This window comes from Bacteroidales bacterium, assembly GCA_035299085.1.
Lineage (GTDB): Bacteria > Bacteroidota > Bacteroidia > Bacteroidales > UBA10428 > UBA5072.
The window spans coordinates 1-115,343 of record DATGXG010000045.1 but is presented as its reverse complement, the minus strand read 5'-3'; the positions used below and the strand labels follow the sequence as shown (position 1 = coordinate 115,343).

Annotated in this window: 91 protein-coding genes and 1 tRNA gene (1 of these 92 running past the window's edge); 46 read left to right on the top strand and 46 right to left on the bottom strand. The window is 42.2% G+C overall.

What is annotated here, in order from left to right; translation table 11 throughout:
• The 3 genes from VK179_14715 to VK179_14705 form a co-directional block, all read left to right on the top strand.
• Positions 1 to 795, top strand: the final stretch of a protein-coding gene (locus VK179_14715) for a response regulator (GenBank protein HLO59997.1). Its footprint begins 1,152 nt before the window's first position; 795 of the gene's 1,947 nt are visible here — the last part of the coding sequence; the start codon falls outside the window, past its left edge; its stop codon occupies positions 793 to 795.
• 25 nt (positions 796 to 820) lie between these two features.
• On the top strand, positions 821 to 2,167 hold the full coding sequence (locus VK179_14710) for a family 43 glycosylhydrolase (protein HLO59996.1): 1,347 nt from the start codon (positions 821 to 823) through the stop codon (positions 2,165 to 2,167).
• Positions 2,168 to 2,344: 177 nt separating this feature from the next.
• The gene (locus tag VK179_14705; GenBank protein HLO59995.1) at positions 2,345 to 4,498 is read left to right on the top strand and encodes a response regulator; all 2,154 of its coding nucleotides are present in this window, start codon (positions 2,345 to 2,347) and stop codon (positions 4,496 to 4,498) included.
• A gap of 92 nt (positions 4,499 to 4,590) precedes the next feature.
• Here the strand turns inward: VK179_14705 and VK179_14700 are convergent, their stop codons facing one another.
• From VK179_14700 to VK179_14685, 4 genes are all read right to left on the bottom strand, one after another.
• Positions 4,591 to 4,929: a hypothetical protein gene (locus VK179_14700; protein ID HLO59994.1), complete on the bottom strand. Its 339-nt coding sequence runs from the start codon at positions 4,927 to 4,929 to the stop codon at positions 4,591 to 4,593.
• Between the two features lie 89 nt (positions 4,930 to 5,018).
• Entirely contained in the window at positions 5,019 to 5,360 is a 342-nt protein-coding gene (locus VK179_14695) for a hypothetical protein (GenBank protein ID HLO59993.1), read from the bottom strand.
• A gap of 478 nt (positions 5,361 to 5,838) precedes the next feature.
• Positions 5,839 to 5,912 (bottom strand) — tRNA-Pro (locus VK179_14690).
• Positions 5,913 to 6,011: 99 nt separating this feature from the next.
• Positions 6,012 to 7,205: a DEAD/DEAH box helicase gene (locus tag VK179_14685; protein ID HLO59992.1), complete on the bottom strand. Its 1,194-nt coding sequence runs from the start codon at positions 7,203 to 7,205 to the stop codon at positions 6,012 to 6,014.
• A gap of 187 nt (positions 7,206 to 7,392) precedes the next feature.
• On the opposite strand from VK179_14685, the gene VK179_14680 reads away from it, so the two are divergent.
• The 3 genes from VK179_14680 to VK179_14670 all read left to right on the top strand — a co-directional run bounded on the left by VK179_14680 (position 7,393) and on the right by VK179_14670 (position 10,930).
• Complete coding sequence (locus VK179_14680) at positions 7,393 to 8,232, top strand: LytTR family DNA-binding domain-containing protein (protein HLO59991.1); 840 nt, start codon at positions 7,393 to 7,395, stop codon at positions 8,230 to 8,232.
• Between the two features lie 147 nt (positions 8,233 to 8,379).
• Positions 8,380 to 9,867, top strand: coding sequence for a DUF4070 domain-containing protein (locus tag VK179_14675; GenBank protein ID HLO59990.1), 1,488 nt, complete (start codon positions 8,380 to 8,382; stop codon positions 9,865 to 9,867).
• A 40-nt stretch (positions 9,868 to 9,907) separates the two neighbouring features.
• On the top strand, positions 9,908 to 10,930 hold the full coding sequence (locus tag VK179_14670; GenBank protein ID HLO59989.1) for a fatty acid desaturase: 1,023 nt from the start codon (positions 9,908 to 9,910) through the stop codon (positions 10,928 to 10,930).
• A gap of 69 nt (positions 10,931 to 10,999) precedes the next feature.
• Here the strand turns inward: VK179_14670 and VK179_14665 are convergent, their stop codons facing one another.
• Together VK179_14665 and VK179_14660 are read right to left on the bottom strand one after the other, a co-directional pair.
• Complete coding sequence (locus VK179_14665) at positions 11,000 to 15,526, bottom strand: right-handed parallel beta-helix repeat-containing protein (protein ID HLO59988.1); 4,527 nt, start codon at positions 15,524 to 15,526, stop codon at positions 11,000 to 11,002.
• Between the two features lie 25 nt (positions 15,527 to 15,551).
• Positions 15,552 to 17,063 carry a T9SS type A sorting domain-containing protein gene (locus VK179_14660; protein HLO59987.1) on the bottom strand — a complete coding sequence of 504 codons (1,512 nt, stop codon included), beginning with the start codon at positions 17,061 to 17,063 and terminating at the stop codon, positions 15,552 to 15,554.
• 384 nt (positions 17,064 to 17,447) lie between these two features.
• Between VK179_14660 and VK179_14655 the strand changes: the two genes are divergently transcribed.
• From VK179_14655 to dat, 5 genes are read left to right on the top strand one after another with little or no spacing between them, the layout of a single operon-like run.
• Positions 17,448 to 18,833, top strand: coding sequence for a dihydrolipoamide acetyltransferase family protein (locus VK179_14655; GenBank protein HLO59986.1), 1,386 nt, complete (start codon positions 17,448 to 17,450; stop codon positions 18,831 to 18,833).
• Between the two features lie 14 nt (positions 18,834 to 18,847).
• A complete protein-coding gene (locus VK179_14650; GenBank protein HLO59985.1) occupies positions 18,848 to 20,926 on the top strand; it encodes a thiamine pyrophosphate-dependent enzyme in 2,079 nt (692 codons plus the stop codon).
• 22 nt (positions 20,927 to 20,948) lie between these two features.
• Positions 20,949 to 21,461, top strand: coding sequence for a flavodoxin (locus tag VK179_14645; protein HLO59984.1), 513 nt, complete (start codon positions 20,949 to 20,951; stop codon positions 21,459 to 21,461).
• 44 nt (positions 21,462 to 21,505) lie between these two features.
• On the top strand, positions 21,506 to 22,003 hold the full coding sequence (locus VK179_14640) for a thioredoxin family protein (protein ID HLO59983.1): 498 nt from the start codon (positions 21,506 to 21,508) through the stop codon (positions 22,001 to 22,003).
• Positions 22,004 to 22,058: 55 nt separating this feature from the next.
• Positions 22,059 to 22,937 carry a D-amino-acid transaminase gene (gene dat, locus VK179_14635; protein ID HLO59982.1) on the top strand — a complete coding sequence of 293 codons (879 nt, stop codon included), beginning with the start codon at positions 22,059 to 22,061 and terminating at the stop codon, positions 22,935 to 22,937.
• 4 nt (positions 22,938 to 22,941) lie between these two features.
• On the opposite strand, the gene VK179_14630 is transcribed toward dat, so the two are convergent.
• From VK179_14630 to VK179_14620, 3 genes are all read right to left on the bottom strand, one after another.
• Positions 22,942 to 23,604 (bottom strand): DedA family protein, encoded by a 663-nt coding sequence (locus VK179_14630; protein HLO59981.1) that lies wholly within the window; start codon positions 23,602 to 23,604, stop codon positions 22,942 to 22,944.
• A gap of 31 nt (positions 23,605 to 23,635) precedes the next feature.
• Positions 23,636 to 24,514: a DMT family transporter gene (locus VK179_14625; GenBank protein ID HLO59980.1), complete on the bottom strand. Its 879-nt coding sequence runs from the start codon at positions 24,512 to 24,514 to the stop codon at positions 23,636 to 23,638.
• Positions 24,515 to 24,588: 74 nt separating this feature from the next.
• Positions 24,589 to 25,488 carry an EamA family transporter gene (locus VK179_14620; protein HLO59979.1) on the bottom strand — a complete coding sequence of 300 codons (900 nt, stop codon included), beginning with the start codon at positions 25,486 to 25,488 and terminating at the stop codon, positions 24,589 to 24,591.
• A 302-nt stretch (positions 25,489 to 25,790) separates the two neighbouring features.
• Between VK179_14620 and VK179_14615 the strand changes: the two genes are divergently transcribed.
• Genes VK179_14615 through VK179_14595 form a run of 5 tightly spaced genes read left to right on the top strand, consistent with a single transcriptional unit; the run spans position 25,791 to position 30,943 of the window.
• Positions 25,791 to 26,522, top strand: a complete 732-nt coding sequence (locus VK179_14615; GenBank protein HLO59978.1) for a 4Fe-4S dicluster domain-containing protein — start codon at positions 25,791 to 25,793, stop codon at positions 26,520 to 26,522.
• Positions 26,519 to 27,631 carry a heterodisulfide reductase-related iron-sulfur binding cluster gene (locus VK179_14610; protein HLO59977.1) on the top strand — a complete coding sequence of 371 codons (1,113 nt, stop codon included), beginning with the start codon at positions 26,519 to 26,521 and terminating at the stop codon, positions 27,629 to 27,631. The genes VK179_14615 and VK179_14610 overlap by 4 nt, the downstream gene beginning before the upstream one ends.
• A 60-nt stretch (positions 27,632 to 27,691) precedes the next feature.
• Positions 27,692 to 28,780, top strand: coding sequence for an FAD-dependent oxidoreductase (locus tag VK179_14605; GenBank protein ID HLO59976.1), 1,089 nt, complete (start codon positions 27,692 to 27,694; stop codon positions 28,778 to 28,780).
• Positions 28,777 to 29,121, top strand: coding sequence for a 4Fe-4S dicluster domain-containing protein (locus VK179_14600; GenBank protein HLO59975.1), 345 nt, complete (start codon positions 28,777 to 28,779; stop codon positions 29,119 to 29,121). Before VK179_14605 ends, VK179_14600 begins: the two co-directional genes overlap by 4 nt.
• The gene (locus VK179_14595) at positions 29,111 to 30,943 is read left to right on the top strand and encodes a (Fe-S)-binding protein (protein ID HLO59974.1); all 1,833 of its coding nucleotides are present in this window, start codon (positions 29,111 to 29,113) and stop codon (positions 30,941 to 30,943) included. The genes VK179_14600 and VK179_14595 overlap by 11 nt, the downstream gene beginning before the upstream one ends.
• Here VK179_14595 and VK179_14590 read toward each other — a convergent pair.
• Positions 30,837 to 33,299 (bottom strand): hypothetical protein, encoded by a 2,463-nt coding sequence (locus VK179_14590; GenBank protein ID HLO59973.1) that lies wholly within the window; start codon positions 33,297 to 33,299, stop codon positions 30,837 to 30,839. The genes VK179_14595 and VK179_14590 overlap by 107 nt on opposite strands.
• A 208-nt stretch (positions 33,300 to 33,507) precedes the next feature.
• Here VK179_14590 and VK179_14585 point away from each other — a divergent pair, with 208 nt between their 5' ends.
• From VK179_14585 to cysN, 9 genes are all read left to right on the top strand, one after another.
• Complete coding sequence (locus VK179_14585; GenBank protein ID HLO59972.1) at positions 33,508 to 36,789, top strand: SusC/RagA family TonB-linked outer membrane protein; 3,282 nt, start codon at positions 33,508 to 33,510, stop codon at positions 36,787 to 36,789.
• An 11-nt stretch (positions 36,790 to 36,800) separates the two neighbouring features.
• Positions 36,801 to 38,252 (top strand): SusD/RagB family nutrient-binding outer membrane lipoprotein, encoded by a 1,452-nt coding sequence (locus VK179_14580; GenBank protein HLO59971.1) that lies wholly within the window; start codon positions 36,801 to 36,803, stop codon positions 38,250 to 38,252.
• Positions 38,253 to 38,625: 373 nt separating this feature from the next.
• On the top strand, positions 38,626 to 41,712 hold the full coding sequence (locus VK179_14575) for a SusC/RagA family TonB-linked outer membrane protein (protein ID HLO59970.1): 3,087 nt from the start codon (positions 38,626 to 38,628) through the stop codon (positions 41,710 to 41,712).
• Between the two features lie 13 nt (positions 41,713 to 41,725).
• Positions 41,726 to 43,216, top strand: coding sequence for a SusD/RagB family nutrient-binding outer membrane lipoprotein (locus VK179_14570; GenBank protein HLO59969.1), 1,491 nt, complete (start codon positions 41,726 to 41,728; stop codon positions 43,214 to 43,216).
• Positions 43,217 to 43,233: 17 nt separating this feature from the next.
• Positions 43,234 to 44,091, top strand: coding sequence for a hypothetical protein (locus VK179_14565; GenBank protein HLO59968.1), 858 nt, complete (start codon positions 43,234 to 43,236; stop codon positions 44,089 to 44,091).
• Positions 44,092 to 44,115: 24 nt separating this feature from the next.
• On the top strand, positions 44,116 to 45,162 hold the full coding sequence (locus tag VK179_14560) for a hypothetical protein (protein HLO59967.1): 1,047 nt from the start codon (positions 44,116 to 44,118) through the stop codon (positions 45,160 to 45,162).
• 138 nt (positions 45,163 to 45,300) lie between these two features.
• Positions 45,301 to 45,909, top strand: coding sequence for an adenylyl-sulfate kinase (cysC, locus tag VK179_14555; protein HLO59966.1), 609 nt, complete (start codon positions 45,301 to 45,303; stop codon positions 45,907 to 45,909).
• A 2-nt stretch (positions 45,910 to 45,911) separates the two neighbouring features.
• Positions 45,912 to 46,817, top strand: coding sequence for a sulfate adenylyltransferase subunit CysD (gene cysD, locus VK179_14550; GenBank protein HLO59965.1), 906 nt, complete (start codon positions 45,912 to 45,914; stop codon positions 46,815 to 46,817).
• A 156-nt stretch (positions 46,818 to 46,973) separates the two neighbouring features.
• Positions 46,974 to 48,236: a sulfate adenylyltransferase subunit CysN gene (gene cysN, locus VK179_14545; protein ID HLO59964.1), complete on the top strand. Its 1,263-nt coding sequence runs from the start codon at positions 46,974 to 46,976 to the stop codon at positions 48,234 to 48,236.
• A gap of 233 nt (positions 48,237 to 48,469) precedes the next feature.
• On the opposite strand, the gene VK179_14540 is transcribed toward cysN, so the two are convergent.
• Positions 48,470 to 49,264, bottom strand: a complete 795-nt coding sequence (locus VK179_14540) for a C40 family peptidase (GenBank protein ID HLO59963.1) — start codon at positions 49,262 to 49,264, stop codon at positions 48,470 to 48,472.
• 147 nt (positions 49,265 to 49,411) lie between these two features.
• On the opposite strand from VK179_14540, the gene VK179_14535 reads away from it, so the two are divergent.
• Entirely contained in the window at positions 49,412 to 51,556 is a 2,145-nt protein-coding gene (locus tag VK179_14535; GenBank protein HLO59962.1) for an HDIG domain-containing protein, read from the top strand.
• 81 nt (positions 51,557 to 51,637) lie between these two features.
• Here VK179_14535 and VK179_14530 read toward each other — a convergent pair whose 3' ends face one another.
• Positions 51,638 to 51,808: a hypothetical protein gene (locus VK179_14530; protein HLO59961.1), complete on the bottom strand. Its 171-nt coding sequence runs from the start codon at positions 51,806 to 51,808 to the stop codon at positions 51,638 to 51,640.
• Between the two features lie 340 nt (positions 51,809 to 52,148).
• Between VK179_14530 and VK179_14525 the strand changes: the two genes are divergently transcribed.
• Positions 52,149 to 54,167: a TonB-dependent receptor gene (locus VK179_14525; protein ID HLO59960.1), complete on the top strand. Its 2,019-nt coding sequence runs from the start codon at positions 52,149 to 52,151 to the stop codon at positions 54,165 to 54,167.
• 25 nt (positions 54,168 to 54,192) lie between these two features.
• Here VK179_14525 and VK179_14520 read toward each other — a convergent pair whose 3' ends face one another.
• The 5 genes from VK179_14520 to rocD all read right to left on the bottom strand — a co-directional run bounded on the left by VK179_14520 (position 54,193) and on the right by rocD (position 59,016).
• A complete protein-coding gene (locus tag VK179_14520; GenBank protein ID HLO59959.1) occupies positions 54,193 to 54,459 on the bottom strand; it encodes a hypothetical protein in 267 nt (88 codons plus the stop codon).
• A gap of 76 nt (positions 54,460 to 54,535) precedes the next feature.
• Complete coding sequence (locus VK179_14515) at positions 54,536 to 55,117, bottom strand: hypothetical protein (GenBank protein HLO59958.1); 582 nt, start codon at positions 55,115 to 55,117, stop codon at positions 54,536 to 54,538.
• Positions 55,118 to 55,206: 89 nt separating this feature from the next.
• Positions 55,207 to 56,151 carry a hypothetical protein gene (locus VK179_14510; protein HLO59957.1) on the bottom strand — a complete coding sequence of 315 codons (945 nt, stop codon included), beginning with the start codon at positions 56,149 to 56,151 and terminating at the stop codon, positions 55,207 to 55,209.
• A 133-nt stretch (positions 56,152 to 56,284) separates the two neighbouring features.
• Positions 56,285 to 57,697 (bottom strand): adenylate/guanylate cyclase domain-containing protein, encoded by a 1,413-nt coding sequence (locus VK179_14505; GenBank protein ID HLO59956.1) that lies wholly within the window; start codon positions 57,695 to 57,697, stop codon positions 56,285 to 56,287.
• A gap of 92 nt (positions 57,698 to 57,789) precedes the next feature.
• The gene (rocD, locus tag VK179_14500; GenBank protein HLO59955.1) at positions 57,790 to 59,016 is read right to left on the bottom strand and encodes an ornithine--oxo-acid transaminase; all 1,227 of its coding nucleotides are present in this window, start codon (positions 59,014 to 59,016) and stop codon (positions 57,790 to 57,792) included.
• Between the two features lie 225 nt (positions 59,017 to 59,241).
• On the opposite strand from rocD, the gene VK179_14495 reads away from it, so the two are divergent.
• Positions 59,242 to 60,705, top strand: coding sequence for a tryptophanase (locus VK179_14495; GenBank protein ID HLO59954.1), 1,464 nt, complete (start codon positions 59,242 to 59,244; stop codon positions 60,703 to 60,705).
• 229 nt (positions 60,706 to 60,934) lie between these two features.
• Here the strand turns inward: VK179_14495 and VK179_14490 are convergent, their stop codons facing one another.
• Positions 60,935 to 61,288, bottom strand: coding sequence for a response regulator transcription factor (locus VK179_14490; protein ID HLO59953.1), 354 nt, complete (start codon positions 61,286 to 61,288; stop codon positions 60,935 to 60,937).
• 171 nt (positions 61,289 to 61,459) lie between these two features.
• A complete protein-coding gene (locus tag VK179_14485; protein ID HLO59952.1) occupies positions 61,460 to 61,837 on the bottom strand; it encodes a response regulator in 378 nt (125 codons plus the stop codon).
• A gap of 140 nt (positions 61,838 to 61,977) precedes the next feature.
• Between VK179_14485 and VK179_14480 the strand changes: the two genes are divergently transcribed.
• Together VK179_14480 and VK179_14475 are read left to right on the top strand one after the other, a co-directional pair.
• Positions 61,978 to 63,426: a family 16 glycoside hydrolase gene (locus VK179_14480; GenBank protein ID HLO59951.1), complete on the top strand. Its 1,449-nt coding sequence runs from the start codon at positions 61,978 to 61,980 to the stop codon at positions 63,424 to 63,426.
• 10 nt (positions 63,427 to 63,436) lie between these two features.
• Complete coding sequence (locus VK179_14475; protein HLO59950.1) at positions 63,437 to 64,378, top strand: UDP-glucuronic acid decarboxylase family protein; 942 nt, start codon at positions 63,437 to 63,439, stop codon at positions 64,376 to 64,378.
• Here the strand turns inward: VK179_14475 and VK179_14470 are convergent.
• Positions 64,375 to 65,472, bottom strand: a complete 1,098-nt coding sequence (locus VK179_14470) for a glycosyltransferase family 2 protein (protein ID HLO59949.1) — start codon at positions 65,470 to 65,472, stop codon at positions 64,375 to 64,377. The two genes, VK179_14475 and VK179_14470, sit on opposite strands and share 4 nt — an antisense overlap.
• Positions 65,473 to 65,601: 129 nt before the next feature.
• On the opposite strand from VK179_14470, the gene speA reads away from it, so the two are divergent.
• Positions 65,602 to 67,497 carry a biosynthetic arginine decarboxylase gene (gene speA / locus VK179_14465; protein ID HLO59948.1) on the top strand — a complete coding sequence of 632 codons (1,896 nt, stop codon included), beginning with the start codon at positions 65,602 to 65,604 and terminating at the stop codon, positions 67,495 to 67,497.
• Positions 67,498 to 67,595: 98 nt separating this feature from the next.
• Here the strand turns inward: speA and VK179_14460 are convergent, their stop codons facing one another.
• The 6 genes from VK179_14460 to VK179_14435 are packed head-to-tail and all read right to left on the bottom strand — an operon-like array spanning position 67,596 to position 73,436.
• A complete protein-coding gene (locus tag VK179_14460) occupies positions 67,596 to 68,012 on the bottom strand; it encodes a secondary thiamine-phosphate synthase enzyme YjbQ (protein ID HLO59947.1) in 417 nt (138 codons plus the stop codon).
• 5 nt (positions 68,013 to 68,017) lie between these two features.
• Positions 68,018 to 69,763, bottom strand: a complete 1,746-nt coding sequence (locus VK179_14455; GenBank protein ID HLO59946.1) for a phospho-sugar mutase — start codon at positions 69,761 to 69,763, stop codon at positions 68,018 to 68,020.
• 20 nt (positions 69,764 to 69,783) lie between these two features.
• Positions 69,784 to 70,653, bottom strand: a complete 870-nt coding sequence (rfbD, locus tag VK179_14450; GenBank protein ID HLO59945.1) for a dTDP-4-dehydrorhamnose reductase — start codon at positions 70,651 to 70,653, stop codon at positions 69,784 to 69,786.
• Position 70,654: 1 nt separating this feature from the next.
• Positions 70,655 to 71,209, bottom strand: coding sequence for a dTDP-4-dehydrorhamnose 3,5-epimerase (rfbC, locus tag VK179_14445; GenBank protein HLO59944.1), 555 nt, complete (start codon positions 71,207 to 71,209; stop codon positions 70,655 to 70,657).
• Positions 71,200 to 72,105 (bottom strand): glucose-1-phosphate thymidylyltransferase RfbA, encoded by a 906-nt coding sequence (rfbA, locus tag VK179_14440; GenBank protein ID HLO59943.1) that lies wholly within the window; start codon positions 72,103 to 72,105, stop codon positions 71,200 to 71,202. Before rfbA ends, rfbC begins: the two co-directional genes overlap by 10 nt.
• A complete protein-coding gene (locus VK179_14435) occupies positions 72,102 to 73,436 on the bottom strand; it encodes a UDP-glucose/GDP-mannose dehydrogenase family protein (GenBank protein HLO59942.1) in 1,335 nt (444 codons plus the stop codon). The genes rfbA and VK179_14435 overlap by 4 nt, the downstream gene beginning before the upstream one ends.
• Before the next feature lie 251 nt (positions 73,437 to 73,687).
• On the opposite strand from VK179_14435, the gene rpsA reads away from it, so the two are divergent.
• The 10 genes from rpsA (at position 73,688) to VK179_14385 (ending at position 83,687) form a co-directional block, all read left to right on the top strand.
• A complete protein-coding gene (gene rpsA, locus VK179_14430; GenBank protein HLO59941.1) occupies positions 73,688 to 75,661 on the top strand; it encodes a 30S ribosomal protein S1 in 1,974 nt (657 codons plus the stop codon).
• 24 nt (positions 75,662 to 75,685) lie between these two features.
• The gene (locus tag VK179_14425) at positions 75,686 to 76,036 is read left to right on the top strand and encodes an STAS domain-containing protein (GenBank protein HLO59940.1); all 351 of its coding nucleotides are present in this window, start codon (positions 75,686 to 75,688) and stop codon (positions 76,034 to 76,036) included.
• A gap of 11 nt (positions 76,037 to 76,047) precedes the next feature.
• Complete coding sequence (locus VK179_14420; protein ID HLO59939.1) at positions 76,048 to 76,986, top strand: ribonuclease Z; 939 nt, start codon at positions 76,048 to 76,050, stop codon at positions 76,984 to 76,986.
• 43 nt (positions 76,987 to 77,029) lie between these two features.
• On the top strand, positions 77,030 to 78,559 hold the full coding sequence (gene guaA, locus VK179_14415; GenBank protein HLO59938.1) for a glutamine-hydrolyzing GMP synthase: 1,530 nt from the start codon (positions 77,030 to 77,032) through the stop codon (positions 78,557 to 78,559).
• Positions 78,560 to 78,607: 48 nt separating this feature from the next.
• On the top strand, positions 78,608 to 80,209 hold the full coding sequence (locus tag VK179_14410; protein ID HLO59937.1) for a S41 family peptidase: 1,602 nt from the start codon (positions 78,608 to 78,610) through the stop codon (positions 80,207 to 80,209).
• Between the two features lie 4 nt (positions 80,210 to 80,213).
• The gene (pnuC, locus tag VK179_14405; protein HLO59936.1) at positions 80,214 to 80,822 is read left to right on the top strand and encodes a nicotinamide riboside transporter PnuC; all 609 of its coding nucleotides are present in this window, start codon (positions 80,214 to 80,216) and stop codon (positions 80,820 to 80,822) included.
• Positions 80,819 to 81,346, top strand: a complete 528-nt coding sequence (locus tag VK179_14400; GenBank protein ID HLO59935.1) for an ATP-binding protein — start codon at positions 80,819 to 80,821, stop codon at positions 81,344 to 81,346. Before pnuC ends, VK179_14400 begins: the two co-directional genes overlap by 4 nt.
• Before the next feature lie 15 nt (positions 81,347 to 81,361).
• Positions 81,362 to 82,516: a THUMP domain-containing protein gene (locus VK179_14395; protein HLO59934.1), complete on the top strand. Its 1,155-nt coding sequence runs from the start codon at positions 81,362 to 81,364 to the stop codon at positions 82,514 to 82,516.
• A 217-nt stretch (positions 82,517 to 82,733) separates the two neighbouring features.
• Positions 82,734 to 83,279, top strand: a complete 546-nt coding sequence (locus tag VK179_14390; GenBank protein ID HLO59933.1) for a SiaB family protein kinase — start codon at positions 82,734 to 82,736, stop codon at positions 83,277 to 83,279.
• A gap of 27 nt (positions 83,280 to 83,306) precedes the next feature.
• Complete coding sequence (locus tag VK179_14385) at positions 83,307 to 83,687, top strand: DUF1987 domain-containing protein (GenBank protein ID HLO59932.1); 381 nt, start codon at positions 83,307 to 83,309, stop codon at positions 83,685 to 83,687.
• A 54-nt stretch (positions 83,688 to 83,741) separates the two neighbouring features.
• On the opposite strand, the gene VK179_14380 is transcribed toward VK179_14385, so the two are convergent.
• Entirely contained in the window at positions 83,742 to 86,834 is a 3,093-nt protein-coding gene (locus VK179_14380) for an ATP-binding cassette domain-containing protein (protein HLO59931.1), read from the bottom strand.
• A gap of 198 nt (positions 86,835 to 87,032) precedes the next feature.
• Here VK179_14380 and clpB point away from each other — a divergent pair, with 198 nt between their 5' ends.
• The gene (gene clpB / locus VK179_14375) at positions 87,033 to 89,636 is read left to right on the top strand and encodes an ATP-dependent chaperone ClpB (protein ID HLO59930.1); all 2,604 of its coding nucleotides are present in this window, start codon (positions 87,033 to 87,035) and stop codon (positions 89,634 to 89,636) included.
• Here the strand turns inward: clpB and VK179_14370 are convergent.
• Together VK179_14370 and VK179_14365 are read right to left on the bottom strand one after the other, a co-directional pair.
• The gene (locus VK179_14370; GenBank protein ID HLO59929.1) at positions 89,633 to 89,968 is read right to left on the bottom strand and encodes an STAS domain-containing protein; all 336 of its coding nucleotides are present in this window, start codon (positions 89,966 to 89,968) and stop codon (positions 89,633 to 89,635) included. The genes clpB and VK179_14370 overlap by 4 nt on opposite strands.
• Before the next feature lie 11 nt (positions 89,969 to 89,979).
• Positions 89,980 to 90,333, bottom strand: coding sequence for an Hpt domain-containing protein (locus VK179_14365; GenBank protein HLO59928.1), 354 nt, complete (start codon positions 90,331 to 90,333; stop codon positions 89,980 to 89,982).
• A 150-nt stretch (positions 90,334 to 90,483) separates the two neighbouring features.
• Here VK179_14365 and gcvT point away from each other — a divergent pair, with 150 nt between their 5' ends.
• Positions 90,484 to 91,572 carry a glycine cleavage system aminomethyltransferase GcvT gene (gcvT, locus tag VK179_14360; protein HLO59927.1) on the top strand — a complete coding sequence of 363 codons (1,089 nt, stop codon included), beginning with the start codon at positions 90,484 to 90,486 and terminating at the stop codon, positions 91,570 to 91,572.
• A 15-nt stretch (positions 91,573 to 91,587) separates the two neighbouring features.
• Here gcvT and VK179_14355 read toward each other — a convergent pair whose 3' ends face one another.
• The gene (locus VK179_14355) at positions 91,588 to 92,271 is read right to left on the bottom strand and encodes a class I SAM-dependent methyltransferase (GenBank protein ID HLO59926.1); all 684 of its coding nucleotides are present in this window, start codon (positions 92,269 to 92,271) and stop codon (positions 91,588 to 91,590) included.
• A gap of 21 nt (positions 92,272 to 92,292) precedes the next feature.
• Between VK179_14355 and recG the strand changes: the two genes are divergently transcribed.
• A complete protein-coding gene (gene recG, locus VK179_14350) occupies positions 92,293 to 94,395 on the top strand; it encodes an ATP-dependent DNA helicase RecG (protein ID HLO59925.1) in 2,103 nt (700 codons plus the stop codon).
• Here recG and VK179_14345 read toward each other — a convergent pair.
• From VK179_14345 to VK179_14285, 13 genes are all read right to left on the bottom strand, one after another.
• Complete coding sequence (locus VK179_14345; GenBank protein ID HLO59924.1) at positions 94,384 to 95,850, bottom strand: hypothetical protein; 1,467 nt, start codon at positions 95,848 to 95,850, stop codon at positions 94,384 to 94,386. The genes recG and VK179_14345 overlap by 12 nt on opposite strands.
• Positions 95,847 to 97,556, bottom strand: coding sequence for a DUF6057 family protein (locus tag VK179_14340; GenBank protein ID HLO59923.1), 1,710 nt, complete (start codon positions 97,554 to 97,556; stop codon positions 95,847 to 95,849). The genes VK179_14345 and VK179_14340 overlap by 4 nt, the downstream gene beginning before the upstream one ends.
• Positions 97,557 to 97,561: 5 nt before the next feature.
• Positions 97,562 to 99,199 carry a hypothetical protein gene (locus VK179_14335; protein ID HLO59922.1) on the bottom strand — a complete coding sequence of 546 codons (1,638 nt, stop codon included), beginning with the start codon at positions 99,197 to 99,199 and terminating at the stop codon, positions 97,562 to 97,564.
• A 72-nt stretch (positions 99,200 to 99,271) separates the two neighbouring features.
• Positions 99,272 to 100,015 (bottom strand): glycosyltransferase family 2 protein, encoded by a 744-nt coding sequence (locus VK179_14330; protein HLO59921.1) that lies wholly within the window; start codon positions 100,013 to 100,015, stop codon positions 99,272 to 99,274.
• 10 nt (positions 100,016 to 100,025) lie between these two features.
• Positions 100,026 to 101,672 carry a glycosyltransferase family 39 protein gene (locus tag VK179_14325; GenBank protein HLO59920.1) on the bottom strand — a complete coding sequence of 549 codons (1,647 nt, stop codon included), beginning with the start codon at positions 101,670 to 101,672 and terminating at the stop codon, positions 100,026 to 100,028.
• A complete protein-coding gene (locus VK179_14320; GenBank protein HLO59919.1) occupies positions 101,665 to 102,321 on the bottom strand; it encodes a phosphatase PAP2 family protein in 657 nt (218 codons plus the stop codon). Before VK179_14320 ends, VK179_14325 begins: the two co-directional genes overlap by 8 nt.
• Before the next feature lie 68 nt (positions 102,322 to 102,389).
• Entirely contained in the window at positions 102,390 to 102,965 is a 576-nt protein-coding gene (gene rsxA, locus VK179_14315; protein HLO59918.1) for an electron transport complex subunit RsxA, read from the bottom strand.
• 10 nt (positions 102,966 to 102,975) lie between these two features.
• The gene (locus tag VK179_14310; protein ID HLO59917.1) at positions 102,976 to 103,572 is read right to left on the bottom strand and encodes an electron transport complex subunit E; all 597 of its coding nucleotides are present in this window, start codon (positions 103,570 to 103,572) and stop codon (positions 102,976 to 102,978) included.
• 11 nt (positions 103,573 to 103,583) lie between these two features.
• Positions 103,584 to 104,162 carry an RnfABCDGE type electron transport complex subunit G gene (locus tag VK179_14305; protein HLO59916.1) on the bottom strand — a complete coding sequence of 193 codons (579 nt, stop codon included), beginning with the start codon at positions 104,160 to 104,162 and terminating at the stop codon, positions 103,584 to 103,586.
• Positions 104,155 to 105,156 carry an RnfABCDGE type electron transport complex subunit D gene (locus VK179_14300; GenBank protein ID HLO59915.1) on the bottom strand — a complete coding sequence of 334 codons (1,002 nt, stop codon included), beginning with the start codon at positions 105,154 to 105,156 and terminating at the stop codon, positions 104,155 to 104,157. Before VK179_14300 ends, VK179_14305 begins: the two co-directional genes overlap by 8 nt.
• On the bottom strand, positions 105,153 to 106,487 hold the full coding sequence (gene rsxC / locus VK179_14295; GenBank protein HLO59914.1) for an electron transport complex subunit RsxC: 1,335 nt from the start codon (positions 106,485 to 106,487) through the stop codon (positions 105,153 to 105,155). Before rsxC ends, VK179_14300 begins: the two co-directional genes overlap by 4 nt.
• A 2-nt stretch (positions 106,488 to 106,489) precedes the next feature.
• Positions 106,490 to 107,368 carry a Fe-S cluster domain-containing protein gene (locus VK179_14290; protein ID HLO59913.1) on the bottom strand — a complete coding sequence of 293 codons (879 nt, stop codon included), beginning with the start codon at positions 107,366 to 107,368 and terminating at the stop codon, positions 106,490 to 106,492.
• Complete coding sequence (locus VK179_14285; protein HLO59912.1) at positions 107,368 to 107,793, bottom strand: SoxR reducing system RseC family protein; 426 nt, start codon at positions 107,791 to 107,793, stop codon at positions 107,368 to 107,370. Before VK179_14285 ends, VK179_14290 begins: the two co-directional genes overlap by 1 nt.
• Positions 107,794 to 108,073: 280 nt before the next feature.
• On the opposite strand from VK179_14285, the gene VK179_14280 reads away from it, so the two are divergent.
• On the top strand, positions 108,074 to 110,449 hold the full coding sequence (locus VK179_14280) for a DNA translocase FtsK (GenBank protein ID HLO59911.1): 2,376 nt from the start codon (positions 108,074 to 108,076) through the stop codon (positions 110,447 to 110,449).
• A 4-nt stretch (positions 110,450 to 110,453) separates the two neighbouring features.
• Positions 110,454 to 111,113 (top strand): outer membrane lipoprotein carrier protein LolA, encoded by a 660-nt coding sequence (locus VK179_14275; protein ID HLO59910.1) that lies wholly within the window; start codon positions 110,454 to 110,456, stop codon positions 111,111 to 111,113.
• A 2-nt stretch (positions 111,114 to 111,115) separates the two neighbouring features.
• On the opposite strand, the gene VK179_14270 is transcribed toward VK179_14275, so the two are convergent.
• From VK179_14270 to VK179_14260, 3 genes are all read right to left on the bottom strand, one after another.
• A complete protein-coding gene (locus tag VK179_14270; protein ID HLO59909.1) occupies positions 111,116 to 112,576 on the bottom strand; it encodes an aminoacyl-histidine dipeptidase in 1,461 nt (486 codons plus the stop codon).
• A gap of 108 nt (positions 112,577 to 112,684) precedes the next feature.
• On the bottom strand, positions 112,685 to 114,673 hold the full coding sequence (locus VK179_14265) for a chemotaxis protein CheA (GenBank protein ID HLO59908.1): 1,989 nt from the start codon (positions 114,671 to 114,673) through the stop codon (positions 112,685 to 112,687).
• Positions 114,670 to 115,035 (bottom strand): response regulator, encoded by a 366-nt coding sequence (locus VK179_14260; GenBank protein HLO59907.1) that lies wholly within the window; start codon positions 115,033 to 115,035, stop codon positions 114,670 to 114,672. The genes VK179_14265 and VK179_14260 overlap by 4 nt, the downstream gene beginning before the upstream one ends.
• Positions 115,036 to 115,343: the final 308 nt, after the last annotated feature.

The following is a 115,343-nucleotide window of genomic DNA, read 5'->3' as shown; positions in this document are numbered from 1 at the left end:
TGCGGGGCCATTATCACCGATCCGGTAAAATTATCCGAAATATTGAACAATCTTATCGGAAATGCAGTCAAATTCACATTGAAGGGGAGTGTTCTTTTTGGAGTTAAAAACAATCAGAAAGAACTTACTTTCTATGTTAAGGATACCGGTATCGGGATTGCTCCGGAGTTGCATGAGATCATTTTTAAAAGATTCAGGCAGGTTGATTATAAAGCTACGCGCTTTTTCGGCGGTTCGGGCCTGGGATTATCCATCTCAAAAGCTTATGTTGAATTACTCGGTGGCAGAATCTGGCTCGAATCTGATCTGGGTAAAGGCTCTGTATTTTACTTCACAATTCCGTGCAATGAAGGGGTGCCTTCTGAAGTAGACCTTAGCACAGGTAATAATGAAACCCCGTTTATTATTGAACCCTGTACGATCCTTCTGGCAGATGATGAAGTATATAACCATTTACTTGTGCAGGAATTATTGTTGAAAATGAATATCAAAGTAATCAGGGCAATGGATGGTTCTGAAGCGGTTGAAATATGCAAAGCGAGAACCGATCTTTCACTTGTACTGATGGATATTAAAATGCCCGTAATGGACGGTTACGAAGCCACGGGGATTATTAAGCAAATCAGGCCTGATCTGACAATTATAGCACTTACAGCATATTCAACAGATGCCGATATTGAAAAGGCAAAATCAAGCGGCTGCGATGATTTCATCAGTAAACCTTTTAACCATGAACAACTTCTGTCAACAATAAAATTATATTTAAGGAAAAAGAATTCCCCAAAACAACAATGATGTCTCAACTTTATAAAAATCTAAAATGAATTTTTCAAGGTTATTTTTATTTGTTTCTCTTTTCCAGGTCGTGCTTTCACTGCATGCTCAGAATCCGGTAGTAAGAAACCAGTTCAGCGCTGATCCTTCGGCAAGAGTTTTCAACGGAACCGTATACGTGTATCCTTCGCATGATATTTTAGCGAGGGAAGGGAAGGGAAAGCCGGGATGGTTTTGTATGGAGGACTATCATGTATTTTCATCAGTCGATCTGATGAATTGGACCGATCATGGAGTGATCGTCAGCCAGAAAGGCGTGAGCTGGGCAGATACCTCCACTTACAGCATGTGGGCACCTGATTGCATATACAGGAACGGGAAATATTACTTTTATTTCCCTGCCAATAATAATAATCTTGTTATAAACGGAAGAAAAAGTTTTTCTATTGGGGTTGCGGTTGCCGATAAGCCTGAAGGTCCTTTTACTCCGCTTCCTGAGCCCATTAAAGGAGCCAATGGCATTGATCCTAATGTTTTTATCGATAAGGACGGGCAGGCATACTTATACTGGGCATTGGGCAGGATGTACGTAGCGAAGCTTAATGATAATATGACCGAACTGGCTTCAGAACCACAGGTAATTAAAGATATGCCGGTTAAAGGTCTGATTGAAGGGCCCTGGATGTTTGAACGAAACGGTATCTATTATTTTACTTACCCTCATGTGGAAAACAACATTGAGCGACTTGAATACGCTACGGGCGACAATCCTATGGGACCATTCCGGTTTGCAGGAGTGATTATGGATGAATCACCGATGAACTGCTGGACCAATCACCAGTCGGTTTTTGAATTTAAGGGTCAGTGGTATTTATTTTATCACCAGAATGCCTATTCTCCGAAATTTGATAAAAACAGGTCGATTTGTATCGACAGCCTTTTCTTTAATTCCGACGGATCTATTCACAAAGTTGTGCCTTCCAACCGCGGTGTAGGAGTAAACAGCGCTTTTGACAGGATTGATGTGGATCGTTATAGTGAAATCAGCAAACAGGGATCAAAAGCAGAATTCATTGATTCACTTAACACCTTTAATGGTTGGAAGCTAATTCTTGATAAAGGGGGTTGGGCTAAATATAATGCTGTTGATTTTGGAAAAACCAAACCCAAATCAATTGAAGTATACTGCAAATCACAATCCGGTGGAACCATACAAATCCGGTTGGATAAGCCCGATGGAATTCCTGTGGCTCAAATTGAAGCAGGTGGTAAAACTGACTGGAAAAAAAGCAATGTCCGCGTGAAAAAAGCAAGTCCCGGCATTCATGACATTTATATTCATTCAACTGGAAATTCCCCGGTTGAAATTGACTGGATCCGCTTCTTAAAATAATCAGACCTGACAGCGTCGGAGAGATGTCAGCGTCTTTATAATTTTATTCACTAAATGAATTAGTTACCTCTTTTTTTCTTAACTTGATGATTAGTTAGGTTCACTCCCGAAGATTTGTTTTTCATTGGCTGAGATCAGATTTATAATTTGGAAATTTTTCTTTCAATCTACCGGTCTATGAAAAAAAGAATCGATTTCAAGCTTTTGGGGCATCGTACAAACACCCAAAAAGAGCTTAAGAAGTCACATGACCATTTCAAGAGGATAGTTAAATTTAATGAAGCGTTGCGCAAAAAAGCCGAAGATGCATTATGGGAATCTTCCCAGATGCTGAAACTGGTTTTGAACAATATGCCTTCCTTTGTTTTCTGGAAAGATCTGAACAGCGTTTATCTTGGTTGCAATTATCTTTTTGCCGCAAATGCCGGATTAAAATCATCCGAAGACATCATTGGTAAAACCGACTATGATCTGCCATGGAAAGATACCGAAGCTGAAGGCTATCGAGCAGATGACAGGGAAGTGATGGATACCGGTAAAGCTAAAGTGAATTACGAGGAGACACAATTCACTGCCGATGGACGCAGCACCTGGTTGAGAACCAGTAAAATTCCGCTGAGAAACGCGGAAGGTGCCATTATAGGTATACTCGGAACCTTTGAGGATATTACAGAATATAAGCTGGGTCAGGCTGTGCAGGCTGCCATATATGAAATTTCCGAAGCCACACAGAGTGCTTTAAGCCTGAACGAACTTTTCAGTTCGATTCATCTTGTCATTGCCGAATTGATGCCTGCAAATAATTTCTTCATCGCTCTTTACAATCCGGTGAACGAAATTATAAGCTTTCCCTATTATGCCGATGAATATGATCCGAAGCCGCCTTCGAGTAAAATCAGCAGAGGACTTACCGATTATGTTATACAGTCGGGGAGACCTTTGTTAACCACACCTGAAGTTTTCAGGCAACTTATTGAATCAGGTAAGGTGGAATCTGTTGGTTCACCGTCAGTCGACTGGCTTGGTGTGCCCCTTAAAACACGGCAGGGAGAAACAATTGGTGTGATGGCTGTTCAAACATACACTGAAGCGGTAAGGCTCGAGCCAAAACATCTTGACATTATGGAGTTTGTTTCAACACAGGTTGCAATGGCCATTGAACACAAACAATCGGAGGAAGCTTTGCAGAAAGCAAAAGAAATGGCTGAAGAAAGCAATCGTCTGAAATCTGCCTTCCTGGCAACAATGAATCATGAATTGCGCACTCCGCTTAATCATATTATCGGGTTCAGTGATCTGATGCGATCCGGGGCCATACTTGAAAACATTTCGGATTATGCCGATATTATTCATAAAAGCAGTCACAACCTTCTTGAAATTATTGAGGGCATCTTTGAACTGGCTGTGGTTGAGCAATCTGAGATCAAACTCAGATTAAAGACGTTCAAATGCCTCGATCTCTTTTTAAATAATAAATCAGAATTAACTGAAATACTTGAAATTTCGGGAAAGAAAGATCTGATTGAATTGAGTTTCAATGCCGACAGGGCATTACTCCTCAAGAATATTACATCGGATAAGAACAGGATAAACCAGGTTTTGATTAATCTTTTCAAAAATGCAGTAAAATTCACAAAATCGGGTAAGATTGAATTCGGCATGCAAATGGACCAACCAGGAATGCTGTCGTTTTATGTTGATGATACAGGGATCGGAATTCCCGAGAGCAAGCATGAAATTGTTTTTGAATTCTTCAGGCAGGCGGATGACAGCTATACGAGAGAATTCGGCGGTGTAGGTATCGGCCTGGCCATTTCCAAAAAAATTGCCGAAGTGATGAAGGGAAGTCTTACCCTTGAATCACAACCGGGTGTAGGCAGCAGGTTTATCTTTACTATTCCTGTATTGGTTTCCGATTATGTTGCAGCGCCCGTAACGGAAGAAAAAAAGCGTCTTTCGGCACCGGCGCTTGAAGGGAAAAGAGTTTTGATCGCTGAGGATGATCCGGTGTGCATTAACCTGATGAGGATTTTTTTATCCGGAACCGGAATCACAATCATTGAGGCTTCAAACGGTAAGGAGGCGATAGAAAGAATTGACACTAACCCCGATATTATTCTGATGGATTTAAACATGCCACTGATGGATGGATATGAAGCCACACGAATTGTAAAATCAAAAAAACCAAACCTTCCGATAATCGCCGTTACTGCATATGCTCTCTCAAGCGATAAACACAAAGCCATGGAAGCAGGTTGCGATGGAATTATTTCCAAACCCGTCGATCAGCGTTTATTATTCGGTGAGTTGAAGAAACACTTGTTGTCTTGAAAAGGTATGTTGTATGTACTTTTATGAAAACCAGTCTTCTATGATCCTTGGTGTTAATGCTTAATACCTTAAGAGACTCTTGATTTGAAAGTTTAATTGCAATTTGATTCATCCCAAACAGTAAAAACAAAATTAACATGAGCAACAGCCCGCATTAGGCTGTTGAAAGACTCTGAATTATTGACTATTTGATGCAATTGCCGTAACCAGTCATTTTGAAATTCCGTGTGTTTCTCATTGAGCATCATTTTAAGTCCATCGTCAATCTTAATTTTTATTCTGGCAACCAGACAATTTTGAATATAGGGTGAGGCTTCTCTCAGAAATTTGCAAATAAGTTGCATATTAATCAAGGGATCACCAGGATCATTAAGGTGATACGCCCTAAGCATAAAAACTCGGTATTCTTTAAGAATATTTAATTCATCCATAACATAAAGCACTTATTATAAATACAATCAATAACTCAATAAGTTGCCTTTATAAGTAAGAAGAATTCGGAAAATTAGAAGAATTCTGCTCAAAGAGTAGAAGCATCGTTCCAAATGGAAAAAATGAAGTTTACCTGGGCAACGATGGTCATTAAAATAGTAAAGGAAGTAGTCGAAATAACCACCTTTTCAAGTTCTCTCAAACGATTTCGGTGTAACTCAGTAATTGATTGTTGTTGAATCCTTTTAAGGCCATCTGTTACCTTGCTGTGAATTTGACAGAACCAGTTCCTTTTTTCATGTTCTGATTCAGCCATCAAATAATTCTTTATTAAATCCGGGTTTGCCAGTGGGTCAGAAACATTGTTAAGCTGATAAGCTCTGGCTAAGAAAATGCTATACTCTTTAATAGCGGCATCTTGGTTAGTCATTTGTCTATCAAGTTAATCGTTATGTAAATTCTGTTCTGTTTGCGTTTCCAAATATGATTAATACTATAAAAAGCTAAAAGGTAACCCTTCAATGATTCTATTTAGAATCAATAAAAATTAGGCGAATATAAAATTACTTTTTCAAATCTGAAAGTATTAAACAATCAGGGCGGGGGAGCAACCCCAGAACGTAGCGTTTTATTACTCTATTACAAATCAATAGTAAAACCTCCGCCTTTTAACTATTTCATATGGCCGGCCTGCAAATGGTAATCAATTAAAAGGTTTATTTCGTAGTTTGTCTGATCTACCAGCTTCAGAAGGAAAAAAGAATCAGGCATGAGACAGGATAGGATTGTCCTGGAGTTGAAGATAGAACCAGCCGGGCGAGTATTCTATCAAGGACATTTTAAAGCAAGTAAAATATGCAAATGAAAAAGGGTTACAAAATTAAACTTCTGTAACCCTTGTCTGATCGTCGGGGCGAGAAGACTCGAACTTCCGACCCCTTGCACCCCATGCAAGTACGCTAGCCAACTGCGCCACGCCCCGAGAACTGATTTACGGATCGATTTTACACCGATTACCGTAAATTTTCGGAGGGCAAATATAATTGTTCTTTTTTAAAAAACGAATATTTTGACGGCTTTCCTATCCGACGAATGTTAACGCCTTGCCGCTTTTACCTGCCCTGCCTGTACGACCTATACGGTGAATATAATTCTCCATGTTCTGCGGTGGCTGGAAATTAATCACATGCGAAACATTCACGATATCCAGTCCCCTGGCGGCAACATCCGTGGCAACGAGCACGCGGATCTTTCTATTCCGGAAAGATTCAAGAGCTTTTAGCCTGTAATTCTGCGATTTATCGCCATGAATTTCATCAGCCCTGATCCCTGCTTTTTTAAGATTGCTGCAGATTTTGCTGACTGATCTTTTTGTATCGGAGAAAACAAGGACTTTCTCAAATGAAGGATCATCAACAAGCCGGATGAGAACATCCATCCTGTTTTCTCCCTTAGATATTTCAAGGATTTCCTGGTCAACGGTTCCTGCACTTGTATTTCCGGTTTTAAGCCTTATCTCGACAGGACTGTTAAGTATTTTCTGAAGCATCGACCGCTGTGTCTTATCTTCAGTTGCGGAAAACAGGATAGTCTGATTCCGGTTACTCATTTGATCCACAATCTGGAGGATATCGGTAGAAAATCCCATATCCAGCAGCCTGTCAAATTCATCAAGGACAAGGGTTGAGAAATCATTAAGGTTTAAAGCTTTCTGCCGAACCATGTCGCAGATTCTTCCGGGTGTGCCGATAATTACATGGCATGGTCTTTTCAGCTTGTAAATATCCCTGCTCACGCTGGTTCCGCCTATAAGGCATTCACTGAATAACCGTAAGCCGGCTGTAATACTCCTGAATTCAGTTTCAATCTGAACGGCTAATTCGCGGGTAGGTGTAATAATCAATATCTGGAATGAAGGCTTCTGGTTCAGTAGGTTATGAGCAAGCGGAATCAAAAATGCGCCGGTTTTACCGGTGCCTGTTTGGGCCAGTCCCATTAAATCCTGACCATTTAAGATCGGCTCAATGGATCTGTCCTGGATTTCAGTCGGTGATATGTATCCTTTCTTAAGAAGATTGTTGATTATCGATGCATTTACCGGTAAATCCTTAATGATTCGTTGCGATTGGTAAGGGAGACTTTCTTCACCCGGGGGTACATTCTTAATAAAAGATGTTACATCGGGTTGCTTTTTGTAGCGTGATTTTTGTGTTCTGTTTGTCTTTTGGGTAGTGTTACTCTTTTCAAAACGATTTTTCCTGTACTTATTATTCATAAATTTAATTTGGTTTGTAAAGCAGAAATTGACATTAACCAAATTAATTCATGAGGCTTAATGCGTTTTTCTAAAAACTTTGTGCAAAAGTAGTTATTTAAATTGATATTTGTTCTTTCAATTTAAACAACAAGTAAAGTTCTCGGGTTTATTTCTTCATTCCATAAATCTAATTCTCATTTTCTATATGAATAAAGTAAACCAGATAACTCTCCTGATCCGTAAATACTTCTCCCTTTTTCTCAGCATAAGCCTGGGTATTTTTCTTTTTGTCCTTTTCTTTCAGCCCTTCTCAGTTGAAGGCCTTGATTTCAATAACCGCCTGATTTTTATAGCCGGCTTATCAGGAATAACCTTCCTGTTAATGATCATCGTTAAAATATTCTTTTCTTTTTTCATAACCGATTCCAGGCCCCAGGAAAACAATCCGGGAATTCCGGTCTTTTTAAGCGGGTTAAGCTTGCTGGTGTTGAGTTCCGTCTCATTTGCCTTTTACCTGAGGTATGTCGGGGACATCCCGATTACTTTTTTTATCATGCTTAAGGTAGTTATTATATGCCTTGTGCCACCTGTCACTTTCAGGATATATGATATAATCACCGGTTTAAAGATGCACAACGACGCCCTGATCAGGGAGCGAAAAAATATACAGAAGCAGGTTGAAAAATACGAAGAAGAATACCTGAACAAGTCAATTACTTTTTCCACGGATAACGGAACCGACAGTCTGAAACTGCAAATCGCCGAAGTCGCCTATATTCGTTCTGCCGATAATTATGTTGAAATCGTTTTTCGCGAAGGTGATGTTTTCAGAAAGAAACTCGTTCGGACTACGCTTAAAGGAATTGAAAAACAAATAAAAGATTATACGAATTTCATCCGGTGTCACCGGATTTGCATAATCAATTCCCATTTCGTGGAAAAGCTTGTTAAATCGTATAGTTCATACTGGATCTCTATTAAGGGCATCGATGAGAAACTTCCTGTTTCCCGCCAGTATCTTCTGAAAGTAAAGGAAGTCGTGTAATTGGGGCGAATGGCATCCACCCTTCCGTTATTTCACCTGCCACAAATCGGGTTGTTCTGCCACGGCCTTTAAACCGTTTGTCCCTCTGTGCTTGGCATTGATTAATTACCATATTAAATTCGCCGGCACATTTAAATTTTCTATTACATGAATGTTCTACTGATTTACCCGAAATATCCTGATACATACTGGAGTTTCAAACACGCTTTACGGTTTATTTCAAAGAAAGCTGCTGTACCCCCGCTCGGCCTTATTACGGTGTCAGCTATGCTGCCGCAAACATGGAACAGGAAACTGGTTGATATGAATACCGGCGATCTTTTTGATAAGGATATCCAATGGGCGGATGTTGTTTTTCTAAGCGCCATGTATATCCAGAAAGAATCGGTAGACATTGTAATCGACCGTTGCACCCGGTTTGAAAAGAAGATAGTGGCCGGCGGACCTTTGTTTACACAGGAATCGGATAACTACCCGCAAATTGATCATTTTGTGCTGAACGAGGCGGAGATTACGCTCCAGCCGTTTTTAACCGATCTGGAAGCAGGAAATGCAAAGCACCTGTACAGTACCGAAGATTACGCAGACATTAAGACCAGCCCGGTTCCCGATTACCATCTCTTATACCTGAAGCACTACGCTTCAATGAGTATTCAAATCGGCAGGGGATGCCCTTTCGGATGCGATTTCTGTGAGATCACATCATTGCTGGGGCATAAAGTACGAATGAAATCAACTGCGCAGGTTTTAAGAGAACTGGAAGTATTATATGCCCTGAAATGGCACGGAACGGTTTCAGTTGTTGATGACAATTTCATCGGAAATAAAAAAGAAATCAAGGAAAACCTGCTGCCGGCACTTAAAAGCTGGATGATCGCCCATGAATATCCGTTTAAATTCACCAGCCAGGTTTCAATAAACCTGGCAGATGACCGGGAGTTGCTGAAAGCAATGGTGGACGCTGGCTTTTGCTCGGCGTTCATCGGAATCGAAACGCCTGATGAAATATCCCTGCAGGACTGCAATAAACTTCAGAACAAAAACCGTGACCTGATTGACAGCATCCTCCTTATACAAAAAGCCGGTCTGGATGTTTCAGCCGGTTTCATTGTGGGTTTTGACACCGATACACCGGATGTATTCCAGCGCCAGACCGATTTTATTCAGAAGAGCGGTATCGTTTCAGCCATGGTAGGCCTGTTGAATGCCCCCAAAAATACTAAGTTATACAGACGGCTTGAGTCGGAAAACCGGCTGACAACTATGGCAACCGGAAGCAATACCGATTATTCCATGAATTTTGTTCCGTCTATGGATAACCAGGTACTCATGGACGGCTACCGATCGATTATTCGTAATATTTATACAGCAAAACCTTATTACAAAAGATTAAGGATGTTCCTGCAGAATTACAAACCAAGGCAGAAATTTTCAAAGAAAATTGAATTTGCCGGGTTACTGGCTTTACTTAAAACTATGGTTATAATAGGCATGATCAACAAAGGCCGCGGAGAATACTGGCGCATGCTGTTCTGGACACTTTTTAAACGTCCCTCGCTTTTTATGGATTCCATGACCTATGTTGTGTACGGGTATCATTACAGAACCGTTTATGGTTTGAAAAAAGCAGGATAATACTCATTTTAAACAAGTCAATCTTAATTTACTAAACGTTATGAGCGCAATGAATGTAAAACAGAATATACCCGCCGACCGATCGTGGGAAAAAATAATCCGGAAATATAGTAATCCGGTTTTAAGAAGAAGTATATGGCAAATAGTAAACACTTTTTTGCCCTATGCCGTTTTGATATTCCTTATGTATCTCAGTCTGAACCTGTCATACTGGATAACACTGGCACTTGCCATTCCGGCCAGCGGATTCCTGATCAGGATATTTATAATTTTTCATGATTGCGGACATGGATCCTTTTTCCGTAAACAGAGGGCCAATACTATTCTTGGGTCAATCTGCGGATTTCTGTCTTTTACACCTTATAAAAGCTGGCATCATCATCATAAGATTCATCATGCCACTGCTGTAAATCTCGATAAGCGGGGAATAGGTGACATCTGGACGTTGACCCGTGAAGAATACGAAAGCGCATCCGGCCGTAGCCGGTTTATTTACCGGTCTTTCCGCAATCCTTTTGTCATGTTCACGATTGGTCCTTTGTACCTTCTGTTAATCCAGAATCGTTTTACGAATAAGCAAATGACGAAAGAAAACAAGCAAAATGTTTATCTTACCAACCTTGTTGTCCTGGTTATGTCCCTTTCAATGATTCTATTAATGGGACTTAAAGGTTTTTTGCTTATTCAGCTGCCGGTATTGTTCCTGTCGCATTCCATAGGCATATGGCTGTTTCTGATACAGCATAATTTTGAAGATATAAACTGGGAGCGCAATGACGAATGGGATTATAAATCCGCAGCACTTGAAGGCAGTTCTTTTTTAAAATTACCGGCGGTATTCCAATGGTTCTCCGGCAACATCGGTTATCATCATGTCCATCATCTCAGTCCCAGGATTCCCAATTACAACCTGGAACGCTGCCATAATGAAAATGAAATATTCAGTGCTGTAAAGCCCATCTACTTCTTTTCCACATTCCGTTTTCTAAAACTGCATTTGTGGGACGAAAAAAACCAGAAAATGATAAGCTTTTCGGCCCTAAGGCAACCGGTATATGCATAAGAAAATATTCAGACTCTGACAGAGTCCGCAAGGACCTGTCAGAGTCTGAATAATGCTTACCGCAAGGACCTATTCCTCTGTAAATACCATTTTCCTTACATAAACCTTATTCCCGGTTTTCAGTACGCAGTAATAAATACCGCCGGTTACCCGGTTGCCGCCTGTATCGGATCCATCCCACAATTCCTCATAGTTTCCCGCCTGTCTGAGGCCATCTGCCAGAACTGCAATTTTTCTGCCCATCAGGTCATAAACAGTCAAAGACATCAGGCTTTTTTCGGCCAGTGTGAATCCAATATATGTATGATCTGAGAACGGATTTGGAATGTTCTGTCTCAACACAGGTGATGATTCTGACTGGAGATCTTTCACATCAACTGCTGATGAAACTTCAAAAGGTACGCTGAATTCAGAAGTGTTACCTTCCAGGTCGGTGGCTGTTGCCGTTACATACGGACCGGTTACCAGTCCGGGCCATGAAAAGTTACCTGCATTATCCGCTAGTGTAAAACCTTCAAAAAATTCACCTTCATCCCCCGTATCAGAAAATATTTCAACCGTACAACCTGAACATGATGTACCGCTTACCCCGGATGTTGTGACGTCGGTTATTTCCGGACATTCAAGTGTGTCATTGGCGCCTTCTTCGTTCATAATTCCGGCGTCAATATGATGTGAAATAAGATTACCGGTAATTGTATTCCCGAACGTGGAATCATATAGTGAATACACTCCGTAATAACCGTTGTACATAATTACATTGGATGGACCAACCCGGTTATTGTTCGCACCATAGTCGAGTTCGATTCCTGCCTGGGCATTACCAAGACTATCCGAACCTTCAGGACCTGTACCAATAAAATTACCCTCAATGAGGTTATCATGACTTTCACTGAAACGGATGAGAATACCGCTACATGTATGGCCTGATATCACATTTCCCTCACCCGGAGCTGTTCCTCCTATTTGGTTCCCTTCACCCCGTGCAATAAGAATACCACGGGGGCCATTATATAGAACTGCTGATCCGTCATGATTTGTGCCGATGTAATTGCCTTGAATTGAGTTGAAATCTGATTGCTCAATAGTTATAGCATTGCCTGTATAAATATTGGTAGTTTTTCTTATACCGGTAATTATATTCCGGTCTCCTTCAGCCGGGCCACCTATCATTGTATAGGCAGCTCTGTTAACAAGATGAATACCGCAGTATCCATTGCAAAGAGTATCTTCTCCTGTATAATCGGTTCCTATGAAATTACCTTTGATAATGGTACTATCGGTTCCCGGAGCGCCTACCTGGATGCCCGAACTGAGGTTGCCGGATATTACATTACGATCTTCCGGTACGTTACCACCGATTAGGGTATGTTTGGATCCATATACAACTGAAATCCCGTCTTGATTCGGTATTGGTTCCGTTCCTGAAGCACTGCAACCCAGATAATTACCGGTGATACGGTTCCAGTCGCCCATTACCTGGATAGCGCTATATTCAAATCCGTTTATTATAACTCCTTTGATTGCATTGCTGTCACTGAACAGGACAAAGCCTGTACCTGCAACATCTGTTCCGTTTATCATTATTTCCGGTCCTGTCGGATTTGTATTTCCCACATTCAGGGTTTGTGTAGTACCGTCTATTATTGTGTTCCCTGCCGATAAATAGGAAAATGAAGTAAGCGGTTGAATAATCCATACTTTCTGTGACACATTATAACCCGGATCATCTTCGGGAATATTAAATTTCACCGTATCCGTACCCGGGTTCTCTTCTGCTTCCTGAATGGCTTGTCTTAACGAACCTTCACCTGAATCAAAAGTGTTGGTTACTGTAAGGTTTAGTGGTTCTACCGGTGTATTGCTTGCAGGCGGGCTGAATGCTGAAGTATTGCCATCCGCATCCGTTGACGTTGCTGTCACAAAGGGGCAGGCAACATGTCCTGACCATTCAAAATGGCCATACGAATCTGCCGTGGCAGATCCTTCATAAACCGATCCCTCATCAGCAGTATCGGAAAATAATTCAACAACATGTCCGGCGACCGTGGTCCCGCTGATCCCATGGGATGTTACATCCGTTATTACCGGTGCCAATATTGCCTGATTTGCTTCGCCATCAAGGTAAATCCCGTCTCCTTCATTATTTGATATATAATTCATTGTAAATGTGTTAGACATCGAATTCTCGCCGGTGCAGGCGATTCCTGACAAACCATTGTTCATGATCCTGTTGTAAGGTCCGATCATGTTGCTAATTGAGCCATGATGCAGATTTATTCCATAACCTGCGTTAGGTATGGCATCGGTACCCGAAGGACCGGTTCCGATGTAATTGCCTGAAATTATATTTGACACACAATAGGTGAAATTCAGGCAAATTCCTCCATGCCCGTTTCCCGAAATCACATTGCCTTCGCCGGCTTCAGTACCGCCGATATGATTCCGGCTACTCCTGTAGGCATAAATTCCATAACCGGAATTTGAAAGTGCAGATATTCCCAGTTTATCTGTACCGATGAAATTTCCCGTAATGATATTGCTGTCGGATCTTTCTATATAGATGCCATTCCCATACGACAGGTCTTCAGTTATGACACTTGAGTTGCCGGAAATGATGTTTCGTTCTGCAGGGAAAATTCCACCGATTGTGTTCGACGAGGAACCGTTAATAATCCCAATTCCGCCTCGGCCATTGGCCAGAGGTCCGGAACCATTAGAGTTAGTACCGATAAAATTTCCTCTGATGATGTTGCTGTCGGCATCGTTTATCAGCATGATTCCGAAAGCAGTATTTCCGCTTATTACATTCAGATCTTCGGGCAAGTCACCTCCAATCTGATTATGCTTTGCATGATTTGATATTTTGATACCGATATCATTAGGAATTGATAAAGTCCCGTCAGAACTGATACCCAAATAATTTCCCTTTAAAATGGTATTTTGATTTTCAATTTCAACAGCTGATGAAACAAATCCATTAATGACAAGGCCTTTAATAATCATTCCTTTTCCAGTTACCCGGAGACACGTTTCGATCAGATTGCCACCGTTGATTTCGATTTCAGGACCCGATGCATTCAGATTTCCATTATTCAGTGCCTGTAATGTACCATCAAGTACTGTGTTGTCGTCTTCCAAACAGGGCAGGGCAGAGAGCGGCCTGATTGACCATATACCTTTTTCACTGTTATAACCGGGATCAGACAGTGGTATGTTAAAAATAATAGTATCGGGGCCCGGATTAAGGTTGGCATCCATGAGAGCCTGCCTTAGTGACCCTATTCCGGCATCCCGTGTGTTGATGACTGAAACCGGTTTTGGTTCTGTTTCATACCCCGTGCAATAAGCAACAACGAAAATTGCTGAATTGACGGCGTCCACGTTTGTACCTGTAATATACATTATGTTTTGCCGGGGACTGAGCGAAAGACCGGCGACAAATTGTCCGCCTGCAGCCGGTATAACCAGCAGTCCGTTAGTCCCGAATGCTACGTCGGCTGATCCATTATGCATGATTCGTCCGGCAAACAGGTTTGTATTTCCGTCCATAGTAGTATAATCACCTGCAAAACAATATTTTCCGTCATCCTGCAATCGGGCACCGGTAATTTCTTCATTGTCTTCCGGTATCCGGAGCAATACCCAACCGGATTGTCCGAACGACGGATCAGCATCACCTGTTGCTGCATTTAACCGGTAAGCAAACATATCATGGTCGCCGACAGTATGTTTATAACTGCCGAAGAGTGTCAGAGTATTGTCCGATTGATCAAGAACCTGGGCCAATGGGGCACCGGGGAAAACCAGCGGTGGATATACGAGAGAACCATCAGTACCAAAGTCAGTGTTCAGGAAGCCGCCGGGCAGATCATATTTTGCTATAATTGTTCCGGCACCCTCGGTCACAAAACCACTGGCGTACAAAACACTATTTTCATTATCAACCGAAAGGCTTTTAAATGATCCGGTTGTTGCTGAAAGTGAAGTGACCCCATCGGTTCCAAACTCAGTAACCAATGAACCCCCATCATTAATCATTATTAGTGACGGATGATTTCCTGTTGTGCTGGTTCCGCCAAGGATGATGCTGTATGAATCTCCGGACTGGTAAATCGCCATGCCCTGAACATCCATATTGACAGAACTTACATCAAAAACACCGGCTGTGCCGAATGATTCATCCAACCTGCCATCAGGGAGCAAACGGACTATCCACGGATGATACATATGGTACAGGTAATAACCGGCAACCAGTATTTTACCGTCGGGTGCAATTTTAACGGCTTTGGCTGCTTCATCCGGATTTGTTGTGAAATCCATGCTAAAACCGCGATGCATATTGCCTGGCAATGAATTGCCGTTTTTATCCATCATCATTAAAAAAGAGCTGTTCTCTGACGGACGTATTATTCCGGGAATGAGCAGGTTACCATCTGGTGTTACCGCTACACCGTTTGCCATTGTAATTGTATCAACCCAGTTTTCTATATAATACCCGTCATTGCTGAAAGGAAGATACAGGTCGCCGGGACCCTGACTAAATACAAGCAGGCTTAATAATAAGCCTGCTGTAATGAAAAATAGTTTTTTCATTTTCAGAAATTATGTTTTATGACGGCTATTTTATTACCAATTTACCGGTCAAAGTGTGGTTGCCGGTCGATGAAACGTTGATAAAGTAAAGGGCAGGTGCAAGGTTTGAAACATCGAGTGTGCATCTTTCACTGTTGAACATGTGCCTGGCAATAACCCGTCCTGAAATATCCGTAATACAGACTGAATGCGTCCCGGCCGACCCGGTTTCAATTATGGTATAGTTTCTGGCCGGATTGGGATACAGTGAGACCGTGTTTTCGGTTTTTCCTATCCCTGTAACTTCAGTTGTATGAAATGCGGCAATCGTTATGGCAGCATCTTCAGCGGTGGATGAATATCCGGCAGCATACAGCACGGTTTCATCCGGATTTAAGGCAATGTTTCCTATATATTGATCAGTCGGTACAGGGAGGAGCATTAATCCTCCGACACCAAATGTATTATCGCCGATACCAGTGTTTGTTAAACGACCTACAAGGAAATCATAATTGCCATTCAAATTACTGATTCCTCCTATATAATATTTTCCATCAGATTGAAGGATAACGGACTTCAATAATTCATCCGATCCGGCACTTCTTAACCACGACCAGCCGTTGATACCGAAAGTGTTGTCAATACTGCCGTCATCTGCATTCACTCTAAGCGCACACATATCCAGATCGCCTTCAACATGCATGTATTCACCGAATGCTGCCAATAACTGGTTATCAATATCAAGTGAAATGGCATTAAGTTCCATTTCCACACCAAGTGCCTCAGAAGAAATAAACCCTGATGATCCGAAAGCAGATACCGGGGTGCCATTTTCGAGATTGTATTTTGCAATGACAGCTATACCGCCTCCCAATGACATGGTTCCATACAGAACATTGTTAACATTATCAATGACGATATCGGTAAATTCGCCTACTTCTCCGAAAGTAACAATACCTTCATCTCCGAAAGGTGTCACCAATGTACCATCTTGGTTAATCATGACAAGCATGGGGTAACCGCTGTAGCTTTTTCCGGCTATCACTATTTTATAGTCTTCGCCGGTGCCATAAACATCCACTTCTTCCACCTCCATGTAATTTTCACCAAGATCGAAAACCCCGTTTTCTGCAAATGATTCATCCGGTTCTCCATTGGCCAGAAACCTTACTACAAAGGCCTCCGGAGCCATCTGGACCCAATGCCCGGCTACCAGAATTTTATCATCAGCTAAGATCTTTACAGCTGTTATGAATTCATCATCTGTAGACAGACTGTATGTAAATCCGCGCGAAAAATTGCCGAAATTGCAGGGTAGCCCTTCATTATCCAGGGAGGCGATGTATACATCTTTTTCAGTTGATAACTGTAAATGACCGGCCACTATCAGATGTCCGTCCGATTGTATTCCGACATCATATGCACGTGATATGGTATCAGTCCAGTTTTCGATGATCAAACCGTTATTTCCGAAATCCGTATTAAGATCTCCCGGATTCTGAGCAGCAAGTAAAAAGGCGGAAACAATAAAACCAATGAGTAGAAGTACTTTTTTCATAGGGATAGGTATTAGTTATTTGATACAGATTGTAGTTAAAAATTACCGCTTATCAGGCTTCCAATCAAACTTTTGTGGTTAACTACCCGGAACTGGGATTTACGGTAAAAATTCAGGGAGGAAAATATTTTCCGAACTATGATAAACTTAGGTTTTGTCTAACGATTGTTTTAGTTTTTGCTAATTCATGCCAAACAGTTACGTGTCTGAAGGACTAAAACAGTTCATTTAAAAAACAGTATTATAGCTAAGATTATATGTTTTCTGTGAGTTCCTTCCCATTAAATTTTGTTGAACAAATGAACCCTGTAAATGATTTGGTGTTATTCTTCGTATAGGATACTTTTGAATTTTCGTATATTTGATTTATAGGAATAATATCACATGGCAGATTTTAACTTAGTAATGCCCAAATTGGGCGAGAGTGTTCAGGAAGCCACAATTACACGCTGGCTTGTGAAACCGGGAGACGTGATCGAAGAAGATGCTGTCTTACTGGAAATAGCCACTGATAAAGTGGATTCAGAAATCCCGTCGCCCGTAGCGGGTAAAGTTTTAAAAATTTTGTTTGCCGAGAACGCACTGGTCCCGGTAGGTGAAGTAATTGCAGTTATCAACACCGAAGGTCAGGGTGAAGTATCGGAAAATCAAGAAAAGCCTCAGGCTAAAGAATCAAAACCGGTAGCCGCCGAAACGACCCAGGCCAAATCAACAGCCGGAGCCGGAGAATTAAAAACCGCGTCAAATCAGCCTGCTGATGGCGCCATTACCGATGAACCCTCCACAGGCACACAGGGTGGAAATTTTGATGAAGAAGCTGGTGAGTCGGATCGTTTTTATTCTCCTCTTGTAATGAGCATTGCACGTAAAGAAAAGATCAGTGGAGCAGAGCTCGATTCAATAAAAGGTACCGGTGAAAACGGACGTGTAAGGAAACAGGATATTCTCAAATACCTTGAACAGCGTAGTAATCAACCTGCCCAGGCTAAACAGGATACAACAGCCAAAGCGGTACCTGCAGACAGGCCTGCCCCTGCTAAAGTGAACGTCAGTGCTATGGCCGGAGATGAAATTGTACAGATGGACCGGATGAGGAAGATGATTGCAGATCACATGGTGATGTCAAAGCAGGTTTCTCCTCATGTAACCAATTTTGTGGAGGCTGATGTAACAAACCTTGCACTTTGGCGTGAAAAGGTAAAAGACAGTTTCGCAAAACGTGAAAAAATAAAACTCACTTTCATGCCCGCTTTCCTTGAAGCCACAGCCAAAGCCTTGCGTGAATACCCCGGTGTGAATGCTTCAGTTGACGGGGATAAAATTATTCTCAGGAAAAACATCAATATCGGATTTGCAGTTGCCTTGAAAAACGGAAATTTGATCGTTCCTGTTCTCAAAAATGCCGACCAGAAGAGCATGGTTGGACTGGCAGTGGAGCTGAACCGTCTCAGCGAGGCAGCCCGCAACAGTTCCCTGTCTCCCGATGATATTCAGGGAGGAACATTTACCATTTCAAACTTTGGCACATTCCGGAATATTACAGGCACACCCATCATCAATCAACCCCAGGTTGCCATTCTTGCTACGGGAAATATTGAAAAGAAACCTGCAGTGATTGAGACTCCCACAGGAGATGTAATCGCCATAAGGCATAAGATGATCCTGTCACTCTCTTATGATCACAGGGTTGTAGACGGGGCTCTCGGAGGAATGTTCCTGAGAAGGATTGCCGATATACTTGAACAATTTGATATTAACAGAGAGGTTTAACTTTAAAATACGTGATGAATTACACTTCGCTTCCCGGAGCAATAACAGAATTAGAAATACCGAAACGGTTCGGCGTAAAAAATACAGATAAAGAAACGCTGTCAAAATGGTTTTACCTGTTGGTTATAGGCAGGATACTGGATGACCGTGCACCTAATTACCTGAAACAGGCGATAGGGTGGTCATACCATGCGCCTTATGCCGGCCATGACGGAATTCAGCTGGCAATCGGACAAATTTTTGATCGCCAGACCGACCATCTTTTCCCCTATTACCGCGATATGCTTACGGCCATTTCCTCCGGCTTAACAGCGGAAGAAATTATTTACAACGGAATTTCAAAAGCCCCTGATGTGGCTGGTGGCGGCAGGCATATGTCGAACCACTTTGCAAAACCTGAATGGAATATTCACAATGTGTCTTCAGCCACAGGCAATCATGCCCTTCATGCAGTGGGTGTTGGAAGGGGAATGAAAAAATACAATCACAAAGGAGTAAGTATTAGTTCACAGGGTGAGTCGTCGGTTTCCGAAGGATATGTTTATGAAGCGGTTAATGGCGCTTCTAATGAACAGTTACCTGTAATATTTGTATTCCAGGATAATGGTTACGGTATTTCTGTTCCCAAAGCGGATCAGACGGCGAACCGTAAAGTGGCCAATAATTTCAGAGGATTTAAAAATCTGAGAATCATTCATTGTAACGGGAAGGACGTATTTGATTCCATGAATGCCATGACCGAAGCAAAGGAGTGGGCAATCAAAAATCAGAAGCCCTGCATTGTGCAGGCAAACTGTGTGCGAATAAAATCGCATTCCAATTCTGACCGTCATGAGCTGTATCGTGATGATGCCGAACTGAATTACGTAAGCGATTATGATCCGCTCGGAAAATTCCACCGCTTGCTCATCCGCTATAACCGGTTCACTGAAGAAGAATTAAAAGCAATCGAAGAAAAAGCAAAGGCTGAAGTCAAGGAAGCTCACAAAAAGGGGATGGCAGCGCCTGATCCTGCTCCCGAATCGGTCACCAGTTTTGTATGGCCCGATCCGTATGTTTCACAAAAGTATCCTGAAGGACTTCATAACGACGAAGGCCCGAAGAAGAAACTGATAGAGGCTATAAACGAAACACTGAAAGCTGAATTCAGGGCAAATCCCGATACATTTATCTGGGGACAGGATATAGCCAACAAGGATAAAGGCGGAATATTCAACGTCACAAAAGGCATGCAGCAGGAATTTGGCATTGAAAGAGTTTTCAATGCTCCTATTGCAGAAGATTTCATACTCGGTACAGCCAACGGTATGTCGAGGTTCAATAAGAAAATCAGGCTGGTTGTTGAAGGTGCCGAATTTGCCGATTATTTTTGGCCGGCCATGGAGCAATTTGTAGAAACGACTCATGATTACTGGAGATCGAACGGCCAGTTTTCTCCTAATGTAACCGTAAGGCTTGCGTCGGGGGGGTACATCGGTGGCGGACTATACCATTCGCAGACTATCGAGGGTGCGCTGACGACCTTTCCGGGGGTGAGAATTGTATATCCTTCATTTGCCGATGATGCTGCCGGTTTATTGAGAACGTGCATGAAAAGTGAAGGCTTCACGATGTTCATGGAGCCCAAAGCGCTTTATAACTCACCCATTGCTGCCACACCGGTTCCTGAAGATTTTGAGGTGCCCTTTGGAAAGGCAAGGATAAGAATGGAAGGCAGCGACTTGACTGTGCTTACATACGGGAATGCCTCTCATATGTGCCTTCAGGCAGCCGGAAAGTTGGCAAAGGAAACAGGAGCCTCCATTGAGGTTATCGACCTAAGGTCACTGATTCCGCTGGATAAAGAGACCATTCTGAATTCCGTTAAAAAAACAGGAAAGGTGCTTGTAGTCCATGAAGATAAAGTCTTCTCGGGATTCGGAGGGGAATTATCCGCTATGATTACCGAAGAAGCATTTGAATATCTCGACGGCCCGGTCAGAAGAGTGGGATCTTTATTTACACCGGTCGGATTCAACCGTATTCTTGAAAAAGCTATTCTTCCGGATGCAGATAAGATTGAAAAAGCTATGAAAGAGTTGCTTGATTTTTGAATTCTCAAATCGCTAAGATAACATGGATAAGATTGCGCTGATATACAGTTTCAACACAAGAAAAACAACACAGGCCGCTGAGAAAATCGCACAGGAATTCGGTGATGCCGTAGTGAAAGTTAATGCGGAGACATTGACCGAAAAGGAATTCCTGTCCTACAAGAATCTTATACTGGGAGTTCCGACCTGGTTCGACGGTGAACTTCCCAACTATTGGGATGAGTTTGTTCCGGCCATTGAAGATATGGATTTAAAAGGCAAATCGATAGCCGTTTTTGGTAACGGAAATCAAAAAGGATATCCTGAAAATTTTGTTGACGGAATTGGCATAATGGCCCGTTTACTGAAAAGCAGGGGCGCTAAATTAACAGGATTTACAAGTACTTCAGGCTACACCTTTGAAAGTTCAAAGGCATTGGAAGACGATCACTTTTTGGGTTTGGCGCTTGATTTTGAAAATGGTGCCTCACAGGTCGGTGCTAAGGTTAAGAAATGGGTTGAACAACTTAAGTCGGAATTCAATCAAAAATCCTAAATTGGCCGTTCGAAACTTTAGTTGATTCATTCAAATTACTTCTCATGAAACATCTTGTTATCCTATTTATCGGCTTTCTGATGCTCATGCCTTCAAAAGCACAGCAAAGTCAGGGTCCTGCTATTTATAATCCCATGGCAAATGCTCAGGATGATCTGGCTGCTGCTTTAAAACAGGCTAAAGAACAGAAGAAACGGGTGCTGATCCAGGTGGGTGGTAACTGGTGTCCCTGGTGTATCCGGTTACATAATTTCATGCATACAGATGTGCAGGTTGACTCCATTATGAAAGCAGATTATGTGTTCATGCTTATCAACTACAGTCCTGAAAATAAAAATCCCGAAATTCTTGCCAGTCTTGAGTATCCCCAGCGTTTTGGATTTCCGGTTCTCCTTGTTTTGGATGAATCGGGCAAACGGCTGCATACGCAGGATTCGGGCTTGCTTGAACAAGGCAAAGGATATGATCCTGAAAAAGTAAAGCGATTTCTGCTCAGTTGGAACCGGTCAGCTCTTGATCCTGCAAGCTACATGAAAAAATAGCGGTGGTTTATTGATTTGAGGTTTCGCTATCTTTGCGATAGTTAACACTATTCATATGCTGCGACCTTCAACGGTTTACCTTAATGGTCAGTTTATCAGTCATGACCGCGCATACATCTCTCCTGATGACAGGGGTTTCTATTTTGCTGACGGCGTTTATGAGGTTGTAAAATTTTATAAAAACAAAGCTTTTTATTTCGCCGAACATATGGACAGGCTTGTCAACAGCCTAAAAGAAATTAAAATAAATTATACTGAAACCGAAAAGTTGCATGACGTATGCAGCGCTCTTATCGAAACAAATACTCTTAAAAAACTTCATGCAGGTGTTTACATCCAGATAACAAGGGGGGCCGCACCCAGAATCCACAGGTTTCCGGGAAATGATGTGAAACCGACAATCTTTGCCAGGGCATTTCATATGCCGGTTTGCATAACGGAATTATCAGAAGGTGTGCAGGTTTTGACCCGTGAGGACATTCGTTGGCTTAAATGCAATGTAAAGTCGATCGCATTGCTTCCCAATACATTACTTTTTGACGAAGTTGCGTCACAGGGCGCATTTGAATGTGTCCTTGTACGTAACGGCTTTGTTACCGAAGCTTCCCATTCAAATATACTGGCTGTTAAAAACGGTGTCGTGCAGACTCACCCGGATTCAAATCTTATTTTACCGGGAATCACAAAACTTGCTGTATTGAGGATATGTAAGAAGTTGGGGATTCCGGTAGTTGAAAAGCCTATCGAAGAATCAGCCATAACTTCTTATGATGAATGGTTTCTTACGGGTACAGGAAGCGAAGTAATGCCGGTGGTTAAAATAAACGATCATGTTGTGGGAAACGGAAAACCAGGCCCTGTCACCCGTCGCATCCAGCAGGAATTCTTTCGAATGACTTATGAAGAGCTTGCGGGTGAAAAATTTACGATTTAGCGATTTACGATTTGCGATTTCGCCTTGACAGCAAAAACTGCTTTACAAAAGCATAAAATGGCGGAATAAAGGAAACGGCTATAATGGCCAGAACCACAATGGAGAAGTTTTCCTTAACAAAAGGAATATTCCCGAAAAAGTATCCTGCCAGGCTGAAAAGGGTAACCCAGATGGCATTTCCCATGATGCAGAAAGCGAGGAATCTCATATACTTCATCGTACCCACACCGGCTACAAATGGTGCAAAAGTCCTTATAATAGGCATGAATCGGGCAATGATAAGCGTAACGCCGCCATGCTTTTCATAAAATGCATGAGTTTCATCGAGATATTTCCGCTTAATCAGTTTATAGTCCTTTTCATATACTTTTCCACCAAGTAATCTGCCGATCGAATAATTCGTATTATCGCCAAGAAAGGCAGCCAGGAATAAAAGCGGAATAATAAACACGATATTTAGCGGGTGTCCCTGCATGGCTGCAACTGCTCCGGCGGCAAACAACAATGAATCACCCGGAAGAAACGGAGTCACAACAAGACCGGTTTCACAGAAAATAATCAGGAACAGGATGGCATAGGTCCATGATTGATACTGGGTAACGATTTCAACTAAATGTTTATCGATATGCAGAACGAAATCGATGAAAAAATGGATCAGGTCGCTCATTGTTTAACTTTAAAGTGCAAAACTATTAAAATTATTGCTCATCCTCCGCGGATATCTTTTTTTGCTTCTGAAGTAAGCTGACACCCAAAATTGACAAAATGATAAGTAATCCGCCAATCACAATTCTTGGCAAAAGAGGTTCTGCAAAAAATATAAAACCCAAAAGGGCAGCGAATACAATTCGGGATGATGATACCATGGAACCAGCGCGGGCATTTACATTTTTATATCCCATGGTGAGTAAAACCTGTCCGGTTACCCCGAGTACCCCACTGGCAAAAAGAGGGATGTAATCTGCAGGTAAAGGTGCCACAAATACTGGAGCCATCATAAAAGCATTGCAGACCGTACCGATAGCCATTAGGTAAAACACAATAAGAACAGTAGAATCATATTCGCGGGCAACCGAAAGCGTGATAATGGCAAATGCTGCGAGAATACCGGATGACAGTCCCACCAGGTCACCTTTGTTTACGTGTGAAAAATCGGGAAAAATAACAAGGTAAATCCCTGTCATAGCTGTAACCAAAAAAACAAGGGAAAACCGGTTCATCTTTTCAAGTCTGAACAGGGGGGCAAGCATGAAAATGAACACCGGATAAGTCATGTTAAGCATATTGCCATTGGTGACTGAACTGTGTTCTACGGCATAGAAAAATGTTACGAGGGCTGAAAAGCTGAATATGGCACGGGCTATTACGAGCATCGGCTTCTGTGGAATGAAACGTGTTTTGGTGCGCCGCATATACACTGCGGCGATAACAGTGCCCAACGACACCCTGAAAAAAGTAATTTCAATTGCCGGAATGTCAGTATGGTTGGTAACATACTTTACGAATACGGTTGCGGCGGCAAAACAAAATTCCGCCAGGATCAGCAGGATTATTCCGCTTTTTAAATATTTTTTCATTTAAACTTCTGAACTTCTAAACTTCTAAACTTCTGAACACCGAACACCGAACACCGATTTACGAATATCGAAGATCAAAGACTCCCCAGCACTACCAGCGCAACGCCGGCAAGAATACCGGCCAGCACAAGGCCTCGTCGCCTGAGGCTGCTTTCCTTGAAATAAACTGCCCCGGCAATGAAAACAATTACTGACGATGCCCTGCGGACGATAATAAGTACCGAAACCAGTGAGCCCTCATAGGAAAGCGCCTTGAAATAAAAGAAATCTGCCGCTACAAGGAAAACCCCGATAAGTGCAATCGACCACCTCCACTGCAGTTTCGTAGTTGTTTTTCTCGAAGGATACCAGATTACGAGGACTATAACAAGGAAAATCAGGGCAGTGTAAACAGAAAACCAGGCTTGCATGGAGATTCGGTCATAGTGTTGCACAAGGTATTTATCCAGGAGGGCACTGATGCTGTTAAACACGATGCTGAGAAAAGCAAAAAACAACCACCGTTTGTCAGTGGATTGTGAGCCTTTTATGTTTCCTCCAAATGACAGCGAATAATAAAAAACGAGTGAAAGGGCCACACCTGTCCACTGAAGTGCGTTCATGCTTTCGCGGTATATAATAAGTGCTCCGAGCATCGTCCATACAGGGCCTGATGCATTGATCGGGGCCAGCAGGGTCACCGGCAAATGTTTCACAGAGAAATAACCGAATGTCCAGGCGGTTGCAACAACCAGCGATTTTACCATAAACAGGAGGTGCCCTGTCGAGGAGGATTGCGGAATCAACAATCCTGCCCTTGCCGCCAAATCAGGAGAATAGGTTGATAAAATAAGCATTGGAATGAACAGGACCGCTGCAGAAGCTGACCCGAGAAACAGCACAGGTAACACGGCATTATGGTTTACCCCTGTCTTCTTGAATATTTCATGAAAACCCAGAAAAGCGGCAGAAACAATTCCTAATAGTATCCACATAGGGGCGCAAGATAGTGAGAAAGTTCGTTATTCGTAAATCGGTGTTCCTTGTTCGGTGTTGGTTAATGGGACGTATGGGACATATGGGACTTATGGAGTTTACTGTATTCGGTATTCGGTATTCTGTATTCGGTTTGGGTATCCAGTATCTAACATCCAGTATCCAGTATCCAGTATCCAGCATCCAGTATCCAGTATCCAATATCCAGCATCCAGCATCCAGTTTTAGGTACAAATGCCTATTCAGATTTGGTAAAACGGCTAATGGTCTGTGATTACCTAGTTTTTACATTTGTTTGAAGATGCGCATCTGTACTATGGATTATTATAAAGAACTCTGTTCTGACGTTAGATTTGTGGAAGGCCTTACCGGATGCCTCAATTGTGGTACATGCACTGCAATTTGTGCTGCAGCAGAGTTTTATAATTACGACCCCCGGATTATAGCCGAAACCGTCCAAACCAGGGATAATAACAAAATTGAGGAATTACTTACAGGTAATACAATCTGGTACTGCGGTGAATGCATGTCATGCAAAACCCGTTGCCCCCGAAATAATGCTCCTGGTCTGCTCATTATGGCATTAAGAGCTCTCAGCGTAAAAACCGGTTTATTCACTGAATCCGAAAAGGGGAGACAGCAACTGGTTCTTAAAAGAACCATGGGTGAGTGGATCCTGAAATACGGGTATTGCCTGTACCGCGAAGAAATGTCGATGGCAGACCATCCTGAACAGGGCCCGACATGGGAATGGCAGAATAATAACCTGGATAAGCTGTTTGAACGATTTGGTGCAACCTACAAGGGTGACGGTCCGGGACCTCTCAGGAAAGTACCCGCAGAAGCTCTTGCCGAACTCAGAAAGATCTTTGATGTTACCGGCGCTTCTGATTTATTCAATTTTATTGAAAAGAAATCCGCTGAAAAAGCTGAAGAATTAGGGCTTGAATTTAATGAGAAGCTGGATTGCGGCTACCTTAACCAGATTTATAACCTCGACAGCGGCATACATACAAAAGATCAGGCAATATGAAGATCGAAGGTAAAAGAAGATTGTGGCAGGAATACCAGAAGGAAATTGCAACGGACAAATTCTTTTATGTTCGCAGTTGTGTAAGGCAGAATTTTTTTCCCGGCGCCGAGCAGATTTTCCTTAGAATAATGCGTGAATCGCTCGGTAAGACGGTATATGAAAATCCCGGCCATACCACATGCACCGGTATCGGTTACCACTGCGATGTAGTTCCTTTCAATACCACAATGACGGTTGTTGCACGCCAATTTGCTCTCATGACCGAAGCCGGGTATGAGAATTTGGCTGTTTCGTGCATAACCTCCTTTGGACTGTATACTGAAATACTCGAAACCTGGCATCATTTTCCTGAAGTTGAAGAGAAGACCCGTGAATACCTTAGAAAGGCCACGGGAAGAGAATTTTCTATTCCAAAAAACCTTGCGCATGCCAGCGACATAGTGTATAAGCTCAGGCATGAAATAGCTGAGAAAGCTCCATTCCGACTGGTTAACCAGGTTACCGGCAGACCCTTGAAAGTGGTTGAACATATAGGATGCCATTATTCAAAAATGTTTCCTCATAAAGGCGTGGGCGGAGCTGAATACCCGTATGTACTTGCCGGACTGGTGGAAGCACTGGGAGGCGAGATTGTTGATTATCCCGAGCGCAGGCACTGCTGTGGTTTTGGTTTCAGGCAATATGTAGTAAGGGCTAACCGGGGTTATTCGCTTTCATGCAGCAAAAAGAAATTTGATTCCATGGAGCCCTATCAGCCCGACCTGATCATTACCAACTGCCCCGGATGTCCTTATTTCATGGATCGGTGGCAGTATGTGGTAAGTGAGATGCAGGGCAAAACATACGGCGAAAACGGGCATGGTATTCCGGTTCTGACTTATGAAGAACTTGCAGGTTTGGTTCTTGGATATGATCCCTGGGAGATTGGTCTCCAAACACACCAGGTCTCTTCGGAACCGCTACTTGTGAAAATGGGAATTCCATTTGATCCGGATAAGAAATATCTCGGGAAAAACGGAGAATTGTTAGGACGCCCGGCTAAACCGAATTACCTCAAGATTGATATGGAAGGACTCACGATGCCGTCACCGGCTCTGGTAGTCCCATAGGTCCCCTAGGTCCCATAGGTCTCATGAAACCAACACCGAACAAGGAGCACTGATTTAAGAATATCGAAGATTAGAAAAAACAACAAAAGCGTGAAAAGCATAGCAATCATCGGCGGGGGAGTGGCAGGGATGGAAGCTGCATCCAGGTTGAATCAGCAGGGATTTGCAGTTACCATTATCGAATCAGCTGATAAACTGGGCGGAAGGTTGAATCAGTGGCATGCGTTATTTCCTGCAAGGCATTCTTCGGATGAACTGCTTAAAAGCCTTACAAAACAGATGGGCGAGGGAATCAGTGTCATCTGTAATGCAAGAGTAACCGAAATTGAAAAAAATGATGACGGGTTTGCGGTAAAAATCAACAACAATCGCATGATCACTGCAAATGCGATGCTGCTTACAACCGGTTTCGACATTTTTGAAGCCGAAAGAAAAGAAGAATACGGCTATGGTATTTACGAAAATGTAATTACATCGGTTGACCTGGAGCAGCAATTCCGGTCGGGTAAACCGGTTGTCAATGCAAAAGGCAATACGCCCGCCAGGATTGGATTTGTTCACTGTGTCGGATCACGCGATGAGAAAGCGGGCAACCTTCATTGTTCAAAAGTGTGTTGCATAACAGCTGTTAAACAAGCGATTGAGGTAAAAGAGATGCTTCCAAACGCGGAAGTATTCCTGTTTTACATGGATCTTCGTATGTTCGGCCGCCATTTTGAAGAATTATACAAGGAAGCCCAGTTTAAATATGGCATACAGTTCATCAGGGCACGGTTATCCGAGGCATTTGAAAATCCTGACGGATCGTTGCAAATCAGGATAGAAGATACGCTCCTTGCCAGGCCTCTGAAAATGCATCTTGATATGCTTGTCCTTATGACTGGCATACAGCCGCAGCGGAAGGCCGGAAACATTATTGACATGCTGAGTCTGAAAAGGGATGCGGATGGTTTTATCCTCCAGGAAGACAGCTATACATCCCCATTCAGGTCATCCATTCCCGGCCTTTACTGTGCCGGAGGGATAAATGGCCCGAAAAGCATTGATGAGACGCTTACCGAAGCAAGAGCTGCTTCACTTGAAATTGCAGAATACCTGGTGAGCATTGAAAAACACAAGGAAGAAAAAGAATTTGTAATCGAACTATGATCAATTTCGGATATACAATACAAACCGACAGGCAGATTGATTATGACGGCGGTAACCGGAGGATCCTCAATGCAGTAAGGAAAGGAGAACCTTCAGTGGACTGGTGCATGAGTTGCGGCACATGCTCTTCGTCATGTACGGCAGCTGTTTCAACTGATTACAGCCTTAGGAAGCTGATTCTTCTCGCCCGCAGGGGTATTGAGGAAGAAATACTAAAATCGGTTTTCCGTTGCCGGTTTTGCGGGAAATGCATTAATGCATGTCCCCGCGGAGTAAACACCAGGAATGTAATATACCATATGCAGCTTGCTGCAAGTAAAATACAGAACCATGAAATTTGATGCATTTGTTCTTCCGTTTACCATCGGACTTATATTCCTGCTCGGATACCTTGCAGTGAAGTACAGCCTTTGGTTTATCAGGCTTGAGAAACAGGCGAAGTCAAAAGTCATTGGCGGCTTTTTCAGTCTTAAAATTTTCCCTGCTCTTGCTGAAATAGTATGGGAAAGCCTTCTGCACCGCAAGATTTTCAAAAAAAACAGGTTGCTGGGTTTCATGCACATGAGCCTGGCATTTGGCTGGTTTTTACTCATTGCCATAGGCAATCTTGAAAGCCGTGTTTATGAACCATCAGCCATGAATCCACCATACGTACCCATTTTCTTCAAGTTTTTCAATTCCAATCCCGGCGTTTTTCCTTTACACAGTGTTTTCTCATTTGTAATGGATTTACTGTTATTACTGGTACTTGCCGGGGTGACCCTGGCTTTTGCAAAACGCATCTATTCCAGGGCATACGGAATGAAGCGCACTACCAAATTGCAGCCCGGTGACCGGATTGCCCTTACAGCTCTCTGGTGCATATTTCCCCTGCGATTGCTGGCTGAAAGCCTTACAAGCGCTGTTTTCCACGGAGGTGATTTCCTTACCGGAACTGTCGGTAACCTGCTGAGTTTTCTTCCCGCAGACAAATTGTACTATCCCGCCTGGTGGGCGTATTCGCTTTCACTGGGCGCTTTCTTTGTATGCCTGCCGTTTTCGCGGTACATGCATATCCCTACCGAAGTAGTTTTGATATTCTCACGGCATTTCGGACTTACTGAAGGAATCAGGCGTACCCCTGTAACTGAAATCGAAATCAATTCCTGTTCAAGATGCGGCATCTGCCTGGATACGTGCCAGCTATCGTTTGCAGGAGGAATTCAGAATATACAATCAGCCTATCAGCTGAAAGCAATCCGCTACAACAATATCAGGCCGCAGGAAACCTTCAATTGCCTCATGTGTGGCAGATGTGAAAGTGTTTGTCCGGTTGGTATCGATATCAGCAACATCCGGATGATTACCCGCAATGAACTGAATGGCCGGGTACCTGATCCCACATTCGGCAGCCAGACTATGCCGCATACCCGGAAAGCGGATGTTATTTACTTTGCCGGATGCATGACTCACCAGACGCCATCCATTAAAAAGGCAATGACTGCGATTATGGAACAGGCAGGTGTTAATTTCTGGTTTATGGATGAATCAGGAGGATTATGCTGCGGACGCCCCATGATGCTGGCAGGCCACCGTGAACAGGCAGAAATTATGATCGCCAAAAATCGTAAAATGATTTTAGATTCAGGCGCTTCAACACTGGTAACTTCCTGCCCGATTTGCTATAAAATTTTCTCACAGGAATACGACCTAAACCTGAAAGTTGTGCACCATACCCAGTTTTTGCTTGACCTGGCTGAAAGACAAAAAATATCCCTGGTACACAATGCCGGTAAAGTTGTTTATCACGATCCCTGTGAATTAAGTCGTGATATCCGCATTTATGATGAGCCCCGCAAATTGCTGGGTAAAATGTATAAGATAAGTTCATCCGAATATGAAAAAGATAATACGCTTTGTTGCGGGAACAGCCTTGCCAATTTCTCAGCTTCAAATGAGGTTCGCCGAAAAGTGGCCGTGGATGCGTGTGAAAAAATGAAGGTATCGGAGGCCTCTTACCTTGTAACATCATGCCCGATGTGCAGGAAAGCCTTTGAAAAAGTTTCGGAAGCTCCTGTCAGAGATATCGCTGAATTAGTGCAGCATTCGATTCAAAAAAATCAACAACATGTTTCTTCTTCCATAAAGAAGATTCACCGGCCTGCTCAAGCAGTGATCGGTTAACTGATTTGATTTTGGTGAGTATTGCCGGGGAATCCGCCATACATCCTGAACCGAACACAAGCAATTTGCTGAAATCAGGAATTTCAGTGAAGAAAACCTTAATATCAGCGGTGTCTTTTTTGAATGTTTCGACCTGCAGGAAGGGATTATCATCTGTTTTTACAGGTGTTTTCTGAATCGGTATACTTTTCTCATTTATTAAATAGCGGCCAGCCAGCTCTTCAGCATTTATAATACCTGCTTGCATTAATGTTCCGTTTCTGCTGAGTTTTGCCATAAGTGTCGTAAGCCCGCAAAAATCAATTACAGCCTGATCTTTGCAGGAAACCATCAGCAACCTGTCGGGCGATACATACCACACACTTACAGAACTGAAAACTGAATTCGCAGTTCTCAGGGTTAAGAGAAAATCACAGGATGCTAAATCATGAAAGGGAATGATCTGGCACAAAATTCCTTTGTCACTCAGCTTTTTAAAAGCGAGTTGATAAAATTCACGTGTAAATCGGTTCGGGAACTGAAATAATTGCTGAGAGCCTGAAGTAATCAGGTCAAATTTCATGTCAGTCCGGTTGAGGTAACTTCTTACATCTTCTATGTCGGTTTCCACTTCAGGGCTGCTGAGTACGTCGTTATTCTCATTGGAAAAAACATCGGATGAAGCCCTGATAATTTCAGGAAACACTTCCGTAATATGAATAGTTGTCAGGCCTTGTTGATCCAATACATTTGGTGTTATCCCTGTTCCAAAACCCATAATCAGGGCAGTTTTTATTCCTGGTTGGATGGCAAGCGGAATTACGGCGGAAAGAATCTGCTCCTTTTTTCCATCAGGATCGCTTCCTACATAATAATTATTATTCAGATAAAGCATTTTACCTTCCTTTTCTGAAATGACATTCACCGAAACGGTGCTTCCTTCTTCATTCAGATCCGTTGTTTCTGTAATTTTCCTGAAATCGGAAATGTAAAGAAAGGCAGCAATTAAAATGAAAAGAATCGTTACGAAAAAACCGTAGCCGAACCGGAATCCCCTTATAAGCCTTGAATCGCGAAATATAAGGAAAACACCTGATAGCAGAAGAATCAGGGAAAGAAGAATAAAGGATAATTCAATTCCGGCAACCGGAATAATAATATACGGAGTGAGAAATAGCGAGGCAATAATGCTCAGGAAGATCAAACCTGCCAGCTTGCCTGTGTTAGTTGCTATAAGGCGGAAGCGCTTAGGATAAAGGCGCCCGGCTACAGGAAATGATATTCCGTAAAGCAGGGATGGAATGAATAATAAAATTCCTGAAAATAGTACCTGCTTAAGAACAAGTGAAAGAAGGTTGTCAGGAACAAGGTCCTGTAATGTTTTCAATAAAAAAATGTGAAGAACGGCAAAAGAAATCAGTGAAGCAAAGCCCGAAAATATCTGCAGGGTGGCCAGGGAAAGAAACTTATTAACGGTTTTCTCTGCAGTTTTCTTGTAAAACAGGCTACCTGCTATTAATCCGAGCAAAACAATGATAATATTGACAATATAAAAAACCGGCAGACTGATTTCATTATGACGGATCAATATACGGAACGAAAGAATGATCATCGAAGTGAAAGCGAAGGTTTGAAATACTGAACCGTAAAGAAGGGCCCGTGTTAATTTTGCCCCGGTTTCAAGAATCACTTTCTTTTTACGAAACCGCAGAGGCCTTTGCTGCTGAATGGCAGATGACTCATTGCCTTTTGATACTGTTTTCTTTTTTGCATGCCTTAACATCAAAATAGAGATACCGGTTGAAATGGTGAAAACAATGATTGCCAGGTAATTCATTTTGACTATGCCAAACCTTGATATGAGTGGTATGGCAGAAGAAAGTACAATTAAGGCACCGAATGAAACAGACATCAGCGCTGAACTCACAAACAACCCTGTTTCACCCAGGTTTCTGATATAAATCCTGATTACAAGGGGCAACATACCGGCAATCACAAAAGCAGGAACGAAGAGGTATAGAAAGGAGACAACAAATCGCAGGATAACCAGGCCGAATTTACCGGTTGAATTACCTGTCAATTTTTCGTTAAAAACTTCAAAAAGTGCAGAATGAAACAGCAGAAAGACAATTAAGAGTGCTGAAAAAATAAGGTAGACAGTAACAGGGAATTTAATCCTGTCGGCAATACGTCCGGAAAAAAATGCTCCAGCCGATAAGGAAAGAAATAATGCGGCTAAAATAAGTACAAACGAAAGGAGGTGAATACCATAGACAAGTGTAAGTTGCCTGATCATGACAGGGAAAACAATCGACGCCGTAACACCGATTATCCCTGTTATAAAATAGTATGAAAATGGAATCCTACGCGGACGCATTCTGTCAGAAAAAGTGCTAAAGGTAACAAAAGAAAAAAAGAAAGCCCATGCCCTGAAGCAAAAATAAGGTCTTCATATTCAACCATTCATATAAAGGTTTGTTTATGGTAATAAGCCGACAGGACCACAGTGGGACATAAGTTACATGCAATGTTTGGTGGTTAACGGAAAATCAGTTGAGGCAGATTGTAAACCTAATATTGAATGTATGAGAAAAATTTTTACTTTTTTCGTATGCGTGTGCATATGCGGGATATCTGCTATTCATGCGCAGGATGTACAAATCAGGGGCACTGTAACCGCTGCTGAGGATGGTTCGCCATTACCTGGTGTGTACGTAAAAATCAAGGGAACCAACAGTGGTACAGTGACCGATGCAAACGGAACATACCAGGTATCTGCACCGTCAAACGGAACGCTTGTGTTTTCGTTTATCGGTTACGAGTCCAAAGAAGTTGAAATAGCCGGCCAGACGGTTATAGACGTCGCGCTTTCCTCGGGCGTTACCCAGATGTCAGAGGTTGTGGTTACGGCTTTGGGTATTACGCGTGAGAAGAAATCACTGGGATATGCCACCCAGGAAGTCAGCGGTGATGCAGTAAACACGATCAAGACGGATAACTTTATCAATTCGTTGTCGGGTAAAATCGCCGGGGTTAATGTTAAGACCAACAATAACATGGGTGGTTCCACCAATATTGTGATCAGGGGTGCCAAATCACTCACAGGCAATAACCAGGCTTTGTTTGTTGTCGACGGTGTTCCTGTCGACAACGCCAATACTAATAACGCCGGTCAGCTTGAAGGCAGGAGCGGTTATGATTATGGCAACACAGCTTCCGACATCAACCCGAATGACATTGAATCCATCAGTGTTCTGAAAGGAGCCGCTGCATCAGCTCTTTATGGCGCCCGTGCTGCAAATGGCGTTGTTATGATTACAACCAAGAAGGGTGCAAAGCAGGCTGCAAAAGGATTTGGTGTAAATCTGAATTCGAATGTTACTTTTTCAAAAATTGATAAAAGCACGTTGCCGGATTACCAGAATCAATATGGTGGCGGTTACGGCCCATTTTACAGCGATGGTGAACATCCTGGCCTGGAAATATATGACAGTGACGGAGACGGAGTGGATGATTTAAATGTACCGTTTTATGAAGATGCTTCTTACGGAGAGAAATTTGATCCGAGCCTGCAGGTATTTCAATGGGATGCTTTTGTTCCCGAATCACCTAATTATTTGAAAAAGACTCCATGGGTACCTTCAAAACACGGTCCTGATGAATTCTTTGAAACCGGTGTTACCTGGACAAACACCCTTGAAATTACAGGGGGTGCAGAGAAATCAGCATTCAGACTATCCTATACAAATTATGATCAGAAAGCCATTATGCCCAACGGTTATCTCCGAAAGAATAACCTTACATTTAACGGATCGCATGATGTGCTCAAAAACCTGACGGTTTCAGCATCCGCCAATTATACCAATACGAAAGGAAAAGGGCGTAACTCAACCGGTTACAGCGACAATATCATGACTTCATTCAGGCAGTGGTACCAGGTAAATACAGATATAAAACTCCTGGAGGATCTTTACCACAAAACAGGAAGGAATATCTCATGGAACAGGACATATTCCGATGATCCTTACCCATTATACTGGGATAGTCCTTATTGGGTAAGGTATAAGAATTATGAGACTGATGAGAGGAACCGGTTGCTTGGTTATGTACAGACTGACTGGAAAGCTCTGCCATGGCTTAGTTTTATGGGAAGGGCCGCAGTGGATACTTATAATGAACTCCAGGAAGAACGTAAGGCAATCGGATCGGTAGCCGGTGAACTCGGCGTCGGTCGTCCGGATGTTACTTCGGGCTATTCAAGGCTCAGCCGCACCCACCTGGGGTTAAACCTTGATCTGTTGGCGAACTTCAGAAAAGATATCACCGAAAAACTGAATTTAAACGGTATGGTTGGGGTTAACTTTAATAAAAGAACCACTGACCAGGTATTTGAATCAACAAACGGTGGATTAAGTGTTTCCGATGTATATTCACTGGGTAACAGTCTTGATCCGATGCTTCCGCCTGAAGAATCGAATGCCATCATAGCACTGAACGGTTACTATGCGAGCGTTTCTCTTGGTTTCGCAAACACCCTTTTCCTTGACGGAACATACAGGATTGACCAGTCATCCACGTTGCCGAAGGAAAACTGGACCTACACCTATCCGAGTGTTACTCTCAGCTTTCTCTTCTCTGAGATACTGAAAGCTAACTGGCTGCAATTGGGGAAAGTTCGCCTGAACTATGCTGAAGTGGGCAGTGATGCACCTTATGCAAGTATAAATGATATATACACCCAGATAACGCCGTTTAACCGGAACTCAATGGTATCCGTTTCGAGTATAAAAAATAATCCGAACCTGAAACCAGAAAGAACAAAGAGTATTGAAGGCGGTCTTGAATTGTCCATGTTCCAGAGCAGGGTAGGGCTTGACCTTGCCTTATATAAACAGAACACGGTTGACCAGATATTGCCCATTACCTTATCCCGGGCGACCGGAAGATCCTTCAAATATGTAAATGCCGGTGAAATTGAAAATAAAGGGATCGAGGTACAGTTGAACCTTGTACCTGTCAAAGTGAATGATTTCAGTTGGACACTGTCCCTGATGTGGTCACGGAATAAGAACCAGGTGAAGGATTTGGCTCCCGGAATTGAAAACCTTGAACTGGGTTCATTGCAGGGTGGTGTTTCAATCAATGCCAGGAAGGGCGAACCGTATGGTGCAATCCAGGGAACCGATTTCCAGTATGTGAATGGTCAGAGACTTGTAAGAGCAAGCGGCTACTATCGCAGGACAACCAGTTCGGATATAGTGATAGGAAATATCAATCCCGACTGGAATGGCGGAATAAGTAATGCGCTGGCTTTCCGGGGTTTGAAATTAAGCTTCCTTATTGATATTCAGAAGGGCGGGGATATCTTCTCCCTTGACCAGTGGTACGGACAGGCAACCGGTATTTATAAAGAATCGGTCAGAAAAAATGATCTTGGTAATCCTATCCGTAATCATGTCTACACCGTTTATGGTGATCCTACAACACCGATGCTCGAGAATCCGGGCGGTATCATTTTCCCGGGTGTTTTTGAGGATGGCACACCCAATAATGTAAGAGTGGAGGGTGCTGATTACAGGGCATTCGGCTATGTATACTGGCCAAATTCTGCTTATATATATGATGCGTCCTATGTAAAGTTACGCGAGGTGGTTCTAACCTATGCACTGCCCCCAAGGATACTGGGAAAATCATTTATATCCGGAGCATCCATAAATTTTATCGGTTCAAACCTGTGGATTATTCATAAGAATCTTCCCTATTCTGATCCGGAAGCCGGCCAGAGTTCAGGAAACCTCCAGGGATGGCAGAGCGGAGCGCTTCCTTCAACAAGGAATTTTGGTGTGGGTATTAACGTCCAATTTTAATTCGTAAAACCATGAAAAAATATATTGCATTACTTATTGCAGCGGCCTTCTTTGTATCCTGTACGGATAAATTTGAGGAGTATAACCAGGATCGGAAGAATCCTATGGTAGTGCCCGGAGAACCCCTGTTTTCGAATGCTGAAAAAAATCTGGCTGACCAGATAACAAATACCGATGTAAACCTCAATGTATTTAAGTTGTTTGCGCAGTACTGGACTGAGACCACTTATACGGATGAGGCCAATTATGATTTGGTGAACCGGACCATACCCGACAACACATTTGCAGTTTACTACAGGGATATCCTGATGGATTTCAAAGAAGCCTCACGATTGATCCAGGCAAGCACTGATGTGGGTAATATTCCCGAAGAACAGACAAACAAGCTTGCTGTTATTGAATTGCTTGTATGTTATGCTTATCAGAACCTGGTAGATATGTTTGGCGATGTACCCTACACGGCAGCATTGGATATTGAAAACCTTTCACCGGTATATGATGATGCGGCCACTATCTACAATGACCTGATTACCAGGGTACAGGCAGCTATCAGTCAGTTGAACCCGGCATTCGGCAGTTTCGGTACTGCAGACTTTATATATAATGGTGATGTAGCGCAATGGCAGAAATTCGGGAATGCACTCCTTATTAAAATAGGTACAACTCTTGCAGATGTTAATCCTGCATTAGGTAAGTCCACCGTAGAGGGGGCAGTCGCCGGAACATTTACATCCTCGGCAGATGATGCCCTCTTTCCGTATCTGAGTGCAAGTCCGAATTATAATCCCATTTATGATGATCTTGTTGCCAGCGGCAGAAATGACTTCGTTGCAGCAAATACACTGGTTGATATACTGGATACACTGAATGATCCGCGTATCTGGGCTTACTTTGATACCGTAACAACAAACACTTTTATTGGCGGACCTTACGGTTCAACAAGCCCGTACTCGCAATATTCACATATATCACAAACCTTGCATCAGCCCACTTTCCCCGGAGCATTTCTTACATATTATGAAATACAGTTCTACCTGGCTGAAGCTTCGGCCAGGGGTTGGAATGTAAGTGACAGTACAACAGAGCAGTTGTATCATAATGCAATAGCATCATCCTTTGAGTTCTGGAATATTCCAACCGACAGCCTGACAACGTATATGGCAAATCCCGCTGTTGCCTGGGCCACTGCCCAGGGCGACTGGAAGCAGAAAATCGGCACACAGGAATGGATTGCGTTTTATGCAAGAGGACTGGAAGGATACACAACCTGGAGGCGGCTTGATTTTCCGAGGTTGAACATGCCGGAATCCATTACGAGTTACAGTGAGATTCCGAAGCGTTATACCTATCCGGTAAACGAGCAAACACTGAACCGTGCGAACTGGCAGGCGGCATCAGAGCATATTGGGGGTGATTTACTGACAACTCCGGTATTCTGGGATGTGACTCAGCCTGCACGATGAATAAAACATTCAATTTGGAATGAGAAACCCGGTCGATATTTCGACCGGGTTTTTTATTAAATATTACATAATCAATATTTTATAGTTTTGGCAAATAATATAGAAAAAGTTTAATACACAACCTCATAATTTTGTCAGAAGAGCCAAGATTCTAACGGCTCGGTGTACCGGAATGGCCAATAAAATCCGGCTAAATCGAATTTTGCATAATTATAAATCAAAATATTTTATTTATACTACGTTTTAAACAGTAAATCAGTGACTTAACTTTTTTTAACAATTTTCATTTTTTTTCTTTTTTTTTTTAGTTTTATACGACTGATTGGATACATCAGGAGTCTTATTAACCTATTATAAACCTAAAATTTAATCTATGAAAAGGATTTTGAGTTCACTTGTATGCCTGCTCCTTTTTAGCTGGTTCGCGTTCGGGCAGGACGTACAAATCAGGGGAACGATTACATCCTCCGAGGATGGTAATACGCTTCCCGGGGTGTATGTAAAAATTAAGGGGACAAACACCGGTACTGCCACTGATGCCAGCGGTAAGTATCAGATGACCGCTCCTGCAAATGCAACGCTTGTTTTCAGTTCCATTGGCTTTAAGGATCAGGAAATTGCAGTTGGAGGACAGTCGGTTATTGATGTTGTTATGTCGAGCGACATTACCCAAATGGACGAGGTAGTGGTTACTGCACTCGGTATTAAGAGGGAAAAGAGGGAGGTTACTTACCAGACTCAGAAGGTAAGCAACGATGAGATCCTCATGGCAGCACCGACTAGGGCAGCCAGCGCTCTTACCGGTAAGGTTGCAGGACTTCAGATCAATAATATGGATAACGGTGTAAATCCGTCAACACAGATTACCCTGAGAGGTTATCGTTCAATCAGCGGCAACAACTCAGCCACTGTGGTTATTGATGGTTCAATTGCATCACTTGGTGCTTTGGATGACCTGAACCCTAATGATATCCAGGAAATCAACGTACTGAAAGGTGCCAACGCTGCAGCTCTTTATGGTTCAAAAGCAAGTAACGGTGCTCTTATCGTTACCACCAAGAAAGGTGCAGCCAGCCAGAAATTTACTGTTGGTTTGAACTCTGCATATACACTTGAAAAAGTTGCTTATATGCCTGACTTCCAGACTAAATATGGTACAGGTTGGGAAGGCCAGTATGACCCTATCGAAAACACCAACTGGGGTCCCCGTTTTGACGGTCAAATGCGCCAGATTGGTCCCACACTGCCTGATGGTACATTCCAGGAATCTCCTTATGCTCCGGTAAAAGACAACCTGTTGAAGTTCTTCCAGAACGGTGATACTTGGACCCACACTGCTTACGTAAGCGGTGGTGACCAGACAAGCAGTTTCTATCTTTCTGCAGGTACCCAGACTGCTGACGGTATTGTTCCGGATGATGCATACAAACGCTATACATTCCGTGCCAATGCAAGCAAACGTATAGGCAAACTGGAACTGGCCTTCAATTCGACCTATTTTTCAGATCATACGGATGTGGTAGGTAGCACAATCGGAGATCAGGACAGACCTCTGTACTGGTTCCTTCTGAACACATCAGCAAACATTCCTCTGTCGAAGTACAAAAACTGGAGAACTGACAAATGGGCAACTCCTGATACCTATTATAACGGATACTATGAGAATCCTTATTTCTGCGTTGGAACAAACCGGAATATTGATGACACAAGGAGGTTGATGGCTAACGTAGCCGTATCCTATGACATTCTTTCATGGATGAAGTTTACTGTTCGTGCCGCTATGAACAATTCATGGGGCGACGGTAAAAACTGGCGTGCTGCTCAGAAATTTGCTGCATTCAGAACCGGTAATTCCGACATTTCGTCATTTGTTGAAGATTCTGAATTCCAGAATAAAGATTACAACTTTGATGCTATTTTGGCATTGGATCGGCATATTACCGACAACATTTCCCTGAAGGCTAACCTCGGTGCCACCAATCAGACACAGGAAACGCATTATGGAATGATCAGGGCTAACAACCTCAGTATTCCCGGTTTTTACGATGTTTCAAACGGAACCGGCAAACCTGAAGTTACCCGCGACGATTCCAAATACATTAACTATGGTTTCTTCGGTGATTTCACCCTGGGTTACGGTAACTATCTCTTCCTGAACTTCTCAGGCAGAAATGACTGGACATCAACTCTTGCAAAAGGAAACAACAATTATTTCTATCCTGCATTCGGTTTGTCATTCGTGCTGACCGACGCTATCAAGAGTCTGCAGAACAACGTACTTTCATTTGCAAAGATTACTGCCAGCAATGCTACAGTATTTAACGATTTGCAGCCTTATGAAATTAACGAAAGATATTCACAGCAGATTGGTTTCCCCTATGGCGATCTTAATGGATTCGCATTGGGTACAAGAACTGTTGATGCCAACATTAAGAAAGAAAGAATTAATACAACTGAAGTTGGTATTGACCTGGGATTCCTGAATAACAGGATAACACTCGACGGTTCCTATTATATTATCAAAACAACTGACCTGATCACTGCAATCACTCCTTCGATTGCTTCAGGTGCTGCTTCATTCCTTACCAACATTGGTGAATTAAAGAACCATGGTTTTGAAGCCACTTTGGGCGGTCGCATTATTGATTATTCAGGATTTACATGGGACGCCAGCATTAACTACACAACCCAGACAACTGAAGTAGTTGAAATTACAAAGGACAATAATGAAGTTGCCCTTCAGACTGTAAGTGGTGGATTAGCCGGTGTTTATGCTGTAAAGGGTGAAATATTCCCCCAGATTAAAGCTTCAGCTTATCTTAGAGATCCTCAGGGCAGACTTATTATTGATCCTTCTTCAGGTAACCCGAAGGAAATGACTTCATACAAAAACCTGGGCAGAACTACTCCTAAGAGTATTTGGGGTTTCAATACAACTATGGCTTTCAAAGGAATCTCTATCGGTGCTACTGTAGATTATAGAACCGGTTTCGTATATTATGAGCAGGGTTCGGACCAGATGGAATTCACAGGCCGTTCACTCGAGAGTGTATCAGCCAACCGTCAGGATTTTGTTGTTCCTAATTCGGTTATTGAAACCCAAACCGGTGTATTTGTTCCGAATACAAATATACCCGTTGCCAATGGTCGCCAGGGTTATTGGACCGACGTTTACAATAACGTAAAGGAAAACTACGTAAAAGACGCCTCCGCTCTTAAAATCAGGGAATTAACAGTTGATTATGCTCTTCCTGCAAAACTGCTGGCAAAGACCCCGATTACAAAGGTTAAAGTTGGATTTGTTGCACGTAACCTGATGACCTGGTTACCCAAAGAAAACCACTTTGCTGATCCTGAATTCGGAAACTCTTATGACAATCCCAATGCAACTGGTATCGGTGGTTTCCTGCAACCTCCTCCTACCAAATCATTTGGCTTCTCACTTAATTTAGAATTTTAATACCTAGAGTACTATGAAACATTTATTCAAATATATTTTCATGCTGCTGGCAGTGACTCTGATTCCTGCATGCAGCGAGGACTATCTGGATGTTAACCAGGATCCGAATAATCCTACATCGGTATCTCCTGATCTGGCTTTGCCTGTTGCTGAGAATTTAACTGCAACCTATTTGCTGATCAATAACAGGGTAAATACTCTGGGTAATTTATTGATGTATAACTGGAGTCAGAGTGACGGTTATGCCTGGTATCCTGATGAATTCAAATACCTGGTAACCTCATCATTCTATGCAACCTGTTTTAACACTGCCTATCAGAATCCTCTGAAACAGTATCAGACCCTGGACAAGCCGGATGATCCTGCTTACACTTATTATACGGCTATTTCCATGATCATGAAATCTTTCCATTATAATATCCTGGTGGATTTATATGGAGATATTCCTTATACTGATGCTTTAAAAAGAAGCCTGAATCCTGCACCGAAATACGATGCTGCCCAGACGGTTTATGAAGACCTCATTGTTAAGCTGACTGCTGCTATCGATATGATCAAAAATGCACCGGAAACAGCATTGGTTCCTGCTACTGATGATATCATTTTCGGTGGTGACATGACAAAATGGATCCAGTTTGCCAATTCAATTAAATTAAGGATACTGGTTCGCCAGTCGGATATGGCTGATCGCGGTGCTTACATTACCGAGCAGATAAATGCCATATTAACTGAAGGTTCAGGATTCATCACTGGAAATGTAACCGTTAACCCGGGTTATGTTAAAATCAAAGATCAGCAGAACCCGCTTTGGGACAGCTATGGTGAAGATGCTGCCGGTTCAGTGGTGATGAACAACAAGGCCACCTGTGCCACTGATTATGTGCTGACTTTACTTAAAGACATGAATGATCCAAGGATCGATCGCATTTATGAAAAACCGTCTACGGGTCACCTTGGTGTTCCGCAGGGTCTGCTTGATTATGATACTCCTATTGTTGACCAGTATATATCGGACAATGTATCCAATATTGGCCCCGGCATATTAAAAGGACCGGAACAGGATGCTATCATCTTCACACTTTCAGAAAACTATTTCAATATGGCTGAGGCAGCCTTGAAAGGTTATTTGTCAGAAAGTCCCAAGGCTCTTTATAATAAGGGTATCGAAGCATCATTTATAACTCTTGGCGTACTACATCCAGTAGAAGCGGCAGCAACCTATTCTGCACAAGCCATCACTAATGTAGGCTATGATGTTTCAGCTGATAAAAAGGAAGCCATCATTACTCAGAAATGGATTTCTTTAAACGGTCTGGATGCCATTCAGTCATGGTTTGATTATAACCGTACCGGATTCCCGGCTGATCTGCCTGTTTCAAGACTGGCAACTACACCTGACAGACCTGTCAGATTGCTGTATCCCGCTAGCGAACTTGCCGCCAATGCTGACAATGTACCGGCACAAAAGAACGCTTTCAATGACAAGATTTTCTGGGCTCAATAATTTTATTCTTGAAAAACATGAAAACATTAAGAAATATTCTATTACTGGTACTTGTCGTTTTTACCGGTAATTCGTGCTTCGACGACAAAGCACTTTATGAATTAAACGATGATGGTCCCACCATGGTTGGATTCAGAGACGGGGCAACTGCTTACGGTGCTATTGCTGATGGTAACGAATATTCATTTGTTCTTCCTATCAGAGTTTTCGGACCTGGTTTCAGAGATGTAAAATCAACTGTTACAGCAACTATTGGTGTTGATCCATCATCAACAGCTATAGAGGGAACCCATTTCCGTATTGATAATAAAACCATTACGCTGGATCCCAACAATAACCTTCTGAATAATTTCCAGGTGACTATGCTCACACAGGGAATTGAGGCACCACTTGATACTGCTCCGGTTATCGTATTAAGGGTGCAATCCACTAATAGTACTGATGGTGTAGAGCCCAGTGGCAAGACCATAGCCATTACATTAAATTATGCCTGCTTCTCTAACCTGGCCGGTACCTATTCACTGGTAGTAACCAGGACAAACTATGACGGTGCGGTTACTACTTACCCGGCCGTTGAGGATGTAATCGTTTCTACAGGAAATGTGGGCGAATATCATACTTCATGGGTAGGTCATTACTTCCCGGGTGGAGCTGGTCCTCTTGGCGGTGCTGCTACTGAAGGCTTTGTTTTCACCGATGTTTGCAGTCAGCTTTCAGTTCCTCTGCAGAATTTGGGTAATTACTATTCAAATGAAGTTTCAGGAACAGCATTCGGAACAGTTGATAAGGAAACAGGAGTCATCACACTCTATTACCAGATTACTTTTGCTGCTGGTATCAGAACATACGTAAGTGTATATACACCTGTAGAATAATTAGACACTTAAAAAAATCAGAACATGAAAAAATACACAATATTTAATCTTGCAGCTCTTGTTTTCTTTGCAGGGACATTTGTTGCATGTGAATATAGCCAGGACACCGATCCTGTAATTAGTCCGGACAACTATCCCAAAGTGACTGTTACACCAGTGGGTGACTATAGTGCTTTAAAGGAAGGCGATACTATTTATTACACGGCATCCATTGATAAAATGAATGACCGTGCCCTTACAATCAGTGCCCGTGTAAAAAGTGGAGCAGCAAATGCAGATGATTTCATTGTTTCTCCTGCTATTATTCAGCCGTATACAACTTCTGCCACTATGATGATTATTTTCCCGACTGATTGGGATGCAGAGCCGACTGAGGATTGTGTACTTGAAATTGGTATTTTCAGCCTTGGTGAAAAATACCAGGTAAATCCTTCAACTGTTTTTCCTACAGCTAATTTGACAATTGAGAATTATGTTTCTCCTGATATCACAGTTTCCATTGGTTGGTCAGGGGAGGTTTCAGGTATGGAAGCCGTTGAAAAATCAGTGACACTCGATAACGGTGTTGTTATCGATTATATTGATTCCACTGAAATGACATATGACGCAGCCGACATGGTTGATTTTGACGTTCTTGTTTCCCCCGCTGCTGATTTTGATCCTGCTAATCCGTGGGCAAGTGAAATAGGCAACTACTCAGCTGCAACAGGCAAAAATCCTGAAGAATTCATTGCCGCTCTTGAAGATGGGGAATATATTATCTGGGCCGATCTGTGGGTAAATGATTTTTATAATACATTTTATGAATTCCTCCCAGATGTGAAATTACCTGTTACTGCTAACTTCAGGCAGCAGGGAACTGCTTTGAATGAAGATATTGTTCAGCAGGACTCACAGGCACCGTATGCCAGTACGCCCGGTGCAGATGATGCTGAAGGTGGCGGATTTGACGGTGTGATTGCAAAAATCGTTGTTGCAAACGGTCTGTATTCAGTAGAACCCTATGTTGCACCGAGTTTTGCCCGTAAGAACTATGTTGAAAAAGTAAATCGTCCTAATCTGAGAAAATAATTTCGAACTTTCTTAAAATAAAAGGCTGGCCGTTGGTCAGCCTTTTTTTTTATTAGGTATAAACACCGATCCAATATCCTAACAAATCACTAGTATATATTTCAGTCAATTATTTATCTTTGTCGCTCATTGAAAAATATGGGTACAGACACGTTGTTTTCGGGTTCTATGGTTTCTGCATCCCGGTCCAGAGCGAGTAAAGAGGAAATATTAAATCAGCATGCACGCATTTTCTGGATGTGCGGACTGTCAGGTGCCGGTAAAAGTACGCTGGCTTCAATCCTGGATAATGAACTTACACTTCGGGGATATCTCTGCCGTGTTATCGACGGGGATGAAATCCGCAAAGGACTCAATAAAGGCCTTGGCTTTTCTGCCGCTGACCGGCAGGAAAACCTCCGCAGGGTGGCGGAAGTGGCAAAGCTTTTTGCCAACTCGGGCATCATCACCATTGTGTCATTCATTACACCCACTGAAGAAATGCGCAGGATGATCCGCTCCATTGCCGGTGAGGATTATTGCGAAATATTCGTTGATGCCCCTCTTGAGATTTGCGAACAACGTGATACCAAGGGACTTTATAAACAGGCCCGCGAAGGGAAGATTCATGATTTTACAGGAATCGGTTCACCGTTCGAACCCCCTGTAAATCCTGATATTACAATTGACACTGGTAAAACGGACGTGGAACAAAGCGCCTGCAAGTTGCTTGACTTCGTTTTACAATTGACCGAGTATACAAAATGACAATGAATCAATATAACATCAATCACTTACGCGAACTGGAAGCCGAATCGATATTTGTGATCCGTGAGGTGGCCGCGCAGTTCGACAAACCGGTGATGCTCTTTTCAGGAGGAAAAGATTCCATCGTAATGTATTACCTAGCCCGAAAGGCATTCTGGCCTATGAAGGTTCCTTTTCCCTTATTACATATTGATACAGGCCATAACTTCCGGGAAACACTCGATTTCCGCGATCACCTGATGGATAAAACGGGTGGCCGCTGTATCGTGAGGTTAGTCCAGGATAGCATCAACCAGGGTAAGGCAATTGAAGAAACCGGGTACAATGCAAGCCGTAATGTACTTCAGACAGTTACACTTCTTGATGCCCTTGCCGAATTCAAGTTCGACGCAGCCATGGGTGGCGGTCGACGTGACGAAGAAAAAGCCCGTGCAAAGGAACGCTTCTTTTCACACCGCGATGAATTCGGTCAGTGGAATCCAAAAAACCAAAGGCCCGAGCTCTGGAATCTTTTTAATGGCCGGAAAAGGATGGGTGAACACTTCAGGGTTTTCCCGATAAGCAACTGGACTGAAATGGACGTGTGGCAATACATATATATGGAAAGTGTTGAAATTCCCGATCTGTATTACACACATAAAAGACAGGTGTTCAACCGCGACGGTGTATGGCTTGCCTGGGCGCCTTTTATGAAGCTGAAACCCAATGAAAAGGTTGAAACGATAGATGTACGCTGCCGGACCATAGGCGATATAACCTGTACCGGATTAACGCTTTCAAAGGCCAATTCACTTGAAGATATCATTAACGAAGTCGCGGCCACACGGGTTACCGAACGCGGCGGCCGTTACGACGACAAACGCTCCGAATCCGCCATGGAGGATCGGAAGAAGGAGGGATATTTCTAATGTGCTAATTTGCCAATGTGCTAATTTGCCAATGAAAAACCTTATTCAACGCATTATCACATTATCACATTATCACATTAACACATTAGCACATTAGCACATTAGCACATTAGCACATTATCACATTAGCACATTATCACATTATCACATTAACACATGAGTTCAGGATACCTCGATATGGAACTGCTGCGGTTTACAACAGCAGGAAGCGTGGATGACGGCAAAAGCACGCTGATCGGCAGGTTGCTGTACGATAGCAAAGCCATCTTTGAAGATCAGTTGGAAGCGCTTGAAAGAGCCAGCCTTAACCGTGGCGAAGAACAGATTAACCTGTCGCTTCTAACCGACGGACTGAGAGCAGAACGCGAACAGGGCATTACAATTGATGTGGCCTATCGTTACTTTGCCACCCCGAAGCGCAAATTCATTATTGCCGATACTCCCGGCCATATCCAGTATACCCGAAACATGGTTACCGGCGCATCAACAGCAAATGCCGCACTCATTCTTATTGATGCCCGAAATGGTGTTGTTGAGCAAACAATCCGCCACTGCTTTATCGCTTCACTGCTTCAGATTCCTCATGTCATTGTTTGCATCAACAAGATGGATCTGGTGGATTACAGCGAGCAGGTTTATGAAAAAATCCAAAATGATTTCAGGCAGATTTCTGCCAAACTTGAACTGCATGATGCCACATTCATTCCTATCAGCGCTCTTAAAGGAGATAACGTTGTGGATGAATCATCCAACATGCCCTGGTATAAGGGCAATACGCTGATGCATTTTCTTGAGACGGTTGAAATCAGGAACGACGCTAACTTCAATGATCCGAGATTTCCTGTACAGTATGTCATCAGACCCAATACGGATGATTTTCATGATTACAGGGGATATGCCGGAAGAGTCGCAGGCGGTGTATTCAAACCCGGGGAAAAAGTTACCGTGTTGCCTTCAGGATTCAAATCGGTTATCAAATCAATCGATTTCATGAAGGAACAACTTACCGAAGCTTTCCCTCCCCAGAGTGTTACGATCACCCTGGAAGATGACATTGATATCAGTCGCGGTGATATGATTGTTAAGGAAGATAATTTGCCGCAGGAAGGACAGGATATCACCGCGATGATCTGTTGGCTTAATGAGCGTCCGATGCGTCCCGGTGCAAAGTACTGGATACGGCACACTACCCGCGAGGCGCGTTGCATCATACAGGAGGTTAACTATAAAATGGATATCAACCGGGTTGAGAGGGATTTCACCGATAAACAAATAGGATTGAATGAAATCGCCGAAGTGAAGTTACGAACCACTATGCCCCTGTTTTATGATTCCTACCGTAAAAATCGTGTCACCGGCTCCCTCATCCTGATTGATGAAGGAACAAATGAAACGGTTTGCGCGGGGATGATTATTTGAAGAAAGATACTGGATACTGGAAAAAAGCTCGTCATTGCGAGGAGCTGGAAAATAATTGATTATAGTACTGTAGAATAGCGACGAAGCAATCTGCCCGAACAGGCAGAACGTCGCAAAGAACTTTGGCTGTTTGACTTGGTTAAGAATTGCCTGTGCTGACAGATTGCTTCGTCGCCAGAGATTATGGTATAATCATTGATTTGTGTGGCTCCTCGCAATGACGGCTCTGTTTCTCAAACCATCCTCTTAATGGAATGCAACGTATGGGAATACTCCTGCCGCTTCAGGTTGAAAATTCCCTTTTCGTCAAGCCGGTCAATATGTACATAGCCTGAGCTGTGGATGATTTCAGAAGGTGATATCACCATCCCTACATGAACCACGTTGCCTTCATCGTCTGCAAAAAAGGCGACATCACCGGGCTGCGCTTCTCTGACATCGGGCACTAACCGGCCTTGTTCCGCCTGCTGATCGGCATCCCGTTGAAGACTGATGCCATGTATCTTAAACAGATTCTGAATAAATCCTGAACAGTCGCATCCAAAGGTTGTCCGACCACCCCACAGGTAGGGTGTATTTAAAAAGTAGGCAGCCGTTTTATTAATGGATTCAAATCCCTTAATGGCAAACTTTTCAAATGACCATCGGATATGAAAAGTAATGCCATCGATTTCAAACGAATTTTTCTTTGTATTCAGCCCCGGGAGAGTGCTTCCGGCAACTATCTGCATCGGGGGATAACCTGTTTGCTCAATGCTCATGATCAGGCATGTCTGGACAGGTTGATTTTTTTCTGATTCAAGATGATGATAAAATTCCGCCGTTAAGGAAGAATGCATGGAACAATCTATCCATCCGGTGTAATTATCGTACCGGTTTTTTATCTCAAAAAATCCGTCCCTTTCGTTTTGAATTTCGTAATGTTCTCCAAACAATAACTGGCTCACCATTTCTGCCTCTTCAGCAGGGTCGCTTCTCATCGGGATTATGCTTAACAGTGAAATGCCATATTCTGAATTATACTCCATATTGTTTAATGTTGATATTAAAGGCTTGAACATCAATTAACGATCATTGTTTATCACTAGTATACTCCAAAATGGTTTACTTTGTATAATATTTTGTTAAAATTCGTGTGTTTTCAACTAATATACAACTAGCATCGAAATTTCACAATGAATAAATATTTACAGCATATACGTTATAACATCCGCACAATTCTGACCATTGCGTGCTTTATGCTCACATCGGTCATTATTGTGTATTTTCTTCCGCGTGAGGGCAGGTTTATGTTTGAATATCAGAAAGGCGGATTCTGGAAGCATGAAGATCTCACTGCACCATTCAGTTTTCCGATAGCAAAATCTTCAGTTGAAATTGCTGCAGAAAGAGATTCAGCCCTTAAAGGTTACCGGCCGATATTTACTTTTGATAAGACAATTGCTGACCAGCGCCTGCAGGAACTGGGGGAAAGCTTTTCAAACGCATGGGTAAATTATTCAATTGACAGTTTAAAAATACCTTCAAGAGACGCTTATCGCCGGGATAGCCGCTATAACGCGAACCGGCAGCTGGAAAATCAGTATCGCGGATTTTTAAAATCGGTTGTACGGGATATTTACCAGAGGGGAATAGTTGATCTTTCACCCATTGAAGAAAATAACCGGAATAAATACGGTGAAATCGTGGTTGTAAGAAATAACATTGCCGAAACCACACCGATTGCTGATCTGTACACACCAAAGAGTGCCTACGAGCGGGTGGTTGAAAGGCTGCATAATGGCATTCCCCGCAGGAATAACCTGTTGATAAGGAAATACGACAAGTTTTTTAAGGATTTTGAAATCAACAATTTCCTGGCTACCAATGTAATTTACGATGAAGAAAAATCAACGACAGTTCTTAAAAGCCTTATCAATGGTATTTCCCCGTCACGGGGACTGATCCAGGAAGGACAGGGCATCATTTCGCGAGGCGAATACATAAGCGATTCCAAGTTTATGGCTCTTGAATCACTTCGCAGGGAATATGAGCGAAATCTCGGCTTCATGCAAAGACAGCTTGTGATTATTGGCAAATTCATTCTTGTATTAACTTCATTGCTTGTTCTTTACATGTTTTTAAGACGATTCAGAAAAGAAGTACTTGAAAGCAATATGAGAATAGCCTTTATCCTGTTGATCGTACTTATGATGGTGATCATTGCGAGCACTTCCCTAAGGTTCGGGCTTTTCAGCATTTATGTACTTCCCTTTGCCATACTGCCCATCGTTCTTAACACCTTTTTTGATTCAAGGCTGGCCTTATTTGTGCATTTCATCACGATTCTTCTTGTAGGATTTTTTGTGCCCAACGGTTTTGAATTCGTTCTTCTGAACGTGGTAGCCGGTATGGTTGCCATTATAAGCCTTACGGATGCCTATCGCAGATCAAAACTTGTTGTGACTGCGGCCTTTGTCATTTTAACCTACTCGGTAATATACATTGGCATAGGACTTGTCCAGGAAGGAGACCTAAGGCAGATCGACTATAAGTATTTCAGCTGGTTTGGTGTGAACGGACTGCTCATTCTGATCTCATATCCTCTCATCTATGTGTTTGAGAAAACATTCGGTTTTATTTCCGATGCCACACTCATGGAGTTATCGGACACCAACCAGCCGTTGCTGCGAAAGCTGGCTGAAAATGCACCGGGAACGTTTCAGCATTCATTGCAGGTAGCCAACCTGGCTGAAGAAGCCGTTCATCACGTGGGCGGAAATCCCTTGCTTGTAAGGACCGGCGCTCTCTACCATGATATCGGCAAAATTGATGAGCCGCTTTATTACATCGAAAACCAGTCGAGTGCCATTAACCCGCATGACAATCTGGAATTCGAGCAAAGTGCAAGGATTATAATTGATCATGTAAGGAAAGGTGTAGAGTTGGCTAAGAAAAACAAGCTTCCGGAGCCTATAATCAATTTCATCCGGACACACCACGGAACTACTACCGTTCAGTATTTTTACAGGTCGTTTTTGCGAAAATATCCTGAAGCCGAAGTTGATGTTAGGAAGTTCTCTTATCCCGGTCCGCGGCCCGATTCAAAAGAAACTGCCATAGTGATGATGGCCGACTCGGTTGAAGCCGCTTCCAGGAGTCTGAAATCAATAACCGAAAGTACTATTGATACGCTGGTGGATAATATTATTACTTCGCAGATGACTGATGAGCAGTATAATGAAGCGCAAATTACATTTAAGGATATTACAACAATAAAAGAGGTATTTAAAAAGCGATTGCAGAATATTTACCATGTAAGAATATCCTATCCTGCATAAATAAAAACACCCTTCAAAGTTTATAACCTTGAAGGGTGTACTTTTCTTTAATTTCTTCCCCTTTAAATGTAATCTGTTTGATTACTGAACAGGAGCAGCTGTTGTATCAACTGCAGCGGTGTCAACTGAAGGAGTAGTTTCTTCAATAACAGTCTGATCAGTTGCAGCGGGTTCAGTTTTCGATTTGCATGAACTAAGGGCAACAACACCACAGAAAGCAAAAGCAACAAACAAATAAGCTATTTTTTTCATTTTCTTAAAATTTGATGTGAATGATAGTTTATTAAACGGCACAAAAATAGTAATTTTATTAAAACCATTATTATCTTTTTTCATTAATTTGAGTACGAACGTTTTAAATTAAAATCAAAAAAAACAATATTACGCAATAACTGCCTTCTTATGCCTCAATAAATATCATTCTTTCAGTTTGTTATAGAATAACATTTCAGTACGGAATTATGTTCATAATTTTCAACAGAAATAAATCCGGTTGTTAATAACTTTTTAACAAGACGGCTGCTTACGTTGAACAAAATAGCGGACAACTGTTTATCTGTAAGATTACATTTGCGGTTTGAATATTCACCTGATGAAAGAAAGAAATTACTCCACCCGAGCGGTTCTTTGTTTTAAATCATGGAGCAGGAAAAAAAATTCCATTCTCCTTAGTTTATCCAGAATAATTAAAATCGGGGTACTCTGTATATCGTATTCCCTGGTTGACAAAAATGCAATTGCTTTTTCTCAGACCGACAGTTCATCGGTTAAGGAACTACAGCAGGTTGAAATTACAGGTAGGCGAAGCCAAATTATTTCAACAGAAATTGCCCGCATGGTCACTGTCGTACGGCGCGATGAGATTGAGAAAGCAGGAGTAACAGGAATAACCGATTTACTTGAATATATATCCAATCTGGATATCCGGCAAAGAGGCTTATTTGGTATCCAGGCAGACGCGAGTATCAGGGGGAGTTCTTTTGATCATATCATGGTACTTATAAACGGAATTAATGTATCCGACCCGCAGACAGGCCATTACAACCTCGATATACCGTTAGATCCTGAAACTATTGAAAGGATCGAAGTGCTGGAAGGTCCTGCAGCCCGGGTTCTCGGACCGGATGCTTTTATGGGAGCGGTTAACATAATTACCCGGAAGAATCCGCAATCCGTTTCCGTTTCCCAGTCCTTCGGAATGTATGATCTCATCCGCAGTCATGCCGATGTGGGTTTCAATACAGGCGCATTCGACCATTTCATCTCGGCCGGAAGGTCATCCTCTTCAGGTTATATGAAAGATACTGATCATAAGCTTAACAACTTTTATTACAGGGGAGGATATCATTCCGGTGCTACAGTGGTTGATTTTCAAGCCGGTTACCAGGATAAGAAGTTCGGTGCAGCAGGTTTTTATTCACCAAAATATCCCAACCAGTATGAAGAAACAGGCACTTTTTTTTCGAGCCTGAGGCTTACGAGTGGCAATTCGGTTAAAATTTCACCTGTTATTTACTGGCGTCACAAAAACGATCATTTTGTGCTCTTCAGGGATAACCCGGCCCTATATCAGAATTTTCATCTGACTGACCTGCTGGGAAGCCAGTTAAGCGTTACCTGGTCGGGTGATATAATAACTCAGAATTATGGATTGGATGTTCGGGCCGACAATATTTACAGTACCAACATAGGATTTGACATTCCCGATCCCATAAAGATCAGAGGGACGGATAGCCTCTTTTATTCAAAGCAATATCAGAGGGTGAATTTTTCTGCCTTTGCAGAATACGTTGTCAAAATTAACCGGTTAAGTCTTACGGGTGGACTTATGATAAATCGCAACACGGGCTTTAAAAACAAGGTATCCGTTTTTCCCGGACTGGATGCAAACCTTAAAATAGGAAGTTCAATTTCTGTCTTTGGCAGCTATAACAGGGCACTTCATTTACCTACTTTCACCGACCTGTTTTATAAGGATCCTGTAAACCAGGGGAATCTCAATCTTGTGCCTAACCGGATCAATTCTTTTGAAGCAGGAATAAGAAACTCAGCCGGACATGTTAACCTGAAACTGGCAGCCTTTTATAACAAGGGCCGCGATGTGATTGAGTGGTTATGGTCGTACAATACAAATAGCTTTAAACCGGTGAATGTTAACCATTATGAATCAGCCGGTGTGTCATCAAACATTACAGCTCGTATATCACAGCCGTTTCCTGTAAAAGTAATTTTGAATTACACATGGTTAACGATTCATAAATCCATTCCGGATTCCGTTGCCAAATATTACAATCTGAAGCATAAACTCGCAATAGGCCTGTACATCGAGCCTGTTAACCATTTTTCAGTAACCTGGAATATAAGTTATCAGGACAGATTCGGATCAGCAGTTGTATACAATGAGGATTCAGGTTTCTCGCAAATCGCTTATAAGCCTTTTTGGCTCATGGATTTAGCTTTTTCCTGGTCCTTCAAAATGGTGCAACTGTATACCGAAGCGAGCAATTTGCTTAACAGGCAATATATTGATGCAGGCTCCACAAGACAACCAGGCATATGGGTCAAAGGCGGAGTTAGATTTAGTTTCCCCTTGAAAAGAAGCATACAATAGAGAATTGTCTGCCTCTGTAATCACTTCACTGCACTTCTTCCCTGACCTTCTTGGTAGAATGTGCTTTAATAACCCTCAGGTTCCTGCCGGAAACATCTTTGCCATCCAGGGCATTGATTGCTTCCATAGCTTCCTTTTTATCAGGCATTTCTATGAAGCAATAACCTTTTGATTTCCCGGTTCTCTTATCACGGATGAGTTTGATGGATTCAACACTCCCCATAACCTCGAAGATTTTTCTGATTTCATCTTCGCCCAATGTGTAACTGATGTTACCAACGTAAATAGTCATAGAATGATGGAATTAGGTGAGGTAAAGTTTATTAAAAAGCAAAACAAAAAACAAATAAAATATTGGATTTCAAGTTTCAGATTTCATTCCAATTCTCGCCTCTTTTGATACGGCTTATCTGCATCTCAGAGACTTTGAATGTTTTAGCCAGCACAGCTCCGGAAATCCCCATATTAAGCTGATGCTTAATAATGCGTACATCCGTAATGCTTAGTTTAGTGTAATGTCTCGGATCCGGAGCCTGGTAGCTCGATCCCAGGAAATCTTTCCAGCCGTTCCATTCTTTATAAAAATACTCGGGACGTGAGGGAAGATTGGAAGGACGATCTTTCCATTTCAGGTATTCTTTCGAATTTTTAATTCCGGATTCCCTTACCACACGTGAAGCATCACGATAATTAAGGTAATACCTCGATTTCTTGTGTTCCGGATAACCGAGAAAATCTCCCCAGCCTTTCCATGTACCTTTTCTTATAAAATATTCATCAGGAATACGTGGGAACTTCCTGGGAAGTGGCTTTTTTGACCGTTTATATGCATCAAACTTTCTGGCAGAAGTTACCCCAAGTGGAACAAGATTTTCAATTGTGTACTTGCTCGCCAGGCTGTATGACCATTTCAACACATCATCCCAATCGCCGAATTCAAGCTTTTTCATAGCAAGAAATGGTTCAGACTAAACTTAATACTTAATTGATTCTGGATAGAAAGACTACCCGCTTTTCGTTTTTAAGAAACACTTATGTGTCAATCAAGTTCATCGTTAATGAAAGAAACTTTCACAATAACGGGATTGGCCGCGGGGTGGCCGTGTTCGGAGTTGATTTTCAGGTCTTTAAGGATAATTTCCCAAAGCTTCACATCTGGATATCTTACGCTAAGCAGCATGGACATCATCGAAAAAGTTTTCGGACCCTGGGGAAGAATAACGACCTCAGAGTCGATTCTTTCATCCAGGCAGCATGAAGTCAGGAGTGAATTGATCTGCTCGGGCCGGTCGCATTCATAGCGGATTATGTTTTGCGGATTTAATTTTCCAAGCAGGCTTTTATTGTTTTCTTCTACCAGTTTACTGTATTCAGGATCATGACTACAGTTTGGGATAAACGCCAGCAGTTTTTGCGGCTTCACTTTATTCACCGCTTCGATAACCGTATTATGATTGTTATCAAGCGCTACAATCATAGAAACAGGTTTTTTTTCATTAAGATTGTCACGCTTGCGTATTATCGGACCAAAATAATCAATGGATTGTTTTCCGGGTTTTTTATCAAAAACTTTCGGCGTATATGAAAGGTAAAAATTGACTTCCTCAACAGGGTAATTATTCCTTGTTATTCCATCGATAAACGCAGCATACCATTTCTTAGGCATGCAGGAATAATCAATGAGTACGTTTATTTTTCCGCCGCTGACTTTACATATCTCATTTAAAACCGGGAGTATGTTTTCGAATTCATGATTGGCTGTGGTCCGGTTAACAAACCCGAACTTTTCGAATACCGGAAGAAATTTTCCTGCTTTTGGATCAATTTCTGGTGGTACAAGAAGAATTTTTCTTGAAACGGCATGGTGTAGTTTTTCAGCCAGGAAATAACATCTCGGTTGTTGTCCGATAGTCGCAACCATGCAGTTAATTTCGCCATGGGCGATATCTTCCAGATCGAGTTGCTTTAAATTAGTTAGTTCCATTTGTCAGATGAACCTTGCTGTTATTAGTCGGGGTTGTCTTATGAAATTACGTAATGTGAAAGGGCAGGTTGTGTTTATTATGCAGATAGTATAAATGAATTGGTAAATAGCAGAATTTTTTACATGAATGTATTTACAGTTTATTTACATAATTCATCATTAATTCATTTGGAAGTATACCCAGTTTGTCCTGGGAGAATTCGGGCTTGATGCGGTTAACAAAGTACATATCGATTTTCCCGAGATTCTTTGTTTCGATTTTTCCCCTGTAATCGCAGTCAAAAAAATCTTTAATATAATCGTAAGTGATACCTGAAATGTTGACCATTCCCACATGTCCGCCTTGTTCCATGCGACTTGCAACATTTACAGTGTCACCCCAGATATCGTATGCAAAGCGCTTTTTACCTACAACTCCTGCCACAACAGGTCCCGTATGGATCCCGATGCGAAGTTCCCATACCTGCAGATTGTTGAGTACCTTGGTGTCATTGAGTGCATTAAGATAGCTCTGGATTTCAAGACCAGCCAGAACCGCGTCAACGGGGTTACTTTTGTTGCTCAGAGGAAGCCCCCCTGCACACATATAGGCATCGCCGATCGTTTTGATTTTTTCGATATAGTGCCGGCCGGTAATCTCATCAAAGGTTGCAAAATAGGAATCCAGGATATTCACCAGGTCTTTTGGGTCGAGCGTTTTACTAATCCTTGAGAATCCTTTAAAGTCAGCAAACAAAACGCTCACCAGTTTATATGAACGTGTTCCGGCCCGCCCTTTCGATTTAAGCTGTTTGGCCACCTCAAAGGGAAGAATATTCAGAAGAAGTTTTTCTGATTTCTCCTGTTCCAGTTCAATGGTTTGCTTTTGAGAGTTTATTTCCTGCTTTTGTTCTTCAAGCAGAACGTTTGTTTTTTCAAGAATTCGTGCAATTTCCTTAATCTTTTCGTTCTGGGCGTGCAACTCGTCTTCCTTATTCCTGAACTTGGTTATATCAATTTCGACAGCAATAATTTCATCAATTTTGCCTTCAGCATTAATTTGAGGATTGAAAAACACCTGCAACCAGAGTTTGGTTCCGTCATGTGCCTTTACACGGCAGATTGAATTTATTGGACTGGCTTCAGCGAGGCATTTATTGAATAGATTGCCGATCTCGGAAGCCGGATCAACTGAAAAGATCGTGCTGCCATGGCATTCAAGGTGTTCAGGCAATTCAAAGCCGTGAATTCTGCTGAAGCCATCATTTACCCATTCAATATCACCTGAAGGTTTGATAACGATAAAAGAGAAGGGAACCTGCACTGATCCGGAAAGAAATTTGATCAATACATCACGTTCTTCTTTTATTTTCTCAATTTTCTTAGTGATTTCGTCGCCTGTGGCAATGAATTCGCAGGCTTTCTTCAGTCTCACTGCCAATTCTTCTGCCGGAACATTACGGGCAAAGCCATCCACGATACCGGCGTCGATTGATGAATGAATCACCCCGTCGAGTACCTCCTTATTGACCTTTTTGTCGTCGATAATAAGGACTTTATATGCCATACGAGAATGTTATCAGCAAATAGAGATTAAACGTTGAATTTTCCCGCAAGGTTATAAAAAACCCCGCATTTTAAAGTGCGGGGCTCAAAAAATTAGTGAAACTGGTTCAGTGTGTCTTTTATGATCTCGATGGCTTCCATAATCTGGTCTTCTGTAATCACCAGCGGGGGAGCAAAACGGATAATATGATCATGTGTCGGCTTGGCCAGCAACCCGTTGTTCATCAGGGCAACGCAAACGTCCCAGGCTGTTTTTCCGTTTTTCGGCTTAATCACAATGGCGTTAAGAAGTCCTTTCCCGCGGACGGATTCAACCATATCATGGTCGCGCTCAAATGTCTTGAGTTCTTCACGGAAGATAGTACCCAGCTTTTCAGCGTTTTCTGCAAGCTTTTCTTCAACAAGAACCTTGAGTGAAGCAATTCCCACCTTGCATGCCAGGGGGTTTCCTCCGAAGGTTGATCCATGTTCTCCCGGTTTAATGCACAGCATGATTTCGTTATCGGCAAGCACTGCTGAAACGGGTAAAACACCACCTGAAAGAGCTTTTCCCAGGATGAGGATGTCAGGTCTTACATTTTCGTGGTTGCAGGCAAGCATTTTACCTGTACGGGCAAGGCCGGTCTGTACTTCATCGGCTATGAAAAGTACATTCTTTTTATGGCAAAGATCATAAGCACCCTTAAGATAACCGGGATCAGGAACAAAAACTCCGGCTTCACCCTGGATAGGCTCAACAAGGAAACCAGCCACATTGGGTTCTTCAAGTGCTTTTTTAAGAGCGTCGAGATCATTATAGGGAATTACGATAAAGCCCGGAGTAAAAGGACCAAAACCTTTGAAAGAACTGGGATCAGTTGACATTGAAATTACAGTGATGGTTCTTCCATGGAAGTTGCCATCACAGACAATTATTTTAGCTTCGTTTTCAGAAATTCCTTTCTTTTCGTACGCCCATCTTCTGCAAAGTTTCAGCGCACTTTCAACACCCTCGGCACCGGAGTTCATGGGCAACAATTTATCATAACCAAGCAACCCGGTTGCGTATTTTTCATATTTACCAAGGCAGTCATTATAAAAAGCCCTTGATGTTAAAGTCAGCTTCTTGGCCTGCTTGCGCAATGCTTTAATAATTCTGGGGTGGCAGTGGCCCTGGTTAACCGCCGAATAGGCAGAAAGAAAATCGTAATATTTTTTTCCTTCCACATCCCATACAAATACTCCTTTACCTTTCTTAAGAACAACCGGCAATGGATGATAATTATGCGCTCCGAATTCGTGTTCCAGATTAATAAAATCCTGGCTCATTAATGTTGTCATGGTCGAATTGTTAAATTTTTTATATAATATTGAATTTAATTACGCAAGATTTGCATTTATATTCAAAGATACTATGACAAATCGCATAGAAGAGACCAAAATTATAATAAGCTTTTATAAGAATTGAAAAAAGGTACAAACATTTTTTTCAATCCTGTTGCATATATATAACTTCCGATTATTTTTGAAAAACCAAATACTATTTAATACACTAAAACACTTCACATGGAACAAAACGGAATGCCGGTGGTAAAATTTTTCAGTGGAAAAAAGATACCTGTAGAATTACATAAAGTAAGGATTGTCCAGAAGCTTAACCTTAAAAAAGTGGATGAGCGTTACAGGGCAATTAATGAAGCAGGATACAATACATTTCTGCTTAACACCAAGGACGTCTTCCTTGACATGCTTACCGACTCAGGTACCAATGCCATGAGTGACAATCAGCTGGCATCAATGATGCATGCTGATGATGCTTATGCCGGATCCCAGAGTTTTTACCGCATGGAAGAGGCCCTTCGTGATGTATTTGGTAAGCACTATGTATTGCCTGTTCACCAGGGAAGGGCTGCCGAAAATATCATATCAAAAGCATTCGTTAAACAGGGTGACGCCATACCCATGAATTACCATTTCACCACCACAAAGGCCCACATGGAAATGAACGGTGGTACCATATTCGAAATATATACGGATGAAGCGCTTAAAATAAAAAGCACAAACCCTTTTAAGGGCAATATCGATATTGCAAAGCTGAAAAAACTGATTGCCGAATACGGTGCTGAGCATGTTCCTTTTATCAGGATGGAAGCATCCACAAACCTTATTGGAGGACAGCCGTTTTCAATTCAGAATATGCGCGAAGTTCGTGCAGTGGCCGATCAGAACAACATCATTATGGTTCTGGATGCCAGTCTGATCGGTGAAAACGCTTATTTTGTAAAGATGCGTGAACCGGGTTTCAGCAATACTCCCGTGAAAGACATACTCAGGGAAATGTGCGGCCTTGCCGATATAGTATACTTCTCAAGCAGGAAAGTAAGTTCAACCCGTGGCGGCGGTATTTGTACGAGCAACAAAGACCTTTACATGAAGATGCGAGACCTGGTTCCCTTGTTCGAGGGATTTCTTACATACGGCGGTATGTCGGTAAGGGAAATCGAAGCCATGGCTGTAGGTCTTTATGAAACTACAGATGACACGGTGATCAGCCAGTCGCCTTCATTTATTGCCTATACAGTTGAAGAACTCGACAGGCTTGGAGTACCGGTAATCACCCCTCCGGGTGCACTCGGATGTCACATCGACGCCATGGGCTTCCTGCCTCATGTACCGCAAAGCCAGTACCCCGCCGGAGCTTTGGCCGGAGCTCTTTTCATCGCTTCAGGCTGCCGCGGAATGGAAAGAGGTACCATATCAAGTGTGCGCGATGAGAACGGCAATGATGTACTTGCTGATGTTGAGTTGCTCAGACTTGCATTCCCGCGTCGCGTTTTCACATTATCACAAACTATGTTCCTTATTGATCGCGTGAACTGGCTGTATCAGAACAGGGAACTGATCGGCGGATTGCGTTTTGTTGAGGAACCTCCCGTATTGCGTTTCTTCCTCGGAAGGCTTGAGCCTGTTGGCGACTGGCCACTCAAACTGATGAAGAAATATAAGGAAGATTTCGGAGATTCGCTTTAAGATATTCGTCATTGCGAGCACCGGTTCCTCCGGTGCGAAGCAATCTGCCAGCACTGGCATAGCAATGCAAAGACTGGTGCCGGATGCTAAATAAAAAAAACCTGCCATCGGCAGGTTTTTTTTATATCTTATGTCTCTATGGTCCCTATAGTCTCTATCGTCCCTAACACCGAACACCGTACACTGATTTAAGAATAGTGAAGTAGTTCCGGTTTTAAATTTGCATCTGTCACGCCAAACTGCTATTCACAATACTCATGAACTTATTCTTTTCAAGCGGTTTTGTACAGATACCCTGGATACCGAGTTTTTTGGCCATATAAAGATAAAATGGTTCGCCACCGCTTATGGCTATGATTTTTGTTCCCGGATAATCACGTTTTGCCTGCCTTATCATCTCAATACCTTCCATGCCGGGCATGATCAGGTCGGTAATGACAAGGTCATACCGGTTATCCGACATTTTACCCAATCCTTCTCTGCCATCTGCTGCTTCATCGAGAATTACTTCCTCATCAGTAAACAGGTTTACGATAAGCTTTCTCATCAGCATGTTGTCATCCACTACCAGAATTCTTTTCATAATTTTCTACGCTCAGGTTAATAATACAGCAGCGTTTACATTAAAAACGAATTCCGCCTGACGGTGTTGCGCTTATTTAAGCAAACGACCTTATTTGTTGATCAACATCAAAAATCGATGGATAAAAACAAAAATGCCGGTCAAACAACCGGCATTTCATCAATTATGTCTTTATTCCATTTTCAGGATCTCTTCAACCCGGTTAACAAGGTATTGTATATCAATGGGCTTCCTCAAAAAATCAACTGCCTCAAGATCCTTGATCTTTCTTGCATTTTCATCATCGGAATTGATGGCTGAAATAACAATCACAGGTGTGGTTTTTGTCTTTTCATTTTTCCTCAGCTGATCCAGGAAATCAAATCCACTGACCTTTGGCATCAGTAAATCCAGTAAGATAAGATCGGGTATTTGTTTTTCAATCCTGTTAAATGCTTCCCTTGCATTCAGCGCTGATTCAATATGATAACCCTTTTCTGTTAAAATGGCTTCAAGCAAAACAATATTAGTTGTGGAATCATCAATTACCAATATCCTCGGCTGTTTCATGACTGCAAAAAATACGGATTTAAATTTTTCCTAAGATAGTACATTTATTTGTATAGGAACTATGAGCTTTCTAATTTGTTCTGAAATTTTATGTCTTAGCTTTGTATAATATTGTATATTCATAGCTCAAAACCTTTTGTATGAAAAAAATACTCTTGTTTGTTTTCCCTGTAATTGGCCTGTTTCTCGTTACTTCCTGTGGCAACCGTTTAAAAACCGGTGTTGAAATTCCGGCATCAGGAGAAAAATACTGGAATTACTATGGCGTTCAGAACACGACGGATTCTGTTGTACTTACAGGCCCTGGATCATTTGTTGTTTCGAAATTCTCACTTAAGAACTTCACGCTTACTGCTGATATGGTTACTGAAGGCGAAGCCGAAGGACTCATCGATTTTCATGCACAGGGTGACACAGGAAAAACGATCAAAGGGTATTCAGTGAAAATAAATAACAGCCCTTACCGGTCGGGCAGTGCACAGAAAACTGGCGGTATCTGTCATACCAGGAATAATTATGTAAGGATGGTACCTGACGGAAAACAGTTCAGAATGGTTCTTGAAGTTGCAGCCAATAGAATTACTGTAAGTGTTAATGACAAAATAATCAGCGAATATATTCAACCTGATTCTGTAAACCGGACCGGTGACTTTGCGGGCATGAAACTTTCACAAGGGTTTATTCGGTTCAGAAAGACAAATATTAAAGGCACCATAACAGTATCCAATATAAAAATTGTAAAGGAAAATGATAACCTGGCCTCAGTGACGGATAGTTTATTCATAAATGATTCAACAGGTGAAATGCTTACGAAGTTGAATGAGCAGGATTTTCCGCTGATTGACTTTCACGGGCACCTGAAAGGCGGCCTGACTGTTGATGAGGTTTGCACACATGGCAGGGAATTTGGTTATAATTACGGCCTTGCCCCCAACTGCGGTCTTAATTTTCCTGTAACCAACGACTCAACGCTCAGGGATTATTACAACCAGATGGCTGCCGAACCTGTATTTAAAGCCATGCAATGCGAGGGCAGGGAATGGATCACCTTATTCACGCCTGATGTCATTGCGCTTTATGACTATATCTTCACCGATGCCATGACATGGACGGATAATAAAGGCCGGCGAATGAGGCTGTGGATGCCTGAAGAAACGTTTGTTGACAACGATCAGAAGTTTATGGATATGCTTGTTTCGAAAATCGAATCGGAACTATCAAAGGAACCGGTTGATATCTATGTAAATCCTACATACCTGCCCGAAGTTATTGCTTTACGGTACAATAAGCTTTGGACTCCTGAACGCATGGACAGGGTGGTTAAAGTGCTCGCGACCAATGATATAGCCCTTGAGATCAATTCCCGGTTTAAAATTCCTTCACTCGAATTCGTTAAAAGGGCTAAAGCCGCCGGCGTGAAATTCTCATTTGGTACGAACAATGCCGGACATGATGACCTCGGAAGGCTTGATTACAGCCTTTATATTATTAAAGAAGCAGGCATAACGGCTGACGATGTGTTTATACCCCGCCCCGAAGGGCAGAAAAAGGTTCTTACTAAAGGTCTTCCAAAGAAAATTACCGGATAATCAGTAAAAGATGAAACGTATATTAATAACCGGCGGTGCCGGATTTATTGGTTCTCATCTGTGTGAAAGGCTTCTGTCAGAGGAAAATGACGTCATATGCCTTGATAATTATTTTACAGGTTCCAAGGAAAATATTGACCACCTTCTTGACAACCATTACTTCGAGCTTGTAAGGCACGATGTGATTACTCCTTATTATGCCGAGGTAGACGAAATTTATAATCTTGCGTGTCCTGCTTCTCCCATCCATTATCAGTTTAATCCGATTAAAACGATAAAAACCTCGGTAATGGGTGCTATTAACATGCTTGGCCTTGCAAAGCGTGTTAAAGCCCGGATATTGCAGGCTTCAACAAGTGAAGTATACGGCGATCCTATCGTTCATCCCCAGAAAGAGGATTACTGGGGACACGTAAACCCGATTGGCATCAGGTCGTGTTATGATGAAGGAAAGCGATGCGCTGAGTCTCTTTTCATGAATTACCATCTTCAGAATTCGGTTGACATTAAGATAATAAGGATATTCAACACGTATGGTCCCAATATGCACCCGAATGACGGCCGTGTAATTTCAAATTTTATTGTTCAGGCGCTTACCAATAAGGAAATCACGATTTTTGGCGATGGAAGCCAGACGAGAAGCTTTCAGTATGTTAGCGACCTTGTTGAGGGTATGGTAAGGATGATGAAAACAGGAAAACATTTTATCGGTCCTGTCAATATTGGAAACCCCGATGAATTTACAATTCTTGAATTGGCTGAAAAGGTAATCCGGTTAACCAATTCCCGTTCCAGGATCGTTTACCTGCCTCTTCCACAGGATGATCCCCTGCAAAGGCAGCCGGATATAACCCTTGCAAGGAAAGAACTTAACGATTGGACCCCAATAATAAGGCTTGATGAAGGCCTTGACAGGACCATTCATTACTTTAAGAAGAAGCTTGACCTTTAGTATATCTTTCGCAGCTTAAAATTCATCACCAGTGCTTTTAAACACCTGAAACTGTAGAATTTTCGGGGAATACTGATTACAATTGAAAATCCGGTTATTACAAGGAGAAGCAACCATGCGTTCAGCCCTGGACTGATCACTTTGGATACTGCGCTGAATGAGGTTATAACGCCTGAAATAATAAGCAAAATGTCAATGGCCAGGAGCGTGAAAAGAAGCATACTTACCGGCATAACGGCCATTTGAAGCGACTTGTTAACAAGATCTGTATTCCCGGATTTGAAAGCGGAAACGATATCCTTTATGAAGTTGGTTCTGAAATACAGAAATCGCACGGCAAACCATTGTTTGTACGAATCTTTGTTTTGCAAATGATCATCATATATCACCACTTCATCCGAATAAAAGATAATGTTTTTGTCTGCTATCAGTCTTAAATCAAGTTCTTCTTCAAAATTGCCCCGGTTAGTTACATTCTTAAGATAATTGTAATCGAATACCTTACCTGAACCTGACAGGGATGCTGAAAATCCGGATGCCCTCTGTCCTTTTCTGAAAATAGAATTATTGACTTCCTCGCAAATAGTATCCTGTATGGCACTGCTTACCACTTTTGATGTACGATGACACTGAAGAGCTTTCATTTGCGGATGAAAGCATTTATCGATTTTTGACAAAAAGTCAGGTTCAGGGGAACTGTTTTCATCGAGGATAACCGCAAGGTCATACTGAGAAGGAAGTGCTTCCAATGCTTTGCTAATATTCTCCGCAGGTTTAGCTGAACCGGAAGTAATTATTTCTACTTTCCTCTTTTCCAGCTCTGTGATGGTTTGTGGTTTCAATGAACCGGTTACAACCGCTATATCGAAAAATTCACAGGGATACGACTGGTTCAATAAAGATGCGACGGCATCCAAAAGGTTGTTCTCATTGTTTCCTGATAAGATAACAGCCATTTTTTTGTTTCCGGTATTACCGGGAGAAGAATCAAGATAAAAATGGGCCAGTAACGAAAAAATTAAAATATACAAAGAGGAGAATGCGAGCAGCGTATAAACCAGCCCGGTTGCGAAATGAAATACATGCAAAAGCATAATGCAGGTGAAATTTGAAATCAGCTAAATAGATCCGATTAAAAGAGGGCGAAAATTAGGAAAAAATCTTTTTGTCGAATCTCAATTATTCGCAATTTTGCATCCTTATAAAAATTAACTGTAAGAATAATGAGAAAATGGCGCATCGAAGATTCAGCTGAGTTATACAACATCCAGGGCTGGGGTGTAAATTATTTTTCAATAAATGAAAAGGGACATATCCAGGTGTCTCCTGCAAAAAACGGCATTGAGATCGATCTGAGAGAACTTGTTGACGAGTTGTCGCTCAGGGATGTATCCGCCCCCATGCTCATCCGGTTCCCGGATATCCTGGACAACAGGATTGAGAAAATGGCCAAGTGCTTTGAAGTCGCAGCCAAAGAATATGAATACAAGGCTCAGAATTTTATTATATATCCGATTAAGGTTAACCAGATGCGCCCTGTGGTTGAGGAAATTGTGAGTCATGGTAAAAAATTCAACATCGGTCTTGAAGCCGGCTCCAAGCCTGAACTTCATGCGGTTATTGCAATCAATGCCGACAGCGATTCTCTCATTATCTGCAATGGGTATAAAGACGAAGATTACATTGAACTCGCCCTGCTTGCGCAGAAGATGGGTAAAAGAATATTCCTGGTTGTAGAAAAGCTTAATGAACTTAAACTTATCGCAAATGTTTCAAAACGCCTGAGAATAAAACCCAACCTTGGTATCCGTATCAAGCTGGCGAGTACCGGAAGCGGCAAATGGGAAGATTCCGGCGGCGATGTGAGTAAATTCGGTTTGACCTCCAGCGAGTTATTGGAAGCTATGGATTTTCTTGAAAGAAACCGGATGACGGAATGTCTTCGTCTCGTTCATTTTCATATCGGCAGCCAGGTTACAAAGATCAGACGTATTAAAATCGCTCTCCGTGAAGCATCCGAATTCTATGTTCAGCTTCACAAGAACGGTTTTAAAGTGGAGTTTGTGGATATCGGCGGCGGATTGGGTGTTGATTATGACGGCACACGGTCGCCGAACAGTGAAAGCAGCGTAAATTACAGCCTGCAGGAATACGTAAACGACTCCATATCTACACTTGTGGACGCAAGCGACAGGAACGGCATACCTCACCCCAATATTATTACCGAATCAGGTCGTTCACTTACTGCCCATCACTCAGTGCTTGTTTTTGAGGTACTTGAAACCACCACGTTGCCTGAATGGTATGAAGATGAAGCCGAGCCAACGGAAAAGGATCATGAACTGGTGAAAGAATTGTATTCGCTATGGGACAGGCTGAACCAGCCGGGAATGCTCGAAACATGGCATGATGCACAACAGATCAGGGAGGAAGCGCTCGACCGTTTCAGTCTTGGCCTTCTCGATCTTAAAACCAGGGCGCAGATTGAACGGTTATTCTGGTCGATTGCCCGCGAGCTTTACCAGATGACAAATGAAACGAAACATATTCCTGAAGAACTTCGTCATCTTCCCAAAATTTTATCGGATAAATATTTCTGCAATTTCTCATTGTTCCAGTCAATGCCTGATTCATGGGCCATTGATCAGATATTTCCCATTGTTCCCTTACAGAGACTCGATGAGAAACCTGGTCGTGCAGCCACACTGCAAGACATAACCTGTGATTCCGACGGCAAAATCGACAACTTCATTTCCACAAGGAATTTTTCATATTACCTCCCTGTTCATTCGATAAAGCCCAAAGAACCTTATTACCTGGGTGTTTTCCTTGTGGGTGCCTACCAGGAAATATTGGGTGACCTGCATAACCTGTTTGGCGATACAAATGCCGTTCACGTGTCTGTAACGGACGACGGGTACGAAATTGACCAGATCATTGATGGGGAAACGGTTGCCGAAGTACTTGATTATGTTCAGTATAATGCGAAGAAGCTTGTAAGAACCGTGGAAACCTGGGTTACTTCAGCTGTCAAATCAGGCATAATAACAGCAGAAGAAGGTAAAGAATTCCTGTCTACCTATAGATCGGGGTTGTATGGTTATACCTACCTGGAATAGTTTCAGATAGTTTCAGATAGTTTCAGATTGTTCCAAATGGTTCCATTAGGACAACATCAAACAACTTTGAAACAACATGAAACAACTTTGAAACAACTTTATTCCCCAACGATTTTGACGAGCACCCTCTTATTCCTCTTCCCGTCAAATTCACCGTAGAAGATTTGTTCCCAGGGTCCGAAATCGAGTTTGCCTGCAGTTACTGCAACCACTACTTCGCGGCCCATAACTGTGCGTTTAAGGTGGGCGTCGGCATTATCTTCAAATCCGTTATGACGGTATTGATCATACGGTTTTTCAGGAGCAAGTTTTTCGAGCCATACCTCGAAGTCATGATGGAGGCCTGATTCATCATCGTTGATAAATACGCTGCTGCTTATATGCATTGAATTGCACAACAGTATACCTTCCTTAATACCGCTTTCATCCAGGCAGCGTTCAACCTGGTCGGTTATATTGATCAGTTGTCTTCGCTGGGGAATATTGAACCACAATTCTTTCCTGTAGCTTTTCATAGAACTTATCTTAATTTAAGATCCTTAATAATAGCTTCAACGCGTGCATCAAGCGCAGCATTTTCCTTTTCAAAATCTTCGGTATTTTTCAGTGTTCCTTTTACTCCGAAATAGAATTTAATTTTAGGTTCAGTCCCTGAAGGCCTGATAGAGATTTTTGTGCTGTCTTCTGTTAAAAACTGCAGTACATCGGATTTAGGTATGGTTATACCACCGTTTTTACGGGTTGCCTTTTCAAGAGATTTCGGATCAAGATAGTCCATTACCTCCAGAAGCGGTGAATTGTTGATTTTTGCCGGGGGATTGCTTCTGAAATCCTTCATCATCTGCTGGATTTCTTCAGCGCCGGTCTTGCCTTTTTTAACAACCGATATCAGCTTTTCTTTATAAAGTCCGAATTCCCTGTAAATTTCAAGAAGCTGATCATACATTGTCATTCCTCTGTCCTTTGCATAGGCAGCAGCTTCAGCAAGCAGGGCGCACGACATGATGGCATCCTTATCCCTCACAAAATCTCCTGCCAGGTAGCCATAGCTTTCCTCACCGCCACCGATGAAAGACTTTTTGCCTTCAAGGTGTTTTATTACATCAGCAATATATTTGAAGCCGGTGAGCACATCATAGCATTCTACATTGTATTTTTTGGCAATTTCTGCAAGAAGCTCGGTCGTTACAATTGTCTTTACTATAAATTCGCGGCCTTTCAGTTTTCCGTTGGCTGACCATTTAGAGAGCAGGTAATTGATGAGCAGGGCAGCCGACTGGTTTCCGTTCATAATGATGAACTTGCCATCTTTGTTTTTTACCACCATGCCCACACGGTCGGCATCGGGATCAGTAGCCAGAACTATGTCTGCATTGGTTTCCTGTGCTTTTTTAACTGCCAGTTCAAGGGCGGAACTCTCTTCCGGGTTTGGTGAAATAACAGTCGGGAAGTTTCCATCCGATACATCTTGTTCAGGAACGTGAATTACATTGGTGAAGCCGTATTTTTGCAGAATTTGCGGAACCAGTTTAACACCGGCGCCATGAAGGGGAGTATAAACAATCTTAAGATCGTGCTGCCGTTTTATAACATCATGCGAAAGGGATAAGCCCGTAATCTGATTAGTATAGATATCATCAATTTCATCTCCGATAAACTCAATGTTTTCAGGCTTAGCATTAAAGTTTACATCATCGGGTGACTGAATTGACTGAACTTCTTCAATGATCTTCTTATCATGAGGAGCGATAATCTGTCCGCCGTCATCCCAATACGCTTTATAGCCGTTGTACTCCTTAGGATTATGAGAAGCAGTAACAACAACGCCGCTCTGGCATTTAAAATACCGGATTGCAAAGGATAATTCGGGGGTTGGCCGCAGATCACTGAAAAGGTAAACCTTGAAGCCGTTGGCAGAAAAAATGTCCGCTGTTGTTTTGGCAAACAGTTTGCTGTTATTTCTTGAATCGTGTGCAATGGCCACTTTGATCTGCGGAATATGGCTGAACTCTTTTTTAAGGTAATTGCTGAGCCCTTGTGTAGCCATCGCCACAGTGTAAACATTCATACGGTTTGTGCCAACACCCATGATTCCTCTTAATCCACCGGTGCCAAATTCAAGATCACGATAAAAACATTCGACCAGTTCGGTTTCGTTACCATCAAGGAGTTCCTTTACTTTCTTCCGTGTTTCAGCATCATACTGGTTGCCCATCCATTTGTTGGCTCGTTCTCTTACAGTGGCTAGCAGTTCTTTGTTTTCCATAGTCATTAAATTCTGGCAGGTTAGGAAATATTTTTAAGGTTCCGGACAGCCAATATCATGCTGTCTTTCCAATATGGTATTTCTATTCCAAATTTACGCTTTATTTTGCTCTTATCCAGTACGCTGAAAGCGGGTCTTTTTACAGGGGAAGGAAACTCTGACGAGCGGATTGGTTTTACAGCGCAACGGCTGTTAACCTGTCTCATAATTTCTGTAGCAAAGTCGAACCAGCTGCAAACGCCTTCATTTGTGTAATTATAAATTCCCGCTTCAAACCCGATTCTTTCCGAATGTTCTATTAAATCCAAAATTACCAAGGCCAGGTCCCCGGCATAAGTGGGGGTGCCCACCTGGTCGTATACCACACGTACTTCATTTTTTTCGGAAAGTCTGACCATTGTTTTCATAAAATTGTTTCCAAACTCACTGTACAACCATGAGGTACGAATAATCAGCGCATACGAGCTGTTCCATAAATGTTTTTCCCCGGCCAGTTTGCTTTTTGCATAAACTGATGCCGGCTTGGGTTCTTCCTCTTCCTGATGAGGGAGACAACGGTCACCATCGTAAATATAATCGGTTGAAATGTGTATAAGCCTGCATCCTGTTTTAATGCAATAAGTCGCAAGCCTTGCCGGAACTTCCTCATTCACTTTATAAGCCATATGTTGTTCTGCTTCCGCTTTATCAACCGCAGTAAATGCAGCACAATTGATGATATAATCGTAATTCCCCTCAATGAAAAAACGGTCAAATGCAACCGTGTCAGTCAAATCGACGTCCCTAACATCAATCCAATGAAATGAAAAACCGCTGTATTTTCCTGATGCATTTTTAAGGCTCATACCAAGCTGTCCGTCTGATCCGGTTACAAGGATTTTCTTCATCATTTCAGAAGGTAAAATTTGAATCGGAGTCTTTGAAAGAAGGAAGTGTTTTATCTTTTTCGGAGATTACAAAGCTGCTCACCGGTATTTTCCAGTCGATTTGCAGGCTGGAATCATTATAAGCAATGCCTCTTTCGGACTCTTTGTTGTAATAATCATCGGTCTTATACATAACAACGGCTTTCTCTGAAAGTACTGAGAAACCGTGTGCAAAGCCTTTGGGAATGAGCATTTGCAACTTATTCGAATCGGTAAGTTCAATTCCGAACCATTTTCCAAAAGTCGGTGATTCTTTGCGGATATCGACGGCCACATCATACACTGAACCCAGGATAACCCTTACCAGTTTGGTTTGAGCATACGGGATTAACTGGTAATGCAGGCCCCTGATGGTTCCGAAGGAGGAGAGCGACTGGTTGTCCTGCACAAAATCCAGGTTTATGTCATTATCAGAAAGTATTTTTTTATTATAACTTTCATAAAAGTAGCCACGGGAATCCTCAAATATTTTTGGTTTTAAAACAACAAGTCCCTTAAATCCGGTTTCTGTCAATTCCATTCGTTATCCTCTATTTCAAAATTAAAAGTTCTTTCATTTGCAATTTTATGCAGGTATTTACCATACTGATTTTTCGAAAGAGGCTCAGCCAGTGAAAGCAACTGGTCTCTTGTAATAAATCCCTGTTTGAAAGCGATCTCTTCAATACAGGAAACCTTCAGTCCCTGTCTCTCCTCTATGGTCTGAATATACACCGATGCCTGGAGAAGGGTTTCATGTGTGCCTGTATCAAGCCATGCCATACCGCGTCCCATAATTTTAATCGTCAGGTTATTTTCTTCCAGGTACAGCCTGTTAAGATCTGTTATTTCAAGTTCTCCGCGTGCAGAAGGTTTAAGGCTTTTGGCCTTTGAAACCACATCATTGCCATAAAAATACAGGCCGGTAACTGCATAGTTCGATTTCGGTTTTGCAGGTTTTTCTTCAAGACTGATTACTTTTCCCTGTTCATCAAATTCAACAACACCGTACCGTTCGGGATCATTCACATAGTAACCGAAAACAACAGCGCCGCTTTTAAGTCTGGATGTCTGTGACAGAATTCTGCCGAAACCATGCCCGTAGAAAATATTGTCACCTAGAACCATGCATACTGTATCATTTCCGATAAAATTCTCACCAATAATAAAAGCCTGGGCAAGACCATCCGGACTGGGCTGTACGGCGTAAGAAATCTTGATGCCAAGCTGGCTGCCATCGCCCAGAAGATCATCATATAGATGGATATCCTTTGGAGTGGATATAATGAGTATTTCCCTGATTCCGGCGAGCATAAGCACCGACAGGGGATAATAAATCATCGGTTTATCATAGATCGGGATGATTTGTTTTGAAATGCTTTTGGTGATCGGGTAGAGCCTTGTACCTGATCCGCCGGCAAGAATGATTCCTTTCATGAGATTTTGTGAGTTTGATGACGTCCTATTCCGTAATAAGCAAATCCGTTTTCTTCCACTTCAAGCGGGTCATAAATATTCCGGCCGTCAAAAATGATTTTATCTTTCATAATGCGGGAAAGCAGTTTGAAGTTGGGCACCCGGAATTCCGACCATTCAGTTGCCATCAGCAATCCATTGGCATCAATCAGTACATCATATATATCATGTCCGAATTCAATACGGTCACCGAGAATTTTCTTTGCTTCTTCCATGGCCACAGGGTCATATGCTTTAACTTTTGCTCCTGCTTCAAGGAGTTTCTCAATAATCCGGATGGATGAAGATTCTCTTACATCATCCGTATTGGGTTTGAACGAAAGACCCCAAATACCGAAAAGCTTACCCTTGATATCTCCGTTGAAGTGATTCAATATTTTATGAAACATAACCAGTTTCTGCCGGTTGTTTACCTTCTCTACCGATTTGACGATGTCAAGAGAGTACCCGATATCATCGGCGGTTTTAATGAGGGCTTTCACATCCTTTGGAAAACACGATCCTCCGAAACCAATCCCGGCATAAAGGAATTTTCCCCCGATCCGTGGATCGCTGCCAATGCCTTTTCTCACGTGATTTATATCGGCTCCTACAATTTCACACAGGTTGGCCAGGTCGTTCATGAAACTGATCTTGGTGGCCAGCATACAATTGGCGGCATATTTGGTTATTTCTGCCGAGGCGATATCCATGGTGATTATCGGATGGCCGTTCAGAATAAAGGGATGGTAAAGCCGGTTCAGAATTTTAGCAGCTTTGTCAGATTCCACACCAAGAATGATCCTGTCGGGTTTCAGAAAATCTTCGATAGCGGCTCCTTCTTTAAGGAATTCCGGATTTGAGGCCACATCGAAAGGAATATTTACATTGCGTTTGTCGAGTTCTGACCGGATGGCCTGTTTAACCTTGCCGGATGTTCCCATCGGAACAGTACTTTTAGTTACAACCACAAGGTAAGAATCCATATAACGGCCAATATCCCTGGCGGCATTCAGAACATACGTCAGATCAGCGCTTCCGTCTTCGCCCGGCGGGGTGCCCACCGCAATGAAAACAGCTTCCACATCCTGGAGGTTATGCTCAATTGTGGTATCAAAAAACAATCTCTTTTTTTCAATGTTTTTGCTCACCATGGCCTCAAGTCCTGGTTCAAAAATCGGAATAATGCCCTGGTTCAGTTTTGCGATCTTATCTTTGTCAATATCAATGCATACAACCTCAATCCCTGTTTCAGCAAAGCACGTCCCGGTAACCAAACCAACGTAACCTGTTCCGATTATGAGTGTTTTCATTAAATAAAATTTTTTCGAATATACAAAAGTTATAAACCGTGAAGGTAAAAGTTTTTTACATGATGAATTATGACTTCTGATTCATATGATCCCTATATCAACAAACAAACGCTTGTGAATCAGCGCCAATTTCAGAGGTTTCCGTATATTTTTTTTCGTATCTTTAGTTTTTTACAAGGGAAAATTATACTTTTGCTGCTCGATTTTAAGCAACATAATGTCTAATTTACTAATTTATAATTTATTAATTAATGGTTGAAAATTTGGAAAATAACCTGGAGCAGCAGCCTGCAGATCAGGCAGAGAACCAGGTTCAGCAAGCTGAAAACTCAATTGAGAACGAACCCAAAAAAGAAAAGGCAAAAAAAGTGGCAGAACCTGTTGCAGTAGATGCCAATCTCGAATCTGATCCGGGATTTGACTGGACTAAGTACGAAGAAGGTGACTATCAGTCAGAATTCAAAAAGTCGGATCTTGAAAGAATGTACAACGACACCCTCAGCGCCATTAAGGTGAATGAGGTTGTTGATGGAACCGTTATTTCCATGAACAAGCGTGAAGTTGTTGTTAACATCGGTTACAAGTCAGAAGGTGTGGTGAGCCTGAACGAATTCAGGTATGATCCCGATCTGAAAATCGGTGATAAGGTTGAAGTGTATATTGAGAGCCAGGAAGACAAAAAAGGACAGCTGGTTCTTTCACATAAAAAAGCGAGAGCCCTCAAATCATGGGACAGGGTTAATGAATCGCTTGAAAAAGATGAAATTATTAAGGGATATATCAAGTGCCGTACCAAGGGTGGTATGATCGTTGATGTATTCGGTATCGAAGCATTCCTCCCGGGCTCACAGATCGATGTGAAGCCGATCAGGGATTATGATGTATATGTTGGAAAAACAATGGAATTCAAGGTGGTTAAAATCAATCATGAATTCAAGAACGTTGTTGTTTCTCATAAGGCTCTTATTGAAGCTGAACTCGAACAGCAGAAGAAAGAGATTATTGCCAAACTTGAAAAAGGCCAGATCCTCGAAGGAACTGTCAAGAACATTACATCATATGGTGTATTCATTGATCTTGGCGGTGTTGACGGACTGATCCATATTACCGACCTTTCATGGGGAAGAATCAACCATCCTGAAGAAATTGTTCAGCTTGATCAGAAACTCCAGGTTGTTATTCTTGATTTCGATGATGAGAAAAAGAGAATTGCACTGGGTCTGAAACAGCTTACCCCGCATCCCTGGGATTCACTTGATGCCAACCTGAAAGTGGGCGACAAAGTGAAAGGAAAGGTAGTTGTGATGGCCGACTATGGTGCATTCATTGAAATAGCACCGGGCGTTGAAGGTCTTATCCATGTATCAGAAATGTCATGGTCACAGCACCTGCGCAGTGCACAGGAATTCCTTAAAGTGGGTGACGAAGTGGAAGCCGTTATTCTTACGCTTGACCGCGAAGAGCGCAAGATGTCACTCGGTATGAAACAACTGAAGACTGACCCGTGGGAAAAGATTGAAGAAAAATATCCTGTTGGCAGCAGACATACTTCAAAAGTTCGTAACTTTACAAACTTCGGTGTATTTGTTGAAATAGAAGAAGGTGTTGATGGCCTGATCCATATTTCCGACCTTTCATGGACAAGGAAAATCAAACATCCGGCTGAATTCACAAGCATCGGGGAAAATATTGAAGTGGTAGTACTTGAAATAGATAAGGAAAACAGGAGATTAAGCCTTGGCCATAAACAGCTTGAGGAAAACCCCTGGGATGTATTCGAAACAGTGTTTACTGTAGATTCTGTTCATGAAGGTACTATTATTGAAATGACTGATAAAGGTGCAGTAGTTGCCCTTCCGTATGGTGTGGAAGGTTTTGTAACTCCCAAGCATCTGATTAAGGAAGATGGAAAACCGGCTAAGCTGGATGAAAAACTTCCTTTTAAAGTGATTGAATTCTCAAAGGGTTCAAAGAAGATCATTGTTTCGCACAGCAGAATTCATGAAGATGCAAAAAGAGCAACCTCTGAGTCTGAAAGGAAAGCTTCATCGGAAGCTACTTCAAAAGCAACCAAGAAATTGAAAACCAGCATGGAAAAAACCACGCTTGGTGATATCACTGACCTGGCTGCTATAAAGGATGAGATGGAAAAGAAAGAATCAAAGAGGAAGAAGAGCGAGAAGAAGGCTACGGAAACAGATGAAAACCAGGCTGAAAACGAATAACAATTTATACTAAATATTTTCATCATGGAATTCAAAATCGAAAAGCTCCGGAATTATACGTTAATTCAGGTATTAGAGGAGAAACTTGATACTCATATCGCTCCGACACTAAAATCTGAGCTTGTTCTGGTATCAGGAAACGGTGAAAAGAATATTGTTCTTGACCTGAGCAAGTGCCGTTACTGTGATTCATCGGGGCTTAGTGCGATTTTGGTAGCCAACAGATTATGCAAAAACGCTAACGGTACTTTCGTTCTCACCGGCCTTAATGACGCCGTAGAACGCCTGATTACCATCTCACAGCTTGACACTGTGTTGAATATTGCAGGTTCAGTTGAAGAGGCTGTAAAGCTCTTCGCTGAAACCGCAAGTTAGCCGTTTGCTGAATGTCTTTTAATGTAACGATCCTGGGAAGCAGCTCTGCTATTCCCACAGTAAAAAGATTTCCAACCGCTCAGGTACTTAATGTACATGAGCGGTTTTTTTTAATTGATTGCGGTGAAGGAACCCAGATCCAATTGAGACGCTTTTCAGTTAATATTGCCAGGATAAACCATTTGTTTATCAGTCATCTTCACGGCGATCATATATTTGGCCTTTTTGGACTTCTTTCATCGTACACATTACTCGGACGCAAAACCGATTTCCATATTTTTGCCCACCGCGACCTGGAACCCACTCTGAACCATTACAAAGAATATTTCGGCAAAGAGCTTACCTTCAAAATCATCTTTCATCCTTTTCTTGCCAATAAAAAAACAGAGATATATGACGACCGGCATATGACGGTTGAAATCCTTCCTCTGCGCCATTCAGTGCCAGTTGCCGGTTTTGTTTTCAGGGAAAAGCAAAGACTTCTGAACATCCGTAAAGATGCAATTTCACAATACGGGATCGGAATCAGGGATATCCGGAATATTAAGGAAGGAAAAGATTTCATAACCGCTACCGGAGAAATCATAAAGAACAATGTTCTGACAATGCCTCCTTATAAGCCACGGTCCTATGCCTTCTGCACCGATACGTCCTGTTTCAGCAAGCTTACCGGATGGCTGAAGGATATTGATCTTTTATATTTTGAGGCTACCTTCTCAAACGCAGACAAAAAACTGGCTAAAATAACCGGGCATTCTACTTCGGTTCAGGCGGCTCAGCTGGCTAAGGATGCCTGTGTGGGAAAACTCATTATGGGACATTTTTCAACCAGGTATAAAAGTGTTTCGGATTTAGCCAAAGAAGCAAAGGAAATCTTCCCTGAGTCGTACACAGTTGAAGATGGTGAAAATTATGCCGTAAAACAGGTTCGTATAGAATCACCGGCGTAAAAGTCTTATATTTGCACATTCATTTTATAGCACAATTTCCCAGGTGGAAGAAAAAATAATCATTTTAGATTTCGGTTCACAGTATACCCAGTTAATCGCCCGCAGGGTGAGGGAACTCAATGTATATTGCGAAATATGGCCTTTCAATTCTCAGAAAGTGATTGACCAGTCAGTAAAAGGTATCATCCTTTCAGGAAGCCCTTCGTCAGTGCGTGATAAAAATGCCCCGATCCCTGATCTTAAAACTGTCAAGGGTAAAATGCCCATACTTGGCATTTGCTATGGCGCCCAGTATCTTTCGCATTATTTCGGCGGTGAGGTTGCTCCTTCCGCTTCACGTGAATACGGCAGGGCAAGCCTGAATATTACTAAAACCGATTGCCGTCTTTTCAGGGGGATAAAGAATAATTCGCAGGTATGGATGTCGCATGGCGACACCATTGTTACTCTCCCTGAAGGTTACCATATTGCCGGAAACACAGAAGATGTGCCTATCGGTGCTTTTGAAGTGCAGGGCGAAAGCACATACGGCATACAGTTCCATCCTGAAGTTTATCATACTACCGAAGGACTGGCTATTCTCCGCAATTTTGTAGTTGATATTTGCGGCTGCCGTCAGAACTGGACACCCGAATCCTTTATCCATGAGTCTATAGCCAAGCTTAAGGAAATGCTCGGAAACGACAAGGTAGTTCTGGGTCTTTCCGGCGGTGTGGATTCATCTGTAGCTTCCATACTTCTGCACAGGGCAATTGGTAATAACCTTACCTGCATTTTTGTAGATAACGGGTTATTGCGAAAAAACGAATTTGAAAAAGTGCTGGCCTCCTATAAGCATATGGGCTTAAATGTAGTGGGAGTGGATGCAGGGGCTATGTTCCTCGATGACCTTAAAGGTGTTTATGAACCTGAACAAAAAAGGAAGATCATCGGGAGGAATTTCATTACAGTATTCGATAAGGAAGCCCATAAGATAAAAGATGTTAAGTGGCTTGCCCAGGGAACCATATATCCCGACGTAATCGAGTCGGTTTCTGTAAATGGTCCTTCAGCCACCATAAAATCGCACCATAATGTAGGAGGTTTACCCGAGAAAATGCATCTCAAAGTGGTTGAACCTTTGAAATTGCTGTTTAAAGATGAAGTGCGACGAGTAGGGAAGGCTCTTAACATTGATCCTCTGATTCTCAACAGGCACCCGTTCCCGGGACCGGGACTTGCCATCCGTATCATAAGCGACATAACCCCTGAGAAAGTAAGAATTCTTCAGGAAGTGGATGATATTTTCATTGGCGGTCTGCGCGATTTTAACCTGTACGACAGTGTATGGCAGGCAGCTGCCATTCTTCTTCCGGTGCAATCGGTAGGCGTTATGGGTGATGAACGAACTTATGAAAACGTTGTTGCCCTAAGGGCTGTAACATCTACAGACGGGATGACTGCTGACTGGGCACAACTTCCTTATGATTTTCTTGCACATATTTCCAACCGGATCATCAATAAAGTAAAGGGAGTTAATCGGGTTGTATACGATATCAGTTCAAAGCCTCCTGCAACTATTGAATGGGAATAAGCGTATGATTATCTGATGGTATCATTTTAGGATTAGGAGAAATAAAATATGAATAAGTTATTGCGTTATGTACTGGTTGCCTGTATAGTTGGTACGGGTTCAGTCAGTGGGTATTCACAGATGTTCAATGAACAGACCTATAAATTCGGCAAAGTCCTTGAATGGATCGAAAAGTACTATGTGGATACTGTTAATGAGAATTCATTGGTGGAACATGCCATTACCGAACTGCTGAAAGATCTTGACCCGCATTCCTCCTATCTTACAAAAGATGAGGTTGCCCAGCTCAATGAGCCATTACAGGGCAATTTTGAAGGAATCGGAGTTTCATTTAATATTCTCAATGACACGGTTTACATCATTTCTCCGGTAGCGGGGGGACCTTCGGATAAGGCCGGAGTACTTAGCGGTGACCGTCTGATTAAAGTGGATGGAAAAAATATAGCCGGAACCGGCATTAAGTCGGATGATGTTTTTGCCATGCTCAGGGGAAAAAAAGGATCAAAAGTTACTATCTCCCTTCTCAGGCGAGGCAACAGCGAATTACTCGATTATGATATCATCAGGGATAAAATTCCTATTTACAGCATTGACGCTACGTATAAGGTAAGTGAAGATATCGGATATATCAAAGTAAACCGGTTCTCAATGACCACAATGGATGAGTTCACAAAAGCCTTATCTGAACTTAAGAAGGAGAATGTGAAGAACCTCATCCTCGATCTTACAGGCAATGGCGGGGGATACCTCGAAGTAGCCATTAAGCTGGCAGATCAATTCCTTGATGCCGGAAAACTCATCCTGTATACCCAGGGAATTAACAGTCCCAAGAAGGAATATTACGCCACCCGCGAAGGCCTTTTTGAAAAGGGACACCTTGTTATTCTCATTGATGAAGGATCGGCTTCAGCCAGCGAAATTCTTTCAGGAGCCATACAGGATTGGGACAGGGGAATCATTGTTGGACGCAGATCATACGGAAAAGGATTGGTACAAAAACCGTTATTGCTTCCAGATCAGTCAATGATCCGGCTGACGGTTGCAAAATATTATACTCCCACCGGAAGGTTGATTCAGAAACCTTACAATATGAGCAGGGACGATTACGAGAAGGACCTTATTAACAGGTACAACAAAGGTGAACTGGCTCATAAGGACAGCATTCATTTTGCTGATTCACTCAAATATTATACACTTAAGAATACAAGGCTTGTATATGGTGGCGGCGGCATTATGCCTGATTACTTTGTTTCAATCGATACAAGTCATTACACCGATTACTACCAGCAGTTGGTAAGGAAAAGAGTCATTGATCAGTTTGTTCTTGAGTATGTCGATATTAATCGCCGTAACCTCATATCAAAATATAAGGATATTGAAAGCTTCAAAAACTATTTTGAAATTGATCAGCCATTATTCGACAATTTCATAAAGTTCGGAACGGATAAGGGTATTGCCTTTAATGAGAAAGATTTCCAGCTTTCAAAAGAACAGTTAGCTGCATTGATTAAAGCCTACATGGCCAGGGATTTGTGGACCAACAGCGAATTTTACGAAGTCATTAATGACACTGAGCCGAAATTTCAGACTGCAGTCACCATACTTAAAAACTGGGACAAATATGAAGCTATGCTTTTAAACAAGAAGTAGGTTCATGAATTTCGCTTCAAATGCCATTCACTGGTTACTAACACATTATCTGGAGATTATCGCTGTAGCGACAGGATTGCTTTATATCCTGTTCACTATCCGTGAGAAAACTCTGCTCTGGTTATTTGGCATAATTTCTTCTGCGATTTATATATGGATCTTTTATAAGTCGAAAATTTTCGCGTATTCTCTTCTCTATATTTATTATGTGATTATTGGTTTTTATGGATGGTATAACTGGGCAGGAAAAAAAGAGGGAAGCGGAAACAATTCTTTATTAATAAGGCATACTCCCGTAAAATGGCTTGCCGGTTGCATCGTTTCAACCGTACTTATCGCAATCCCTGTGTATTTCATTCTGATCAGGTTCACTGATTCTGATATGGCTCTTCTGGATGCTGTCCTTACTTCAGGAGGTATGGTTGCAACCTGGATGCTTACGCAAAAATTCGTCGAGCAATGGCTTTTCTGGATAATTCTGAATGCGTTATCCTTGTCTGCTATGTTGTATAAATCACTTTATCCCAGTGCTGTTCTTTTCCTGGTTTATGATGTGCTGGCCGTTAAAGGTTTTTTCGACTGGAAAAAAGAAATTCAAACCCGTAATAAATGATCCGGGTTGCACTTACCGGTCCGGAATGCACCGGAAAATCTACCCTCACGGTTCAGCTGGCAGAACATTATAATGCCCCTTATTTCTCTGAATATGCAAGAGATTTTATCGGATCACTTCAGCGCGAGTATACTTACGATGATGTGGTGCATATTGCAGAAGTGCAGAGGAGGCAGGCAAAACAGGATGTTCCTTCCGGAGCAGGGATAGCCTTTTTTGATACTTATCTCATCATTACCAAGGTCTGGTTTAATGTGGTTTTCGGAAAATATCCCGGATGGATTGATGAAGAATTAAAAAGCGGAACTATCGATCTTTACCTGCTTTGTAATACAGAAATTCCCTGGACGGCAGACGATGTAAGGGAAAATGGCGGTGAGATGCGTGAAAAACTTTACTCGATATATGAGAAAGAGCTTCAGGATAAGGGTTGCCGGTATGCTGTAATTACAGGGACAGATTCTGAACGGTTAATTCACGCCATTGAAGCTATTGAACGATTTTTTCCGGATATTTGCTCATAATTTTAAACTTTCCTTATGGCGGAATATATTGCCAAAACTCTTTTCGGATTTGAAAAAATACTGGCTGATGAACTGCAGGAAATCGGTGCATCGGGAATTAAATTATTAAGCAGGGCAGTGAGTTTTGAAGGTGACAAAAAAGTCTTGTACCTCGCAAATTTTAAATTACGAACGGCTCTCAAAATACTGGTTCCATTGACTGAGGCGGAAATTGGAAATGAACAGCAGCTTTATGATTTTATAAGAACCATCCGGTGGGACCGTTTCATGGGAGTTAACGACACCCTGGCTGTTGATGTATCAATGAACACAGGGCTTTTCTCACATTCTCAATATATAGCGCAAAAAATCAAAGATGCTGTTGTGGATCAATTTCGCGACAAATTTGGAAGCCGTCCTTCAGTTGACCTGGATAATCCGGTTTTAAGGATTAACGCGCATATAAGTGACCGCAATATAAAAATTGCACGCGATAGCAGTGGTGATTCTTTGCACAGAAGAGGATACAGGGTTAAGCAGGGTCCTGCCCCGTTGAATGAGGTACTCGCTGCAGGGCTTGTGCGATTATCAGGGTGGAAAAAAAATACTCCGCTGGTCGATTTTATGTGTGGCTCGGGAACGATTGCAATAGAAGCAGCCATGATGGCAGCAGATATTTGGCCGGGCGACATTCGTGCTGAATATGGTTTCAGGAAATGGAAAGATTACGATCCGAATATTTTTAACGCCATTGTAAATGAAAAGAAAAGAGAATTGAAGAATAATGAAATCAGCATAGAAGCTTCTGATATTTCAGCAGATGCTGTAAGGCTCGCTATTCGCCATTCCCAAAATGCAGGTGTTTTTAAATACATCCGGTTCAATACAATGCACCTTGCAGATGTGGTTCCGCCTGATGCTCCGGGAACTGTTATTCTGAACCCTCCTTATGGTGAAAGGATTGTACAGCAAAATCTTAACGACTTATATAAAACTATCGGGGATAAACTAAAAAAGGACTTTTCGGGTTTTGATGCATGGATTCTGAGTTCTAATGCAGAGGCTATGAAAAATGTTGGTTTGCATCCTTCTCCCCGGATACAGGTTTATAATGGACAGCTTGAATGCAGGTTTAATCACTATTCACTGTACCAGGGATCAAAAAAGGCACCAAAAACAAGCGATTCGTAACATGTATAATGTATTCCGTCACTAAAACCGCGGTAATTAAGGAATAAACAACAAAGATTGTAACACTGGTCTTCAATTATCCGTTTTGTAAACAGGAACACAGGTAGCTGAAATATACCGTAAATCAATTCTTTAATTCAGTGATGGACTTTACACGAATTTTTTTTTATATATTTGTTCAATGTCAATTACCTGGTAAAGATGCAACCAGCCTTTTATGAGCTTTAATTTACAGGAATACTACTCCAATCTCAGTAAGGGTGATGTTATACTGGCTTACAAAGGAAGTATCACATCAGAACTTATAAACGACATTCTTGAAGGTGTTGAAAAGAAGCTCGAGGAGGCTGATGCTGACAGCAAACTTCGGAAGAAAATCTACAATGTGCTGGTTGAAAGTCTGCAAAATCTTTTTCATCACATAGAGACAACACACGAAGGCCTTGAAGAACCGCTTGATCCTAAGTTCGGAGTTCTTGTTGTTACACGTGAACAGGATTACTACAGGGTTACAACGGGAAATTTCATTAATTCCCGTCGCATTAAATTCCTTAAAGAGAAAATTGATAAAATAAATTCTCTTTCAAAAGATGAGCTTAAGGATATGTATAAATTTATCCTGAACCATCAGAAACTTTCTGCAAAAGGCGGTGGCGGACTGGGACTGGTTGATATAGCTAGGAAATCAGGAAACAAACTTGAATACGAGTTCTTTAATTATAACGATAATTATTATTTTTTCAATCTTACTATTACGATTTAATTACTAAAGAATACACCTACTTAACATATGGAACCAATTAACATCGAAAGTACTCCCAAAACCCCTTCCATTAAGTTCTTCCCTGAAGAAGGCATAGTGGAAATCAAAGGACGGTCAATACCTGAAAACTCCATAGAATTTTATAAACCCCTTGTGGACTGGCTTGAGGAGTATGCAAAGAGCCCGTTAAAGAAAACACTTGTTAATATTCAGTTGGAATACTTCAACACCAGTTCTTCAAAGTGTATTCTTGATGTTTTCAAAAAACTTGAGGCCATTCATAAGTCCAAGCATGACGTTGTCATCAACTGGTATTATGAGGAAGATGATGAGGATATGCTTGAGGCCGGTGAGGATTATGAATCCATTATCCGGGTACCTTTTAAAATGATCGAGATTGTTGATTAAATAAATACTGCGTAAATACAAGAAGAGGGTGTTTCACTAGTGAGACACCCTTTTTTATATTTGCTGGTCGCGTTCGGTCAGTTGCTCCATAAGGTCCAGAATTTTCTTAAACACCCTGAAATATAGCAACAGGTAAAGGAATAGTGAGAAGCACCATATTACCAGCACATTCACTATAAATGTGCTGTAATATTTTCCGAATATCATTTTACGTGGTGCGTAAAAGTGAGCTTTAATAAAAGGATGAACAGGATCAAGATATATGGGATCGGTCTTCTGGAACAGGCGACCCTTGTATTCAATGATCCGTATGAGTTCAGTGTTATTTTCGACAAATTCGGTAAGCTTTTCGTTGTGATAATGTCTTTTTAGTTCAAGGAATTCAAATTTATCGGCCGGCGTTTGTTCATGAATCCTGATCAGGTTATCCTTTGCGTCATTCGCATTGTTGTAAATGCGGATATAAATCTTATTCAGGGTTTTAATGAACCGGCGTGTTGAATCAATGACTCCCTGGTTTATATCCCTCAGATTCAGACTGGCCAGGTTTGGATAATCAATGTTCTGAACATTCTGAATAGGAATATTCTTAATATTCGGAATTTCTGAGAGCAATTCATTTCTGAGCAACTCAAGATATCCTCTTGTTTTTTCATGACTTCCGGGGTTCCTTAAATCATTCTCGATGAAGTCAATTTTGTTTTCAAGGTTCTTTATCCAGTAATTTTTCTTGTATTCCGCAATACTCATCGCCTTGTTTACGGCGTAAAATGGCTCATCATAGTCGTTGTGCATAAACTGTTCCACAGCCAGTGCCTCATATCCCCAGCGTGCCGTCATCATTTCACCGTAAAAGGGAATTTTACTCGGAGAAGATATCTTCGGGTTCAGCTTTTCATACTTTACGATTACACCGCTCAGCACAATTTGAGGAATTACAAGGAACGGGATAAGAATATAAATGGTGACCACAGTTTTAAAACTGTCGGAAATCAACAGTCCCATTACATTGGATGCTGTCCATGCGCTGAAAAGGATCAGCCAGAATTTGAAGTACATTCCCCTGACCTCAAGCACACTGTTACCAATGATTACAAATGTAAGGGCCTGGATGGCCGAAATGGTCATCATTACCATTAGTTTGGAAAGCAGGTACCCCGACCAGCTCAGGTTAAGGAATGCCTCGCGTTTCAAAATCTTCCTGTCCTTTATTATCTCTTCCGCGCTAAGCGTAAGTCCCATAAACGTGGCAACAATAACCGACATAAAAAGGTAGACAGGCAAATTGCTGTTTTCCATCAGCGTATAACCTGTCTCATTGGTTTCGCTTATATTGAAATACTTTATAATGAAAGCCAGGATGAAAGCAAGAACAGGGGCTTCAAGAAGTGTAATGATCAGGTATTGTGTATTGGCGATTTTTGCAAGCACATCACGGGTGATGAAAACGCCGAGTTGTTTGAATAAGTTAGGTACTTTAAAAGCAACCGGGGGAAGCAGATTTTCAATAACCGGTTTAATTTTAAATGGCAATCCTGCATTCCTGAAAAATCCGAACCATTCCTCGGGTGAAATTTTCCGGGTACGGGTTTCTTTACCGTACTCATCAATCACCATCGATTCAACAATGTTGAATATCTGTTCGGGGTTAACATTCCCGCAGATATGGCATTCACTGTCAGCCCAATTTGCCTGGTGGACCTTTGATTTGAAGTATGTGATCGAATCCACCGGGTTGCCGTTGTAAATAAGATAACCTCCGGTATCGAGAATCAGAAGATTGTCGAACATTTTAAAAATATCGGATGACGGCTGGTGGATCACAACGAAAACAAGCTTGCCTTTCAGGGTGAGATCCTTGAGCAGGTCCATAATGTTTTCAGAATCCCTTGATGACAAACCCGAGGTGGGCTCGTCCAGGAAAAGAATAGCCGGTTCGCGTATCAGTTCAAGGGCAATGTTCAGTCTCTTTCGCTGACCGCCGGAAATCTTTTTATTCAGTGGTGTACCAACCTGGACATCCTTTATATCATATAAGCCCAGGTTCTGAAGCATGTTATTCACTGCTTCTGTTATCTGTTCCGCTGAATAATTGTCAAAACAAAGTTTGGTATTGAAATACAGGTTCTGGTAAACGGTAAGCTCTTCAATCAGCAGGTCATCCTGGGATACATGTCCTATAAGCCCGTTTGATCCTACTTTATCCCGGTAAATATCAACGCCGTTTATAAGTACCCTGCCTTCAGCCGGCTGCATTGAACCGTTCAGAATATTGAGAAGTGTCGATTTTCCGGCCCCGCTTGAACCCATAATGCCCACAAGCCTGCCCGATTCTTCACAGAAGCTAAGATGATGTATTCCTGCATTTCCTCCTTTGAACCGGTAGCTGACATCTTCAGCTTCAAAAACAATCCTCGATGTGGCTTCATCCTCTTTGAAAACGCTAACAATATCACTGAAATAAAGCGGTTTCACATGATGATTCCTGATAGAAGTACCTGTAGTGAGTGTGAATACTTTATCCTGCTGAATAATCTGGCTGTTAAGGTAAAGCTCATTTTCGCCGATATATCGTAAAAAATACATACCGGCAGATGCAATATGAATGATCCAGATATTACCGGTGAGGTATTCGGAATAAAAGTGTTTTATGTATTTGAAGGACGGTTTTTTGCTGTTATTTACAACAAGAAGTTCCTTGCTTTCGGGAATATTATCAAAAGTATTAAGTGTAAAATCGCGAATCAGCGTATACTCCTCGGGGGGAATATAAAACGACTCGGCAACAGCCGTAATGAAAGCAAATTCCTGGTCACTTATATCATTTCCGTTCGACTTTACGAATTCAAAAAGTTGTACCAGCACAATGACCTTCTGTTTCTGGGCCAGTTCTTTGTTGATATCATTGCAAATCCTGAGAACCTTAACCGAATCAGCCCCAATCCTTTTATTCCCGCGCTCAATATTCAGCGCCTGGTGTTTTTCATAGAATGTATCAAAGATCTTAATATAATCCTTAACAAGATCCTGGTTCAGCTGTCGGCCAAGAAAGGATAAAACAACCGATCGCCTGTCCTTGTCATTTCCTTCGGGACTGGCGATGATCGCGAATAATTCCATTAAAGCTTTGAGGATCTTTTCACTCATTGGCCGGTATTGTTTGGGCTCATGATATTACGAAAATAAACGGGTCGGGTTTCAGCAAAAACATTGATAAATAGCGGACATAATGGCAGGCTGATAAAAATTAATTTGACAAATTGACTAAATTAATGGGTCACTTTGAATTGGTTTAATAATTGTTGATCTCACATTAAACGTTGTGCAAAAAAAAATAGTATCGTTATGAATCTTGATAATTTTACTATCAGGTCACAGGAAGCCATTCAGCAGGCCTTTATGCTTGCACGCGATCATCAGAACCAGGCAGTTGAAACGGGTCATTTACTTAAGGCACTTTTAAGCGGCAATGAAAGCGTTGCCCAACATTTACTGGGTAAAACCGGTGTTAATACGGCGGATTTGGAGCGGGTTGCTGAAAGCATAGTGAGTTCTTATTCGAGGGTTACAGGGGGCGAACAGTACCTTTCTTCCGAGTCAAACAAAGCCCTGCAAAAAGCCATTGATATTGCACATTCCATGCAGGACCAGTTTGCATCGGTTGAACATATCCTGTTAGGACTTCTGTCAGGCGGCGACCAGGTAAGTAAAATGCTGAAAGACTTTGGTCTTAATGAAAAAGACCTCAGAGCATCAATAGCCGCACTGAGGAAAGGTTCAAAAATTAACAGTCAGACAGCTGAAGATACCTATAACTCGCTGAATCGTTATGCCATTAACCTGAATGAACAGGCTAAAAACGGCAGGCTTGATCCGGTTATAGGACGTGAGGATGAAATCAGGAGAGTTCTTCAGATACTTTCACGCCGGACAAAAAATAACCCGATACTCATTGGCGAACCGGGGGTAGGTAAGACAGCAATTGCTGAAGGACTTGCATACAGGATTATTTCAGGGGATGTCCCTGAGAATCTTAAAACAAGGCAAATCTTTTCACTCGATATGGGCGCTTTGATAGCCGGTGCCAAATATAAAGGAGAATTTGAAGAAAGACTGAAAGCGGTTGTTAAGGAAGTTATTGCAGCGGAGGGCGAAGTTATCCTGTTCATTGATGAAATACATACCCTTGTTGGTGCTGGTGCCGGTGAAGGAGCAATGGATGCCGCAAACATCCTGAAACCCGCGCTTGCACGGGGTGAATTACGGGCGATTGGTGCCACTACGTTGAATGAATATCAGAAATACTTTGAAAAAGATAAGGCACTTGAAAGACGTTTCCAGGTTGTGATGGTAAACGAACCGGATACCCTGAGTGCTATTTCAATACTGAGAGGGTTACGCGAGCGTTACGAGAATCATCACAAGGTAAGGATAAAAGATGAAGCCATTGTGGCTGCTGTTGAGCTTTCGAACCGTTACATAACAGAAAGGTTTTTACCCGACAAGGCAATCGACCTTATTGATGAAGCCGCTTCAAAACTCCGGCTCGAAATGAATTCGATGCCTCATGAAATCGACAGCCTGAACAGGAAAATACAGCAACTTGAAATTGAAAAGGAGGCCCTGAAACGTGAAAATGATACAGAAAAAGTAAATGATATCAACAAGCAACTCGGAGATTTAAACGAAGAGCGGGTTGCATACATGGCCAAATGGGAATCAGAAAAAAAGCTTGTTGAAAATATTCAGAATCAGAAGCAACTTATTGAACAGTTGAAGCAGGAAGCCGATCAGGCTGAAAGGCAGGGCGATTACGGTAAAGTGGCTGAGATCAGGTATGGGCGGATTAAAGCCGCTGAAAAGTCAATTGCTGATAATAATGCCGAACTTGTAAGGATACAGGGAAATGCGGCCATGATTAACGAGGAGGTTACAGCTGAAGATGTGGCCGAAGTAGTTTCAAAATGGACGGGAATACCGGTTTCAAGGATGTTGCAGGGCGAAAGGGAAAAACTTCTTAACCTCGAACAGCAGCTTCATAAACGTGTGATTGGTCAGGAAGAGGCCATTGCAGCGGTTTCCGATGCGGTTCGCAGGAGCCGGGCCGGTTTACAGGACCCCAGAAGGCCTATCGGTTCATTCCTGTTCCTGGGAACTACAGGTGTTGGAAAAACCGAGCTTGCCAAAGCTCTTGCTGAATTTTTGTTTAATGATGAAAACCTGATGACCCGTATTGATATGTCGGAATACCAGGAAAGACATACTGTATCAAGGCTTGTCGGTGCACCTCCGGGATACGTGGGTTATGAGGAAGGCGGGCAGCTGACCGAGGCGGTCAGAAGAAAGCCTTATTCAGTAGTTCTGCTGGATGAAATCGAAAAGGCACATCCCGATGTATTCAACGTGTTGCTACAGGTTTTAGATGACGGCCGACTGACCGATAATAAAGGAAGAGTCGTCAATTTTAAGAACACAATCATCGTTATGACATCCAATGTGGGTTCTGCAATTATTCAGCAAAATCTCGAACATATGAACGAGAAAAACAGGGATGAAATTCTTGAGAAGACAAGGAATGAGGTTTTCGAGCTGCTTAAGAAGACAATGCGTCCGGAGTTCCTGAATCGTATTGATGAATTGATCATGTTTACCCCCCTGACCAGGAAGGAAATCAGGGAAATAGTCCGGTTGCAGTTCAACGATTTGTCGGCAAAGCTTGCCGACATGGGCATGAACATTACAGTTACCGATAACGCCGTTGATCTTGTTGCTGAACAGGGGTATGATCCTCAATTCGGTGCAAGACCGATTAAAAGATTGATTCAGCGGAATATTCTGAACGATCTTTCAAAACGAATACTTGAAGGCAGTCTGAAAAAAGACCAGGCTGTGGTAATTGACAGGGATCAGGACGGAATTATTTTCAGAAATGACTCATTACAGGCTTAAAAACTGTCAAGACACTCGTCCAGTGTCTTATACAGGGTAAATACGTTATGGAGTTGAAGCATTTTAAATAACTCCATAACGGAATCATTAATCCCGCAGATTTTAAAAATTCCTTTGCTGTTGGTGGCAGTTTTAAGAAGTGACAGGAAAACACCGAATCCCGAGCTGTCAATATATTTTATTCCTTCAAGGTTCAGTATAAGCCGTGTACCGGGTGTGTTGTAAAAGCTCTTGAGGTCTTCCTTTACCGGCTCTGTGATTAACGCGTTAAACCTGTCAATGTTGTTGAAACGGACGACGGTAATATTGTTGATTTTTTCAATCTTTAACATATTCTCTATGGTTAAAAATAAAGTTCCAAATTCTGGGCAACTACTTCCAATTCCTTGACCGCTTCACTCGTTGTATTTTTGAATGAATCAATGATCGGAGCATATGTTTCAATCTTTTTCCCCTGGTTTGCCGAATTCTCAAGATCCTTAAGGCGAACAGCCAAATCAGCCAGTCCCATAATGGATACCGAGGATTTTGCTTTATGCGCCAGCTTCCCTAACAGTTCATACTGCTTGTTCTTCAGGAGCTCATCCATTTCATTTCCAAATTCTTTGACCTGCGATGAGAAAATGTTAATCATTTCCACGATCAGATCTCTATTGCCACCCGACATTTCACGTAAATATGAAAGATCAATGTTCATGTAACCGGAATTAGGAATGGAAGTTGAAATTAAGCAATTTTTTACAGAATATTCAAATTTTAGCTCAATTATAAATCGTAACGATTATGGAAAAAGTCATAAACTAAATACCAGTTTTATTCTATTTTTGAGAAATACATTAGCAAACACATGAAAACTACTGTCTTTAATGGCAAACACAAAAATTTAGGCGCCCGGTTAGTTGAATTTGCCGGATTTGAAATGCCTATCGAGTATTCAGGTATTAATGCCGAACATCTCGCCGTCCGCAATTCCGTTGGTATTTTTGATGTATCTCATATGGGTGAGATCTGGGTTAAAGGACCCGGCGCAAAACCGCTTCTGGATTATGTGCTTTCAAATGACCCCGGTGTAATAGTTCCGGGAAAGGCACAATACACATGTTTTCCTAATGGTAAAGGGGGTATCGTTGATGACCTGATCGTTCACCAATTTGATAAAGAAAAATATTTCCTTGTAGTTAATGCATCCAATATTGAAAAGGATTTTAACTGGCTTAACGCACAGAATAAATTTGGTGCTGTTCTTGAAAATTCGTCTGACCGGATTTCGCAGCTTGCCATCCAGGGTCCGGATGCCTTGAAGACACTGCAAAAGATTACCGATGTCAATTTGAGCGATATTAAGTCCTTTACTTTTGTCACAGGCCGTATCGGGGGAATTGACAATGTCATTATCGCGGCCACCGGGTATACAGGGGCCGGAGGCTTTGAATTATATATGGAAAACGATAATCCGGAACAATTGTGGGATCGGATCATGGAGGCCGGAAAAGAATTCGGAATCCAACCGGTGGGTCTTGCAGCACGAGACACACTCAGGCTTGAAATGGGCTATTGCCTATACGGAAACGACATAAATGATTCCACATCTCCCATTGAAGCCGGTTTGGGATGGATTACAAAATTTAATGAGGGCCGCAACTTCATTGACAGGGATTTGCTCTTAAAACAAAAGAAGGAAGGCGTTTCAAGAAAGCTTACCGGATTTGAGATGATTGACAGGGGAATTCCAAGGCAACATTATAAACTGTTTGATAATAAAGGGACTGAAATCGGAGAGGTTACTTCAGGAACCATGTCGCCCATGCTGAAAAAAGGGATCGGAATGGCATATATCCAAACACCTTTCACGAGCCCCGGAACAGAAATTTTTGTTGAAATCAGGGATAAAAAACTGAAGGCACAGGTTGTAAAACTTCCGTTTTATCACGAATAACCGCAGACTAACAGCCTAATAGCCTAAAAAAACAATTCCCATCATAAATAAGTCGACAGCCTTGCGGCAACGGGGAGATTTCCTGATAGTCCGCCAGGCTTTTTTCATTCCATATGACCACCTGATATCGTCAAATACAAGGATTCCGGCGCCGCTGAAAAAACTGAAATAATTCATGGTGGCTTCATACGTATGGTTGCCGTCGATGAAAACAAGTGTGCCGCGTGATATCAGAGGCCTAAGTTCCTGCAATGAATCTTCGAACGTCTTATTCAATACGGTAATGTTGCTGAAATTATAGGCTACAAAAGCTGAAGAAGCCATTGAAGCCAATTGCGGATTTGCCTCAACGGTAATCACCCGTGCATCAGGATTGCCGGCAGAAAGGTACATCGTGCTTATTCCGAATGCGGTTCCCAGTTCGATGATTGTATGAGGCTTGTGTCGTAACGCAATACGATATAAAAAAAGTCCGAAAACAGGGTTTACCGAAATCTGCCTGGCTTTAATACTGAATGATGTATTTCTCGGTTTTCTTGATCCTGCCCCGAAATCACTCTTTTGAAAAGGGTTGTTATTTACAGACAGGCTGTTTCTGTATTTTTTTACAGAAATGAGTTCACCCGGATAAAACACAGACCAGTGCAAGGAAGACGGATTTTTTGAATGCAATTTCAAAGTTAACCTTATTCCGTACATTTTTGCGATATTTACTGCACGATGAGCCAGATTGCCGACCAGGAAATGAAGTACCTAAAGGGCGTCGGCCCGAAAAGGGCCGAACTGCTTGAAAAAGAACTGGGCATTAAAACATGCAGGGATCTTCTTTATTATTTCCCCTATAGGTACATTGACAGGTCAAGAATTTATGCCATAAAGGATATTGATACCACACAGGCCTTTATCCAGGTGAAAGGCAAAATTTCACATTTCAGGATAGAAGGACAAAAATACAAACAGAGACTCGTCGCTGTTTTTACAGATGGTACAGGAACCATGGAACTGGTTTGGTTCCAGGGTATACAATGGGTGACCCGCAACTACCAGCCGAATATTGAATACATTGTTTTCGGAAAGCCCGGACTGTATAACCGGAAATTATCCATTGCCCATCCTGAAATCGAAATGGCAGGTGTGGAAGACGACCGCATTACATCGGCATTTCAACCGCAGTATAGTTCAACTGAAAAGCTTCGAACCAATTTCTTTACTTCAAGGACAATCCACAAACTGATTGGTCAGATTCTCGCCTTATCACCCGGGCTGGAGGAAACGTTGCCTGAAGCACTTGTAAGTCATCTCAGGCTTATGTCGCTTAATGAAGCTATCAGGAATCTGCATTTTCCTGAGAATTCCGATAAATTAAGGAAAGCCACTTACAGGCTTAAATTTGAGGAACTGTTTTACATCCAGTTGAATATTCTCCTTCAGAAAACGAAAAGGCTGACGGCTAACAAAGGATTGGTATTCTCAAAGGTGGGTGACAACCTGAATAATTTTTATAAAACCCGCCTTTCTTTTGAGCTTACCGAAGCTCAGAAAAGGGTAGTGAAGGAGATCCGCAAAGATATGGGTTCCGGGAGACAGATGAACAGGCTTTTACAGGGTGATGTGGGAAGCGGAAAAACCCTTGTGGCGCTCATGGCAATGCTCATAGCCCTTGATAACGGCTACCAGGCTTGCCTCATGGCACCCACCGAACTGCTGGCCAACCAGCATTACAATACGATTTCCCGGTTTGTTGAAAATATGGGTGTGGGCGTTTACCTTCTGACCGGTTCAACACGCAAAAATGAACGTGAGGAACTTCATGAACAACTGCGCTCGGGGACTCTCCATATACTTATAGGCACCCATGCTCTCCTTGAAGATACGGTGCAATTCAACAACCTGGGACTAGTAATAATTGATGAGCAGCACAGGTTTGGTGTTGCCCAAAGGGCAAAGTTGTGGAAAAAGACAGAACAGTACCCCCATGTGCTGGTTATGACAGCCACACCCATTCCGCGTACACTGGCAATGACACTTTACGGTGACCTTGATGTTTCGGTCATCGACGAGCTTCCGCCGGGCAGAAAGCCGATACAGACTATACATTATTATGAATCGAAACGCCTTGTACTTTTTGGTTTTCTAAGGAACCAGATCAAACAGGGAAGACAGGTTTACATTGTTTATCCTCTTATAAGGGAATCAGAGAAACTAGACCTTGTGGCCCTTGAGGAAGGATATGAGGCTATTGTCAGGGCTTTCCCTCCACCTGAATATGCCGTGGTTTGTGTTCACGGTCAAATGAAACCTGAGGATAAGGAATCCGGTATGCAGCTGTTTATAAAAGGTAAGGCGCAAATTATGGTCGCGACTACTGTAATTGAGGTGGGGGTGGATATACCAAACGCCAGTGTGATGGTGATAGAGAATGCGGAACGTTTCGGTCTTTCACAATTGCACCAGCTCCGGGGAAGAGTAGGCAGAGGCGCCGATCAGAGTTACTGCGTACTTATGAGTTCGTATAAACTGAGCAATGAAGCCAAAAAGCGCCTTGAACTCATGGTTAACACAAACGACGGTTTTGAAATTGCCGAGGCCGATCTCAAACTCAGGGGGCCAGGTGATATTGAAGGAACTCAGCAAAGCGGTATACCATTTGATCTTAAAATTGCGAATCTTGGCCAGGATGGCCAAATTCTTCAATATGCAAGGGATATAGCAACACGGGTTCTGGAAGCAGACCCTTACCTTCAGAAACCTCAAAACCAGGTGTTAAGAAGACAACTATCCGCATTATCAAAATCGGTAATCGACTGGAGTTCAATCAGCTGATGAAGGTTCTGCCTTCGAGCGGATTGCCCGGGCAAAGGAATGCGGACCCGGCTTAATGGCTGACTCAATAAACTCCGGAACATTATAGGATTTGGTCCTGAGCTGGTTGCTTCCCGGATCTTGCTGTGGTAAAAGGAAAGGCTTATGGAAGTTTCCGTTGGTATCGAAATAGCTGATATAAAGCCTTGTGTATAACCCGTCTATCCTTCTGCTGCTGAAAACGATCCACCTGCCTTTTGACGACCATGAATGGTAGCTTTCTGATTCATCACTGTTAATACCGGGCACTGTAATTTGCTTATTTTTAAGATTTAGCAATTCAAGATCACTATCCTTGTGCCAGATAGTGAAATTGCCGTAACCTGATTTGCAGAAAAGAAGATAGTTACTATCCGGAGAGACTCTCGGAAAGGATACACTCAATCCGTCTTTGCCGGCAGCAATAATTGTATCGGATGTCTCTCCGAAAACACCGGTTTCAGCGTTGAATGAAATGCTCATCAGATTATAGCGGATGTTCTCAAAATCACGATAATTCTGAAATGGCGCAGCGCAATAATACAGTGTTTTGCCGTCAGGCGACCATGAAGGAAAAGTTTCAAACCACCTGGAATCCGCCAATTGGGGAATAGTAATGACTTTATTGAGAGTGGCATCATACAGAACAATATCAGAAAGTGTGTCCACCACTTCAATCTTTCGTGTTGAAAGTGCATGAAAACTCTGAACGATCCTGTTTACCGAAAAGGCAACATATCGACCGCCGGGATGCCAGGAAGGGTATACACAGGCCGACAAACTATTCTTTGTTTTGGTATCTGCCTTTTGCAGTCTGTCATTTATTTTAATAAGAGTGCCTCCAAATTCTCCCCTTACATGGAGAAGCATTTTATCCTGGCTATTCCTGCAAAATGAATGACAGTTTATGCAATTACCACCGGTCATTTCATTTTTTATAACAGTACGCTCTTTAAAATTCTGAAGATCCCGCTCGTAAATCCCCATCTTGTTCCATGTTTCATACCCTGGTTCTATCAGCCTGTACACAAGGAACCTGTCTACAGGGTCACTGGCAACCGAATCAACAATGCTTTTGTATTTATACCACTTTCCATCTTTTTTGCCATAAATATCGATGATCATGACACCTCCCCGGCAAACAGAAAGACATTCTTTCCAGATTCGCTGACCGAATCTTATCTTACCATCGGATGACCGGACTGTCACCAATTTTTCAGCCTGATTGTCTATGGGATGCCAAAGGGTTACTTGATACTTATCCGCTTTCTCCTGTATATCAAAATTGAGGGGGGCGATGTTGCAGGGTATGGTGATAGCTGAATAATCAGGAAAGATATTTGCATTTCCGGCCTGTTCATATGCAACCGGCTCTGTATGGCATGAAACAGCCATTAAACCCGACAGGCCAAATATTATGCAGGTTAACCCTTTCATTTCTGATTTCTGAATTGCATATAATACCAGAATGTATCACCAAATTTTTTTGCCAGCACTTTGGATGCTTTATCCATCGAATAACGGTTTGCAGCAAACAGGGAGGCATATTCATGAAACCGCTGCATGGTCTGTTCGCTTAACGTATATCCGGGGGGAGTGATGTCCTTTCCTGTTAGTCCTGAATACAAAATTATGGCCTCTTCAAAATACCTTGGAATATGAGAATACCCTAGATCTTTCAGCCTGTAAATCTGTGAAGCGAACATCTCAAGATTTTTATCCAGTAAAAAGGATGCCATCAGATATTCATAGGCTGGCCTGTTATCGGGATGATCTTCGAGCAATTCTAGCAGTTCATACGGATGATACCCGGTGGAGATAAAATCGTGTGTCAGCTTCATTTTTTTACCATTGGCAACTTTTTTATCATCGCTCCAGGAAGCGTAATGACTGTTTTGTGAAAGAAGATACCTGTATTTTGACGCCAGTTCAGGCTGTTCATTGATAAGGCTTGCAATAATAAGTTTTTTAAGTGATCGGGGATTCAGTTCATTGATCTCCATGGCTTCAAAAGCCCAACGCGAAGCCTCGTTTGTATAACCCACGATTTCGTAAAATTCACTTCCGTACAGAGGGGCGGTTTCGTTCCGGCTCCATTGCAACCAGAGGCCCCGGGAACCTGACTGGTTAAACATGAACATCTTTTCAGAAAGTTCACCCAACCTGCTTAGTGCAAGGTTTGTATAATACACGACAAGCTGATTGTTTCCGGGATACTTCCTGCCCAAAGCAAGAACCTGTTTGTAATCCGATTGCTGGTAGCTGGCTTCTATGTGGAGGAAAACTTCATTTTTCTTATCATAGTTTTCCCTGATTATGAAAAAACCGGATATAAGAAATAATAAGGCACTTATGGCTAAAACCATTCTGGTTACTTTAATTTTTCTGATAAATGGTATGGATGCAATAATAATAACCAGGTAACAAGGCAAAAGAAAGATATAAACTGATTTGTCTTTCAGCAATACCGGATTCAGCGGAATGATCCACATGGTTTCTTTCGGTGTAAGAAATACATACCGTTGAAACACGACAGGCATAAGCATTCCTGTTATTACCATTGTCAAACAGAAGAGATAGTGTTTTTTTCCTTTTATTGATAGTTCATGAACAATAACAAGAGGCACAAGCAAAAAAGAAAAAAAACCGCACAGGTAAAAAAGAACCGGCACTAAAATCAGGCCGGTAATATGCCTGTATGTTAAACCAGGAATTAAAATATAACCATAGAAAACGGTAATTGTAAACAGCCATCCTAGTGTATAGGCCGGAAGATAATTATGATTGCTTTGCAGGGCGGCTAAAATAACAACAGTGATTGCTGAAAGCAGGAAGTAACTCAATTGATAATACTTCAGAATCCGGCTTGTAATATAAAAAAATGAACCCGCTAAAAATGTGATTGTTATAGCTGCAACCCAGGCATTGTAGAAAAACCGCGTAATAAAGGCACCTGTAAGAAGAATGAAACCACCGGGTCTTTGCAGAAAATCCAGGAGGTAATCTTTGTTATACCGGAATAGTTGATTTTGTTCAAGGTGCCAAAGGTGGTACCTGTTGAATGTAAAGAAATAAAAAAAGAAGGCCGACAGCAGAATCACTGTCAGCGTAATAAATCCGGCGGATTTACTGTTGACCTTCATTTTATTTATAAGCCCAGGGCAGTTTTTCCCTGATCAAATACGATATCTACAGGAATATCCTTGTCCTCGATCTTTTTGAGGGCAGCTTTCAGATCGTTGTCAATGTTTCCGTATTGCTGCATCATCTGAACTGCCTTATCATAATCCCCGTCGCCCTGGATGGTCAGGATCATAGTGCTTAATGAATTAATGGCGTCGGCCATTTTGGCCATATCAATCCGGTATCGGCCTGTGGAATCAATTGAAAAAGCGCCCTTCTCCTTAAAATAGTTGAACCGGGCAAGATTAGCTTTTCCATGTGCGCTGGATGCGCCGAACCGTATTGAACGGAAAATACCGGCCATAAAAGTGGTATACTCGTTGGTGAGATCTACATCCAGTTCGCCCATTTCTTTCAGTCTGGCTTCAAGGTATAAACCAAGGATGTCGGCCTTTCCTTCCTCAAGTGCCGAATATTGCTCTTTAAGTGCTGTACGCACTGTTCCTTTCTTGTTAATTGTATTTGAACATCCAAGGCCGTGAGCCACCTCATGGAACATTGTATTATTGAAAAATGCTTCAAATGTTACATGACTCAGGTCTTCAGGTTGCATTAATTCAGCAGCAATGGGAATCATGATTTTGTCAAATTTTGCCCTCATGGCATTCTTAAGCTGAAGGCGCCTTGAACCTTTATGAAGCTGCACGTATTCGTCATTCGGCAGGTTTATGGCAATTGTCTTGCTCCCTGCATTGCAATCGCCTGCATAATAAACCACATCATAAGCGCCCAGGTCAGAATTATCACCCGGCATTTCTTTTTTGTATTTTGGATCCACAGGAAGTCCCTTCTGAAGTGCAGGAAGCAAAGTGGCGTAATGCATGAGTTTATTGCTCCACTCGTTGTCTTTTATCAGAACATAGGCCTCATGAGATGCCTTATACCCGAATAACTGGTCTTCATAGGTTTCAACAGGGCCAACAACAAAATCAATATTGTTTGTAGTCATGTCCATCCAGGCCATGTCACTGGGCCTGTAATTGTCATCCAGCAATGCCTGGTAGCGGAGTTGAAGATATTTTTTCAAACCGGGATCCTCTGCCAGTTCGGATGCCTGTTTGATAAGATCTGAAGCCTTTTTCACCAGTTCAGCGAATTCAACATGATAAGGAATGACAACCAGTTTCTTGTCAGCGTCACGACGGATAACAGTGTACAGGCTTGTTTTTGTCGTATCTTTCAGTTGCTGGAACTCTTCAATTGTCATATCCGCGGGATAGAAATTAGCTCCCGGTAATTTTTTGCCGATACCCGGAAACAAGGGATCATTCCCGTTCATCCTGTCCCAGGGACCGTAATGAATTGCTGCCAGTTTCTTTTCAGCGTCTGTTTTCAGCAACGAAAAAAGCGAATCCTTACTGCCATAGGCTTCCATCCAGAAGATCTGATCCATAATATCTGCTGCATCGATCAGCAGGGGGATCATTTTCTTTTCATTTTCGCTCAGTTTGCTTAAATCGGAAGTGAGCTTGAATGTCGCAAAATCGTTCAGTTTCATGGCAATTGAATCATTTGTTGATTCGGTTACTTTTTTTTTCTTACTGCAGCCGGGCATTAACAATACCAGCGCTGCAATAACAGCCAGCCAGAGTTTAGTTTTCATGATCAGATCGTTAGAGTTTGTACAATAAATTTAACCAATATTTTAACACCTGGTAATAGATAAAGCTCATATTCAGGCCGTGAAAATATGGAATTTAAATAGTCCTGTTTTTTGAAGCATATAACTGAATGAGACTCCCAGTACACCCAGGCCGTATTTAATGCTTCTCCGGATATTGATTGAAGAAGCATCATCGAAATACCGGGTAGGGCAGGTAATCTCGGCTATTTCAAAACCCGCATGAAAAATCTGTGCGATCATCTGGTTATCAAAGACAAAGTCATCTGAATTCAGTTTGTAATTAACCTTCTTCAGAACGTCAGCCGAGAAAGCCCTGTAACCCGTATGATACTCGGATAATTTCTGGTTCATCAGAATATTTTGTGTCAGGGTAAGAAAGCGGTTGGCAATGTATTTGTAAATGGGCATGCCTCCTTTCAGAGCTCCTTTTCCAAGAATCCTCGAACCCATAACAACTTCATACACTCCGTTGGCTATCAGATAGCACATAGAATGGATAAGCCTCGGAGAGTACTGGTAATCGGGATGAAGCATGACAACAATATCAGAATTCAATTCAAGGGCTTTATCATAACATGTTTTCTGATTTCCACCGTATCCCTTGTTTTCAGCATGCCTTATAACATGCTTAATACCCAGTTGCCCGGCCAGCTTCACTGTATTATCCCTGCTTCTGTCATCCACAAGTATCACATGATCCACTATATCGAACGGAATTTCATTGAAAGTCATTTCAAGTGTCTTTTCTGCATTGTATGCCGGAAGAACTACTGTTATTATTTTATTGTTGATCATGAGATAAAGTTTAATTTCTTGTTGATTTCCGGGTGAAAAATACAAAACCGTTTTTCTCATACAGGAATTGTAAACCCGGGTATTCCTTAATCAATTTTTCTTTGCGGTTAATCTTGGCTGCAAAATAGGCCGGCCTGTCAATATCCCCTGTAAGAAGCCATTCTTTGCGCGATGATTCAATACCGTTGTGATCTTTTGCTTTTCCGTAGAATAAATGAGCATAACTTTTATATCCCAGGGTAGCCAGGTACGCATCTTCATTGCTGACCGACTGAAAGAATTCGATTGCAGTTTTTTGTGAATACGATTCCACTCTTGGAACAATAAGGATTAAAGCAAGAAACATAAATACGGAAACTGACAGGGTAAGAAAATAAACTGCTTTGACCCGTTGTTTTTTCCATGCACCCACAAATACGAGGACAGCCGCTATAAGCAGGATTCCTGTAATAAACTCGAAACCTTTCCACGAACCGTTGGCCGACAAATTGGCTATTGCAAACGGATCCCTGATTTTTATATGTTGAATAAGCCATCCTTTCCATGAATCAAAGAAAGAGAGGAGAAAAATAATAATACCGGTTACAATTCCGGAAACACCGATGAAAATGGCTGTCACTTTGCTCCATGCCCCTTTGAATGACTCCTCAAAATGGAATAATGCCCATGTGGCCAGGAATGTCAAAGGGAAATAACAGAGGGAGGAATAATGTACAATTTTGGTCCTTACGATGGTAAACAGGATCAGGACAACCCAAAACAGGATAAGCATCCATAAGTAAAAAGCATGCGGTTCTGTGTTCCTGTATTTTGAAGGAAAAAGAGCAGGCAAGGCAAACATTGATGCAGGAAAGACTCCGAAAAAAAGCACGACAAAATGATACAGCAGAAAGCCTCCATGACCTGCATCCTGTGTTTTGAATAACCTTATCTGGTACACAATGAAATCGGCTATTATACTGAAATTTCCCTGTGCTATCTGCAGAATGAACCAAAAACCACCTGTAATTGCCAGAACTGCAACAAAAGCAAACACATCAGCAACCCTGATTCTAACCCTGAATTTTTTAAGCAGCAGGAATAGGCCAAATACAATTAGAAAGATGAGCAGTGCAACCGGTCCTTTAGTAAGAACTGCGAGACCGATAAAAAAAGCCGACAAAACTGCTTTGAGCAATTGATTCTTCGAATCGGTGAAATAAGAATGAAAAATGAATATCCCGAGGAAAATAAACAGGTTGAACCATGGATCAATGATACCGGATTTGAAATAAATGAAAGGCAGAAATGATCCGGCATACAGCAGCACCCAAATCATACCGAATTTCTCATCCTTAATTTTCCTGCCGGCATTGAATAAAACAAGCAGCGTTACGATCCCGCACAGGGCATTGGGAAAGCGGGCTGCAAATTCATTTATTCCGAATATCTTCATGGATAAAACCTGCATCCAGATAAACAGTGGCGGTTTTTCCCAGAAGGGAATGAAGTTTATTCTTACAGTGAGATAATCTCCTGTAGCGATCATTTCACGTGCAGATTCGGCAAAATTGATCTCATCCCAGTCGAACAGGTGAACACCGCCAAGAAATGGAACGAAAAGCAGGGCAGCCGTAAAGGCAATAACCAGGTTATTTCGTATTATATTTTTAGGCATGCTTTGCAGAAAATAAATCCTGGATTTTCCAGGTATACCAGTTTCTTTCTTTTTTATAGAAAAGCATATAAACAGCCAGTGTGCCCAACGTGCCGATCATGGAACCTGCCGTGATATCAATAAGAAAATGCTGCGAAAGATAAACTCTTGAGAATGCAACGAGGCAGGCCATAATGAAACAAAGAAATTTAAGACAGCGGTTCCGTAATATGAGTGCCAGGCTGAGAAAAAGAGCAAAAGCACTTGTTGCATGGCCTGAAGGAAAACTGCGGCCATGGAGCATATCAACACCTTCAACAAGATATAATCCTGCATCTTTAAGCATTACGGATGGTCTCATACTGCCTTCGAAAAACACCCGTTTCAGCACCTGGGTTATCAATCCGGTGGACACATAGGCTGTAACAAGAAATGCAGTGTGCCTTACCGAAAAAAACAGCAGGATAACTGCCGGCACAATGATGAACAGCCCGTCACCCAGGTAAGTTAATAACGCAAAAAGCACATCAAAAAAAGCGGTATGATGCCTGTTGATCATCAGGTGAAGGTCTCCTTTATTATAGTTGAGCAGAACAGGCAGAATAAGCAACAAAATTAAGATATAGGGCAGGAAAAATAAAATATTATCTTTCAATGTCTTCCGGAGCATACCAAAAATTCATTGGCGGCAAAAGTAACGTAAATTGTTACAATATCAAACAGGTTGCAGTACAGCAGCTATTTTACAATTCCTGAAAACCCCATAAAAGCAAGCGATAACAAACCCGCTGTAACCAATGAAAGCGGAAAACCTTTCATCCCCTTCGGAGTGTCGGCAAGAGCCAGTTGTTCCCTAATTCCGGCCATAAGGATCAGGGCAAATGTGAATCCTGTTGCTATACCTGCTGCATAAAGCACGCTCATAACAAGGTTGAAATCCTTCTGAACAGCAAGAATGGCTATCCCGAGAACAGCACAGTTTGTTGTGATAAGAGGCAGGTAGATACCCAGGGCCTGGTATAATGCCGGGGCCGCTTTCTTCAGAATGATCTCAACAACCTGGACAAGAAATGCAATCACGAAAATGAAAGTTATCGTTTGCATGAATTCGATGTGGAGCGGAATCAGTACATAATTCTGGATAAGATAAGTAACCAGGTTAGCCAGCGACATAACGAAGATAACGGCTACTCCCATACCCATTGATGTTTCAATTTTATTTGAAACACCCAGGAACGGGCAAATTCCAAGGAACTGAACAAGCACTACATTGTTCACAAGGACGGCCGAAATAATTAGCAGGATATATTCCATGGTTCCGGGATTAAATATTGAATTTTAATTTTATTCTGTTCATAATGGCAATCAGGAATCCGTACGTTACAAATGCACCCGGAGGCAGGACGAAAATCAGGATAGTGGATGCATTTTCTGCAAGAAGACGGACGCCGAAAATAGATCCGTTCCCGAGTATTTCACGTATGGAGCCGATTAAGGTTATTGCCATTGTAAAACCTATTCCCATACCCAACCCGTCAAGTAACGATGGCCAAACGCTGTTCTTCTGGGCAAATGCTTCAGCCCGGCCAAGGATTATGCAGTTTACCACAATAAGAGGGATGAAAATTCCGAGCGCTTTATATAAATCAGGAGTATAGGCTTTCATTACAAGGTCAACTATTGTAACGAATGTGGCTATGATAAGGATGAAGGCGGCGATTCTGACTTTATCGGGTATGAAGTTTTTCAGTAAGGAGATAAAAAGGTTTGAGAAAACGAGGACAAAAGTGGTGGCGGCTCCCATGCCAATGCCGTTTACAGCGGCTGTTGTTATGGCCAGGGTAGGACAGGTTCCGAGAACTATAACAAATGTCGGATTTTCTTTAAGGAGGCCGTTTGTAAGATACTTGAGATTTGCCATTTCAATCTGAATTATTGTTGAACCGGAATAGTGTCACTTATTGATTTCAGCGTGTTAAAAGCTCTCTGCAGAGCGTCACAATATGCACGCGAACTAACCGTGGCCGCGGTAATAGCATCAACCTGCCCGCCATCTTTCTTCACTTTTAACCGGTATTGAGAAGGGTTTTTACCCGGAAACTGCGAACTGAATTTAGGATCGGTCATTTTCGTGCCCAGGCCAGGTGTTTCCTTATGACTAAGAACGACAATTTTAGTAATGGTCCCGTCAGGCTTAAATCCGGCCATCATTTCAATATGCCCTCCGAAACCTTTATCAGTAAAGGTTTTGATTGCAAAACCCGAGACTTTGTTCTGAAGCAACAGCTGGTAAATTTTCACACCGTCTTTTTCAGTCACGTTTGCCATCGGGTCACTGTCAAAATCAGGAAATACCTGTTTTATGGCATCGGTTTCTTTTTGTTTTGAAGCTATTTCAATAGGATCTTTTGTCTTAAGGTATACAAATCCCAGTGCTGCGGACATTGTCATGGAGATCAGCACGAGAGAAAGGATCATGTTGATCAGTGTTGATTCCAGTTTCTTAGCCATTTTTTACCTCCTCTCCGAAGCGTTTTGGCTTGATATATTTATTAATCAATGGAACAAAGGCATTCATTATGAGTATCGCAAAGGACACTCCTTCAGGATAAGCACCGAATTTCCGGATTACAACTGTAATGACACCAATCCCGGCGGCGTAAAGTATCATTCCCTTTTTTGTCATGGGAGATGTTACAAGGTCAGTAGCCATATATATTGCACCGAGCATTACACCTCCTGTAAGAATATGAAAGAGGGGAGAAGCATTGCGGGTCGGATCGATCAGATAGAGTATTCCGGTAAATGCAAATATGGTACCCACCATGATAACCGGTATATGCCATGTGATTATTTTTTTATACAACATCCACGCAAATCCTAAAATCAATGCAAGGGCAGAAATTTCCCCCATTGAACCACCCATTTGACCGAGAAAGAGCTGCATGTGATCCGGAATCTGGTTCATAACTTCGGGAACAGTCTGGCCGTTTCTCAGGGCTTCTTTGAGGAATCCAAGCGGAGTGGCACCGGTGGTTGCATCAAGATAGTGAAACCTCGACGCACCGGGTAATGGCCAGCTTGTCATTTGAACCGGAAAAGAGATCAGGAGGAACACACGCCCTACAAGTGCAGGGTTAAAAGGGTTGTTACCAAGGCCTCCATATGTCATCTTTCCGACGCCAATGGCAAACACCGCACCAATGACGACCATCCACCATGGAAGATTCGAAGGAAGATTGAAGGCGAGCAGAATTCCGGTTACAATGGCAGAGCCGTCCCTGATTCTCACCGGTGCATCCATAATGTATCGCTGGATAATCATTTCTGCCAAAACGCACGACACAACCGATACGGCTGTGATCACCAGCGCTCCCAGGCCGAACATATATACCGTTACAATGAATGCAGGAATCAATGAAAGTACCACGCCGTACATCAGCTTTGGAACTGACAGATCACTGCTGATGTGAGGGGAGGGTGAAACAGTTAGTATTTTACTCATTGTTTTTTTCTGGATCTTATAATTTTACCGACATTGTTTTTTCCTGATCGTACAAAGTCCAATAATGGCCTTGCAGACGGACATATATAACTGCACGATCCGCATTCCATACAATCCATTATATGTTCCGATTCGAGCCTGTCAAACTCATTCTTTTGGGATAAGGGCATAAGCAGGTAAGGTTCGAGCCCCATTGGACAAACAGCTACACATTTGCCGCACCGCACGCAAGGTTGTGGTTTGTTCCTCGAAGCTTCGTCATCCTGAAGAAGCAGAATTCCCGAAGTGCCCTTTACAACAGGTATATCAGCAATTGCAAGAGCTTTTCCCATCATCGGACCACCCATTATGATTTTCCCTGTGTTTTCAGATAAACCTCCGGCAGCTTCTATAAGTCCCGCTACAGGTGTACCCAGGCGGACACGGAAATTCGCGGGATTTTTAATGTTTTTTCCTGTAACGGTTACCACTCTTTCAATAAGAGGTTTATTTTTTTGAACCGCCTCGTAAACAGCAAATACTGTTCCTACGTTGAAGGCAACCACACCCACATCAACAGGAAGACCCCCTGAAGGCACTTCCCGTCCGGTGATAGCCTTTATCAGCTGTTTTTCGCCGCCCTGAGGATACTTCACCTTAAGAGGATGAACCTTAACTCCGGTGTATTCTGATGCAAATTTCTGCATAAGAGCAATGGCATCAGGTTTGTTGGCTTCAATGCCAATATGTGCCTGTGTAACGCCTAGTGCTTTTTTTAGAATTTCGATGCCAACCATGATTTCACCGGGTTTTTCAAGCATCAGGGCATGATCCGCCGTAAGGTATGGTTCACATTCGACACCGTTTACTATAAGAAAATCGGCTTTTTTGCCTCGTGGTACGGATAATTTGACATGTGAAGGGAAAGTTGCACCACCGAGTCCCACAATTCCCGATTCATTGATTTTATTGATAATTTCTGCCGCATTAAGCTTAATTTCTTTGTCTAGCAGTGTATCGGTGTTGATATCGTCAAACCATTCATCGGCCACAGCTTCAATAAAAACGGCCTGGCGTTTGTAACCACTTGCATCTGTTACAGCCTCAATACGGGAAACTTTTCCGGTAACTGAAGAGTGAATGTTGCCCGACAGGAAACCCTCACCTTTTGCAATTAACTGCCCGGTTTTCACAGCAGCGCCTTTCTCAACTATAGCTTTGGCCGGAGCACCCATATGCTGCGAAAGCAATATCGCCACAGTTGCGGGAACCGGAAATGGTTCCACCGGCCGCCCTGCTGATAACTTATTTTCAGGCGGATGAACACCACCCTTGTGAAATGTCTTGAACACGGTTAGTCTTTATTTACAGTTAATGGATTGTTGCCTGCAGTTTCAGGGATTTTTTCCTTTTTTTGGGGAAATCCGATCTCAATAATACTGTTGGTCGGACATTCAGGCGCACACTTCCTGCATAGCCGGCATTTATCAGAATCAATGTATGCCAGGTTATTTTCAAGAGTTATGGCATCAAACGTACAAACCTTAACACATTTGCTGCATCCGATACAGGCCACCGAACAACTTTTACGGGCGATGCCTCCTTTGTCTTCGTTACTGCATGCTACATAGATTTTTTTATTTCCCTTCCATTTTTTTCGGAGTTCGATCAGGTTTCGGGGGCATGCCTTAACACAGGCACCGCATGCCGTACATTTTTCATCCGAAATCACAGGAAGTCCGGTTGTTTCGTCAATGTACATGGCGTCAAACAGACAGGCCTCAACGCAATCTCCAAAGCCATGACACCCGTAATTGCAACCCGTTTCACCGCTGTAAAGGGCCGAAGCTATTGCACATGAAGCAGTGCCATCGTATATGCTTGTTCTTGGACGGTATTCACATGTGCCATTGCATTTAAGCACGGCAATTTTTGCATCCTGTGTCACTGCCTGTCTTCCCAGCACTTCTGCTATCCTGGCCATAACGGTGTTGCCGCCTACCGGACAAAATAATCCGTCAAATGATTCGGATTTAACAAGGGTTTCTGCCAGGTTACGACAGCCGGCAAAGCCACAGCCACCGCAGTTGGCGGCAGGCAACTCAGCTTCAACCTGGTCAATCCTGGGATCTTCAAAAACCTTGAATCGTTGCGCCACAAAATATAGAACTACGGCAGCAACAGCACCTAAAAGGCTTAATGAAAGAATCGTGTAAATAATAGTTGTAACCATCACAATACTTTTTTCCGGGCAGAAAAAATGAAAACTTTCTTTAACCGGTTTCGGAATAAATACAATATCATATAATAAGGAACCAATGAGAGCAGCGCAGATAGTCCCGCAATCCAGTCTTTTGCCCCAATGCTGCTGAAAATCAGCAGGGTTGTGATTAAAACGGCAAACGGAACCAGGTAGCCAAGTAGAATGGCTTTATTACCCTGGCCTGTTGAAATATTCACATCCACAACATCCCCGGGTTTAATATCTGAACTGAAATCACTAATATCAATGATTCTTTCTTTGGTTTCTCCTAAAAAGCACAAGGATTGTGCACTGCAATGACCGCATAAGGCCTCGCGGTGAATTCTCACCTGAATCATATGGCCGGATATTCCTTCCACAGTCCCCATCTGTTCTTTACATACAGAGGCTTCCATGAATATTTTAGTATTTATACTCAAAAATAACAAGGTTACAATTATCTGCTAACCATAAATATCATTTTCAGGTAATTTAGGATGATTATAAATAAGGTAACAGGTAATGAAAAATGAAAAAATGAAAAAATGAAGAATGAAATGAATACTAAATTCCGTCGAACACCGAACACCGAATACCGATTACCGAATACTGAAATTGTGGATAACATTTTACACTTTCCGTCAGTTTATATTGGGTACTTACTTATTTTAGCACCTGTTTGACGAATTACGCATAATGGCAAAGAAAAAAATTTCAGATGAACCGGTGAATGGCAAAGCCAAATCGGGTTCGTTTTTTACAGATGAACGTTTTAAGGTGGCGCTTGGATTTATAATTTCAGGATTTGCCGTTTTACTTTTTGTGTCGTTTGTTTCCTATTTGTTTACCTGGAAAACCGATCAGAGCTTTCAATGGTCACGTGTTTTTTCTGAACCGGAATATCATGTTGACAACTGGTCGGGCAAAATCGGCGCTTATTTTTCCAACCTTTTCATCAATCAGTGGTTTGGTATTGCCTCTGTTGCGGTTCCATTTGTTTTGTTGCTTATGGGTTTTGCCCTCATGCGCGTTAAGATTAAAAGCCTCTGGTTCGTATTTCGTGTGGCCATGGTAGGTATGATTCTTTTTTCGGTTTGGTTCGGATTTATCCTTGGATCATTTCACGGCATCCTGGGCAGCGGACTGGGAGGCAAACACGGATTATACCTGAGCCAGTGGCTTGTTGCCTTTGCAGGTATCCTGGGAACAGGCCTGATCCTTCTGGTTGCAACGCTTGTGTGGATGATTTTTTCGAATAAAAATACTTTGCATTGGCTTGGAAAGCTTTTTACAATTAAGGTTAAAGTACCTCAATGGCCGGAGAAGAAACCTGAAGAAAACAAAGCAGAAAAGCCTGCTGAAGCCGCCAATGCAAAAGCGGATCATGATAATGACCTGGTTTTCGAAACAGAGTTTAACCGGAATGAAAGAACAGTCGTGGGGCCTGCAGTTAAAGGTTCTGTTCCTGAAAAGGAAGAGGAGATTGAACTGGTAATGACTGATGCCATTGAAGAACCCAAGAACGTTGATGAAGCGACCGAAAACTATGAAATGCTTGGAGATTATGATCCTACTCTTGATCTGTCGCAATACCGCATGCCTTCGGTTGACCTGCTGGAAAAGCATGATGCGGAAAACTCCACGGTTACAAATGAAGAGTTGATCAGCAACAAGAATAAAATTGTAGAGACACTTTCAAATTATAAGATCCAGATCGATAAGATCAAAGCCACTATTGGTCCCACTGTCACCCTGTATGAGATCGTTCCGGCTCCCGGGGTGAGGATTTCAAAAATCAAAAGTCTTGAGGACGATATCGCTCTCAGCCTTGCCGCGCTGGGGATCAGGATCATTGCCCCTATGCCTGGTAAAGGTACTATTGGTATTGAAGTTCCCAATCAGAACCCTGAAATTGTTTCGATGCGATCTGTGCTCTCTTCAAGGAAATTCCAGGATTCGGCTTTCGAGCTTCCGGTTGCTATGGGTAAGACCATCTCAAATGAAACCTACGTTTTTGACCTGGCCAAAATGCCGCATCTCCTGCTTGCCGGTGCTACAGGTCAGGGTAAATCAGTTGGTCTGAACTGTATTATAACTTCTTTGCTTTACAAGAAACACCCGTCGCAGCTTAAATTTGTCCTTATTGATCCTAAACGGGTTGAGTTAACTGCCTATACAAGCCTTGAGAAACATTACCTGGCAAAAATTCCGGATGCCGAGGAAGTGATTATTACGGACACAAAAAAGGTTATATATACTCTTAATTCGCTCACCATTGAGATGGATCAGCGGTACCAGCTTCTTGAAAAGGCCGCTGTAAGAAATATCAAGGAATACAATCACAAATTTGTAAAGAGAAAACTGAACCCGGAGAAGGGGCACAGGTATCTGCCGTATATTGTTGTAATTGTGGATGAGTTTGCCGATCTTATCATGACAGCGGGCAAGGAAGTGGAAACACCGCTTGCACGGCTTGCCCAGCTGGCAAGGGCCATTGGCATTCACCTGGTAATTGCCACGCAGCGTCCGACAACCAATATCATTACAGGTGTGATCAAGGCAAACTTCCCGGCCCGTATCGCTTTCAGGGTTACCTCAATGATTGATTCAAGGACCATTCTTGATTCACCGGGCGCAAACCAGCTTGTCGGCCGGGGTGATATGCTTTTTGCCCCTGGCAGTGACATGATCCGCATACAGTGTGCCTTTATTGATGTGCCTGAAACTGAAGGGATAACGAAATTTATTTCATCTCAGCGCGGATTTCCGACTGCCCTTTATTTGCCTGAATTTGTTGATGAAAGCACCAATGCGGAAATCGGTGAAATCGATCTTTCAAAACGTGATGGCCTTTTCAATGATGCGGCACGACTTGTTGTGATTCACCAGCAGGGCTCTACTTCACTTGTCCAGCGGAAATTTTCAATCGGATATAATCGCGCAGGACGTATTATGGATCAGCTGGAAGCGGCTGGAATTGTCGGGCCGCCCGATGGCAGTAAACCCCGGCAGGTTTTTTACCAGGATGAATATGCACTGGAACAGTTTTTGAACTCTATGTCGAAAAATTAACAGAATGAAATATCTCTTGGTCTTCCTTAGCCTTCTTACCTGTGCCTTCATAAACGCCCAGGAAAATATCCAGGATCCTGAGGCTGCCAGGATTCTTGAAAGTGTTGGTGAAAAATTCCGGAGCCTTCCTTCATTTCAGACCGATTTTGAATTAAGCATCCTTGACAGGAAAGACAATTCAAAAAATACGTCTGCAGGTAACCTGGTATTGAAGCAACAAAAATACAAACTCAACAGCGAGGGAAGTATTGTATTTTACGATGGGAAAACCATGTGGACTTATGTTCAGAAGAGTAATGAAGTTACAATCACAGAACCCAGGAATAATTCAGGCGATTTCATGAGCAATCCTTACGGGTTTTTCACCTCGTATAAAAATGAATTTAAATACCGGTATGTAAAGGAAACTCTCAATAATGGCGTTACCTGCCATGAAATCGATCTTTTTCCGAAAAATCTGAATCAGCCCTATTCACGAATTAAAGTACTTATAAATAAACAAACCAGCCTTCCTGAAGCAATTACTTCAATAGGCAAAGACGGCGTTGATTATTCAGTACGGCTGAAGAATACGGTAACATCAAAGGTATTTCCCGATACAGCCTTTACTTTTAACCCTGCTGAATATAAAAAGGTCGAAATTATTGATATGAGAGGCCTTTAAGGTTATTTTACAGGTACACTCTCAAGAGTCTTAACAAGAAAATCCCAGAATTTCTGCACGCTGCCGATATGAACTTTTTCATCGGGTGAATGAGGATGCCTGATCGTAGGGCCAAATGAAACCATATCCAGGTTAGGATAAACTCCGCCGATTATTCCGCATTCAAGACCTGCATGGACAGCCTTAATTTCCATTTTCTTATTATACATTTTCATGTAAACATCGTCCATTACCTTCATAATAGCCGAATCCATATTGGGTTTCCATCCCGGGTACGAACCTGTAAATGCAGTCTTTGCCCCTGCAAGTTCAAACAATGCCTTCATCACATCGGCAATATGTTGTTTTGCAGAATCCACTGAGCTTCTGAGCAGGCAGTTAACCTGTATTTTTTCTCCGGCCGTTTTAACGATGGAGAGATTGGTAGATGTTTCCACAAGCCCTTCTATTCCGTCGGTCATGCGTATCACTCCATTAGGACAAGCATAAATAGCTGCAATTACATTTTTCTGTAAAACCGGTTCCATCACCCTGGCAGGCATAACGGTTTCAGTAAGTTCAAGTTTAAATTCAGGTTCCACGGCTGAAAGTTCGTTCTTTACCACCTGAACAAAATCACTGACCAGATTCCTGAATTCATTCACATTTTTTGATGGAATTAAAACTACGGCATGAGCTTCACGCGGAACGGCGTTTCTCATATTGCCGCCTTCGAACTCACATAATTGAAGTCCGACTTTAGATTCAGCATTCCATAGCAAACGGAAGAGAATCTGGTTCGAATTTCCCCTGCCCAGGTCGATATCAAGGCCTGAATGACCTCCCCGGAGTCCGGAAATGCGGATAAGGAAAGGTTTTGCATCAGGCTGAATCCTGGATGTTTTATATTCGAATTCAATATTGGCATCCATTCCTCCCGCGCATCCGATGAATAATTCGCCTTCGTCTTCCGAATCAAGGTTCATCAGTATTTCACCTTTTAATACATTCGGCTTAAGTTCGAATGCACCTGTCATACCGGTCTCTTCATCAATAGTGAAAAGGCACTCAATAGGTCCGTGTTTGAGGTTATCCGATTCAAGAATATACAGCATTGAAGCAACACCGATCCCGTTGTCTGCGCCAAGGGTTGTGCCGTTTGCCTTTACCCATTCACCATCAATATAGGCTTGAATGGGATCTTTCTCAAAATCATGTGTTTTATCGCTGTTTTTCTGGGGCACCATATCAAGATGCGACTGGAAGATAATGCCTTTCCGGTTTTCCATACCGGGTGTTGCCGGTTTGCGGATGACCACATTTCCAACTGCATCAACAACTGTTTCAAGCCCAAGTTTTTCACCAAACTGTTTTACAAATTCAACTACGCGTGCTTCCTTTTTTGAAGGACGGGGTATTTGGGTAAGATTCTTAAAATTTCTCCATATTCCTGACGGAGCAAGGGCTTCCAGGTTTGTATTCATATAGTTTTATATTAATGTATTTATGTCGGTTAACAAAGTTACCGATATAATCCTTTCCATGCCAAGATTTTTGTCATGGTAAACAGATACAGATCAATAAGGAATCAGTTATTTTTCTTTTTGACCAAAGAGGGCGTTTGTATCCAGTATAAGAGCCAGGCGACCGTCGACCATGATACTTGCACCTGAAAAATAGGGGAGGTGATTAAACAAGTCACCCAACGGTTTCACTACCGCCTGGTATTCACCTATAATCCTGTCGGCTATAATGGCATACGTTTGATCAAATTTATTTATGATCATCACAATAGAATTTTCTTCATCGTCGCTATTGCCATATTTGAATTTTTCACGCAAATTCAGGAATGGAACAAGCTTTCCTTTATATTCTATATAGTGATGTTCCTTCTTTTTCAACAAGCTGTAATCTTCTTTGTAGCAGTATTCAATATCAAGCATAGGAACAAGAACAACCGAGCGCCCTACCTCAATCATCAGGGTATCAATGATGGTGAGGGTAGTGGGGAGTTTCATTGTTATGGTGGTTCCGAGTCCTTTTTCAGTGAAGACTTCAAGCGTTCCGCCAATCCTGTTAACTTCCTTTTTAACTACATCCATACCGACGCCTCTTCCTGAAACCAGGCTGACATTTTCATTTGTTGTAAAACCCGGCTCGAGAATCAGGTTCAGCAATTCATGATCATCAATCTGTTGTTCAGCTTTAATATATCCCATTTTGAGCGCGGCAGTTTTCACCTTTTCAAGGTTAATGCCACAGCCATCATCCTGAACCTGCATGATGACACTGGTGCCAGAATTGAATGCGCAGATTTTTATAATTCCTTCGGGATTTTTACCTTTTTTTATACGCTCTTCAGGTGATTCGATACCATGATCAATACTGTTCCTGAGCACATGTATAAGGGGTTGTTCAATGGCCTTTAAGATGGTTTTGTCAATTTCAATATCATGTCCCTCAAGAATCAGGCTTACTTCCTTATTCAATTCTCTTGAAAGGTCACGAACCTGTCTTTTAAAACGGGTAAGTAAATTTCCAACAGGCACCAGCCGGATATCCAGCGCATTTATCCTGAACTTTTTTGTCAGTTTCGATAGCTGTTCAACCGTATTCAGCAGCATGGCACTTGAATCTTTTGGCACACATGCTTCAAGAGTGGCTGTTTGAGTGACAAGTTCACTCACAAGGTTCATTAATTCGTCGAGTTTTATCGACGATACATTAACTGATACAGATGATTCACCTGCCTTTTCTGCCTGGGTTAAGACATCAGGTTGTTTTCCGGAAGTTTCTGCTTTGCTGTAATGAGTAGCATTATCAACTTTTGAAAAATGTATTGAAAGATGATCCCTGACATCATCGACATCCGGATTAATCTTTTTAAGAACAGACTCTATGCGATTTAAATTTTCCTCAGTTTCTGAAGCATGTACAACAAAAAATTCGGCCGGATCATAAAACAGGAAAATATCCTCAATGTCGTTCAATAAGGATGAGGTATTCAGATATACCTCCCAGGTTGTTGTACATATCTTTTTATCATTGCCCTGGCCGGCACCCTCATGATCATGTGAGATTACATGAGAAGTTCCTTTACTTTTAATCTCGGATACTATTTTTTCAGGATCCAGGCCTCTTTCATAAACTGCCGGGTCAGGCGTAAAATAAATGGCAAAAATATTCCCTGACCCTGTTACGGTCAATTCCTCATCACTACCTGCAACTATCTGCTTTAAAGATGCAGAAATATCAGGCAAGACGGTTTGTGAATCTTTACCTTTCAGCATGCTTTCAATTGAATCTTTAGCCTGTAAGGTAAGGTCAATGATCTCGCGGTTAATTTCCAGTTCCCCTGACCTGATCCGGTCGAAAAGACCTTCGAATTCATGAGTTATATCCTGGATGTTTTTGAAACCAAACATGCCGGCACTTCCTTTCAGTGTATGCATTACCCTGAAAATTCCGTCAATCACTTGCTTGTCCCGGGAACCCTGTTCCAGAGATAATAGCATTTCTTCCAATTGCAGGATCAGGTCTGTGGCTTCCTGCTGGAAAATATCTGAGAATTCATCAATCATGCAAGCACCTTTTGAACCAATTTCTTAAATTCAATTACATCAAAAGGTTTCTTGATCCAGCAGGTAATTTTAGCTTCTTTTGCCCGGTTTTGTTTGGCTATGCTGGTTTCAGTGGAAAGCATAAAAATAGGTATATAACGGTATTCATCCCTGCTTCTGACATATTCAACGAGTTCAGCACCTGACATTCTGGGCATGTTATAATCGGTAATTACAAGATCAACCTGTTCACCGTTAAAATACTTCAGTGCATCCTGGCCGTCTTCAGCTTCATCAACCCGGTAACCCATACTTTCGAGAGTTTTCTTAATAATCTGTCTCGATGTATTAAAGTCCTCAACAACAACAATTCTTTTACTCATTCTATGAAAAATTAGCAATTTGAGATCAACACGAACATACCAATATTCCTTTCCGGAACCGGAATGAATTTTTGTACGGAATTATCTGAAAGAAGTTTGAAAGAAATTTGAAAAAGAAATTTGAAAAAGAGTTTGAAAAAGAGTTTGAAAAAGAGTTTGAATAAGAGTTTGAAAAAGAGTTTGAAAAAGAAGTTTAATTAGTTCAAACGGCGAAGCCTTCAAACGGCGAAGCCTTCAAACGGCGAAGCCTTCAAACGGCGAAGCCTTCAAACGGCGAAGCCTTCAAACAGCGAAGCGATTAAACAGCG

Bases quoted from the DNA above. Each gene is read 5' to 3' on its own strand.
- VK179_14515 (HLO59958.1), bottom strand. From the start codon at position 55,117: ATGAAAAAGCTTGAATTCGGCGATTGGGATGATGTGTTGAAATGGTCA.
- rsxA (HLO59918.1), bottom strand. From the start codon at position 102,965: ATGGAATATATCCTGCTAATTATTTCGGCCGTCCTTGTGAACAATGTA.
- VK179_14615 (HLO59978.1), top strand. From the start codon at position 25,791: ATGCGCATCTGTACTATGGATTATTATAAAGAACTCTGTTCTGACGTT.
- VK179_14535 (HLO59962.1), top strand. From the start codon at position 49,412: ATGAATAAATATTTACAGCATATACGTTATAACATCCGCACAATTCTG.
- VK179_14480 (HLO59951.1), top strand. From the start codon at position 61,978: ATGAAAAAAATACTCTTGTTTGTTTTCCCTGTAATTGGCCTGTTTCTC.
- VK179_14670 (HLO59989.1), top strand. From the start codon at position 9,908: ATGAGCGCAATGAATGTAAAACAGAATATACCCGCCGACCGATCGTGG.
- VK179_14330 (HLO59921.1), bottom strand. From the start codon at position 100,015: ATGATCAACAATAAAATAATAACAGTAGTTCTTCCGGCATACAATGCA.
- VK179_14485 (HLO59952.1), bottom strand. From the start codon at position 61,837: ATGAAACAGCCGAGGATATTGGTAATTGATGATTCCACAACTAATATT.
- VK179_14380 (HLO59931.1), bottom strand. From the start codon at position 86,834: ATGAGTGAAAAGATCCTCAAAGCTTTAATGGAATTATTCGCGATCATC.
- rocD (HLO59955.1), bottom strand. From the start codon at position 59,016: ATGACAACATTAATGAGCCAGGATTTTATTAATCTGGAACACGAATTC.
- VK179_14600 (HLO59975.1), top strand. From the start codon at position 28,777: ATGATCAATTTCGGATATACAATACAAACCGACAGGCAGATTGATTAT.
- VK179_14490 (HLO59953.1), bottom strand. From the start codon at position 61,288: ATGAAAAGAATTCTGGTAGTGGATGACAACATGCTGATGAGAAAGCTT.
- VK179_14510 (HLO59957.1), bottom strand. From the start codon at position 56,151: ATGGAACTAACTAATTTAAAGCAACTCGATCTGGAAGATATCGCCCAT.
- VK179_14455 (HLO59946.1), bottom strand. From the start codon at position 69,763: ATGGAAAACAAAGAACTGCTAGCCACTGTAAGAGAACGAGCCAACAAA.
- VK179_14585 (HLO59972.1), top strand. From the start codon at position 33,508: ATGAGAAAAATTTTTACTTTTTTCGTATGCGTGTGCATATGCGGGATA.
- VK179_14420 (HLO59939.1), top strand. From the start codon at position 76,048: ATGTCTTTTAATGTAACGATCCTGGGAAGCAGCTCTGCTATTCCCACA.
- VK179_14575 (HLO59970.1), top strand. From the start codon at position 38,626: ATGAAAAGGATTTTGAGTTCACTTGTATGCCTGCTCCTTTTTAGCTGG.
- rfbD (HLO59945.1), bottom strand. From the start codon at position 70,653: ATGATGAAGAAAATCCTTGTAACCGGATCAGACGGACAGCTTGGTATG.
- VK179_14620 (HLO59979.1), bottom strand. From the start codon at position 25,488: ATGTGGATACTATTAGGAATTGTTTCTGCCGCTTTTCTGGGTTTTCAT.
- VK179_14705 (HLO59995.1), top strand. From the start codon at position 2,345: ATGAAAAAAAGAATCGATTTCAAGCTTTTGGGGCATCGTACAAACACC.
- speA (HLO59948.1), top strand. From the start codon at position 65,602: ATGAGAAAATGGCGCATCGAAGATTCAGCTGAGTTATACAACATCCAG.
- pnuC (HLO59936.1), top strand. From the start codon at position 80,214: ATGAATTTCGCTTCAAATGCCATTCACTGGTTACTAACACATTATCTG.
- VK179_14285 (HLO59912.1), bottom strand. From the start codon at position 107,793: ATGGAAGCCTCTGTATGTAAAGAACAGATGGGGACTGTGGAAGGAATA.
- VK179_14680 (HLO59991.1), top strand. From the start codon at position 7,393: ATGAATAAAGTAAACCAGATAACTCTCCTGATCCGTAAATACTTCTCC.
- VK179_14300 (HLO59915.1), bottom strand. From the start codon at position 105,156: ATGAGTAAAATACTAACTGTTTCACCCTCCCCTCACATCAGCAGTGAT.
- VK179_14345 (HLO59924.1), bottom strand. From the start codon at position 95,850: ATGAAAGGGTTAACCTGCATAATATTTGGCCTGTCGGGTTTAATGGCT.
- VK179_14305 (HLO59916.1), bottom strand. From the start codon at position 104,162: ATGGCTAAGAAACTGGAATCAACACTGATCAACATGATCCTTTCTCTC.
- VK179_14560 (HLO59967.1), top strand. From the start codon at position 44,116: ATGAAAAAATACACAATATTTAATCTTGCAGCTCTTGTTTTCTTTGCA.
- VK179_14595 (HLO59974.1), top strand. From the start codon at position 29,111: ATGAAATTTGATGCATTTGTTCTTCCGTTTACCATCGGACTTATATTC.
- cysD (HLO59965.1), top strand. From the start codon at position 45,912: ATGAATCAATATAACATCAATCACTTACGCGAACTGGAAGCCGAATCG.
- VK179_14470 (HLO59949.1), bottom strand. From the start codon at position 65,472: ATGCTTTTGCATGTATTTCATTTCGCAACCGGGCTGGTTTATACGCTG.
- rfbC (HLO59944.1), bottom strand. From the start codon at position 71,209: ATGGAATTGACAGAAACCGGATTTAAGGGACTTGTTGTTTTAAAACCA.
- VK179_14385 (HLO59932.1), top strand. From the start codon at position 83,307: ATGGAACCAATTAACATCGAAAGTACTCCCAAAACCCCTTCCATTAAG.
- VK179_14520 (HLO59959.1), bottom strand. From the start codon at position 54,459: ATGACTATTTACGTTGGTAACATCAGTTACACATTGGGCGAAGATGAA.
- VK179_14400 (HLO59935.1), top strand. From the start codon at position 80,819: ATGATCCGGGTTGCACTTACCGGTCCGGAATGCACCGGAAAATCTACC.
- VK179_14370 (HLO59929.1), bottom strand. From the start codon at position 89,968: ATGTTAAAGATTGAAAAAATCAACAATATTACCGTCGTCCGTTTCAAC.
- dat (HLO59982.1), top strand. From the start codon at position 22,059: ATGCTGCGACCTTCAACGGTTTACCTTAATGGTCAGTTTATCAGTCAT.
- VK179_14625 (HLO59980.1), bottom strand. From the start codon at position 24,514: ATGAAAAAATATTTAAAAAGCGGAATAATCCTGCTGATCCTGGCGGAA.
- VK179_14590 (HLO59973.1), bottom strand. From the start codon at position 33,299: ATGCGTCCGCGTAGGATTCCATTTTCATACTATTTTATAACAGGGATA.
- VK179_14275 (HLO59910.1), top strand. From the start codon at position 110,454: ATGAAATATCTCTTGGTCTTCCTTAGCCTTCTTACCTGTGCCTTCATA.
- VK179_14675 (HLO59990.1), top strand. From the start codon at position 8,380: ATGAATGTTCTACTGATTTACCCGAAATATCCTGATACATACTGGAGT.
- VK179_14365 (HLO59928.1), bottom strand. From the start codon at position 90,333: ATGAACATTGATCTTTCATATTTACGTGAAATGTCGGGTGGCAATAGA.
- VK179_14540 (HLO59963.1), bottom strand. From the start codon at position 49,264: ATGGAGTATAATTCAGAATATGGCATTTCACTGTTAAGCATAATCCCG.
- VK179_14665 (HLO59988.1), bottom strand. From the start codon at position 15,526: ATGAAAAAACTATTTTTCATTACAGCAGGCTTATTATTAAGCCTGCTT.
- VK179_14310 (HLO59917.1), bottom strand. From the start codon at position 103,572: ATGGCAAATCTCAAGTATCTTACAAACGGCCTCCTTAAAGAAAATCCG.
- VK179_14335 (HLO59922.1), bottom strand. From the start codon at position 99,199: ATGAAAACTAAACTCTGGCTGGCTGTTATTGCAGCGCTGGTATTGTTA.
- VK179_14495 (HLO59954.1), top strand. From the start codon at position 59,242: ATGGAACAAAACGGAATGCCGGTGGTAAAATTTTTCAGTGGAAAAAAG.
- VK179_14265 (HLO59908.1), bottom strand. From the start codon at position 114,673: ATGATTGATGAATTCTCAGATATTTTCCAGCAGGAAGCCACAGACCTG.
- VK179_14395 (HLO59934.1), top strand. From the start codon at position 81,362: ATGGCGGAATATATTGCCAAAACTCTTTTCGGATTTGAAAAAATACTG.
- VK179_14700 (HLO59994.1), bottom strand. From the start codon at position 4,929: ATGGATGAATTAAATATTCTTAAAGAATACCGAGTTTTTATGCTTAGG.
- VK179_14650 (HLO59985.1), top strand. From the start codon at position 18,848: ATGAATTACACTTCGCTTCCCGGAGCAATAACAGAATTAGAAATACCG.
- rpsA (HLO59941.1), top strand. From the start codon at position 73,688: ATGGTTGAAAATTTGGAAAATAACCTGGAGCAGCAGCCTGCAGATCAG.
- cysN (HLO59964.1), top strand. From the start codon at position 46,974: ATGAGTTCAGGATACCTCGATATGGAACTGCTGCGGTTTACAACAGCA.
- clpB (HLO59930.1), top strand. From the start codon at position 87,033: ATGAATCTTGATAATTTTACTATCAGGTCACAGGAAGCCATTCAGCAG.
- gcvT (HLO59927.1), top strand. From the start codon at position 90,484: ATGAAAACTACTGTCTTTAATGGCAAACACAAAAATTTAGGCGCCCGG.
- VK179_14655 (HLO59986.1), top strand. From the start codon at position 17,448: ATGGCAGATTTTAACTTAGTAATGCCCAAATTGGGCGAGAGTGTTCAG.
- VK179_14435 (HLO59942.1), bottom strand. From the start codon at position 73,436: ATGAAAACACTCATAATCGGAACAGGTTACGTTGGTTTGGTTACCGGG.
- VK179_14640 (HLO59983.1), top strand. From the start codon at position 21,506: ATGAAACATCTTGTTATCCTATTTATCGGCTTTCTGATGCTCATGCCT.
- VK179_14460 (HLO59947.1), bottom strand. From the start codon at position 68,012: ATGAAAAGCTACAGGAAAGAATTGTGGTTCAATATTCCCCAGCGAAGA.
- VK179_14355 (HLO59926.1), bottom strand. From the start codon at position 92,271: ATGTACGGAATAAGGTTAACTTTGAAATTGCATTCAAAAAATCCGTCT.
- VK179_14410 (HLO59937.1), top strand. From the start codon at position 78,608: ATGAATAAGTTATTGCGTTATGTACTGGTTGCCTGTATAGTTGGTACG.
- VK179_14270 (HLO59909.1), bottom strand. From the start codon at position 112,576: ATGAATACAAACCTGGAAGCCCTTGCTCCGTCAGGAATATGGAGAAAT.
- VK179_14340 (HLO59923.1), bottom strand. From the start codon at position 97,556: ATGAAGGTCAACAGTAAATCCGCCGGATTTATTACGCTGACAGTGATT.
- recG (HLO59925.1), top strand. From the start codon at position 92,293: ATGAGCCAGATTGCCGACCAGGAAATGAAGTACCTAAAGGGCGTCGGC.
- VK179_14320 (HLO59919.1), bottom strand. From the start codon at position 102,321: ATGCTCCGGAAGACATTGAAAGATAATATTTTATTTTTCCTGCCCTAT.
- VK179_14645 (HLO59984.1), top strand. From the start codon at position 20,949: ATGGATAAGATTGCGCTGATATACAGTTTCAACACAAGAAAAACAACA.
- VK179_14390 (HLO59933.1), top strand. From the start codon at position 82,734: ATGAGCTTTAATTTACAGGAATACTACTCCAATCTCAGTAAGGGTGAT.
- VK179_14565 (HLO59968.1), top strand. From the start codon at position 43,234: ATGAAAACATTAAGAAATATTCTATTACTGGTACTTGTCGTTTTTACC.
- VK179_14280 (HLO59911.1), top strand. From the start codon at position 108,074: ATGGCAAAGAAAAAAATTTCAGATGAACCGGTGAATGGCAAAGCCAAA.
- VK179_14505 (HLO59956.1), bottom strand. From the start codon at position 57,697: ATGGCATATAAAGTCCTTATTATCGACGACAAAAAGGTCAATAAGGAG.
- VK179_14630 (HLO59981.1), bottom strand. From the start codon at position 23,604: ATGAGCGACCTGATCCATTTTTTCATCGATTTCGTTCTGCATATCGAT.
- VK179_14695 (HLO59993.1), bottom strand. From the start codon at position 5,360: ATGACTAACCAAGATGCCGCTATTAAAGAGTATAGCATTTTCTTAGCC.
- rfbA (HLO59943.1), bottom strand. From the start codon at position 72,105: ATGAAAGGAATCATTCTTGCCGGCGGATCAGGTACAAGGCTCTACCCG.
- VK179_14710 (HLO59996.1), top strand. From the start codon at position 821: ATGAATTTTTCAAGGTTATTTTTATTTGTTTCTCTTTTCCAGGTCGTG.
- VK179_14425 (HLO59940.1), top strand. From the start codon at position 75,686: ATGGAATTCAAAATCGAAAAGCTCCGGAATTATACGTTAATTCAGGTA.
- VK179_14475 (HLO59950.1), top strand. From the start codon at position 63,437: ATGAAACGTATATTAATAACCGGCGGTGCCGGATTTATTGGTTCTCAT.
- VK179_14325 (HLO59920.1), bottom strand. From the start codon at position 101,672: ATGCCTAAAAATATAATACGAAATAACCTGGTTATTGCCTTTACGGCT.
- VK179_14610 (HLO59977.1), top strand. From the start codon at position 26,519: ATGAAGATCGAAGGTAAAAGAAGATTGTGGCAGGAATACCAGAAGGAA.
- VK179_14525 (HLO59960.1), top strand. From the start codon at position 52,149: ATGAAAGAAAGAAATTACTCCACCCGAGCGGTTCTTTGTTTTAAATCA.
- VK179_14290 (HLO59913.1), bottom strand. From the start codon at position 107,368: ATGGTTACAACTATTATTTACACGATTCTTTCATTAAGCCTTTTAGGT.
- VK179_14260 (HLO59907.1), bottom strand. From the start codon at position 115,035: ATGAGTAAAAGAATTGTTGTTGTTGAGGACTTTAATACATCGAGACAG.
- cysC (HLO59966.1), top strand. From the start codon at position 45,301: ATGGGTACAGACACGTTGTTTTCGGGTTCTATGGTTTCTGCATCCCGG.
- VK179_14570 (HLO59969.1), top strand. From the start codon at position 41,726: ATGAAACATTTATTCAAATATATTTTCATGCTGCTGGCAGTGACTCTG.
- VK179_14530 (HLO59961.1), bottom strand. From the start codon at position 51,808: ATGAAAAAAATAGCTTATTTGTTTGTTGCTTTTGCTTTCTGTGGTGTT.
- VK179_14685 (HLO59992.1), bottom strand. From the start codon at position 7,205: ATGAATAATAAGTACAGGAAAAATCGTTTTGAAAAGAGTAACACTACC.
- VK179_14580 (HLO59971.1), top strand. From the start codon at position 36,801: ATGAAAAAATATATTGCATTACTTATTGCAGCGGCCTTCTTTGTATCC.
- VK179_14660 (HLO59987.1), bottom strand. From the start codon at position 17,063: ATGAAAAAAGTACTTCTACTCATTGGTTTTATTGTTTCCGCCTTTTTA.